Annotated in this window: 104 protein-coding genes, 2 tRNA genes and 1 riboswitch (2 of these 107 cut by a window edge); of the genes, 35 read left to right on the top strand and 71 right to left on the bottom strand. The window is 69.6% G+C overall.

The annotated features are described in order from the left end of the window. Nucleotides 1-674 carry the 5' portion of a mycothiol conjugate amidase Mca gene (mca, locus tag ELQ94_RS12875; RefSeq protein ID WP_127050755.1) on the bottom strand. Its footprint begins 253 nt before the window's first position, so only the first 674 of its 927 coding nucleotides appear in the window; the start codon lies at nt 672-674; its stop codon lies beyond the left edge, outside the window. Between the two features lie 181 nt (nt 675-855). Between mca and ELQ94_RS12870 the strand changes: the two genes are divergently transcribed. Together ELQ94_RS12870 and greA are read left to right on the top strand one after the other, a co-directional pair. Next, complete coding sequence (locus ELQ94_RS12870) at nt 856-1314, top strand: DUF4307 domain-containing protein (protein ID WP_127050754.1); 459 nt, start codon at nt 856-858, stop codon at nt 1312-1314. Nucleotides 1315-1402: 88 nt separating this feature from the next. Further along, entirely contained in the window at nt 1403-1894 is a 492-nt protein-coding gene (greA, locus tag ELQ94_RS12865) for a transcription elongation factor GreA (protein ID WP_127050753.1), read from the top strand. Between the two features lie 64 nt (nt 1895-1958). Here the strand turns inward: greA and ilvA are convergent, their stop codons facing one another. After that, complete coding sequence (gene ilvA / locus ELQ94_RS12860; protein WP_243697027.1) at nt 1959-3176, bottom strand: threonine ammonia-lyase; 1218 nt, start codon at nt 3174-3176, stop codon at nt 1959-1961. 112 nt (nt 3177-3288) lie between these two features. Further along, nucleotides 3289-4632: an AI-2E family transporter gene (locus ELQ94_RS12855; RefSeq protein WP_243697026.1), complete on the bottom strand. Its 1344-nt coding sequence runs from the start codon at nt 4630-4632 to the stop codon at nt 3289-3291. Between the two features lie 127 nt (nt 4633-4759). Between ELQ94_RS12855 and ELQ94_RS12850 the strand changes: the two genes are divergently transcribed. The 3 genes from ELQ94_RS12850 (at nt 4760) to ELQ94_RS12840 (ending at nt 8255) form a co-directional block, all read left to right on the top strand. Further along, complete coding sequence (locus ELQ94_RS12850; RefSeq protein WP_127050752.1) at nt 4760-6040, top strand: winged helix-turn-helix domain-containing protein; 1281 nt, start codon at nt 4760-4762, stop codon at nt 6038-6040. A gap of 127 nt (nt 6041-6167) precedes the next feature. Next, a complete protein-coding gene (locus ELQ94_RS12845; RefSeq protein ID WP_127050751.1) occupies nt 6168-7556 on the top strand; it encodes a proline-rich domain-containing protein in 1389 nt (462 codons plus the stop codon). A gap of 198 nt (nt 7557-7754) precedes the next feature. Beyond that, on the top strand, nt 7755-8255 hold the full coding sequence (locus ELQ94_RS12840; protein ID WP_127050750.1) for a GNAT family N-acetyltransferase: 501 nt from the start codon (nt 7755-7757) through the stop codon (nt 8253-8255). Nucleotides 8256-8304: 49 nt separating this feature from the next. Here ELQ94_RS12840 and ELQ94_RS12835 read toward each other — a convergent pair whose 3' ends face one another. The 3 genes from ELQ94_RS12835 to ELQ94_RS12825 form a co-directional block, all read right to left on the bottom strand. After that, the gene (locus ELQ94_RS12835; RefSeq protein WP_127050749.1) at nt 8305-8871 is read right to left on the bottom strand and encodes a LemA family protein; all 567 of its coding nucleotides are present in this window, start codon (nt 8869-8871) and stop codon (nt 8305-8307) included. Between the two features lie 120 nt (nt 8872-8991). Beyond that, complete coding sequence (locus ELQ94_RS12830; RefSeq protein WP_127050748.1) at nt 8992-10305, bottom strand: D-arabinono-1,4-lactone oxidase; 1314 nt, start codon at nt 10303-10305, stop codon at nt 8992-8994. After that, nucleotides 10302-11567: a type III PLP-dependent enzyme domain-containing protein gene (locus ELQ94_RS12825; RefSeq protein WP_127050747.1), complete on the bottom strand. Its 1266-nt coding sequence runs from the start codon at nt 11565-11567 to the stop codon at nt 10302-10304. Before ELQ94_RS12825 ends, ELQ94_RS12830 begins: the two co-directional genes overlap by 4 nt. 108 nt (nt 11568-11675) lie before the next feature. Between ELQ94_RS12825 and ELQ94_RS12820 the strand changes: the two genes are divergently transcribed. After that, nucleotides 11676-13913, top strand: coding sequence for a hypothetical protein (locus tag ELQ94_RS12820; RefSeq protein ID WP_127050746.1), 2238 nt, complete (start codon nt 11676-11678; stop codon nt 13911-13913). A 25-nt stretch (nt 13914-13938) separates the two neighbouring features. Here the strand turns inward: ELQ94_RS12820 and ELQ94_RS12815 are convergent, their stop codons facing one another. From ELQ94_RS12815 to hisS, 7 genes are all read right to left on the bottom strand, one after another. Continuing rightward, the gene (locus ELQ94_RS12815; RefSeq protein ID WP_127050745.1) at nt 13939-14259 is read right to left on the bottom strand and encodes a rhodanese-like domain-containing protein; all 321 of its coding nucleotides are present in this window, start codon (nt 14257-14259) and stop codon (nt 13939-13941) included. A gap of 119 nt (nt 14260-14378) precedes the next feature. Next, nucleotides 14379-14452: transfer RNA gene (locus ELQ94_RS12810), tRNA-Leu, on the bottom strand. Between the two features lie 68 nt (nt 14453-14520). After that, nucleotides 14521-16062, bottom strand: coding sequence for an NAD(P)/FAD-dependent oxidoreductase (locus tag ELQ94_RS12805; RefSeq protein WP_127050744.1), 1542 nt, complete (start codon nt 16060-16062; stop codon nt 14521-14523). A 151-nt stretch (nt 16063-16213) separates the two neighbouring features. Then, nucleotides 16214-16765, bottom strand: coding sequence for a DUF501 domain-containing protein (locus ELQ94_RS12800; RefSeq protein ID WP_127050743.1), 552 nt, complete (start codon nt 16763-16765; stop codon nt 16214-16216). A 47-nt stretch (nt 16766-16812) separates the two neighbouring features. Beyond that, nucleotides 16813-17310 (bottom strand): FtsB family cell division protein, encoded by a 498-nt coding sequence (locus ELQ94_RS12795; RefSeq protein ID WP_127050742.1) that lies wholly within the window; start codon nt 17308-17310, stop codon nt 16813-16815. Nucleotides 17311-17451: 141 nt separating this feature from the next. Beyond that, on the bottom strand, nt 17452-18732 hold the full coding sequence (gene eno, locus ELQ94_RS12790; protein WP_127050741.1) for a phosphopyruvate hydratase: 1281 nt from the start codon (nt 18730-18732) through the stop codon (nt 17452-17454). A gap of 341 nt (nt 18733-19073) precedes the next feature. Beyond that, nucleotides 19074-20411, bottom strand: coding sequence for a histidine--tRNA ligase (gene hisS, locus ELQ94_RS12785; RefSeq protein WP_127050740.1), 1338 nt, complete (start codon nt 20409-20411; stop codon nt 19074-19076). 97 nt (nt 20412-20508) lie between these two features. Between hisS and ELQ94_RS12780 the strand changes: the two genes are divergently transcribed. Both ELQ94_RS12780 and ELQ94_RS12775 read left to right on the top strand, forming a co-directional pair. Next, a complete protein-coding gene (locus ELQ94_RS12780) occupies nt 20509-21477 on the top strand; it encodes an ABC transporter ATP-binding protein (RefSeq protein WP_127050739.1) in 969 nt (322 codons plus the stop codon). Then, nucleotides 21474-22538 carry an ABC transporter permease gene (locus tag ELQ94_RS12775; protein ID WP_127050738.1) on the top strand — a complete coding sequence of 355 codons (1065 nt, stop codon included), beginning with the start codon at nt 21474-21476 and terminating at the stop codon, nt 22536-22538. Before ELQ94_RS12780 ends, ELQ94_RS12775 begins: the two co-directional genes overlap by 4 nt. 15 nt (nt 22539-22553) lie before the next feature. Here the strand turns inward: ELQ94_RS12775 and ELQ94_RS12770 are convergent, their stop codons facing one another. Then, on the bottom strand, nt 22554-23201 hold the full coding sequence (locus ELQ94_RS12770) for a nucleoside triphosphate pyrophosphohydrolase (RefSeq protein ID WP_127050737.1): 648 nt from the start codon (nt 23199-23201) through the stop codon (nt 22554-22556). Continuing rightward, complete coding sequence (locus ELQ94_RS12765; RefSeq protein ID WP_127050736.1) at nt 23198-24604, bottom strand: aldehyde dehydrogenase family protein; 1407 nt, start codon at nt 24602-24604, stop codon at nt 23198-23200. Before ELQ94_RS12765 ends, ELQ94_RS12770 begins: the two co-directional genes overlap by 4 nt. Nucleotides 24605-24751: 147 nt before the next feature. Between ELQ94_RS12765 and nhaA the strand changes: the two genes are divergently transcribed. Continuing rightward, entirely contained in the window at nt 24752-26104 is a 1353-nt protein-coding gene (gene nhaA, locus ELQ94_RS12760; protein ID WP_127050735.1) for a Na+/H+ antiporter NhaA, read from the top strand. Nucleotides 26105-26234: 130 nt separating this feature from the next. Here the strand turns inward: nhaA and mfd are convergent, their stop codons facing one another. The 3 genes from mfd to ELQ94_RS12745 all read right to left on the bottom strand — a co-directional run bounded on the left by mfd (nt 26235) and on the right by ELQ94_RS12745 (nt 31372). Then, nucleotides 26235-29870, bottom strand: a complete 3636-nt coding sequence (gene mfd / locus ELQ94_RS12755) for a transcription-repair coupling factor (protein ID WP_127050734.1) — start codon at nt 29868-29870, stop codon at nt 26235-26237. Nucleotides 29871-30131: 261 nt separating this feature from the next. Further along, nucleotides 30132-30716 carry an aminoacyl-tRNA hydrolase gene (gene pth / locus ELQ94_RS12750; RefSeq protein ID WP_127050733.1) on the bottom strand — a complete coding sequence of 195 codons (585 nt, stop codon included), beginning with the start codon at nt 30714-30716 and terminating at the stop codon, nt 30132-30134. Between the two features lie 23 nt (nt 30717-30739). Beyond that, nucleotides 30740-31372: a 50S ribosomal protein L25/general stress protein Ctc gene (locus ELQ94_RS12745; protein WP_127050732.1), complete on the bottom strand. Its 633-nt coding sequence runs from the start codon at nt 31370-31372 to the stop codon at nt 30740-30742. Between the two features lie 309 nt (nt 31373-31681). Here ELQ94_RS12745 and ELQ94_RS12740 point away from each other — a divergent pair, with 309 nt between their 5' ends. Further along, the gene (locus ELQ94_RS12740; protein ID WP_127050731.1) at nt 31682-32404 is read left to right on the top strand and encodes a FadR/GntR family transcriptional regulator; all 723 of its coding nucleotides are present in this window, start codon (nt 31682-31684) and stop codon (nt 32402-32404) included. 6 nt (nt 32405-32410) lie between these two features. Here ELQ94_RS12740 and ELQ94_RS12735 read toward each other — a convergent pair whose 3' ends face one another. The 4 genes from ELQ94_RS12735 to ELQ94_RS12720 all read right to left on the bottom strand — a co-directional run bounded on the left by ELQ94_RS12735 (nt 32411) and on the right by ELQ94_RS12720 (nt 36434). Then, entirely contained in the window at nt 32411-33451 is a 1041-nt protein-coding gene (locus ELQ94_RS12735; protein ID WP_127050730.1) for an L-idonate 5-dehydrogenase, read from the bottom strand. Nucleotides 33452-33544: 93 nt separating this feature from the next. Next, the gene (locus tag ELQ94_RS12730) at nt 33545-34315 is read right to left on the bottom strand and encodes an SDR family oxidoreductase (RefSeq protein WP_208007699.1); all 771 of its coding nucleotides are present in this window, start codon (nt 34313-34315) and stop codon (nt 33545-33547) included. Between the two features lie 16 nt (nt 34316-34331). Further along, nucleotides 34332-35771: a GntP family permease gene (locus ELQ94_RS12725; RefSeq protein WP_243697007.1), complete on the bottom strand. Its 1440-nt coding sequence runs from the start codon at nt 35769-35771 to the stop codon at nt 34332-34334. Between the two features lie 51 nt (nt 35772-35822). Beyond that, on the bottom strand, nt 35823-36434 hold the full coding sequence (locus ELQ94_RS12720) for a gluconokinase (RefSeq protein ID WP_127050728.1): 612 nt from the start codon (nt 36432-36434) through the stop codon (nt 35823-35825). A 255-nt stretch (nt 36435-36689) separates the two neighbouring features. On the opposite strand from ELQ94_RS12720, the gene gndA reads away from it, so the two are divergent. Continuing rightward, on the top strand, nt 36690-38147 hold the full coding sequence (gene gndA / locus ELQ94_RS12715; protein ID WP_127050727.1) for an NADP-dependent phosphogluconate dehydrogenase: 1458 nt from the start codon (nt 36690-36692) through the stop codon (nt 38145-38147). Nucleotides 38148-38179: 32 nt separating this feature from the next. Then, entirely contained in the window at nt 38180-39025 is an 846-nt protein-coding gene (locus ELQ94_RS12710; RefSeq protein WP_243697006.1) for a CPBP family intramembrane glutamic endopeptidase, read from the top strand. Between the two features lie 12 nt (nt 39026-39037). On the opposite strand, the gene ELQ94_RS12705 is transcribed toward ELQ94_RS12710, so the two are convergent. The 5 genes from ELQ94_RS12705 to ELQ94_RS12685 form a co-directional block, all read right to left on the bottom strand. Beyond that, nucleotides 39038-40324 (bottom strand): APC family permease, encoded by a 1287-nt coding sequence (locus tag ELQ94_RS12705; RefSeq protein ID WP_127050726.1) that lies wholly within the window; start codon nt 40322-40324, stop codon nt 39038-39040. 89 nt (nt 40325-40413) lie between these two features. Then, nucleotides 40414-41778, bottom strand: a complete 1365-nt coding sequence (locus tag ELQ94_RS12700; protein WP_127050725.1) for a hypothetical protein — start codon at nt 41776-41778, stop codon at nt 40414-40416. Between the two features lie 38 nt (nt 41779-41816). After that, entirely contained in the window at nt 41817-42794 is a 978-nt protein-coding gene (locus ELQ94_RS12695; protein WP_127050724.1) for a ribose-phosphate diphosphokinase, read from the bottom strand. A gap of 74 nt (nt 42795-42868) precedes the next feature. Next, nucleotides 42869-44383 carry a bifunctional UDP-N-acetylglucosamine diphosphorylase/glucosamine-1-phosphate N-acetyltransferase GlmU gene (glmU, locus tag ELQ94_RS12690; protein ID WP_127050723.1) on the bottom strand — a complete coding sequence of 505 codons (1515 nt, stop codon included), beginning with the start codon at nt 44381-44383 and terminating at the stop codon, nt 42869-42871. 1 nt (nt 44384) lies between these two features. Continuing rightward, nucleotides 44385-44456, bottom strand: a tRNA-Gln gene (locus ELQ94_RS12685). 101 nt (nt 44457-44557) lie between these two features. Here ELQ94_RS12685 and ELQ94_RS12680 point away from each other — a divergent pair. Continuing rightward, on the top strand, nt 44558-45073 hold the full coding sequence (locus tag ELQ94_RS12680; RefSeq protein ID WP_127050722.1) for a MarR family winged helix-turn-helix transcriptional regulator: 516 nt from the start codon (nt 44558-44560) through the stop codon (nt 45071-45073). 38 nt (nt 45074-45111) lie between these two features. Here ELQ94_RS12680 and ELQ94_RS12675 read toward each other — a convergent pair whose 3' ends face one another. The 9 genes from ELQ94_RS12675 to rsmI form a co-directional block, all read right to left on the bottom strand. Continuing rightward, nucleotides 45112-45771: a methionine ABC transporter permease gene (locus tag ELQ94_RS12675; RefSeq protein ID WP_127050721.1), complete on the bottom strand. Its 660-nt coding sequence runs from the start codon at nt 45769-45771 to the stop codon at nt 45112-45114. Further along, nucleotides 45771-46799, bottom strand: coding sequence for a methionine ABC transporter ATP-binding protein (locus tag ELQ94_RS12670; RefSeq protein ID WP_127050720.1), 1029 nt, complete (start codon nt 46797-46799; stop codon nt 45771-45773). Before ELQ94_RS12670 ends, ELQ94_RS12675 begins: the two co-directional genes overlap by 1 nt. A gap of 89 nt (nt 46800-46888) precedes the next feature. Beyond that, nucleotides 46889-47794 carry a MetQ/NlpA family ABC transporter substrate-binding protein gene (locus ELQ94_RS12665; RefSeq protein ID WP_127050719.1) on the bottom strand — a complete coding sequence of 302 codons (906 nt, stop codon included), beginning with the start codon at nt 47792-47794 and terminating at the stop codon, nt 46889-46891. A 181-nt stretch (nt 47795-47975) separates the two neighbouring features. Then, nucleotides 47976-49787, bottom strand: a complete 1812-nt coding sequence (locus ELQ94_RS12660; protein WP_127050718.1) for an ABC-F family ATP-binding cassette domain-containing protein — start codon at nt 49785-49787, stop codon at nt 47976-47978. 445 nt (nt 49788-50232) lie between these two features. Further along, nucleotides 50233-51168, bottom strand: a complete 936-nt coding sequence (locus ELQ94_RS12655) for a 4-(cytidine 5'-diphospho)-2-C-methyl-D-erythritol kinase (protein WP_127050717.1) — start codon at nt 51166-51168, stop codon at nt 50233-50235. Nucleotides 51169-51206: 38 nt separating this feature from the next. Next, complete coding sequence (gene rsmA / locus ELQ94_RS12650) at nt 51207-52076, bottom strand: 16S rRNA (adenine(1518)-N(6)/adenine(1519)-N(6))-dimethyltransferase RsmA (protein ID WP_127050716.1); 870 nt, start codon at nt 52074-52076, stop codon at nt 51207-51209. After that, nucleotides 52073-52972 carry a TatD family hydrolase gene (locus ELQ94_RS12645; RefSeq protein WP_127050715.1) on the bottom strand — a complete coding sequence of 300 codons (900 nt, stop codon included), beginning with the start codon at nt 52970-52972 and terminating at the stop codon, nt 52073-52075. The genes rsmA and ELQ94_RS12645 overlap by 4 nt, the downstream gene beginning before the upstream one ends. Nucleotides 52973-52982: 10 nt before the next feature. Further along, nucleotides 52983-54563, bottom strand: a complete 1581-nt coding sequence (gene metG, locus ELQ94_RS12640; RefSeq protein WP_127050714.1) for a methionine--tRNA ligase — start codon at nt 54561-54563, stop codon at nt 52983-52985. 54 nt (nt 54564-54617) lie between these two features. Continuing rightward, on the bottom strand, nt 54618-55442 hold the full coding sequence (gene rsmI, locus ELQ94_RS12635) for a 16S rRNA (cytidine(1402)-2'-O)-methyltransferase (protein ID WP_127050713.1): 825 nt from the start codon (nt 55440-55442) through the stop codon (nt 54618-54620). A 111-nt stretch (nt 55443-55553) separates the two neighbouring features. Here rsmI and ELQ94_RS12630 point away from each other — a divergent pair, with 111 nt between their 5' ends. Beyond that, nucleotides 55554-57203: a dolichyl-phosphate-mannose--protein mannosyltransferase gene (locus ELQ94_RS12630; RefSeq protein WP_243697005.1), complete on the top strand. Its 1650-nt coding sequence runs from the start codon at nt 55554-55556 to the stop codon at nt 57201-57203. Nucleotides 57204-57221: 18 nt separating this feature from the next. Here the strand turns inward: ELQ94_RS12630 and ELQ94_RS12625 are convergent, their stop codons facing one another. Continuing rightward, nucleotides 57222-58388, bottom strand: coding sequence for an ROK family transcriptional regulator (locus ELQ94_RS12625; protein WP_127050711.1), 1167 nt, complete (start codon nt 58386-58388; stop codon nt 57222-57224). A gap of 135 nt (nt 58389-58523) precedes the next feature. Between ELQ94_RS12625 and nagE the strand changes: the two genes are divergently transcribed. The 4 genes from nagE (at nt 58524) to ELQ94_RS12605 (ending at nt 63639) form a co-directional block, all read left to right on the top strand. Beyond that, nucleotides 58524-60440, top strand: a complete 1917-nt coding sequence (gene nagE / locus ELQ94_RS12620) for an N-acetylglucosamine-specific PTS transporter subunit IIBC (RefSeq protein ID WP_127050710.1) — start codon at nt 58524-58526, stop codon at nt 60438-60440. A 68-nt stretch (nt 60441-60508) separates the two neighbouring features. Continuing rightward, nucleotides 60509-61300, top strand: a complete 792-nt coding sequence (locus ELQ94_RS12615; RefSeq protein ID WP_127050709.1) for a glucosamine-6-phosphate deaminase — start codon at nt 60509-60511, stop codon at nt 61298-61300. Continuing rightward, nucleotides 61297-62025, top strand: a complete 729-nt coding sequence (locus ELQ94_RS12610; protein ID WP_243697004.1) for a copper homeostasis protein CutC — start codon at nt 61297-61299, stop codon at nt 62023-62025. Before ELQ94_RS12615 ends, ELQ94_RS12610 begins: the two co-directional genes overlap by 4 nt. Nucleotides 62026-62121: 96 nt before the next feature. Then, nucleotides 62122-63639: an MFS transporter gene (locus tag ELQ94_RS12605; protein WP_243697003.1), complete on the top strand. Its 1518-nt coding sequence runs from the start codon at nt 62122-62124 to the stop codon at nt 63637-63639. A 105-nt stretch (nt 63640-63744) separates the two neighbouring features. Here the strand turns inward: ELQ94_RS12605 and ELQ94_RS12600 are convergent, their stop codons facing one another. Further along, complete coding sequence (locus ELQ94_RS12600) at nt 63745-64068, bottom strand: DMT family transporter (protein WP_127050707.1); 324 nt, start codon at nt 64066-64068, stop codon at nt 63745-63747. A 12-nt stretch (nt 64069-64080) separates the two neighbouring features. Then, nucleotides 64081-64146, bottom strand: a riboswitch (guanidine-III (ykkC-III) riboswitch). A gap of 133 nt (nt 64147-64279) precedes the next feature. Between ELQ94_RS12600 and ELQ94_RS12595 the strand changes: the two genes are divergently transcribed. Both ELQ94_RS12595 and ELQ94_RS12590 read left to right on the top strand, forming a co-directional pair. Beyond that, nucleotides 64280-65569 (top strand): O-acetylhomoserine aminocarboxypropyltransferase/cysteine synthase family protein, encoded by a 1290-nt coding sequence (locus tag ELQ94_RS12595; RefSeq protein WP_127050706.1) that lies wholly within the window; start codon nt 64280-64282, stop codon nt 65567-65569. A gap of 2 nt (nt 65570-65571) precedes the next feature. Further along, nucleotides 65572-66138, top strand: coding sequence for a CoA-binding protein (locus ELQ94_RS12590; protein ID WP_208007680.1), 567 nt, complete (start codon nt 65572-65574; stop codon nt 66136-66138). A gap of 35 nt (nt 66139-66173) precedes the next feature. Here ELQ94_RS12590 and ELQ94_RS12585 read toward each other — a convergent pair whose 3' ends face one another. From ELQ94_RS12585 to ELQ94_RS12545, 9 genes are all read right to left on the bottom strand, one after another. Next, a complete protein-coding gene (locus tag ELQ94_RS12585) occupies nt 66174-67043 on the bottom strand; it encodes an endo alpha-1,4 polygalactosaminidase (RefSeq protein WP_127050705.1) in 870 nt (289 codons plus the stop codon). After that, nucleotides 67040-67741: a LysR family transcriptional regulator substrate-binding protein gene (locus ELQ94_RS12580; protein ID WP_127050704.1), complete on the bottom strand. Its 702-nt coding sequence runs from the start codon at nt 67739-67741 to the stop codon at nt 67040-67042. Before ELQ94_RS12580 ends, ELQ94_RS12585 begins: the two co-directional genes overlap by 4 nt. A gap of 19 nt (nt 67742-67760) precedes the next feature. Next, entirely contained in the window at nt 67761-69668 is a 1908-nt protein-coding gene (locus ELQ94_RS12575; RefSeq protein WP_127050703.1) for a thioredoxin domain-containing protein, read from the bottom strand. A gap of 2 nt (nt 69669-69670) precedes the next feature. After that, the gene (locus tag ELQ94_RS12570; protein ID WP_127050702.1) at nt 69671-70558 is read right to left on the bottom strand and encodes a DUF1684 domain-containing protein; all 888 of its coding nucleotides are present in this window, start codon (nt 70556-70558) and stop codon (nt 69671-69673) included. 48 nt (nt 70559-70606) lie between these two features. Further along, the gene (locus ELQ94_RS12565) at nt 70607-71434 is read right to left on the bottom strand and encodes an aldo/keto reductase (RefSeq protein ID WP_127050701.1); all 828 of its coding nucleotides are present in this window, start codon (nt 71432-71434) and stop codon (nt 70607-70609) included. Nucleotides 71435-71516: 82 nt separating this feature from the next. Further along, nucleotides 71517-72347 (bottom strand): ABC transporter permease, encoded by an 831-nt coding sequence (locus ELQ94_RS12560; protein ID WP_127050700.1) that lies wholly within the window; start codon nt 72345-72347, stop codon nt 71517-71519. Beyond that, nucleotides 72344-73306: an ABC transporter ATP-binding protein gene (locus ELQ94_RS12555; protein WP_127050699.1), complete on the bottom strand. Its 963-nt coding sequence runs from the start codon at nt 73304-73306 to the stop codon at nt 72344-72346. Before ELQ94_RS12555 ends, ELQ94_RS12560 begins: the two co-directional genes overlap by 4 nt. Beyond that, on the bottom strand, nt 73303-73599 hold the full coding sequence (locus ELQ94_RS12550) for a transcriptional regulator (RefSeq protein ID WP_127050698.1): 297 nt from the start codon (nt 73597-73599) through the stop codon (nt 73303-73305). The genes ELQ94_RS12555 and ELQ94_RS12550 overlap by 4 nt, the downstream gene beginning before the upstream one ends. Next, nucleotides 73592-74284: a hypothetical protein gene (locus ELQ94_RS12545; protein WP_127050697.1), complete on the bottom strand. Its 693-nt coding sequence runs from the start codon at nt 74282-74284 to the stop codon at nt 73592-73594. Before ELQ94_RS12545 ends, ELQ94_RS12550 begins: the two co-directional genes overlap by 8 nt. A 97-nt stretch (nt 74285-74381) precedes the next feature. Here ELQ94_RS12545 and hrpA point away from each other — a divergent pair, with 97 nt between their 5' ends. Further along, nucleotides 74382-78230 (top strand): ATP-dependent RNA helicase HrpA, encoded by a 3849-nt coding sequence (gene hrpA / locus ELQ94_RS12540; RefSeq protein ID WP_127050696.1) that lies wholly within the window; start codon nt 74382-74384, stop codon nt 78228-78230. Between the two features lie 209 nt (nt 78231-78439). On the opposite strand, the gene ELQ94_RS12535 is transcribed toward hrpA, so the two are convergent. After that, the gene (locus ELQ94_RS12535) at nt 78440-79279 is read right to left on the bottom strand and encodes a sulfurtransferase (RefSeq protein WP_127050695.1); all 840 of its coding nucleotides are present in this window, start codon (nt 79277-79279) and stop codon (nt 78440-78442) included. A 142-nt stretch (nt 79280-79421) separates the two neighbouring features. Here ELQ94_RS12535 and ELQ94_RS12530 point away from each other — a divergent pair, with 142 nt between their 5' ends. Beyond that, the gene (locus ELQ94_RS12530; protein WP_424977337.1) at nt 79422-80012 is read left to right on the top strand and encodes a flavin reductase family protein; all 591 of its coding nucleotides are present in this window, start codon (nt 79422-79424) and stop codon (nt 80010-80012) included. A gap of 138 nt (nt 80013-80150) precedes the next feature. Then, nucleotides 80151-80330, top strand: coding sequence for a hypothetical protein (locus tag ELQ94_RS12525; RefSeq protein ID WP_127050693.1), 180 nt, complete (start codon nt 80151-80153; stop codon nt 80328-80330). Nucleotides 80331-80632: 302 nt separating this feature from the next. On the opposite strand, the gene nrdF is transcribed toward ELQ94_RS12525, so the two are convergent. The 4 genes from nrdF to nrdH are packed head-to-tail and all read right to left on the bottom strand — an operon-like array spanning nt 80633 to nt 84492. Further along, entirely contained in the window at nt 80633-81607 is a 975-nt protein-coding gene (nrdF, locus tag ELQ94_RS12520; protein ID WP_106561743.1) for a class 1b ribonucleoside-diphosphate reductase subunit beta, read from the bottom strand. Nucleotides 81608-81661: 54 nt separating this feature from the next. Continuing rightward, nucleotides 81662-83794 (bottom strand): class 1b ribonucleoside-diphosphate reductase subunit alpha, encoded by a 2133-nt coding sequence (nrdE, locus tag ELQ94_RS12515; protein ID WP_127050692.1) that lies wholly within the window; start codon nt 83792-83794, stop codon nt 81662-81664. Next, nucleotides 83791-84246, bottom strand: a complete 456-nt coding sequence (gene nrdI / locus ELQ94_RS12510; protein ID WP_127050691.1) for a class Ib ribonucleoside-diphosphate reductase assembly flavoprotein NrdI — start codon at nt 84244-84246, stop codon at nt 83791-83793. The genes nrdE and nrdI overlap by 4 nt, the downstream gene beginning before the upstream one ends. A 12-nt stretch (nt 84247-84258) precedes the next feature. Then, complete coding sequence (nrdH, locus tag ELQ94_RS12505; RefSeq protein ID WP_127050690.1) at nt 84259-84492, bottom strand: glutaredoxin-like protein NrdH; 234 nt, start codon at nt 84490-84492, stop codon at nt 84259-84261. A 410-nt stretch (nt 84493-84902) separates the two neighbouring features. Between nrdH and ELQ94_RS12500 the strand changes: the two genes are divergently transcribed. Then, nucleotides 84903-86111 carry an MFS transporter gene (locus tag ELQ94_RS12500; RefSeq protein WP_127050689.1) on the top strand — a complete coding sequence of 403 codons (1209 nt, stop codon included), beginning with the start codon at nt 84903-84905 and terminating at the stop codon, nt 86109-86111. Between the two features lie 98 nt (nt 86112-86209). On the opposite strand, the gene ELQ94_RS12495 is transcribed toward ELQ94_RS12500, so the two are convergent. Then, nucleotides 86210-86821 (bottom strand): NADPH-dependent FMN reductase, encoded by a 612-nt coding sequence (locus ELQ94_RS12495; protein WP_127050688.1) that lies wholly within the window; start codon nt 86819-86821, stop codon nt 86210-86212. Between the two features lie 417 nt (nt 86822-87238). On the opposite strand from ELQ94_RS12495, the gene ELQ94_RS12490 reads away from it, so the two are divergent. Both ELQ94_RS12490 and ELQ94_RS12485 read left to right on the top strand, forming a co-directional pair. Further along, entirely contained in the window at nt 87239-88432 is a 1194-nt protein-coding gene (locus tag ELQ94_RS12490) for a DUF4349 domain-containing protein (RefSeq protein WP_127050687.1), read from the top strand. Then, on the top strand, nt 88433-89584 hold the full coding sequence (locus ELQ94_RS12485; RefSeq protein WP_127050686.1) for an acyl-CoA dehydrogenase family protein: 1152 nt from the start codon (nt 88433-88435) through the stop codon (nt 89582-89584). A gap of 3 nt (nt 89585-89587) precedes the next feature. On the opposite strand, the gene ELQ94_RS12480 is transcribed toward ELQ94_RS12485, so the two are convergent. The 3 genes from ELQ94_RS12480 to ELQ94_RS12475 form a co-directional block, all read right to left on the bottom strand. Further along, nucleotides 89588-89869 (bottom strand): metal-sensitive transcriptional regulator, encoded by a 282-nt coding sequence (locus tag ELQ94_RS12480; protein ID WP_127050685.1) that lies wholly within the window; start codon nt 89867-89869, stop codon nt 89588-89590. A 94-nt stretch (nt 89870-89963) separates the two neighbouring features. Then, nucleotides 89964-90122, bottom strand: a complete 159-nt coding sequence (locus ELQ94_RS17315) for a hypothetical protein (protein WP_166404780.1) — start codon at nt 90120-90122, stop codon at nt 89964-89966. Nucleotides 90123-90200: 78 nt separating this feature from the next. After that, nucleotides 90201-90641 carry a type 1 periplasmic-binding domain-containing protein gene (locus ELQ94_RS12475; RefSeq protein ID WP_127050684.1) on the bottom strand — a complete coding sequence of 147 codons (441 nt, stop codon included), beginning with the start codon at nt 90639-90641 and terminating at the stop codon, nt 90201-90203. Between the two features lie 237 nt (nt 90642-90878). Here ELQ94_RS12475 and ELQ94_RS12470 point away from each other — a divergent pair, with 237 nt between their 5' ends. Next, on the top strand, nt 90879-91268 hold the full coding sequence (locus ELQ94_RS12470; RefSeq protein ID WP_127050683.1) for a thioredoxin family protein: 390 nt from the start codon (nt 90879-90881) through the stop codon (nt 91266-91268). Nucleotides 91269-91342: 74 nt separating this feature from the next. Here the strand turns inward: ELQ94_RS12470 and ald are convergent, their stop codons facing one another. Continuing rightward, the gene (ald, locus tag ELQ94_RS12465) at nt 91343-92485 is read right to left on the bottom strand and encodes an alanine dehydrogenase (protein WP_127050682.1); all 1143 of its coding nucleotides are present in this window, start codon (nt 92483-92485) and stop codon (nt 91343-91345) included. Between the two features lie 142 nt (nt 92486-92627). Between ald and ELQ94_RS12460 the strand changes: the two genes are divergently transcribed. Then, complete coding sequence (locus ELQ94_RS12460) at nt 92628-93116, top strand: Lrp/AsnC family transcriptional regulator (protein ID WP_127050681.1); 489 nt, start codon at nt 92628-92630, stop codon at nt 93114-93116. A 33-nt stretch (nt 93117-93149) separates the two neighbouring features. On the opposite strand, the gene ELQ94_RS12455 is transcribed toward ELQ94_RS12460, so the two are convergent. From ELQ94_RS12455 to hisD, 8 genes are all read right to left on the bottom strand, one after another. Then, entirely contained in the window at nt 93150-93572 is a 423-nt protein-coding gene (locus tag ELQ94_RS12455; RefSeq protein ID WP_127050680.1) for a transferase, read from the bottom strand. A gap of 199 nt (nt 93573-93771) precedes the next feature. Next, nucleotides 93772-94167 (bottom strand): PB1 domain-containing protein, encoded by a 396-nt coding sequence (locus ELQ94_RS12450; RefSeq protein ID WP_166404778.1) that lies wholly within the window; start codon nt 94165-94167, stop codon nt 93772-93774. Between the two features lie 68 nt (nt 94168-94235). Next, on the bottom strand, nt 94236-95897 hold the full coding sequence (locus ELQ94_RS12445) for a glycoside hydrolase family 13 protein (protein ID WP_208007678.1): 1662 nt from the start codon (nt 95895-95897) through the stop codon (nt 94236-94238). Continuing rightward, entirely contained in the window at nt 95894-96736 is an 843-nt protein-coding gene (locus ELQ94_RS17455; protein ID WP_127050677.1) for a nitrilase-related carbon-nitrogen hydrolase, read from the bottom strand. The genes ELQ94_RS12445 and ELQ94_RS17455 overlap by 4 nt, the downstream gene beginning before the upstream one ends. Next, nucleotides 96733-97530, bottom strand: coding sequence for a carbohydrate ABC transporter permease (locus ELQ94_RS12435; RefSeq protein ID WP_127050676.1), 798 nt, complete (start codon nt 97528-97530; stop codon nt 96733-96735). Before ELQ94_RS12435 ends, ELQ94_RS17455 begins: the two co-directional genes overlap by 4 nt. Then, nucleotides 97527-98498: a carbohydrate ABC transporter permease gene (locus ELQ94_RS12430; RefSeq protein ID WP_127050675.1), complete on the bottom strand. Its 972-nt coding sequence runs from the start codon at nt 98496-98498 to the stop codon at nt 97527-97529. Before ELQ94_RS12430 ends, ELQ94_RS12435 begins: the two co-directional genes overlap by 4 nt. Further along, a complete protein-coding gene (locus ELQ94_RS12425; protein ID WP_127050674.1) occupies nt 98495-99844 on the bottom strand; it encodes an ABC transporter substrate-binding protein in 1350 nt (449 codons plus the stop codon). Before ELQ94_RS12425 ends, ELQ94_RS12430 begins: the two co-directional genes overlap by 4 nt. Before the next feature lie 47 nt (nt 99845-99891). Next, complete coding sequence (gene hisD / locus ELQ94_RS12420; RefSeq protein WP_127050673.1) at nt 99892-101211, bottom strand: histidinol dehydrogenase; 1320 nt, start codon at nt 101209-101211, stop codon at nt 99892-99894. A gap of 72 nt (nt 101212-101283) precedes the next feature. On the opposite strand from hisD, the gene ELQ94_RS12415 reads away from it, so the two are divergent. Next, a complete protein-coding gene (locus ELQ94_RS12415) occupies nt 101284-102177 on the top strand; it encodes a LysR family transcriptional regulator (RefSeq protein WP_127050672.1) in 894 nt (297 codons plus the stop codon). A gap of 188 nt (nt 102178-102365) precedes the next feature. Then, entirely contained in the window at nt 102366-103673 is a 1308-nt protein-coding gene (locus ELQ94_RS12410; RefSeq protein ID WP_127050671.1) for an ice-binding family protein, read from the top strand. A gap of 102 nt (nt 103674-103775) precedes the next feature. On the opposite strand, the gene ELQ94_RS12405 is transcribed toward ELQ94_RS12410, so the two are convergent. Next, entirely contained in the window at nt 103776-104387 is a 612-nt protein-coding gene (locus tag ELQ94_RS12405) for a histidine phosphatase family protein (RefSeq protein WP_208007676.1), read from the bottom strand. Nucleotides 104388-104552: 165 nt separating this feature from the next. Here ELQ94_RS12405 and ELQ94_RS12400 point away from each other — a divergent pair, with 165 nt between their 5' ends. After that, the gene (locus ELQ94_RS12400; RefSeq protein WP_127050669.1) at nt 104553-105404 is read left to right on the top strand and encodes a phosphatase PAP2 family protein; all 852 of its coding nucleotides are present in this window, start codon (nt 104553-104555) and stop codon (nt 105402-105404) included. 3 nt (nt 105405-105407) lie between these two features. On the opposite strand, the gene ELQ94_RS12395 is transcribed toward ELQ94_RS12400, so the two are convergent. Both ELQ94_RS12395 and mgrA read right to left on the bottom strand, forming a co-directional pair. Beyond that, nucleotides 105408-106238 carry a hypothetical protein gene (locus ELQ94_RS12395; RefSeq protein WP_127050668.1) on the bottom strand — a complete coding sequence of 277 codons (831 nt, stop codon included), beginning with the start codon at nt 106236-106238 and terminating at the stop codon, nt 105408-105410. Next, nucleotides 106238-107284, bottom strand: coding sequence for an L-glyceraldehyde 3-phosphate reductase (mgrA, locus tag ELQ94_RS12390; protein ID WP_127050667.1), 1047 nt, complete (start codon nt 107282-107284; stop codon nt 106238-106240). The genes ELQ94_RS12395 and mgrA overlap by 1 nt, the downstream gene beginning before the upstream one ends. Before the next feature lie 247 nt (nt 107285-107531). On the opposite strand from mgrA, the gene ELQ94_RS12385 reads away from it, so the two are divergent. Together ELQ94_RS12385 and ELQ94_RS12380 are read left to right on the top strand one after the other, a co-directional pair. Then, nucleotides 107532-108401, top strand: a complete 870-nt coding sequence (locus ELQ94_RS12385; RefSeq protein ID WP_127050666.1) for an aldo/keto reductase — start codon at nt 107532-107534, stop codon at nt 108399-108401. A 121-nt stretch (nt 108402-108522) separates the two neighbouring features. Beyond that, nucleotides 108523-109008 (top strand): glutathione peroxidase, encoded by a 486-nt coding sequence (locus ELQ94_RS12380; RefSeq protein WP_127050665.1) that lies wholly within the window; start codon nt 108523-108525, stop codon nt 109006-109008. A 51-nt stretch (nt 109009-109059) separates the two neighbouring features. Here the strand turns inward: ELQ94_RS12380 and ELQ94_RS12375 are convergent, their stop codons facing one another. Next, entirely contained in the window at nt 109060-109239 is a 180-nt protein-coding gene (locus ELQ94_RS12375; protein ID WP_127050664.1) for a hypothetical protein, read from the bottom strand. Nucleotides 109240-109361: 122 nt separating this feature from the next. Between ELQ94_RS12375 and ELQ94_RS12370 the strand changes: the two genes are divergently transcribed. After that, nucleotides 109362-110375 carry a PHP domain-containing protein gene (locus tag ELQ94_RS12370; protein ID WP_127050663.1) on the top strand — a complete coding sequence of 338 codons (1014 nt, stop codon included), beginning with the start codon at nt 109362-109364 and terminating at the stop codon, nt 110373-110375. A gap of 10 nt (nt 110376-110385) precedes the next feature. On the opposite strand, the gene ELQ94_RS12365 is transcribed toward ELQ94_RS12370, so the two are convergent. Then, entirely contained in the window at nt 110386-110958 is a 573-nt protein-coding gene (locus ELQ94_RS12365; RefSeq protein WP_127050662.1) for a GNAT family N-acetyltransferase, read from the bottom strand. Nucleotides 110959-111029: 71 nt separating this feature from the next. After that, nucleotides 111030-112505, bottom strand: a complete 1476-nt coding sequence (locus ELQ94_RS12360) for a helix-turn-helix domain-containing protein (RefSeq protein WP_166404776.1) — start codon at nt 112503-112505, stop codon at nt 111030-111032. 137 nt (nt 112506-112642) lie between these two features. Between ELQ94_RS12360 and ELQ94_RS12355 the strand changes: the two genes are divergently transcribed. Then, nucleotides 112643-112745, top strand: the 5' portion of a protein-coding gene (locus ELQ94_RS12355) for an ABC transporter substrate-binding protein (protein ID WP_127050660.1). The gene runs 863 nt beyond the window's last position; 103 of the gene's 966 nt are visible here — the first part of the coding sequence; its start codon is at nt 112643-112645; its stop codon lies beyond the right edge, outside the window.

The raw sequence follows: 112745 nt of genomic DNA, 5'->3' as shown, positions 1-112745 counted from the left end.
TCGGCCACGGGGATGTGAGCCGTGGCCCGATCGGGCCGGTCCTTGACCCAGCTCAGCATCTCGGCGAGCTCCTCGGCGAGCGGCGACTCGGGCTCCTCGGCGAGCAGCATGTCGACGTTGGCCTTCGTCCGCGGGTAGTTGAAGATCTGGTCGTAGTAGACCTTCGAGATCTGCCACGGCTCCCCCGCGTTGGGATACGCGTCGGCCGATGCCGCCTTCTCGAAGGCGAACATCGAGATCACGTGACAGCGGATGTGGTCCGGATGCGGGTAGCCGCCGTTCTCGTCGTACGTCGTCATGACGTGGGGACGGAACTCCCGGATCACACGCACGAGGGCCTCCCCGGAGATCTCGACGGGGATCGACGCGAAGGAGTTCGCCGGCAAGGAGCCGTCCTCGGACGGCATGCCCGAGTCGTAGTAGCCGAGCCAGCGATGCTGCACGTCGAGCACCGCGGCGGCGTCCGCCATCTCCTGCCGTCGCAGTCCCGGCAGGTCCCTCTCGGCCATCGACATGCGCTCCAGCTGGGGGTTGAGGATGTCGCCGCGCTCTCCGCCCGTGAGACTGACCACGAGGACCTCGATCCCCCGGGCACGGTAGGCGGCCGTCGTCGCCGCCCCCTTCGAACTCTCGTCGTCCGGGTGGGCGTGCACCGCGAGCAGTCGCAACGTCATGATCGGCTCCGCATCATCAGGTGTCGGTCCCTCCGCCGACCCCGCGAAGGCCCCTCCCGGGGTCGATTCGAGGGGTCTCGCAGCGGTCGTACAGGGAAGTCGGGTGGCCGGAACGGGTACCCTGTAAGTAAGAGTAATCGCTGCGGAGGACCGCTCGGCGACAGCAGACGAGGACGGCGGGATGACCGACACGCAGACGCCACGGACCGCCGCCGAGCAGACTCGGCCCGCCTCCGAGACGTCGCCGCGACCCGACCTCGAGTCGCGCTACGGACGCGGGACCCGGTCGAGGATGCTCGAGAAGCGCATCCTCTGGATCCTCGGCGGCATCATCGCGATCGTGTTCGCCGCATGGGTCGTCCTCGTCGCTTTCGACGGCACGAGCGCCACCCTCGAGACCCGCGACGTCGCGCACGAGATCATCGACGAGCACTCCGTCCGGGTCTCCTTCTCCCTCAATGTCGCACCCGGCACCGCCACGGCGTGCGCCGTGCAGGCCCTCAACGAGGACCACGCCATCGTGGGGTGGAAGGTCATCGAGGTGCCCCCGTCCACCGACCGCAACCGCGTCATCACCGAGACCGTACTGACCAGTCAGCAGAGCAACACCGGTTTGATTTACAGCTGCTGGCTGACTTAAGATGCTCTGAACACGCGATCCGCAGGCGGATCGTCCACCACGCCCTGGCCCCGCGGTCAGGGCGTCTGTTTTCGCATCGGAGCTTGTCATGGTTGATTCGACGAACGTATCCTTCCTCACTCAGGATGCCTACGACCGCCTCGTGGCGGAACTCGAACACCTGTCGACCGCGGGTCGTGAGGAGATCACGAAGCGGATCGAGCTGGCCAGGGAAGAGGGGGACCTGAAGGAGAACGGCGGCTACCACGCCGCCAAGGACGAGCAGGGCAAGCAGGAGGCCCGCATCCGCACCCTTCAGAACATCCTCAAGGAAGCCAAGGTCGGCGAGGCCCCCACCTCGAACGGCGTCGTCGTCCCGGGCACCGTCATCACGGCGGACGTCGCGGGCGGCGAAGAGGTGTTCCTGCTCGGCAGCCGCGAGATCGCGAGCGGCTCGGAGCTCGACGTCTACAGCGAGCAGAGCCCGCTCGGCGAGGCCATCCAGGGCCTCAAGGTGGGCGAGTCCACCTCCTACACGGCGCCCAACGGCAAGGAGATCACCGTGGCCATCAAGGCCGTGGAGACCTACAACGGGCAGTAGCACCTCGGTCAGGACGGACGAAGGGCGACGGACAGGTGTCCGTCGCCCTTCGTGTAGACGTTCGCTAGTCGATGATCTCGGGCTCGTAGCCGGCGCCGCGCAGCGTCTCGACGACGAGTTCGCGGTGCTCCGGGCCGCGCGTCTCCACACTGAACTCCAGCACCACGTCGTTGATCTTCATCCCGGGACCCTGCCGGGTGTGCAGGACCTCCACGACGTTGGCGTTCGCGCTCGCGACGAGCTCCGCGATCCGCGCCAACTGCCCCGGCCGGTCGGGAAGCGGGACGCGGATGGTGAGGTACCGGGCCGACGCGGCGAGCCCGTGGCTGACGACGCGCTGCATGAGCAGGGGGTCGATGTTGCCGCCCGACAGGATGGCGACCGTGGGTCCGTCACTCGAGACGCGCCCCTCGAGGATCGCGGCGACCGCGACGGCCCCGGCCGGCTCGACGACCAGCTTGGCGCGCTCGAGGAGAACGACGAGGGCCTTCGCCGTCTCGTCGTCCGACACCGTGACGACCTCGTCGACGAGTTCGTCGATGATCGCGAAGTTCCGTGCGCCCGGTCGGCTGACGGCGATGCCGTCGGCGATCGTCGGCTGGATGGCCACGTCGAGGGGGCGACCCGCCTCGAGCGACGGAGGGTAGGCAGCGGCGTTCGCCGCCTGCACACCGATCACCCGCACGGTTCGCCCGTCGAGCGCCGCCCGCTGCTTGATGGCCGCCGCGACACCCGAGATGAGCCCCCCGCCCCCGATCGGGACGATGACCGTCTCGACGTCCGGACGGTCGCGGTAGATCTCGAGGCCGAGGGTTCCCTGCCCGACGATGACATCATGGTGGTCGAACGGCGGGATGAGCACCGCGCCGGTCTCCTCGGCGAAGCGCGCGGCTGCCTCGAGGGGTTCGCTCACCGTGTGTCCACGCAGGATCACGCGGGCGCCGTAGTCCCGTGTGGCCTGCAGCTTGGGGAGCGGGACGCCGACCGGCATGAAGATCGTCGAGGTGATGCCCAGTTCACGCGCCGCGAAGGCGACGCCCTGAGCGTGGTTGCCCGCCGAGGCGGCGACCACTCCCCTGGCCTTCTCCTCGTCGGTCAGCTTCGACAGACGGTTGTACGCACCGCGGATCTTGTACGAACCCGTGCGCTGCAGGTTCTCGCACTTGAGGTACACCGGGGCGCCGAGGATGTCCCCGAGGAAACGGGAACTCTCGATCGGTGTGTCCTGGACGACGACGGACACGGTCTCGAGGGCCCGCTCGAACTCCGCGAGCGACGGGATGGCCGAGCCGGCAGTATCGGCCGCGGAACGCTCCGCGGCGTCGAATGTCCGGGCGGAGCGATCCGACACGGGGTGGCCGGGATCGACATCGGGCCGGGTGGATGACGAGAGGTCAGTCACGGGAGTCCTCCTGGAGGGGAAGCGATGAGGTGGAGGGGGTGGAACGGCGGGCGCGGCGACGCGCAGGCGGTTGACGGGGTACCGTCTGCCAGAGCACGTCGCCGTGATAGACCAAGGGGTCGTTCGACGTGCGCCAGGCCCCGCTCGCGATGTAGCCGATCATCACGTTGACGACCGCGGCCACCGGGACGGCGAAGAGCGCGCCGGGGATCCCCGCGAGCATCGATCCGGCGGCGACCACGAGAACGACCGCGAGAGGGTGGACCTTCACGGCCGCTCCCATCAGGAGCGGCTGGAGCACGTGCCCCTCGAGCTGCTGGACGCCCAGGACGACGAGCAGCATCGCGAGCGCGATACCCGGACCGTTGTACACGAGGGCGATGAAGACGGCGACGCTGCCGGTGACCACCGCTCCGACGATCGGAACGAAGGAGCCGAGGAAGACGAGGACCGCGATCGGGATGGCGAGCGGGAGCCCGAGGAGGAACGCGCCGAGTCCGATCCCCACCGCGTCGATCGTCGCCACGAGGATCTGCGTACGGGCGTAGTTCACGAGGGTGCTCCAGCCCGCCTGCCCGGCACCGTCGAAGGCGGGTCGAGCACGGGCGGGGAAGATGCGGACGACCCACGACCAGATGCCCTTCCCGTCGATGAGGATGAAGAGCAGGCTGAATAGTGCCAGGAGTACGCCCGTCACGACGTGTCCGAGCGTCGAGCCGACCGAGAGCGCGCCGCTCCACACCGCCTGGCCGTCGTTCTGCACCGTCGTCATCACGTCGGCGAAGAAGCCGTTGAGCTGCTCCTGTGTGATGTGGAGGGGCGAATCGAGGAGGAACGCCGTGAAGGTGCGGTAGGACTCGACCGTGCGATCGCGGACCGAGCCGAACTCGGACGAGATCTGCTGGACGGCGAGCCACAGCAGCCCCGACACGACCCCGACGGCGACGATCATCGCGACGGCGACGGCGATCCCGCGCGGCCACCGACGACGGACCAGGAAGGCGATGAACGGCACGAGGAGCGCCGACACGAGGACGGCGATGAGCACCGGGATGACGATGAGACGCAACTGCACCACGAGGAAGCCCAGGACGGCGAAGGCCGCGATGATGACGAGGAGGCGCCACGACCACGCGGCGGCGATGCGGACCCCGGGCGTCACGTCGTCCGACTCCCGACGCGCCACGGGGACGACGAGCAGCTCGTCGGTGTCGGTGTCGGTTTCGGTGAGGGTGTCGGCGCCGGCGGGCGCGGCCTGGGACGAATCGGCCGCGGAGCTCGCACGCGACGACGACCAGGGCCACCTCATGCCGTGGGTCCGTCGCCGCTTCTCCATCACCGGGCAAGTCTACGACCGGCACCATGGAGCGACGGGCATGATGACGGGCTCGCGTCAGTGCGCCGGACGGGTGTCCGGCCGGTGCCGATTCTCGATGTCCGGGGTCCATGGAAGACTGCGACCGATGACTGAGACGATCTCCCTCGACGCCGCCAGGCGAATCGCGCTCGCGGCGCAGGGCTTCCAGGCGGCACCGTCGGCGGACCCCGGCCGTCCCGCTCCCGGGGTCCGGTCGCTGGGCGCCCTCGTGCACCGGCTCGGCGTGCTTCAGATCGACTCGGTGAACGTTCTCGAGCGCAGTCATTACCTCCCCGTCTTCGCCCGACTGGGCGCGTACGCCACCGCGGACCTCGATCGCCTCACCCACCGCGCCGGTTCTGGCCTCATCGAGTACTGGGGGCACGAGGCCACCTTCATGCCGGTCTCGTCGTGGCCCCTCTGGCGCTGGAAGATGAGTGCGCGCCGGGCGAAGGCCGCAGCGGACCCGTCGCACTGGTCGCACGCCAACGGTCCGATGCTCGACTGGCTGCTCGACGATCTCGCCGCGAACGGCCCGCAACCGGCCAGTGCCGTCGAGCACGAGGCCTCTGTGCGGCGGGGACCGTGGTGGGGCTGGTCCGACGTCAAGACGGGCCTCGAGGTGCTGTTCGCCTGGGGCCTCGTGGTCTCCGCCGGGCGCACGCCGAGCTTCGAGCGCATCTACGCCCTCCCGGAGCAGGTCCTGCCGTCGACGGTCATCGATGCGGAGCCGTCGCGCCAGGAGGCCATCTCCTCGCTCGTGTCGCACGCGCTCCGCGCGACGGGCATCGGCACCGTCTCGGACATCGCCGACTACTATCGGCTCCCCGTCGCCGACTCGCGCCGCGTCATCGACGACCTCGTCGACGCCGGGGTGGCGTTGCCTGCGACGATCCGTTCGACCGGCTCGGCCGCAACCGACTCGGCCGCAACCGGCTCGTCGACGGCCGCCCGGCCCCGGCCGGTCTGGATCCATCGCGATGCCGCTCGGCCGCGCCGGATCCGACGCGACGCTCTGCTGTCCCCTTTCGACCCGGTCGTCTGGACCCGCCCCCGCGCGGAGCGGCTCTTCGACTTCCACTACCGGATCGAGATCTACACACCGGCCCCCAAGCGCGTCTTCGGCTACTACGTCCTCCCGGTCCTTCTCGACGGCGTGGTCGGCGCTCGGGTGGACCTCAAGAGCGACCGGGCGACCGGGCGGCTCCTCGTCCAGTCCGCTTGGCTGGAACCCGGGGCTCCCGCCGATGCGACCGATCGCCTCGCCTCGCTCCTGCGGGACCTCGCGGACTGGCAAGGGCACGGGGAGATCTCCGTCGGCTCGCGCGGCGGAGGCGTCGAGGCGCTCGCGGCCGTGCTCCGGGCCGGGCGACACGAGTCCCCGTAGGCGGGTCCCGTCCCTGAACAGGCATTCGGAGTCCACCCTCCTAATGGGGACTTCTCCCCCGTGTTGGCGCGGATCGCGACTGGTAGGTTTGCCGTGATCGCATTCGACCGAAGGGGAAGACACAGACATGGTCGCCGACAACAACCCGCCGCAGAGGCCCGAAGACGGAGCACAGAACTCCACCCCGCAGTGGGGGCCGCCCTCGACGGGACACCAGCCCCAGCAGAACGCCCCGCAGACCGGTGGCGCGTACCAGCCCCCGCAGAACGCCGGACAGAACGCCCCGCAGACCGGCGGCGCCTACCAGCCCCAGCAGAACGCCCCGCAGTCGAGCGGCGCCTACCAGCCCCCGCAGAACGCCGGACAGAACGCCCCGCACACCGGTGGCGCGTACCAGCCGCAGCAGAACGGCGGCGCCTACACGCCTCCGTCGAACGGCACGCCGCCTCCCGGCGGCTTCCCCGCCGGTTCGGCTGGATACGGCTCGACCCCTCCCGGCGGACCGGGCGGACCGAAGAAGCCCTCCAACCCGAACAAGAAGAAGATCGTCCTCTTCAGCGTCCTTGCCGGTGGACTCGTGCTGCTCCTCATCATCGGTGCCGTCGTCGTCAACATCGTGAACTCCTCGGTGTACGGACCCGACGCCACCGTGCGCTCCTACCTCTCCGCGATCGCCTCCGGTGACGCGTCAGAGGCGAACGACCTCGCCGCCCCGGGTGTCGCGGAGGAGCAGGCCGTCCTGCTCACCGACGACGTCCTCGGCGAGGCCACCGAGTTCATCACGGACGCGAAGATCACGGCGTCGCGCGTGCGCGGCGACCAGGCCACGGTCGACGTGTCCTACAGCCTCGGCGGAACCGTCTACGACGGATACATCGAGCTCTCCAAGGCGGGCAAGCAGGCCCTCTTCTTCGACACCTGGAAGATCGACTCGCCGCTCGTCGGCGACCTGCCCGTCTACATCCAGAACTCGAGCACGGAGACCAACGAGGCTGCGGTCAACGGTGTGACGGTCGCCTTCGGCGACGAGTACAGCCTGCCGGCCTACCCGGCGATGTACACGGTCGGCGCTCCCGGCAACGACTTCTTCACTGCGGAGGAGCAGAGCTACGCGGTCGCCACGGGAACCCGCGCGAACTTCGACGGCGTGACCCTCGAGGTCGCTCCGACGGAGGCGCTGACGGCCGCTGTGCAGGAATCGGTCAACGCATTCCTCGACGACTGCGCCGCGTCGACCGAACTCGACCCCGAGGGCTGCAGCCTGCGCCTCTCGTGGTACACCGACTTCACATCGGTGGACAAGGTCACCTACAAGATCGACGAGTACCCCACGGTCGAGGTGGACGAGAACGGCACCTACTTCACCGCGTCCGAGGGCTCGTACACGGCCGACGTCACGGGAACCACCTACGACGGATCGAAGGACACGCTGCCCTTCGGTCTCGACGGCGAGTGGGGCATCACGGGCAAGATCACGATCGACGGCGACACCGTCACGATCGAGGACACGTACTGATCCAGCAGTTCTGGGTTCAGTGGTTCTGACTCCCGGCGGCTGAGGCTGCCGCCGGGAGACGAACAGAGGGGATCGACCGAGAGGTCGGCCCCCTCTTTTCTGTGCGGAGCGTCCTGCGCGGAGAATCGTGCGGAGCGTCCTGCGCGGAGAATCGTGCGCCCCGCTGGCTTCGAGATCCGCGGCTGCCAGACTCGGACCATGATCGAGGGAGACGGCGGGATTGCAGAGACCCGAGTCACCTTGGAGCGCATAGAGCCGGATCAGGCTCTGCGTATCATCGCCCGCGACGAGGCGCCCGGTGATTCCTGGGAGGCCGAGTACCCCCTCGAGGATGAACTGGATCCCTTACGCTGTCTGGCCGCGTCGACGCATCCGCATCCCGTCTTCACGCTGTACATGATCCGGCGGGTGAGCGACGGGCGAGCGATCGGAGGATTCGGATTCTTCGGACCTCCCGACGAAGAAGGCCGGGTGGAATTCGGCTACGGGCTCGTACCGAGTGCTCGCGGCATCGGTTTGGCCACTGAGGCCGTCCTCCTCGGACTCGAACGTGCACGGGACGCGGGTGCACGGATCGCTGTCGCCGAGACAGAGCGCGAGAACCACGCCTCGCGGCGGGTACTGAGCAAGGCCGGCTTCACCGAGGTCGCTCGCGAGGGATCCCTCGTCCTCTACTCCCGCGACCTGCGCCGTGCATGACGAAGGGGCGACCTCTCGGTCGCCCCTTCGTCGCGCGGATCGTGACCGCTCAGAACTGGACCCGCGGCGGTTCGGCGATCGCGGCACCATCGGCGACCTCGAAGAACTCGCGCTCCGTGAAACCGAGCTGACGGGCGATGAGATTGTTCGGGAAGATCTTGATCTTCGTGTTGAGCTCACGCACACCGCCGTTGAAGAAGCGACGCGACGCCTGGATCTTGTCCTCGGTGTCGACGAGCTCGCTCTGGAGCTGCAGGTAGTTCTGGCTGGCCTGGAGCTGCGGATAGGCCTCGGCCACGGCGAAGACCGACCGGAGGGCCTGCTGCATGTGGTTCTCCGCCGCCGAAGCCTGCACCGGCCCCGTGGCGGAGAGCGTCTCGGCCCGCGCCTTCGTGACGTTCTCGAACACTCCACGTTCGTGGGCGGCGTACCCCTTCACCGCCTCGATGAGGTTCGGGATCAGATCAGCGCGTCGTTTGAGCTGCACCGTGATGTCGCTCCACGCCTCCTCCACCCTCACAACGAGGCTCACGAGCGAGTTGTACGTCACCCAGAAGTAGATGGCGATCACGGCGACGATCGCGACGACGATCAGGACAGGAATGAGCCATTCCATGCTCGGGCTCCCTCAGTGTTCTCGGTAGGCAGGGGCCGCACGACTTCGTGCGACGACTCCGTCGAGTCTACTGCGACACCCGGACGCGGCACCGTGTGATCGACGACCGGGTGGCTGGTGTCACGGACCCAGCACCCGATCGAGATAAGGATTCGCGAAAGCCCGCCTCGGGTCCAGCTCGTCCCTCAGAGCGAGAAAGTCGTCGAAGCGCGGATAGAGCGTGCGGAGCTCCTCGACACCGAGGTAGTGGATCTTGCCCCAATGGGGGCGGCCTCCGACGTTCCGAAAGATCTCCTCGGCCGCCCGGAAGTACGGCTCGTGCCTCTCCCGGTGGTACCGATGCACGGCGATGTAGGCGCTCTCACGACCGCTGGCCGTCGAGAGCCAGAGGTCGTCCGCGGCGGCGAAGCGGATCTCCAACGGAAAAGAGATCCGCCAGCGCCGCACGGCGATGAGGGCGGCGAGATCTTCGAGTACCGACGGGAGGGCGTCGACCGGGACGGCGTACTCCATCTCGGCGAAGCGGACCGTGCGCGACGTCGTGAAGACGCGGTGCGAATGGTCGGCGAAACGACGCGAACCGGTGAGCTTCGTGGCCGCTCTGTTGAGGGTCGGCACGACGACAGGGAGGACCGTCCCCGTCGCGCACACCGCGCGATACACACCGTTGGCTATGAGGTCGTCGTCGATCAGGCGCCGCACACGCGGCAGCGGAGCGCGAGCCCCGCCCGCGGGAAGTCTCGTGTTGGTCTTCGTCAGTGCGACGCGCGTATGCGGGAACCAGTAGAACTCGAAGTGATCGGCGGAACGCGCACGCTGCTCGGCCGCGGCGATCGTCGCATCGAGCGGTTCCGGCGCCTCGACGGCGCTCACGACGAACGCGTCGACGCACTCGATCGTGACGTCGACGAGCACTCCGAGCGCTCCGAGACCGAGGGACACAGCCGGGAGGAGCTCCGGCGACTCGTCGGCGGAAAAACGTCGCAGCGAGCCGTCCCCCGTGACGAGGGTGACGGCTCGCACGCGCGCGGCGAGTCCCGCGAAGCCGATGCCGGTGCCGTGCGTCCCCGTCGAGATCGCACCCGAGATGGTCTGCCGATCGATGTCGCCGAGGTTCTCGAGGGCGAGGCCGTGGGGCGCGAGGAGGCGCGACACGTCGGACAGCCTCGTCCCCGCGAGGATCGTCGCGAGACGCCGGTCCCTGTCGACGGAGACGAGGCCCGTGAGGTCGTCGAGCTCCAACAGCACCCCGGGCGCGACGGCGATCCCCGTGAAGCTGTGCCCGGAACCCGCGGCCTTGATGGGCAGACCGGAGCCGGCCGCTGCGCGCACGGCGCGCGCGACGGCGCCGGGGCTCGACGGGCGCTCGACCCGGATCGGGCGGGCGGACTCCGTGCGAGCCCAGTTGCGCCACAGCGCTCCGGTGGCCGTCATACGAAGGTCCGTCCTTCTCCGCGATAGGTGGGAGCGTCGTCCACGACCCGCAGGATCCCGCTCGCGTCGGCGTCGAGGACGGCGAAACCATCGAGTCGTTCGGAGAGTTCGCCGGACTTCGCGTGACGGAACCACACGCGGTCGCCGATGCGGAGGGGGCGCGCCGCCGCCCCGGCGAGAGGGGTCTGGACCTCACCGGCCGACTCCCGTGGGATGAATCGGAGCCCCGCCGGAGAGACGGGGGTCGGCAGACGATCGAGCCCGGGGGGACCCGACGCCACGAACCCGCCGCCGAGCACCGTGGCCACCGCCGGTTCCGGTCGACGCGCGACCGTGAGTCCGAAAGCGGCCGCCGGGGCCGGCGAGAAGCGGCTGTAGCCGTCGAAGAGCCGACCGGCGAAGATACCGCTCCCCGCCGCGAGTTCGGTGACGGAATCGTCCTGCGTGGTCTGCTCGAGGGAGCCTGTCCCTCCCCCGTTCACGAATTCGAGATCGGCGAGTCGGCGCACCCGCTCGACGGCGAGCCCCCGGCGCTCGACGAGTTCCGGCATCGAATGCCTCTGCATGTACGCGACGCTCGCGTTGTACGCCCGTCGACCGGCCGTGTCCGCGACACCCGCGATCTGCGCCTCGTAGGACATGATCCCGACGAGGACGAAACCGGGACGTTCGACGACGGCACGGGCGACACGCTCGATGTCGTCGACCGAGTGGAGTGGTGATCGATGGACCCCGACGGTGCCGAGAGGCCCCCGGGAGCGCCACGACGCGTCGAGCTCCACGCAGATCCGCACGGTCTCGCGTTCGGCCGGTGGCCGGACGGCGTCGATCAGGTCGAGGTGATCGATGCTGTCGATCATCAGTGTCACGCGGGCGGCGGCGAGCGGCGCCGTGACGAGGCGGGCGATGGCGCCCCTATCGGCGCTCGGATAGCCGACCACGACGTCGTCGATCGTGTCGGCGAGCCAGAGCGCCTCCGCGAGGGTGTACGCGAGGACCCCGGAGAACCCGTCGAGCTCGAGGAGCGCCTCGATCACGGACCGGACGCGCAGCGACTTCGACGCGATCCTGACCGGCTTGCCGGCCGCGCGTCGGAGGAGGTCGTGGGCGTTGAAACGCACGGCGTCGGCGTGGAGGACACCGACCGGAGCATCGAGATCCGCTGTCGCAGCATCGATCGAACCCCAGTAGGAGAGAGGATCGCGCCAGGGCGCTCGTTCGGTGCTCGCACGGGCTTCGATCGGCCCGAGTGAATACGCCATGCGTCCTCCGTCTCCGGCCCACCATACCGCCGGGCCCCGGTTAACGACACGTCACGAAACGGCGCGGGCGCTTGACCGAGGGCCACCGGCATCGTAGACAGGACAGACGTGGCTCAGCAGGGATCGGCGAAGCGCGAGGCCGTGCGCATCGAGGGAGCGTCGTCCGTGACGACGCCCTCCGTTCGTCGACCCGTGCGACGGAGTCCTCTCCGCTCTCTCGGTGTGGCCGCGCTGCTCATCGGTCTCGTCACGGCCGGCGCGATCGGGACCGGAGCGAGTGCGGCTCTCGCCACGACGGAGACCCCCTCCCCGCCGGCCGCCCCGACCGCTCCTCCCGAGGACGACCGGGCCGAGGCTCCGATCATCGGATCACCCTCGCCCGGGTCGGTGATCACCTCGGCGTCGACGACGATCTCGGGAACCAAGACCCCCGGGTCCGGCGTCCAGGTTCAGAACGGCGCAGGCGACGTGCTCTGCATCATCGACGCGTCCGACGCCGAGGGGTGGTCGTGCACGATCACGCTCGGGGCCGGCGCGGCCATCACGATCCAGGCGATCGCCACCGGCGCAGACGGCGCGGCCGGTGGCCGTACCTCGGTGCAGGTGACGAGCGTGCCGCCGCCGACGATCCTCTCCGGCGGGTCGACACCCGGCAACGGGCTCCTCCGCGGAACGGGCATCCCCGGCGCGACGGTCACGGCGACGACGTCGTCGGGCGAGAGCTGCTCGTCCGGCGCGGACTCGAGCGGTGCCTGGGCGTGCCTGCTCCCCGCTCGAGCAGCGGACGGTTCCTACAGCGCGACCGCCTCGCAGGTCGCGACCTACACCAGTACGCGATCGGATGCGTCTCCAGCCGTGCGGCTCGTCCTCGACCGGACGGTCCCGTCCCCGCCTCTCATCTCGAGCCCGCGCAGCGGTTCTTCCGTCCCCACGGAGGACGTCCGATTCGCGGGCAGCGGGGAGGATGGCGCCACTGTCACCGTCTTCGCCGGCTCGGCATCCGTGTGCCAGGCCATCGTGTCGAACAGCGAGTGGTCCTGCGTGGCCGCGCGGCTCACCGTCGGCGACGTGCGGATCGTCGCCATCCAGCGCGATGCGGCCGACAACACGAGCGGCGGTGGCGTCCCCGTGGAACTGACCGTCGGCGGCTCCACGCCGGCACCCAGTCCGACTCCGACGCCGTCCGGATCCGCGCCCGGCGACGAACCGTCGGAGACCGCGACACCGACGGCGCCGCAACCCGAGCCCTCCCCGGCTCCCCCGACGCCCGACGAGCCGACGTCGCCCGCCGTGCCGCCGCCCGGGGCCTCTCCGTGGGATCGCGACACGTGGGATGCCGCGACACCCTTCACGACGCCGCGCGCGCCCCTCTTCTCCTCGGGGACGGGGCCGGAGTGGGCCAGGACCCTCCTGCTCGCTGCCCTCGCCGTCGCCGGGATCGCGCTCGCGAGCCATGTGGCCCGCGGGGCCGGAGCGGTTTCCCGAGGCGCCACCGGTCCGGGCGCGACCAGCTCCTCGCCGCTCTCCTCGCCTGCTCGCTTCGTCCTGACCGGCCGCAATCGACGTGACGTCGTGACCGCTCCCCGTGTGGTGCCGGCACCGTCATCGATCCCCACGGTGGTCGCGGCCCTCGTCGCGGTGGCGGGCCTGCTCATCCTCTCGAGACCCGTCGACGGGTCGCCGGCCTACGCACGGCTCCTCTTCGCCTCCGTGACGGCCACGTTCGTCGTGGCTCTCGCCTCGGTCGCCGTCCCGGCCGTGGCCTCTCGCCTCTTCGGCTCCGGACGCGTTCACACGACGGTCGATCCCCGCGGGTTCCTCGTGATCGCAGCGACGGTCGCGGCGTCGCGCTTCCTCGGACTCGAGCCGCCGCTCCTCTTCGCCCTCGTCCTCACCGCGTCGACCTCGCTCGCGGTGAGCCGAGTCGCCGAGGGCCGCGTGGCGGGCATCCGCATCCTGTCGCTCGCCGTCCTCGGTGGTGCGTCCTGGGCCCTCGGAAGCGTCTTCCCTCTCCTCGGACTCGGTGGTTTCGCCGCCAGCCTCGTGACGGAGACGCTCAACGTCCTCACGGCCGCCGCCCTCGGGTCGGCCGCCATCATGCTGCTCCCCATCGGCGCGTCCTCCGGACGGAGCCTGTGGGCGGCGTCGCGGGTGGCGTGGGTCGCCATCGGCTTCGTCGTGGTCGCCGTCGAGCTCGTGCTGCTCGGATCAGGCACTCCCGCCATGACGTCGGCGGTCACGTCGATCGGATCGGCCGCCGCCGTCGCGTGCATCGTCCTGTGCCTGTCGGTGTGGATCTGGCGACGCTACATCGCTCCGGCTCTCGAGGAGGAGAGCGGGCTCTGATCCGTGCAGGCCCCGGCCCGACCTGTCAGGCGGTCGTCGCCCCCGCGGCCGCATCCTCGCCGTCGAGAGCGGCGAGCCCACCCTCGACATCGACGGCGTCGAACCCGAGGCCCACGAGGTAGGAGACGACTCGCGGGCTCTTGAGACCGGTCTCGCACACGATGTAGAGCGTCTCCACCGGCAGCTCGACGAGCCGGTCCGAGACCTCCGACATGGGAACGCGGAGCACGTTGGCGAAGGGAGCGCTCCCGGCCACGCCGTGTTCGCGGATGTCGACGACGAGGGCCGAGGGAAGGGAACGAAGACGGGTCGGCGCGATCCGCTTCATCGCGGCGGGGCCCGTCATGGAAGGAGCCAGCGTGTCATGGGTTCATTCTGGCAGGCGCGGGAGGACTGCGGCCGCCTATGGTCCCCCGTCGGCGTCCCCCGTTCGCGAGAACGGGACCGCACGCGGGTGCAGAACAGTGCCCCCGCTGGGGTTCGAACCCAGACTGCGGCGATTTTAAGTCGCCTGCCTCTGCCAATTGGGCTACGGGGGCCGGAGAAACCGACGACGGGTCGGGCCATCGGCCCGACCCGTCGTGTGCAGTCCGTCTGTCGGAGAACTCTACTTGTCCGACGACACCGGCTTGGGGTCGGTGCCCTCCGCCGCTCCGCCGTAGGACTCCTCGGGGGCGGCGCCCGCGCCGGGAGCCTCCGCCTCCTGTGCCGGAGCATTCTGCGCCGCTGCGGCCTTCTTCACGGGAGCCTTCTTCGCCGGCGTCTTCCGTGCCGGCTTCTTCTCCTCGGCGGGAGCGGCCACGGGGGCGTCCTCCGCCTTCGGTGCCGGCGGCTTCGGGCGCGAGGCGAACTCCTCGAACACGGCGCGCGGGGTCTCGCGCGCCTCGATGCCGACGATGTCGCGTCCGAGCCAGATGTTGTTCCACCAGCCGGTGACGACGCGGATCTTCCGCTCCCAGCTGGGCATCGCGAGGCCGTGGTAACCGCGGTGAGCGACCCAGGCGGGCAGGCCCTTGATCGCGATCTTGCCGGACTGGAACACACCGGTTCCGAGGCCGAGGCCCGCGACGGCGCCGAGGTTCTTGTGGTTGTAGTCCTTCGGCTCCTCGCCGCGGAGTGTAGCGACGAGGTTCTTGGCGAGGAGCTTGCCCTGGCGGACGGCGTGCTGGGCGTTCGGGACGCAGAAGCCGCCGACGCCGCCGCCGCTCAGGTCCTTGATGGCCGAGATGTCGCCGGCACCCCAGGCGTCCGCGACGATCGTGTCCTCGTCACCGACCCGGAGGTCGGTACGGACCGTGATGCGGCCGCGCTCCTCCACCGGGAGGTCGCTGTTGCGGACGATCTGCGGGTTCGCCATGACACCGGCGGTCCAGATGATCAGATCCGACTCGAAGCTCTCGCCCGTCGACAGCTCGACCCTGCCGTCGACCGCCGACTTCAGCTGCGTGTCGAGGTGCACGAGCGCTCCGCGCTCGGCCAGGTTCTTGAGCACCCAGTGGCTCGTGGGGAGCGAGACCTCGGGCATGATGCGCCCCATCGCCTCGATGAGGTGGAAGTGCACGTCGTCGAAGGAGATCTGCGGGTACGACTGCAGCAGCGCGGACGCGAACGACCGCAGTTCCGCGAAGACCTCGATGCCGGCGAACCCGCCGCCGACCACGACGACCGTGAGCAGACGATCGCGCTCCGGTCCGGCCGGGAGGGTCGAGGCCCGATCGAAGTTGCCGAGGATGCGGTCGCGGATGGCGACGGCCTCCTCGATCGTCTTCAGGCCGATGGCGTTCTCCGCGATGCCCGGGATCGGGAACGTGCGCGAGACGGCGCCACCCGTGACCACGACGATGTCGTAGTCGAACTCGTAGGGCTCGCCGAGTTCCGGCGTGATGGTCGCCTTCTTCTCGGCGTGGTTGATCGCCGTCACGCGGGCCGTGATGACGTCCGTCTTCTTCAGGTGGCGACGGTGCGCGACGACCGCGTGACGGCCCTCGATGGAACCGGCGGCGACCTCGGGGAGGAACGGCTGGTACGTCATGTACGGGAGGGGGTCGACGATCGTGACGTCGGCTTCACCCCGGCGGAGCTGCTTCTCCAGCTTCCAAGCGGTGTAAAAACCGGCGTAACCGCCGCCGACGATGAGGATCTTGGGCACGGTGAAAGCTCTCCTACACGTGTGTGAATTGACTCGATCAAGAGGTGGTGGACCTGCAGGCCGGCCGGATGGCTCCGACGGCACCGAGCGGCTCGAGTCTATCAGCCGCTTTCACAGCTGATTCACCCGCGCGTGTCCCCCGTCGGGCGTGTCACGGAGCGACGTCCGGGCTCGACGAACGGTCGTCCAGGATGCACTGGCACCGGTCGGGGCTCCACGTCGAGCGCTCGAGAGCGCGATCGCCGATCGGGTTGACGCCCGGTCCGACCGCGAGGGAGTGGGCGGCGAGGGCGTGCAGGCACTTCACACGCGTCGGCATGCCACCCGCAGAGAAGTCCGAGATCTCGGGCACGACGGCGACCGACTCGCGATCTGCCAGATACCGCTTGTGCGCCGCGCGGTAGTCGTCGCCGATCTCCGGCTCCTCGAGGAGGGCCGCGAGCTCCGGCATCACCTGCGTGGCCTCGAGCGCCGACATCGCCGCGGTCGCTGCGGGGTGGGTGAGATAGAAGAAGGTCGGGAACGGAGTGCCGTCGGGCAGGCGAGGGGCCGTGACGACGACGGTCGGCCGTCCGCACGCACAGCGCGCCGCGATCCCGAGCACGCCGCGAGCCGGCCGTCCGAGCTGCTCGCGGAGGACCCGCAGATCCTCATCGCTGGCGGCGGAGACGAAGGGCGGCAGAACGGGCGCGTCGGAACTCATTCGTCGATTATCCCGCAGGAGCGAGGACCGCCGGACGGGCCGCCCCTCTACTCCGACGAACCGGTGACTTCCTCGGCGTAGGCCGACGACAGCAGCGACGCGAGGAGCGACTGCGTCCAATCGGTGTCCGTCACCGTGAGCTCACTGCTCACCGGCTCGTCCACGTCGGCGAGCACGGCCGCGTCGAGATCGTTGATGACGAGGAAGCTCACCTCGCCGGGGTTCACGTAGAAGAAGCGCTCGCGTGCTTGCGTCATCACGAAGGTCGAGTCGTTCCACCGCTCGCGCTCGGCCGTCAGACGATCCACCGTCTCGCCGTCCTCGGTTACCTGCGCGCTCAGCTCGGCGATCTCCTGCCGCTGATCGACGAAGGCCGAGATGTTGGGGGCGAGGACGACGACACCGAGGATGAGCAGCCCCATCATGAGGAGGGAGAAGCCCGAGAAGCGGAGTCCGCGGAGCCAGGCGGAACCCGACGCGGCAGCGCTCGACGACGCGGCGGCCCGGACACGCTGGTCACGGGGGCGGCGGCGAGGCTGTGACATGCGGTCTCCCTCATTCTGGCTGGTCGGATCGTGCGGAGTGGTTCGGGCGGGGTGTGCCGAAACGACGGACTCCCCCGATCCCGGCGTGGAGGCCGAGGAATCGAGGGAGTCCGGTGATCGATCGAAAGTACTGACCGACGCCTAGGCGGTGAAGCGCGGGAACGCCGAGCGACCGGCGTAGACGGCTCCAGCACCGAGGAGCTCCTCGATCCTCAGAAGCTGATTGTACTTCGCGACCCGCTCGGAACGGGCAGGCGCACCGGTCTTGATCTGGCCGGCGTTCGTGGCGACCGCGAGGTCGGCGATCGTCGTGTCCTCGGTCTCACCCGAACGGTGGGACAGGATCGCGGTGTAGCCCGAACGCTGCGCGAGGGCCACGGCGTCGAGGGTCTCGGTGAGGGTACCGATCTGGTTGACCTTGACGAGCAGCGAGTTGGCGGCGCCGCGGGCGATGCCGTCCGCGAGGCGCGTCGGGTTCGTCACGAAGAGGTCGTCTCCGACGATCTGGACCTTCGAGCCGAGTGCGGGCGTGAGGTGGGCGTAGCCGGCCCAGTCGTCCTCGGCCAGCGGGTCCTCGATCGTGACGAGCGGGTACGCGTCGACGAGCTCGCCGTAGTACGCGGTCATCTCCTCGGCCGTCAGGGCCTTGCCCTCGAACTGGTACGCGCCGTCCGAGTAGAACTCGCTCGAGGCCACATCGAGACCCAGGGCGATGTCGGTTCCGGGCGTGAAGCCGACGGAGCTGATGGCCTCCATGATGAGGTCGAGCGCCGCGCGGTTGTTCGCGAGGTCGGGGGCGAAGCCGCCCTCGTCGCCGAGGCCCGTCGCGAAGCCCTTGGACTTCAGCAGGCTCTTGAGCGCGTGGTAGGTCTCGACGCCCCAGCGCAGGCCCTCGGAGAAGGACGGTGCACCGATCGGCAGGACCATGAACTCCTGGATGTCGACGCCGGTGTCCGCGTGAGCACCACCGTTGATGATGTTCATGAGCGGGACGGGCAGCACGTGGGCGTTCGGTCCGCCGAGGTACTGGTAGAGGGGGAGGTCGGCCGAGTCTGCCGCGGCCTTCGCGACCGCGAGGCTGACGCCCAGGATGGCGTTGGCGCCGACGCGCTTCTTGTTCTCCGTGCCGTCGACCTCGATGAGGGCCTGGTCCACGAGACGCTGGTCGATCGCGGGGAGCCCTTCGATGGCCGGGCCGAGCTCGTCCTCGACGGCTTCGACGGCCTTCTGCACGCCCTTGCCCAGGTAGCGAGAGGAGTCTCCGTCGCGCAGCTCGTATGCCTCGAACGCTCCGGTCGACGCGCCGGACGGAACGGCCGCGCGCCCGACGGTGCCGTCCTCGAGCAGGACCTCGACCTCCACGGTCGGGTTTCCGCGCGAGTCCAGGATCTCGCGAGCTGCTACAGCCTCAATGAGTGCCACGGTGTATCTCCTCGTCAGGTTGGGGTCGTGGGTGATCCGCACCCACGCGAGCAAGTCTAGCGAGGGGCCGATGGGCGGTCCCTCACGCGTTCAGGGACTGTTCACACGAGCGGACGGAACGCGAGGTCCGCGGAGGTCACGTCACCGGCGGCATCGCGGGGAACGCTCGCGAAACGACCGTTCACACGAGCGGACGGAACGCGAGGTCCGCGGAGGTCACGTCACCGGCGGCATCGCGGGGAACGCTCGCGAAGCGACTGTTCACACGAGCGGACGGAACGCGAGGTCCGCGGACGTCACGTCACCGTCGGCATCGCGGGGAACGCTCGCGAAACGACTGTTCACACGAGCGGACGGAACGCGAGGTCCGCGGACGTCACATCACCGGCGGCATCGCGGGGAACGCTCGCGAAACGACCGAAGCCGTCGGCCGCGACCCGTTCGAGCAGCGCCTTCACGTTCTTCGTGCGGCGCTCCAGTCGCACGCGCGCGGCACCGTTCCGGATGAGTTCGGCCTTGAGCCGCAGGAGCACGGCGGGGTCGGCGTCGCTCTCGTGCAGGAGCACGACGGACGCCGTGGCTGCATCCTCTCGGGTCTCGACGATGTCGACGATGCGCTCGAAGCCGATCGAGAACCCCGTCGCGGGCACGTCCTGGCCGAGGAATCGGCCGATCATCCCGTCGTACCGCCCTCCGCCACCGAGCGAGTACCCGAAGTCGGGGTGCTCGATCTCGAAGATCGGGCCCGTGTAGTAGCCCATCCCTCGCACGAGGAAGGGATCGAACACGACGAGGTCGCGGGCGAATTGCGGATCGCCGGGGGGCTGGACGTCGATGCGGGACTGCGCCGTCGCGGCCCGGCCGATCGTGACGAGCTCGCCGATCACGGTGTCGTCGGCACCGTCGGGGAGCGCGCGACGGATCTGCTTCTCGCCGAACGGGACGAACTCCTGGGTCTGTGGTCGCTGGAGGAACTCCTCGAGGGCATCGACACCCGCCGTCGTGACGCCGCGGTCGCGGAGTTCGGCAACGACGCCGACGGGACCGATCTTGTCGAGCTTGTCGATCGTGATGAGGACGCCGGCGTGCTCGTCGGCCGGGAATCCGAAGCCATCGAGCATGCCGACGAGGAGTCGCCGGTCGTTGATGCGGATGCGGAATCCATCGATCCCGAGCGCGCGCAGCGCGGTGGACGTGGCGGAGAGGAGCTCGATCTCCGCGAGCGGTCCCGGCTCCCCGATGATGTCGATGTCGCACTGGACGAACTGGCGGTAGCGCCCCTTCTGGGGTCGCTCGGCGCGCCACACGGGAGCGACCTGCAGCGAGCGGAAGACCGGGGGGAGCTCGGCGCGGTGGCTCGCGTAGAAGCGCGCCAGCGGAACCGTGAGGTCGAAGCGGAGTCCGAGGTCTGCGAGGGAGGACGCGCCGTCGCCGTCCGCCGCCGAGCGCAGCGCATCGGCGTCGAGGCCGCGCTTCAGCACGGAGTACGCGAGCTTCTCGTTGTCGCCGCCGAGGCCCGAGTGGAGTCGCTGGTGATCCTCGACGACGGGGGTCTCGATCTCGTCGAAGCCGTGGGCCCGGTAGACCCGCCGGATGGTGGCGAGCGCCGACTCCCGTCGCGCCTTCTCTGCCGGCAGGAAATCGCGCATTCCGCGCGGCGGGGAGATCGGTGAGGCCATGAGGCGATTCTGCCATGTGCGCCGGAGCGGACTCGTCCCTTCTCCCGCGCTACCATTCTCGAAAGCGCTCCACTCCTCGAGCGCCGAGGAGGAGTGCATGAGCCAGACGCCCCAGGTCGCGGCGCCGCCGGCGATCCCCGGAGCGGGCGGAATCGTCGTGAACGGGCTGCGTCGGTCGTTCGGCGACGTGCGCGCCGTCCGAGACATCACGTTCGAGGCCCGGCCCGGACGCGTCACCGCCCTCATCGGGCCGAACGGAGCGGGCAAGACGACGCTCCTCCTCATGCTCGCGACACTCCTCACCCCGGACGCCGGCACCATCAGCGTCGGCGGACACGACCCCGTCACCTCCCCCTCCGCCGTGCGCCGCGTGATGGGCTGGATGCCGGACGCTCTGGGATCATGGAACGCCCTCTCGGTTCGCCGCGCGATCGAGGTGACAGCCCTGCTCTACGGCATGACGACGGAGCGTGCGCGCGAACGTGCCGACGAGCTCCTCTCGCTCGTCTCCCTCGAGTCGCTCGCCCAGGCCCCGACGCGCGCCCTGTCGCGCGGTCAGAAGCAGCGCCTCTCCCTCGCCCGCGCCCTCGTGCACGATCCCTCCGTCCTGCTGCTCGACGAACCCGCGTCCGGTCTCGACCCGGCCGCTCGGGTCGCGCTCCGCGAACTCGTCCGCGGACTCGCCCGCGACGGACGCACGGTCCTCGTCTCGAGCCACGTTCTCGCCGAGCTCGAGGAACTCGCCGACGACGCCGTCTACGTGGAGGGTGGAGCGAGCGTGAGCGCCGAACGTCTCGCGCGAGCGGGTGCCGCAGCCCGTCCCTGGCGCATCCGCTCCATCGACCCGGCCCACCTGTCGTGGTCGATCGCGGACCTCGGCGTGCCCACGGCGGACGTGTCGACGATCGGCGACGCCGTCCTCCTCCCGTTCGCCTCGGACGACGAGGCGGCCTCCTTCCTCGCGGAGCTCGTCCGACGCGGGGTCCGCGTCACCGCCTTCGCTCCCGCCATCGGAGACTTCGAGCGCACCTTCCAGGGTCTCGGCGACGTGGACGGTGCGGCATGATCCCCTTCTCCCGCGGCGTGCGCCTCGTCGTCACCCTCGAGCTCGAGCAGCGGGTGCGCGGCATCGCCGTGTACGTCCTGCTCGGACTCTTCACCCTGCTCGTGGCGATCACGACGGTGCTGCTCTGGCGGGTCGACGAGGGCAGCGGTTCCGGCGGTTTCCTCTTCTCGACGATCGTCTACTTCGTGCTCCTGCTCGGCACTCTCCTGGCCCCGGCGCTCAGCGGCGCCGCGGTCAACGGCGACCGCGACGCGGGCACGCTCGCGACGACGCAGGTCACGCTCGTCTCGACGACGCAGATCGTGCTCGGCAAGTTCCTCGCCTCCTGGTTCACGTCGCTCGCGTTCCTCGTGGTCTCACTGCCGTTCCTGATCGTGTCGTTCGCGCTCGGAGGGGTCCCGGCCCGGACGGTCGTGGCGTCGCTGCTCGTCCTCCTGGCGGAGCTCGCCGTCGTCTCCGCCGTGGGCGTGGGACTCTCCGCGATCATCACCCGGCCGCTGTTCTCGGTCGCCGCGACCTACCTCGTCGTGGCGGCTCTGTCCGTCGGTACGCTCATCGCCTTCGGTCTCGGGGGTGCGGCGGTCCAGACCGAAGTGCGGTCGACGTCCGTGTACATCGATCCCGAGACGTACCCGGAGGACGGATCGACCGAGGCCCCCACCTGCCTCCCGCCCGAGGTGTACACCTACCAGGCACCGCGATTCGATCTCGTCTGGGGCGTGCTCGCCGCGAACCCGTACGTGGTTCTCGCCGATGCCGGATCCGGCGAGTTCGACGCGAGCGGATATCCGAACGACCTCTTCGGCCAGGTCGCCCTGCTCGTCCGTGGCGCTCAGGTGCCGCCCGAGACCGAGATCACCTACAACGAGTGCGAGGACTTCACCGGCGGGTACTCCGGGGAGGACACCGCGACAGCGGAGGAGACGTGGAACTCCACGACACCGTCGTGGTTCGTCGGGCTGGCGGCGCACGTGCTGATCGGCGCCGGACTCCTGTGGTGGGGCATCGCCCGAACGCGGACACCCGCCGGGCGGCTGCCGCGTGGTCAGCGCATCGCCTGAGCGACCGCGTCGGGGTCAGCGACCGGTCGGTTCGGTGCGCCGGACGGAGCGCTGCAGGTCCGCGGTGGCCCGTCGGAGCGCGCGCTCGGGATCGAGTCCCGCGCGCGACGCCGCGGCCGCGATCGAGAGGAGGAGCGCTCCGAGCTCGTCCTCGTCCGCCGGGGCCGACGTCACGACGTCGACCTCGACGGGACTTCCCGCTCGGTCGATGCGGCCGACCGTCTTCGCGGCGAGCGCGAGCGCCGGGAGTGACGAGGGCAGACCGTCCATGATGCTGTCGCGCTCGATCTTCTCCTCGGCCTTCGCGGCGCTCCAGACGCGCAGCACGTCCTCGACCGTCGGTGCCTCCACGCCGGCGAACACGTGGGGGTGGCGCCGGATCATCTTGTCTGCCGCCTCGGAGGCGACGTCCTCGATGCCGAAGCCCTCCCGGGGATCACGCGCGGCGATCGCGGAGTGGAACACCACCTGGAGGAGCACGTCCGCGAGTTCTTCACGGATGTGCTCCGGTACTCCCGATTCGACCGCGTCGACGAGTTCGTAGCTCTCTTCGATGAGGTACGTCAGGAGCGATTCGTGCGTCATCGTGGCACTCCACACGCAGCGATCGAGTACCTCCTCCATGGCTCCGACGAGCCGGGCGAGTTCGGGGTGAGCGCTCATGATCCGTCTCCCGAGCCGGTCCGCGCGATGAACCGTCGGATGATCCCCTCGCGGCGCGGCGTGAACGGCGGGTAGGCGAGGGCGATCGTGTCCGGGGACAGGGGTTTGCGCAGGACCGCTTTCTCGTGGGTGAAGGTGTCGAACGACCTCTTGCCGTGATAGGCCCCGGTGCCGCTCGCGCCCACTCCCCCGAACGGAAGGCCGGGGACGAGGAGATGGGCCGAGGGCACCCCCACTCCGACCGCCCCCGACGAGGTCTCGCGCAGGAAACGCCGCTCGACCTCGCGGGACGAGCTGAAGACGTAGAGCGCGAGGGGCTTCTCGCGGGAGCGCACGACTCGGATGGCCTCGTCGAGGTCCGCCACGTGCACGATCGGGAGGATCGGTCCGAAGATCTCCTCGGCCAGCAGGGGCGAGTCGAGACGGGCGCCATCGACGACCGTCGGCGCGACGTAGCGCGTCCCGCGGTCGACGGTTCCCCCGACGGCCGCGTGCTCGCCCTCGAGGAGGGACGCGAGGCGATCGACGTGCCGGTCCGCCACGATGCGGCCGTAGTCGGGGCTCGCCGCCGGGTCGAGGCCGTAGAACGCGGTGACGGCGACGGCGAGCGCGGCCGTGAGCCGCGACGCGACGGGCGGGGTCGCGAGCACGTAGTCGGGAGCGACGCACGTCTGTCCCGCGTTCATGAACTTGCCCCAGGCGAGACGGCGGGCAGCCGCCTCGACGTCGACCGTGTCGTCGATCCACACGGGCGACTTCCCCCCGAGTTCGAGGGTGACGGGCGTCAGGTTCTCGGCGGCCGCGCGGGCGACGATCCGGGCCACCGCTCCCCCGCCCGTGAAGAAGACATGGTCGAGGCGCTGCGACAGGAGCTCCGTCGTCGTCCCCGCATCGCCCTCCACGACGGTCACGCCACGCGGGTCGAGGTGGTGTCCGACGAGTCGGGCGAGTGCCGCGCTCGTCGCCGGCGCGACCTCGCTCGGTTTCAGCACCACGGCGTTGCCGGCGGCGAGGGCGCCGACGAGCGGCGCCAGGATCAACTGGACCGGGTAGTTCCACGGACCGATCACGAGGACGACCCCGAGCGGCTCCGGCACCACCCGCGCCGACGCCGGGGCGACGGCCACCGGGACGGGGACGCGGGTCGATCGCGCCCACCGCCGCATGTGTCGGAGGGCATGATCGACCTCCGCGCGCACGACCCCGATCTCCGACACCTGCGCCTCCGCCGAGGATTTACCCAGATCCAGAGCGAGCGCTCGTTCCAGTTCGGCTCCGCCGTCGAGGAGCAGTCGCCGGAGCGCGACGAGCTGCGCCCGACGCCAGGCGAGAGGCTTGGTGAGACCGGAGTCGAACCCTCTGCGGAGCGTCCGGACGACCTCCGCTGGATCTTCCGTCGACATGCGTTCCCCGTCCGTCCACCTGCTCCGTCCGGCCCAGGATACGCCGCATCGAGCGTTAGACTGGCGGGCGGAGAGCCGGGAAGTCTGGTCGGCCCGTCGCGGATCGCGGCGGTGATTGTCTATACGCGAACCCACCGAAGGACACCAGTGACTGACACGCCGCCTCTCGACCCGACTCCCCCCGTACGCCGTCGCGTCTTCGGACGCGGGACCTATGGCGAGAGCCTCCGGATCGACGAGATCCTCCGCAAGGAGAGCGTCGGCGGCACGCTGCTGCTCATCGCTGCCGTCGCCGCGCTCGTCTGGGCGAACTCGCCGGCCTTCGGGGCCTACTACGCCGTCCGCGACTTCACGTTCGGCTTCGAGCCGTGGCACCTGGAGCTGAGCGTGGGGCACTGGGCGTCGGACGGGCTCCTCGCCATCTTCTTCTTCATCGTCGGCCTCGAACTCAAGCGGGAGTTCATCGCCGGCGACCTGCGCGACCCGAAGACGGCCGTCGTGCCCGTGCTGGCCGCGGTCGGCGGAGTGATCGTCCCCGCGGGCATCTACGCTCTCATCAACGCGTCGAACCCGGAGACCCTGCGCGGCTGGGCGATCCCGACGGCCACCGACATCGCGTTCGCCGTCGCCGTGCTCGCCATCATCGGCTCGAAGCTCCCCGCGGCCCTGCGCATCTTCCTCCTGACCCTCGCGGTCGTCGACGACTTCATCGCTATCGCCATCATCGCGGTGGCCTTCACGAGCGACATCGATCTCGTCGCCCTCGGCCTCGCCGTCATCCCGATCGCGCTCTTCGGCTTCCTCGTGCAGCGCTACCGTCGCTTCTTCGGCGGGCGCGTCTGGACGGGCTGGGTCATCCTCGTGCCGATCGCGTTCGCGGCGTGGGCCCTCGTGCACGCCTCCGGTGTGCACGCGACGATCGCCGGCGTCGCCCTCGCCTTCACCGTCCCGGTCGTCCGGAGCGCGGCGTCGGGCGGTCCCGACGCGGGACCGGGCCTCGCGGAGGTGTTCGAGCACCGCATCCGCCCGCTCTCCTCCGGCGTCGCCGTGCCCATCTTCGCGTTCTTCGCCGCCGGCGTCACCGTGGTGGGTGACGAGCTCGGCGCCGCGCTGACCGACACCGTGACGATCGGCGTCGTCGTGGGCCTCGTCATGGGCAAGGTGATCGGGATCGCGGGCACCACGTGGCTCGTGACGACCCTCACGAGGGCGAGCCTCGACGCGGCGGTCAAGTGGATCGACCTCATCGGGATCTCACTGCTGGCGGGCATCGGCTTCACCGTGTCGCTCCTCGTCGCCGGCCTCACCTTCGGCGAGGGGAGCCCGCACGACGACCACGCGAAGGTCGGCATCCTGCTCGCCTCGCTCATCGCCGCAGGACTCGCCTCGGCCGTGCTCGCCCCCCGCAACCGTCACTACGCCCGCATCGCCGCCGAGGAGGCGGAGGACGCGGACGCCGACGGCGTCCCGGACGTCTACCAGCGCGACCGCGACGCCTGATCGGAAGCGCCCGGGCGACCGGCCCAGTGATCCGAGCCGGGTGATCCGGGCCGGGTGATCCGGGCCGGGCGATCCGAGCCCGGCGATCCGAGCCGGGTGATCCGGGCCCGATCGTCCGGGCCCGGCCTCGTCAGGCGGTGCGCTCGGCGGAGGCCTGAGGCGCCTTCTCGTCCTTCGGCAGCGGGACCATGGCGTCGAGGAACTGCCGCACCCACGCGATGAGGTCGTGATCGGCGAGAGGTTCGCCGTCCACGCGCGGCATGGGCACGACGAGCGCGTTCGTCTGCTTCATGAACTTGCCCTGCGGGTACATCCGGCGCAAGCGCGCCTGGAGCGAATCCGGGAGCTCGACGGGGGCCGCCCGCAGGTTGCTGCCCATCGCGACGAGTTCGCTGAGCCCGGATCGCTGGGCACGCCGGCGGAGTCGCGCCACCTCGACGAGCGTCGCCACCGCTGCGGGGGGCTCGCCGTAGCGATCGGTGAGCTCGTCGACGACGAGATCGATCTGATCGTCCGCCGACGTCGGGGCGCTCGCGACGGAGAGCTTCTGGTACGCCTCGAGGCGCAACCGCTCGCTGTCCACGTAATCCTCGGGGATGTGCGCGTCGACGGGGAGTTCGAGGCGCAACTCCGTCTGTCCCTCCGCGACGTCGCCGCGGAAGGTCGACACGGCCTCGCCGATCATCCGGAGGTAGAGGTCGAAGCCCACACCGGCGATGTGGCCGGCCTGCTCTCCGCCGAGGAGGTTGCCGGCGCCACGGATCTCGAGGTCCTTCAGCGCGACCTGCATGCCGCTGCCGAGCTCGTTGTTCGCGGCGATCGTCGACAGGCGGTCGTTGGCCGTCTCCGACAGGGGCTTCGCCTCGTCGTAGAGCAGGTAGGCGTACGCGCGCTCGCGACCGCGACCCACACGACCACGCAGCTGGTGGAGCTGACTCAGGCCGTACTTGTCTGCGCGGTCGATGATGATCGTGTTGGCGTTCTGGATGTCGAGCCCTGTCTCGATGATCGTCGTGCAGACGAGGACATCGAAACGTCGCTCCCAGAAGTCGACGACGACCTGCTCGAGCACCGCCTCCGACAGCTGCCCGTGCGCCACGGCGATGCGCGCCTCGGGAACGAGCTCGGCGATCTGCGCGGCGACCCGGTTGATGCTCGAGACGCGGTTGTGCACGAAGAAGATCTGTCCCTCGCGGAGCAGCTCGCGCCGGATGGCCGCGGCGATCTGCTTGTCGCTGCGCGGACCGACGAAGCTCAGCACGGGGTGCCGCTCCTCGGGCGGGGTCGCGAGCGTCGACATCTCGCGGATGCCGGTGACCGCCATCTCGAGCGTACGCGGGATGGGCGTCGCGCTCATCGCGAGCAGATCGACGTTGGTCTTGAGCTTCTTGAGCGCGTCCTTGTGCTCGACGCCGAACCGCTGCTCCTCGTCGATGATGACGAGACCGAGATCCTTGAAGCTGACCTTGTCGGTGAGGATGCGGTGCGTGCCGATGAGGACGTCCACCGTCCCCCGCTCGAGACCGGCGATCGTCTCCCGCGCCTCCTTGTCCGTCTGGAAGCGGCTGAGGGCGCGCATGTGGATGGGGAAGCCGGCGAAGCGCTCCTGGAAGGTCTCGAAGTGCTGCTTCACGAGCAGGGTCGTCGGCACGAGGATCGCGACCTGCTTACCATCCTGCACCGCCTTGAACGCGGCGCGCACGGCGACCTCGGTCTTGCCGAACCCGACGTCGCCCGACAGCAGGCGGTCCATGGGGATCGGGCTCTCCATGTCGCGCTTGACCTCGTCGATCGTCGTGAGCTGGTCGGGCGTCTCCGCGAACGGGAACGCCTCCTCGAGCTCGCGCTGCCACGGGGTGTCGGGACCGAAGGCGTGGCCGCGTGAGGCCATGCGCGCCGAGTAGAGCTTCACGAGCTCGACGGCGATGTCCCGCACCGCCTTTCGCGCCTTGCCTTTCGCCTGCGACCAGTCGCTGCCGCCCATCTTGGACAGCGCGGGGGCCTCTCCCCCGACGTACCGCGTGAGCAGGTCGAGCTGGTCGGTCGGCACGAGCAGACGATCACCCGGGTAGCCGCGCTTCGAGGGCGCGTACTCGAGCACGAGGTATTCACGCATGGTCTTCGTGGGATTGCGCCCTCCGGAGGACACCTCCCGCTGGGTCAGCTCGAGGAACTTGCCGATGCCGTGGGTCTGGTGCACGACGTGGTCGCCCGCCGTGAGCTGGAGAGGGTCGACGACGTTCTTCCGGCGCGACGCGAGCTTCTTGACGGAGCGCGAGTCGTAGCCGGCCGTGCGGCCGTAGAAGTCGGACTCGCCGATGAGGGCGAGCTTGTCCTCCCGCACCTCGAAGCCGTGATCGGCGCACGCCTGAAGCAGATAGGCGACGCCCGGCTCGATCTCCTCCGGGAGGACGTCGACGATGCGCGCGGCGAGACCGCGTTCGGAGAGGACGTCGCGCGCCCGCTCCACGAGGCCGGCGCCCTGGGAGACGACGACGACCCGCCAGGCGGCGGCGAGCAGCTCGGCGACGTGGTCGACGGCGCCGTCGACGTTGCCGGAGAAGCTCGGGACCGGCTCGGCGTCGACACGCACGGTGAGCATCTCGTCGGCGTCGATGGCGACGGGCGCGCCGTCGGCGTCGACGGGAAGATCGGACGGGCCCATCTGGAAGGAGCTGACGGTCCACCACGGCTCGCGGGCGCCGCGCTTCTCACGCGAGTCCTTGAGGGTGTTGATGCTGAGGAATTCGCCGCTCTCGAGGTCGATCGGAGCCTCGGCCCCCGCCGTCGCCGCACTCCAGGCGGCCGCGAGGAACTCCCTGTTCGTCTCGGAGAGGCTGATCGAGCGGGATGCGACGCTCTCGGGCGACACGACCGCGATGGCGGAACCGACGGGGATGTAGTGGGTGACGGGCACGAGTCGGTCGACGAGAGCCGGCGCGAGGGATTCCATGCCCTCGACCGGGATGCCGTTCGCGACCTTCTCGAGGATCGCGGAGAGGCTCGGGAACTCGTGCACCATCTCGGCCGCGCGCTGACGCACGCCCTCGCCGAGCAGGAGCTCACGGCTCGGAGGCAGCTCCACGCTCGGGACGGGCTCCGGCAGGGAGCGCTGATCCGCGACGCTGAAGGCACGGACTGTCTCGACCTCGTCGCCGAAGAACTCGACCCGGACGGGGTGCGAAGCGACGGGAGGGAACACGTCGAGGATGCCGCCGCGCACGGCGAACTCGCCGCGGCGCGAGACCATGTCGACGCGCACGTAGGCGAGCTCGACGAGGCGCTGCGTGATGACGCGCAGGTCCTCGCCGCGCGCGCCCGCCGTGAGGACGACCGGATCGACGTCCGCGAGGTTGTCGGCGATCGGTTGCAGGGCCGCTCGGACCGAGGCGGTGACGACGAGTGGCGCGGCACCGTCCCACGTGCGCATGCGGCGGAGCGCGTGGATCCGTTTCCCGACGATCTCGGCGCTCGGGCTGAGCCGCTCGTGGGGCAGGGTCTCCCACGCGGGGAACTCGATGATCTCGGCCGTGGGGAGCAGGCTCGCGAGCGAGGCGCGGAGGGATTCCGCTTCCCGACCCGTCGGCGTGATGGCGAGGAGCGCGCCGGACTCGCCGCGCGCACGGCGAGCCTCCACGAGACCGGCGAGGAGCGGCGCGCGGAGCCCGTCGGTCGCCGAGAAGTCCGCGTCGCGGCCCGCGTAGCCGAGGGCCTTCTGGAAGCTGGAGGCGCGCGAAAGCGCAGAAATAAGGCCCTGGAGAGTCACCACAGAAGTCTACGCGCGACCACCGACACCATGGCCAGGTTGCACAGAGCCCTGGGGACGTCTCTCCGCCCACCCGTCGTCGCTCTCACCGGGTGGACGCAAATCGTCGCGTCAACCACCGCCAGACGACCATTCGCGACCACCCGAAGAGACCCTCGGAGCCGGATGGGCGCAAGTGTCCCCCCTGCTGCCCCCAGACGACCATTCGCGACCACCCGAAGAAACAGGGCGTGATCGAGGAGGAAGAGGAGAAGTGTGCGGTCAGGGAGCGGGAGCGTGCACCCTCTGCTGCGCGGCGACGAGGCCGTCCTCGACGATCGACTCCACGGCGTCGGCGGCGTCCGAGACGAGCGACGGAAGCGACTGCTTCTCGACGGAGGAGAAGTCCTTGAGCACGAAGTCGGCGGCGTCCTGCCGGCCGGGGGGACGCCCGACGCCGACGCGGACGCGGATGAAGGGAGCGGCGTCCGTCGCCTTGATGATGTCGCGGATGCCGTTGTGCCCGCCGTGCCCGCCGCCGCTCTTCAGACGCACGGTGTCGAAGGGGATGTCGAGCTCGTCGTGCACGACGATGAGCCGATCGGTCGGGATCGACAGGTAGTCGAGGAGCGGAGAGACCGCTCGACCCGACTCGTTCATGTACGTGGTGGGGGCGGCGAGGACGAGCTTCGCTCCCCCTGGCCGGACGCGTCCCTCGGCCACGAGGTTGGGGGTCTTGTGACGCGAGAACCGCGCACCCATCCGGGCGGCGAGTTCCGAGAGCACCATCTGCCCCACGTTGTGACGGTTGGCCGCGTAGCCGGGCCCGGGGTTCCCGAGCCCGGCTACGAGCCAGACGTCCGCCATGATGCGGTGGTGGAGGAGGTCGACTACTTGGAGTCGGCGTCCTCGTCGGAGTCGACGCCGGCCTCGGCGCCCGCCTCGGCAGCGGCTTCGTCGGCGGCGAGGTCGTCGTCCGTCGGAGCCGGCGGGGTCGTGATGCCCACGATGAGCGTCTCGGGGTCGCTCAGGAGCGACGCACCGGCCGGGAGCGTGAGCTCGGCCGCGGAGATCTGCGAGCCGTCCTCGAGGCCCTCGATGGACACGGTGACGCGCTCGGGGATGTGCGTGGCCTCGACCTCGAGCGAGATCGACGAGGCGTCGAGGTTCGCGATCGTTCCGGGGTAGGAGTCGCCCTCGAGGACGACGGGCACGTCGACCGTGACCTTCTCGCCCTTGCGGACGACGATGAGGTCGATGTGCTCGATGATCGAGAGCACGGGGTCGCGCTGCACGTCCTTCACGAGGACGAGCTGCTCCTCGCCTGCGATGTCGAGCGTGATGATCTGGTTGGCCTTACGCACGATGAGGAGCATCTGGTGGCCGGGCAGCGTGACGTGCTGCGGCTCCGTGCCGTGCCCGTAGATGACGGCCGGGATCTTGCCGGCGGCGCGGATCTTGCGGGCCGCGCCCTTGCCGAAGGACTCGCGGATCTCGGTGGTGACCTTGTTGTCGTCTGACATGTTGTTCTCCTTGCGGACCATTCACGGCCCAGATCTGCCATCCGGTCGCGGCGAGGCCGGCCCGGACGGGACTGTTGTATCAACTCGAACGCATAGCGCGTGAGGAAAAGCCGTGAAGCCTGCTCACCGCGTCGATAACGGTCTCCGCTGCCGCACGACGCTCGAAGAGACGAAAGCGCGGTGGCGGATTCCCTCGCCGAAGTTCAGTGGGAGAGTCTACCCCACGCGGGCACCCGCACCTTCCGCGGAGGGCCGCGCACGCCGACGTCGCGATCCGGACGGGCCGGGACCGCGCGATAGTGTCTGAGCATGATGTCCAGCCTCCACGACCGTGTGCTCCACGACCTGGGGCTCCGGATCGTCTCGGGCGACATCGTCTCCGGCTCCACGATGCGGGCGGAGGCGCTCTCGGAGCGCTACGACGTGTCCCGCTCGGTCGTGCGCGAGGTCCTGCGCGTGCTCGAATCCCTCGGTCTCGTCCGGTCGGTCCGGCGCGTCGGCATCCGCGTACTCCCCCCGGGGTCGTGGAACCTCATCGACCCCCTCGTCATCCGCTGGCGCCTGGCCGGGTCGGGTCGCGGGACGCAATTCCGATCGCTCACCGAACTCCGCGGGGCGCTCGAGCCCACAGCGGCAGAACTGGCGGCGCGGCACGCCCCCCTCGACCTCGCGTCCGAGCTGCTGTCGCTCGCCGCGCGGATGCGGAGCGTCGGACGCGAGGGCCGCCTCGAGGAGTTCCTCGTGCTCGACACGGAGTTCCACACCCTCGTGCTCCGAGCGAGCGGGAACGAGATGTTCGCGGGACTGTCCGGCGTGATCGCGGAGGTGCTGAGCGGCCGGACCGAGCAGGGGCTCATGCCAGAGCGCCCGCACGACGAGGCCCTCCAGCTCCACGTCGACGTCGCCGATGCGATCCAGGGTGGGCGGCCCGAGGCCGCGCGGGCCGCGATGCAGAAGATCATGGAGCGCACGATGCGCGAGGTCGAGTCGATCTGGGACGGCCAGGAGCGCACCTTCGACGCCCGGAGCTGACCGGTATCAGAAGGCGATGATCACCTTTCCGCTCGCCGCGGAGTCCTTGGCCATCGCGAAGGCCTCGAGGGAGTCGCCGACGGCGTACTCGTGGGTCACGACCGCCGACGCATCGAGCGAGCCGTCCGCGAGCGCCTCGAGGACCTCGTCGATCTCGCCGGCGAAACGGAACGATCCGACGAGGTCGAGTTCCCGGGTGATGGCGAGGGAGATGAGCGCGGGCTGCTCGCCGCTCGGCAGGAGACCGACCATCACGACGCGTCCCCCACGGGCCGCCGCACGCACCGCCGACATGAGCCCGCGCGGGCTCCCCGACGACTCGAACACCACGTCGGCGTCGATTCGTGCGATCGCGTCGGCGTCGGTCGCCACAACGGTCGACGTCGCGCCGAGGCGCGTCGCCCGTTCGAGCGGCCCCTCGACCATGTCGACGGCGACGATCTCGGCCGCCCCGGCCCGCTTCGCCACGGCGATGATGAGGGCTCCGATGGGGCCGGCGCCGATGACCGCGACGCGCCGACCGGCAACCGATCCCGCCCGGGAGACGGCGTGCCACGCGACGGCGGCGGGCTCCGCCACGACGGCGTCCCGCAGCGACAGTCCCTCCGGGAGCGCTCTGAGCATGCGGGACGGCAGCACCGCCCGCTCGGAGAACGCGCCGTGGGTGTGGGGAATCCGCGCCGCGCTCCCGAGGTAGGTGCCGCCCGGCGAGAGGTTCGGGCGATCCTCCGGGTAGCGTTCGCCGGTCGCGACGACGGTCGCGGGGTGCACCGCGACGGCGGTCCCTTCGGCGGGCCCGGATCCGTCGGCCGCCGCCTGGACGACCGTGCCGACGACCTCGTGCCCGAGGATCATCGGCTCGCGGAGGATCGACTCCCCCGCGGCGCCGTGGGTCCAGTAGTGGAGGTCCGATCCGCAGACGCCCCCGAAGGCGATGCGCACGACGGCCTCGTCCGCGCCGGGGGTCACGAGGGGTATGCGTTCGACGCGGACGTCGTCGCGTCCGTGCGCCACGACGGCGAGGGTGGTGTTCTGAGAATTGGTCATCGATGCATCCTCTTCCGGTTCGAGTTCGGGTTCGGGTTCGGGTTCGGGTTCGGCGTCACGTCGCGTGACGGAGTGATCGGGGGCGCGAGGCGCTCAGACGACGACGGTCATGCCGCCGTCGACGAACACGACCTGTCCATTGACGAAATCGGACCCCGCCGAGGAGAGCCAGACGACGGGACCGGCGAGGTCGGCGGGGGTCCCCCAGCGCGCGGCCGGGGTACGGCCGACGATCCAGGAGTTGAACTGCTCGTCGTCGACGAGTTTCTGGGTCATCTCCGTGTGGATGTACCCCGGCGCGACGGCATTGACCTGGATACCGTGGCTCGCCCACTCCGCCGTCATCGCCCGCGTGAGGTTGCGGAGCCCGCCCTTCGCCGCCGTGTACGGGCCGATGGTGGGCCGAGCGAGGTCGGTCTGCACGGAGCAGATGTTGACGACCTTCCCGCGCCCGCGGGGGATCATCCGCCTCGCCACCTCCCGGCCGACGAGGAACGCGCTCGTGAGGTTCACGGTGAGCACGCGCTCCCAGTCGGCGAGGGCGACATCCACGAGTGGCACCCGATGCTGGATACCCGCGTTGTTGACGAGCACGCCGATGGCGCCGATCTCGAGCTCGATGCCGTCGATCGCCGCCGCGACCTGGGTCTCGTCCGTCACGTCGAAGGCGACGGCGTGGATGCGCTCCGCGCCGAAGCGGTCGGCGAATTCCACCCGCGTCGCCTCGAGGCGGGCTTCGTCGAGGCCGTTGAGGACGATCGTCGCACCCGCGTCCGCGAGGGCGAGCGCGAGTTCCCGGCCGATGCCGCGGCTGGACCCGGTGACGAGGGCGACGGTCCCGCCGAGGCCGAAGAGGGAGTCGATGCTCATGGTGCCTTTCCTAGATGGCGCCCGCGACGAGGAAGATCGCCGACGAGATGATGAAACCGCAGATACCGACGAGCGCCTGGCCGACGGTCCAGGTCTTCAGGGTCGTCTTCGTGTCCATTCCGAAGAACTTGCTGACGAGCCAGAAGCCGGAGTCGTTCACGTGGCCGGCGAAGACCGAACCGGCGGCGAGGCTCAAGACGATCGCGGCGACCTCGATGGGATTGAACGAGGTGGAGTCGAGCACGATCGGTTGCACGAGGGCGGCGGACGTCGTGAGGGCGACGGTCGCGGAGCCCTGGGCGATGCGCACGATCGCGGCGATGAGGAATCCGGCCACGATGACCGGCAGGCCGATCGCGTCGAGGGAGTCGGCGAGGGCGGTTCCGATGCCGCTGGAACGCAGCACACCACCGAACATGCCACCCGCGCCGGTGATGAGGATGATCGAACACACCGGGCCGAGCGCCCCGTCGACGACGGTCTCCACGAGGGTGCGCTCCTTGCGGGCGCCCCAGCCGAGCAGCGCCATGCCGAGCACGACGGTGATGAGGAGGGCGACCGGGGTCTCTCCGAGCAGGCGCAGCGCCTGGACCCAGACCTCGTCGAGGGACACCCAGCCGGCGGTCGCGGCGAAGTTCAGTCCGGTGTTGAGGAAGATGAGCACGAGCGGCAGGACGAGCAGGAACACGATCGTGCGGAGCTTGGGCGCCGAGGCGAACTCGTTGTCCGCGGCGTCGGCATTGCCGAGGATCTCCGGCACCGCGATGTCGTAGCGGCGACCGACGAAACGGCCGAAGTGGTAGCCGACGACGTACCAGGTCGGGAGGGCGACGACGAGGCCGAGGAGGAGCACGAGGCCGGGGTTGGCACCGAGCAGACCGGAGGCGGCGACCGGTCCGGGGTGCGGCGGAACGAAGATGTGCATGACCGAGAACGCCGTCGCCGCGGGGAAGGCGTAGAGGAGCAACGAGCCGCCGAGGCGGCGCGCCACCGTGAAGATGATCGGCAGCATGACGACGAGACCGGCGTCGAAGAAGATGGGGAAGCCCATCATGAGCGACGCGAAGGACAGGGCGAGCGGTGCGCGCTTCTCGCCGAACCGGCGGATGAGCGCGTCGGTGAGCACTTGCGCTCCCCCGCTCAGCTCGAGCATCCGGCCGAGCATCGCGCCGAGTCCCACGAGGAGCGCGACGCTCGCGAGTGTGCCGCCGAAGCCCTGCGTCAGCACCGTCACGATCATCCCGACCGGGATGCCCGACGCGATGGCCGTGAGCAGGCTCACGATGATGAGGGCCAGGAAGGCGTGGATCCGGAACTGCATGATGAGCACGAGCAGCAACGCGATCGCCGCGCCGGCGATCACGAGCAGCGCGGCCGGTGGCAGCGTCCAGAGGAGGTCGAACTCGGCGCCGTTCGGCGTGGTCGCCGTTCGGAACATGATCTGAGACATCGGTGTCCTTCGGTGGTGTGGTGGGGTTTCGCGGTGAGGCGGGGCGGTGTTCTAGGAGCGGGGACGGTCGGGGGATGTGACGTTCTCGACGGCGGGCGTCTCGACGGCTGGCACCTCGACGGCGGGGTTCTCGACAGCGGGGAGCTGCGCGATGATCTGGTCGGCGAGCGTGTCGGGGGCCGAGGTCACGTCGACGACGATGCCGTGTTCGTCGGGCTCGATCGGCTCGAGGGTCGCGAGCTGAGATCCGAGGAGCGTCGTCGGCATGTACTCGTGATCGCGCGCCCCCATGCGGTCGGCGATGAGCTCGCTCGAGCCCCGGAGGTGCACGAAGATCGCGTCGGGAGCGTGACGGCGGATGAGGTCACGGTAGCTCTTCCTCAGAGCGGAGCACGCGACGATCGTGGGGTGGCCCTCGACGAGACCAGCGTCGATGAGTTCGCCGATCCGATGGAGCCACGGGAGTCGGTCATCGTCGTCGAGCGGCTCTCCCGCCCGCATCTTCTCGCGGTTGGCGTCGGGGTGGAGATCGTCACCGTCGATGAATGGGATGTCGAGCCGCTCCCCGAGGAGCGCACCCATCGTGGACTTGCCACTGCCGGAAACGCCCATGACGACGATCGGGGGCAGTGCGATGAGCGGTGGCATTGCGTGGGACGACATCGTTCCTCCTGCGGTTTCCATCGGACGCTTCATTACATCCGACAAATGATTCCCCAGGGGGCATTACGTCAGATTTATCTGAGACGGTAGCACGGTGATCGGAAGCGGTCCACCAACCGTGTCACGCCCCGTGCCGTCGAGAACAGCCCGGGGAATACCCGTCGATTGTCGGTATCGTTGTCCGTGGCCCTCCCACGGCGGATCCTCGTCGCGGAGACCCCCAGAGCACCGAAGATCTCGACAGGAGCACCGTCCATGGCGGAGAACGCAGCAGCAACAGCCAACATCGGAGTAGTCGGACTGGCGGTGATGGGCTCGAACCTCGCCCGGAACCTCGCGAGTCGCGAGGGGAACACCGTCGCGGTGTACAACCGCTCGTACGAGAAGACGGAGACCCTCCTCTCCGAGCACCCCGAGGCCGGTTTCGTCGGCTCGAGCACCGTCGAGGAGTTCGCCGCGAGCCTCCAGACGCCGCGCACCGCGATCATCATGGTCAAGGCCGGCGCCGGCACCGACGCCGTCATCGATCAGCTCACCGCGGTCTTCGAGCCCGGCGACATCATCGTCGACGGCGGCAACGCACTGTTCACCGACACGATCCGCCGCGAGAAGGCCGTACGCGAGACCGGCATCCACTTCGTGGGTGCGGGCATCTCGGGCGGCGAGGAGGGCGCGCTCAACGGTCCGAGCATCATGCCGGGCGGCTCGAAGGAGTCCTACGAGACCCTCGGCCCGATCCTCTCCTCGATCGCAGCGGTCGCCGAGGGCGAGCCGTGCGTCACCCACGTCGGTACCGATGGCGCCGGCCACTTCGTGAAGATGATCCACAACGGCATCGAGTACGCCGACATGCAGCTCATCGCCGAGGCGTACGACCTCATCCGTCGCGGCACCGGCAAGTCCCCCGCCGAGATCGCCGACGTCTTCGCCGAGTGGAACACCGGAGAGCTCGAGAGCTACCTCATCGAGATCACCGCGGAGGTCCTCCGCCAGGTCGACGCCGAGACGGGCAAGCCTCTCGTCGACGTGATCGTCGACCAGGCCGGCGCCAAGGGCACCGGTGCGTGGACCGTACAGACGGCCCTCGACCTCGGCATCCCCGTCTCCGGCATCGCCGAGGCCGTCTTCGCGCGCTCGCTGTCGTCGAAGCCCGCTCAGCGTGCCGCCGCGACCGACCTCCCGGGCCCGAGCGACGCGTGGACCGTCGACGACCCCGAGACCTTCATCGAGGACGTGCGCCGCGCGCTCTACGCGTCGAAGATCATCGCGTACTCGCAGGGCTTCGACGAGATCGTCGCGGGAGCCGAGCAGTACGGCTGGGACATCCAGAAGGGCGAGATCGCGAAGATCTGGCGGGGAGGATGCATCATCCGTGCGCAGTTCCTCAACCGCATCACCGAGGCGTACGCGGAGAACGACGGCCTCGTCGCGCTCGTGACGGCTCCGTACTTCCGCGACGCGGTCGCCGGAGCGCAGGACAGCTGGCGGCGTGTCGTCGCGACGGCCGCCCACGCGGGCATCCCCGCGCCGGCGTTCTCCTCGTCGCTGTCGTACTACGACGGCCTGCGCGCCGACCGCCTGCCGGCGGCGCTCGTCCAGGGGCAGCGCGACTTCTTCGGCGCCCACACCTACAAGCGCATCGACAAGGACGGCACCTTCCACACCCTGTGGTCGGGCGACCGGTCCGAGATCAGCGCCGTCGACACGCACTGATACTCAAGACAGGACACGGGGACGGCGAGTACATGACCGACACGATCGTCTCCGGAGCCGGCCGCACGGACGCCGGGAGGACGAGCACGCGCGATGCGCTCGTGCGACTCCTTCCCGGCGTCCTGCTGTCCCTGTCCGGCTTCCTCATGTTCGGTCTCCACTGGCGGCCCGGGGCGTACCTCGTCCTCGTCGCCGCCGTGGGGATCGGCTTCGTCGTCGATCGGTCGCTCGGTCGCGACCTGTCGCTCATCGGCTTCGGAGTGGTCGTCGTGAGCCTCGTCGAGGTGAGCACGAACATCGAGTGGGGCCACATGCTCGTGATGGGGACCGCCCTCGTCGTCGCCGTGCTCGGCCCCTACCTCGGGTCGCGGTACGTCTACCGCGACCACGCGGTCCGCTTCCCCGTGCTCACCGGGAAGCGCTGGGGGAAGCGGGAGTACGGCTACCTCGTGGGCATCGTGGCCCTCGGCTACTTCATCCTCCCCGTCTACATGGTCTCGACCGGGGTCTACGAGAACTGGCCGGCCGCGACGGACCCCGACGCGATCTTCCGGCTCTTCCTCGGCACCAACGCCCTCGGCATCTGGGACGAGCTGTTTTTCATCTGCACGTGCTTCGCACTGCTCCGCCGCCACTACGGCATGTGGACGGCGAACATCCTGCAGGCCGTGATCTTCACGTCGTTCCTCTGGGAGCTCGGCTTCCATGCGTGGGGGCCGCTGCTCATCTTCCCGTTCGCGCTCATCCAGGGGCTGACGTTCACGCTCACGAAGTCGCTGAGCTTCGTGGTCGCGGTGCACCTGCTCTTCGACTTCGTGCTGTTCCTCGTGCTCGTGCACGCGCACACGCGCGAGTGGTTCCCGATCTTCCTCTACTAGCCCAGGGCAGCGTCAGGCGGCCCGTCTCCGACGGACGACGAGGGTGCGGCCGAGCAGTCCGAGGAGGACGACGGCGAGGCCCGCCGCTGCGGGAACGGGCGGGAGGGCGAGCACGAGGACGATGCAGCCCACGAGGCCGACGAGAGCGGTCGCCCGGAGTGATCGGACCGAGTCGGTGCGCCCGGCGAGTCGCCAGGCCGACAGGTTGGCGACCGCGTAGTAGATCAGGACACCGACGGACGACATCGCGACCGCCGCTGTGACGTCCACGGTGAGGACGAGGACCACGGCGACCGCTCCGACGACGAGTTCGGCCCGCGCGGGCACACGGGTCCGCGCGGAGACGCTGTCGAGGACCCCGGGGAGATCGCGTTCGCGCGCCATCGCGAGGGTCGTACGGCCAAGGCCTGCGAGGAGGCCGAGCAACGCCCCGAGCGCGGCGAGGGCGGCACCGATGCGGACCACGGGCACCGCAGCGTCCCACCCGGCCGCGCGAACGACGTCGACGAGGGGTTCCGAACTCTCCGCGAGGCGATCGGCGCCGAGTATCAGGACGCAGACGAAGGCGATCGCGGCGTAGACCGCGAGGGCCACGATGAAGGAGATCGTCACCGCGCGCGGAATCGTCCGTCGCGGATCCCGCACCTCCTCCCCGAGCGTCGCGATCCGGGCGTAGCCGGCGAAGGCGAAGAACAGGAGCCCAGCGGCCTGCAGGATCCCGTACGGGGCACCGAGGACGGGACCGACCCCGCCCACCGCTCCCCCATCGTCCAGGCCTCCGGCGCCGAGGCCCGCTCCCGCCACGGCACCGGCCGAGATGACGAGAGCGAGCACACCGAGGACGACGACCACGATCACGCGCGTGAGCGCCGCGGTCTTCGAGATGCCGAGGACGTTGATCATGACGAGCGCGAGGATCGCGGCCGCGGCGATCGGGCGCTCCCACCCGACAGGGGCGGCGTAGGCGGCGACGACGAGCGCCATCGCCGCACAGCTCGCGGTCTTGCCGATCACGAAGCACCATCCGGCGACGAAGCCCCACCAGGGACCGAGCTCCGCCCGGCCGTAGGCGTAGGCGCCTCCCGACGTCGGATGCTCCGCGGCGAGCTGGGCCGTGGAGCGGGCGTTGCACCACGCGATGACCGCGATGAGGACGAGGGCGGCAAAGAGTCCGGATCCGGCAGCCCCCGCGGCCGGCGCGAAGACGACGAAGACCCCGGCACCGATCATCGACCCCAGGCCGATGAGCACGGCGTCGCCGAGCCCGAGACGTCGGTCGAGGGAGGCGGTCGTCGTCACCGGGTGATCCTCCCGGATTCGGGTGAACGGAAGGTGACGACCTCGGTCACGCGACTCATCCGCGCCGGCGCTCATTCCTCGCGCGGCGCTCATCCCTCACCGTCGTCGTCGGTCCGGCGACGCTTCGCCGTCGTCGCGACGACCGCTGTCGGGTCGTCTCCCGGATGCCACGTCGTGCGCAGCCGTTCGCGGAAGGCTCGAGCCGCGAGTGTCCCTGTGGCAATAAAGACGACCCCGACGAGGAGAACGACGACGACTCCGACCATCACGCCGTTCAGATGGCCGATCACTGCCCCGAGCGGGTGCAGCGGGCCGCGGGCGACGACGATCGCGGCGCCCACGGGTTCGAGCACCATCGTCGCCACTCCGACGAGGGCGGCGCCCGTCGTCACGAGCGGCGACAGGACGATGAGTTGATTCTCGATGACGCGTCGATCGGGGCCGTCGGCTGGCCGCCCGACGAGCGCTCGTCGGAGTGCAGCGCGTTCGAGGGCGACCTCCGCCGTTCCGACCGTCGCGCTCAGGACGAGGAGGAGCAGACCGATCGTCACGACGATGGCTCCGCTCCCGCTCAGGACGTCGATGACATCCTCCCCCACGTCGTCGTAGGAACGCGGAGATGCCCGCCGACCGGGTTGCCGGATGTACACCCCGATGAAGTGGACGACGGCACCCGCTCCGACGAGAGCGGACCCACCGGTGATCAGCGGGCGGAAGGACCGCGAGACCACCGCGTGGAGTCGTCCGTACGCGGGGGCGCCGCCGAGCGGGGGTCGCCGCGTCGTCTCCGCACGACGTGCCGCAGCGATCCACTTCTCCGACCACACGCGTCGCGGCTCGGCGATCAGCTCCGGCCAACCGTGGCGGCGGCTCTCCTTCAGCACGCCGTTCACCGCGACGAGCCCGCCGATCGTGAAGACCGCGACGCCGAGCACGATCATGCTCGCGAACGTGTCGTCGGTCTCGGCCCAGAGGAGCACGTCCACGCCCGCGACCGCGATCGCCACACCGATCACGACCCGGCTCAGGATGAGCACGGGTGTCACGGGCTCCTGCTTCAGCCCCCGGTTGCGAACCGTGAGCGGAGGCACGTCGAGGGGCTCTTCGACCGCGAGACGGGCCAGCTGCCGCCCGAGCAGGAATCGATCGAGTGAGAGGGCGATCGGGTAGAGCGCGCCCGCTGCGGCCGCGACGAGCGACGTGCCTCCGAGGTTGAGGCGCGAGACGGGATCGAGTCCCCACTCACGCCAGACGTCGGGGAACGCCTCCTCGAGCGTGAGCCACAGACCGAGGGTCACGAGGAACCCGATGCCGCTCCCCGCGAGGATCGCGGTGACGGTGACGAACAGGGTCGACGCGGCGAGCCGGCCGGAACCGATCGGAGGCTCGACGAACCGATGATCGGTCGGCGGCTCGCTCGATCGCTCGCGCCTCCGACGCGCCGCCGATGCCATGTCAGCCGTGGGAGGCCGTCACCCGACGCCGTCGGGCGTCAGGCCGCGCCGTCGAACATCGAGGTGACCGAACCGTCGTCGAAGACCTCGTGGATCGCGCGCGCGATGAGCGGAGCGATCGGGAGCACCTCGAGCTTCGGGAAGCGCTTGTCGTCGGTGAGCGGCAGCGTGTCGGTCACGACGACGGAGTCGATCGCATCCGACTGCAGCAGCTGGGGTGCTGGGTCGCTGAAGACGGCGTGGGTCGCCGCGACGACAACACCGATCGCACCGGCGGCCTTGAGCGCCTCGGCGGCCTTCACGATCGTGCGTCCCGTGTCGATGAGGTCGTCGACCAGGAGGCACACGCGCCCCTCGACCTCTCCCACGATCTCGTGCACCGAGACCTGGTTCGGCACGAGCGGGTCGCGGCGCTTGTGGATGATGGCGAGCGGCGCGCCGAGCTTGTCGCTCCAGATGTCGGCGACGCGCACACGCCCCATGTCGGGCGAGACGACCGTGAGGGTCGCGGGATCGAGCTTCTCGCGGAAGTGCTCGAGCAGCACGGGCATCGCGAAGAGGTGGTCGACGGGGCCGTCGAAGAAGCCCTGGATCTGAGCGGCATGCAGGTCGACGCTCATGATGCGGTCGGCGCCGGCAGCCTTGAAGAGATCGGCCACGAGGCGGGCGGAGATCGGCTCGCGGCCGCGGCCCTTCTTGTCCTGCCGTGCGTACGGGTAGTACGGCGCGACGACGGTGATGCGCTTCGCCGACGCACGCTTGAGGGCGTCGACCATGATGAGCTGCTCCATGAGCCACTCGTTGATCGGCGCGCAGTGCGACTGGATCACGAAGGCGTCGCTCCCGCGCACGCTCTCGTCGTACCGGGCGTAGATCTCGCCGTTGGCGAAGGTCCGTGCGTCCGTGTGGACGAGTTCCGATTCGAGCTCCTCGGCGATCTGCTCGGCGAGGGCGGGGTGCGCCCTCCCGGAAACGAGCACGAGGCGCTTCTCTCCGCTGATCTTGATGGCGGACACTGGCCCTGCTTCCTGCCGTCTCCGGCTGTTGCGCTCTGCTACTCGTCGTGTCGCATCTGAAGAATCCAGGTGCGTCAGTCCGTGGGATCGATCGGTTCCGACGCCTCCGCCGCCGTGGCTGCCGCGCTGCCCGGACGGTTCGCGACCGTCCATCCTTCGAGGTTCCGCTGCGGGGCGACGCTGATGGCGAGGGACCCCGACGGCACATCCTTGCGGACGACCGTTCCGGCTCCCGTGTACGCTCCGTCACCGATTCTAACGGGAGCCACGAAGACGTTGTGCGAGCCGGTCCTGACCTCGTCGCCGACGACCGTCGAGTGCTTGTTCACGCCGTCGTAGTTCGCGAAGATCGTGCCGGCGCCGATGTTCGCACCCTCGCCGATCGTGGCGTCGCCGACGTACGAGAGGTGCGGGACCTTGCTGCGCGCGCCGATCTCGGCGTTCTTCGTCTCCACGAAGGTGCCGATCTTGCCGGCCGCGCCGAGCAGGGTCCCTGGCCGGAGGTAGGCGAACGGTCCGACGGTGGCGCCGGCTCCGACGACGGCGAGCGTGCCGTCCGTGCGGCGCACCTCGGCGTCCTCCCCGATCTCGCAATCGACGAGCGTCGTGTCCGGTCCGATCGTCGCCCCCGTCTCGACGACGGTGGCGCCGAGCAGCTGCGTGCCTGGCTTGATCGTGACGTCCTGGGCGAGGGTCACGCCCATGTCGATCCACGTCGTCGACGGGTCCTGCACCGTCACGCCCGCGAGCTGCCACTTCCGGATGATGAGGGCGTTGAGTCGTGCAGCCTGGCGGGCGAGCTGCGCGCGGTCGTTGACCCCCTCGACGGCCCACGGCTGCGAGACGGGCACGGCGTGCACCTCGTGCCCGGCGCCGCGGAGGAGCCCGACGAGGTCGGTCACGTACTTCTCGCCCTGGGCGTTCTCGGTCGTGAGCGAGGCGAGCTGCTCGCGGAGACCCGCGACGGAGAAGACGTAGACGCCCGCGTTGATCTCGGTGATCGCGAGCTCCGACTCCCCAGCGTCCTTCTGCTCGACGATCGCCGAGACGCTTCCGTCGGCGGCGCGCACGACCCGTCCGTAGCCCGTCGCATCGTCGAGCACGGCCGACAGGATGGTCGCGGCGGCCGTACCGGCGCGGTGGCGCGCGAGGAGCTGACCGAGCGTCTCGGAGTCGAGGAGCGGCACATCGCCGTTCACCACGAGGACGTCCCCGGCGAAGTCGTCGGGGAGCGCCGAGACGGCCTGCTCGACCGCACGGCCGGTCCCCGGTGTGTCGTCCTGGTCCACGACGACGCTCTCCGGGAGCTCCTCCTGCACGACCGCGGCGATGCGGTCGCGTTCGTGACGCACGACGGTGACGACGTGCTCGGCGGAGAGCGCACGGGCCGTCGCGAGGACGTGCCCGAGGATCGGCACGCCCGCCAGGGGGTGCAGCAGCTTGGGCATGGACGACTTCATCCGCGTGCCCTGCCCGGCGGCCAGGACGACGACGGCGAGAGCCCGAACGTGGGCGGCGCCCTCCGTCGCAGAGTCCGCGGCCGTGCCGTTCGCTGTCGTGGTGTGCTGGTCGTGCGTGTGATCAGTCATGCTCCGCCTCCAGGATTCGAACCTGGTCCTAACAGCTCCAAAGGCTGTCGTGCTGCCGTTACACCAAGGCGGACCGCGCGGGGCATCGGCCGTCACGCTCGCCTCCCAGTCTGCCAGATGCGCGGCCGACCGCCGGTGGGCGGCTCGGGCGTGGGCGGCCACGATAATGGGGACATGGCGGCGGAGCAGAGCGACGAGGTGGACCGGATCGTCGAGGCCTGGGAGCGGGAGCGCCCCGACCTCAACTTCTCACCCCTGCAAGTCCTCTCGCGCGTCTCCCGCCTCACCCGGCACCTCGATCGCGAGCGGCGGCAGGCTTTCGCCCGGTCGAAGCTCGAGTCGTGGGAGTTCGACGTGCTCGCCGCCCTGCGTCGCGCCGGCAGCCCCTACATGCTGAGCCCGAAGCAGCTCCTGCAGCAGACACTCGTCTCGAGCGGCACGATGACCAACCGCATCGACCGCCTCGTATCCGCCGGCCTCGTCGAGCGCCGGATGGATCCGAGCGACGGCCGCGGCATCCTCGTCGAGATGACCCCGAGGGGACTCACACGCGTCGATGCCGCGATCACACGGCTCGTCGATGCCGAGGCCGAGCTGCTGGCGAGCCTCACCCCGTCCGAGCGCACCCGGCTCGCGAGCCTCCTCCGGACGCTCAGCGTCGGTTTCGACGGCGAGAAGGCCGGCGAGTAGGCCCGTCGGGCGCTCGACGGCTCGGCGGCGCAGGGCCTTCAGCGGCGCAGGACCTTTCGGGCCAGCCAGTTGCCGAGGAACTGCACGAGTTGGACGAGAACGATGACGATCGCGAGAGCCGTCCACGTCACGACGGGTTCGAACTGACGGAAGCCGTACTGGATCGCGAACGCTCCGAGGCCACCACCGTTGATGCTGCCGGCCACGGCCGACATGTCGACGATCGCGACGAAGACGAACGTATACCCGAGGATGAGCGGGCCGAGGGCCTCCGGCAGCACGATCGTCAGGATGGTGCGGATGGGTCCGGCCCCCGCCGCTCGGGCCGCCTCGATGACGCCGGGAGACACCGTCAACAGGTTCTGTTCCACGATCCGGCTGATGCCGAAGGTCGAGGCGAGCGAGAGCGTGAAGATCGCCGCCTCCGTGCCGATGCCGGTCCCGACCACGGTTCGGGCGAGGGGCTGGAATGCCGTGAGAAAGATGATGAAGGGGATCGGTCGGAAGATGTTGACGATCACGTTGAGCACGCCGAACACGGCGCGGTTGGCGAAGAGGTTGCCCGCCCGCGTCACGTAGAGGGCGAGCCCGACGAGGAGCCCGCCGATGCCGCCGAAGAACAGGCTCGCGAACACGAGCCACAGGGTCTCGAGGGTGGCTTCCAGGAACTGGGGACCGAGGTCCACGAGCACGTCCATCACACCACCTCCACGATCTCGATGCGCTCGCGCAATCGCGCGATCACCGCGTCGATCCGCTCGTCCGGACCGGTGAGCTCGAGGGTCAGGTTGCCGAAGGCGCGACCCTGTATCTCGTTGACGCCGCCGTAGACGAGTTCGAAGCCGATGCCCTCGCGACCGAACTCGAGGAAGACGTCCGACTGGCTCGCTCCCCCGTCGCGGAAGGACACGGTGACGAAGCGACCGGAGTGCCGCTCCCGGAGGGCCGCGAGTTCGGAGGCCGACGGCACGCCTTTCACGACGGTCGAGACGAAGCGCTGGGACGCGGGAAGTTCGGGCTTCGAGAACACGTCGAAGACCTCTCCCGTCTCGATCACGCGCCCGTTCTCCATGACGGCGACTTTCGTCGCGAGGGATTGGACCACGTCCATCTCGTGCGTGATGACGATGATCGTGACGCCGAGGTCGCGGTTCACGGTTCGGAGGAGCTCGAGCACCTCCTGCGTCGTCTCCGGGTCGAGCGCGCTCGTGGCCTCGTCGGCGAGCAGGATGCGCGGAGATGTCGCGAGCGCACGGGCGATGCCGACGCGCTGCTTCTGTCCGCCGGAGAGCTGGTCGGGGTAGTTCGAGGCCTTGTCCGCGAGCCCGACGAAGTCGAGCAGCTCGGCGACGCGCGCCCGGATCTCGGCCTTCGGCCGCCCGGCGACCTGAAGCGGGTAGGCGACGTTGCCGCGCACCGTGCGGGAGGAGAAGAGGTTGAATTGCTGGAAGATCATGCCGATACCGAGGCGGAGCTTCCGCAGGTCCCGCTCCGGGAGCGTCGTGATGTCCGTTCCATCCACGACGATGCTGCCGGAGGTCGCGGGTTCGAGCGCATTGATGAGCCGCACGAGGGTGCTCTTCCCGGCGCCCGAGTAGCCGATGATGCCGAAGACGTCGCCCTCCTCGATGTCGAGGTCGACCCCGTCGATGGCACGGACGGGCTGACCACCGCGCGTCGAGGCGGGGTACACCTTGGTCACGTCTCGGATCTGGACGAGCGGCACGGCTGCTCCTTCTACGTGTAGCGGGTGGAACGAGAGCGTGCGGCGACCGGTTCGCGGTCGCCGCACGGCGCTGGTGGTTCGATCGGCGATCAGCCCACGTCGGCGATGTCCGACTGGACCGCTTCGAGCGACGACACGAGGTCCTCGACGGGGGTCTTCAGCAGGACGGCCGTGCCGCCGGAGTTCTCGATGAGACCGTCGGTGACCGTGGTCGTGTCCTGGAAGATCTCGACGAGCTGCGCGTAGACCTCGTTGTCGGCGTCAGCCGAGCGGGTCGCGAAGACGTTGGCGTAGGGCAGCGCGTTCGCGTCCTCCGGGTCGTCCTGCGCGATGACGTCGTCGGGCGAGAGGCCCGCCTTCGTCGCGAAGTCGTTGTTGATGATCGCTCCGGCCACGTCGGGGAGCGATGTCGCCGTGAGGTCCGCCGACAGCGGGTTGACGGTCACGCGGGAGTCCTCGGCGATGATGTCGTCGGGCGTGGAGAAGATGGTCCCACCATCCTCGAGCTCGATGAGCCCGGCGGACTGGAGCACGAGGAGCGCACGCGCCTGGTTGCTCTCGTCGTTCGGGATGGCGATCTCCGCGCCGTCGGGGATGTCCTCGACGGAGTCGTACTCGGTGGAGTAGAGCGGGAGCGGGTAGATCGCCGTGGACCCGATCGGCTGCAGATCCTGACCGGCCTCCTCGTTGTACTGCGCGAGGTAGACGATGTGCTGGAACTGGTTGATGTCGATCTCGCCCTCGCTGAGGGCGGGGTTCGGCTGCGTGTACTCCGCGAAGTCGACGAGTTCGACGGAGATCCCCTCGTCGGCCGCCGCGTCGACGTACGTCTCCCAGTAGGGGTCGCTCGCGCCGACGACGCCGATGGTGACGGGGTTCGCGTCTGTGCCCTTGTCGTCGGCAGCGGGGGCGTCCGACGCTCCGCCGCAGCCGGCGAGCAGTCCGACGACCGCGATTCCCGCAATGGAGGCGGCGAGCTTTTTACGTGTGGGCATGGTTCCTCCTGGTGCGTGGTGCTGTGACACGGTGATGCTGTGGTGCAGCGGTGCTGTGATGTCTGTGGGCGGCACGCCTGTGCGAAGCCGCCTCATCCAGGGTAGGCAGGCACGGCGGACGTCTCGGTCCGCGACGTAACACGGCGGAACATGGGGGACGTCACGGCCGCGAGCCGAGGACTCAGCCCAGCTGCTCCTGCAGTTCGAGCCAGCGGAGTTCGAGGGTGTCGACCTCGTCGGCGATCTCCTCGAGGCGGCTCTGGGCGGCGCCGAGCTTCGCGTAGTCGCTCTGGTCGGCCTCCGCGAGCTGGAGGTGGAGGGACTCCTTCTCCTTCTCGAGCTTGACGATGCGGCGCTCGGCTGCGGACAGCTCCTTCTCGGCGGTGCGTCGCTCGGAGCCGCTGAGTCCCGACGCGGTGGGCGCCGCGGCGGAGGTCGCGTTCGACGCCTGGAACGACGACTCGTGGAGCGACCCCGAGCGGGCGTCGTCCTCGAGCGCGCGCAGCCTCACGTACTCGTCGACGCCGTTGGGGAGGTGGCGGAGCTTCCCACCCATGACCGCGTACTGCTGATCGGTGACCCGCTCGACGAGGTAGCGGTCGTGCGAGACGACGATGAGGGTGCCCGGCCACTCGTCGAGGAGGTCCTCGATCGCGGCGAGCATGTCCGTGTCCATGTCGTTCGTGGGCTCGTCGAGGATGAGCACGTTCGGTTCCGACAGGAGCACGAGGAGCAGCTGCAGGCGACGGCGCTGGCCGCCCGAGAGCTCCCCGATCGCCGTGGAGAGCTGCGCGCTCGAGAACCCGAGCCGCTCGAGGAGCTGACCGGGAGAGAGGTCCTTGTCGCCCACCGTGTAGGCGGTACGCAGCCGCCCGACGACGTCGCGCACGCGCTCGTGCTCGAGGCCCTCGAGCTCCTCGAGACGCTGGGACAGGGTCGCGACGTTGACGGTCTTGCCGCGCTTCACCTTCCCGGTGGTCGGCTGCAGCGACCCGGCGACGAGGGACAGGAGCGTGCTCTTGCCCGCTCCGTTCGCGCCGAGGATCCCGGTGCGCTCGCCGGGGGCGAGGCGCCAGGTGATGCCGTCGAGGATCTGCCGCCCGTCGAAGGCGACGCCGATGTCCTCGAGGTCGACGACGTCCTTGCCGAGTCGCGCCGTGGCGAGCCGGGACAGGGCGATGGTGTTGCGGGGCGGGGGCTCGTCCGCGATGAGCTCGGTGGCCGCGTCGATGCGGAACTTCGGCTTCGACGTACGAGCAGGGGCTCCGCGCCGCAGCCACGCGAGCTCCTTGCGCATGAGGTTCTGGCGTCGCGCCTCGGACGCCGAGGCCATCCGATCGCGCTCGACCCGCTGGAGGATGTAGGCGGCGTATCCGCCCTCGAAGACCTCGACGACGCCGTCGTGGACCTCCCAGGTGGTCGTGGACACCGCGTCGAGGAACCACCGGTCGTGTGTGACGACGACGAGTCCGCCGGAGGACGAGCCCCACCGTGCGGACAGATGCTTCGCGAGCCACGCGATGCCCTCGACGTCGAGGTGGTTCGTGGGCTCGTCGAGCATGACGACGTCCCAATCACCCACGAGGAGGGCGGCGAGCGCGACGCGACGCTGCTGGCCTCCGGAGAGGGTCGAGAGCTGAGCGTCCCACGCGATGTCGGAGACGAGACCCGCGATGACGTCGCGGATGCGGGAATCGCTCGCCCACTCGTGGTCGGCGCGGTCGCCGACGATCGCGGCGGAGACGGTGAGCGACGGGTCGAGGACGTCGCCCTGGTCGAGCATGCCGATGCTCACACCGCGGCGCGAGGTCACGCGTCCGTCGTCGGGTTCTAGCCGACCGGCGAGGAGCGAGAGCAGGGTCGACTTGCCGTCGCCGTTACGACCGACGACGCCGATCCTGTCGCCTTCGGAGACCCCGACGGTGACGCCGTCGAAGACGACGCGGGTCGGGTACTCGAGGCGGAGCCGTTCAGCCCCGAGAAGATGTGCCACCCGTCGAGACTACCCGGGATGCACACGTTCGATCCGCGCGTCGGCACTCGGCGGGCCCGACCGACCGCGAGATCGCCGAGTCGCTGCACGTCTCGGTGACGACGTCCTCCCGCCGCGATCGGCGTGGACTGATGGGCCCGCGTGCGACCGATGCGGCACGTAGGCCCTGTCGAGAATCGACGGTTCTGAATGGCGGAGGCTGGACCCTGACCATCGCGATCCCCCTAGCGTGGGAAGGACCCCTGAGATCACTCGACCGCGCGGGGCTCCCCAGGAGTCCACCCGACCGCGATCCTCCGCAGTGATCCGGGTCTTGCGTGACCGGTGGTCGAGACGAGAGTCTCGGCCTCCGGGATCGTCCGTCGGCGAGAGCGACAACCGGTCGCTCCGCTCGTCAGGTCGATTCACTCGTCAGGTCGATTCGCCGGTCAGGTCGATTCGCCGGTCAGTCGGAGACGACGCGCGCGCCGGCGACGGGGCCCGTCACCCGCGCCGCGCGCAGTCCAGACGCGCTGAGCGCGATGTGCAGATCGATCGCAGACTCGGCGTCCGCGGCGAGGAGCGCGACGGTCGGGCCGGACCCGGACACGATGCCCGCGAGCGCCCCGCTCGTCTCTCCGAGTTCGAGCACGTCGGCGAGATCCGGGCGCAGCCGCAGAGCGGGCGCCTGCAGGTCGTTCGAGAGGCAATCCGCGAGCATCTCCGGATCCCCGGCCCGTAGGGCTTGGAGCACGTGGGCCTCCACGGTCGGCGTCTCGGTCAGGGGCCGGATGTCCGCGGCGTAGCGCTCGCGGTGCGCGTCGAGCGCGGTGTAGACGTCCGGCGTGGACATGCCGACGTCGGAGAACGCGAGGACCCAGTGGAACGTGCCGCGGGCGAGGGCCGGAGACAACCGGTCGCCCCTGTCTGTGCCGATCGCGGTGCCGCCCATGAGCGCGAACGGCACGTCGGCCCCGAGCCGGGCGGCGAGTCTGAGCAGCTGTTCGCGTGACAGGCCGGTGCCCCAGAGGGCGTCGCACGCGACGAGCGTCGCCGCGGCGTCAGCCGACCCGCCGCCCATGCCGCCGGCGATCGGGACGTTCTTGTCGATCTCGAGGCGCACGCCCCCGCGGTACCCCGTGCGCCGAGCGAGGGCTCGTGCCGCGCGCACCGCGAGATTCGAGGCGTCGGTCGGCAGCTCCGAGACGTCGACGGATCCCGTGAACGAGACGGAGAAACCGTCGTCGTGGGAGGCGACGACGTCTTCGTAGAGCGAGACGGCCTGATAGGCGGTCGCGAGATCGTGGTAGCCGTCTTCGCGCACTTCGCCCACACGGAGGAAGACGTTGATCTTGCCCGGGGCACGAACGTGCACCGAGCCGTTCACGTCCGGGTCTCCCATGCTTCCAACCTAGACCAGGCCCGGAGGTCGGAATCGCGTCAGGTCGCGTCGCCGGTGCCACGCACGGCGAGGAGCGCACGGCCCATGGCGATGAAGCTCTCCACGCCGAGCTCCTCGCCGCGGGCCGTCGTCGCGACCCCCGCCTGCTCGAGCGCGGCGCTCGCACGAGCAGAATCGCCGAACAGCGTCGAGAGCGACTGACGGAGCATCTTTCTCCGCTGCCCGAACGCCGCGTCCACGACATCGAAGGTCGCCCGCCGGAGGCGCTCGTCGCCCGGTTCCTCCGCGGCGCGATCGAAGGCGACGAGCACGGAGTCCACGTTGGGGACGGGCCAGAACACCTGGCGCCCCACATTCCCGGCGGTGCGCCACACGCCGTACCACGCGGCCTTGACGCTCGGAGACCCGTAGACCTTCGATCCCGGGGGCGCCGCGAGTCGGTGCCCGACCTCCGCCTGAACCATGACGACGCCGGACCGCAGGAGGGGGAAGTGCTCGAGGAAGTGGAGCAGCACCGGCACCGACACGTTGTACGGGAGGTTCGCGACGAGGCGGACGGGCTCCCCCGGCAGCTCGAGGATGCGCATCGCGTCCTCGTGCACCACGGTGAGGGCCGCGTCGGGGGCGAGGAGAGCGACGGTCTCCGGCAGCTGGGCGGCCAACCGGCCGTCGATCTCCACCGCGATGACGTGAGCGCCCGCAGCGAGCAGCCCCAGGGTCAGCGACCCGAGCCCCGGCCCGATCTCGACGACCGTCTCGTCCTCGCGAACGCCGGCCGTCGCCACGATCTTCCGCACCGTGTTGGCGTCGATGACGAAGTTCTGACCGAGCTTCTTCGTGGGCTGCAGGTCGAGAGCCTCGGCGAGATCCCGGATCTCCGCGGGTCCCAGCAGGCGGACCTCGCTCATTCCGACACCGCCGCATCGAGGTCCCACGAGCCGTAGACGCGCTCCGTGTTGGCCGCGATCGACGCGGCGAGCTCGTCCTCGTGCACGTCGAGCGTCTCCGCCATCGACCGCAGCGTGTGCGGGATGAGGTATGGGGCGTTCGGCCGACCGCGGAACGGAGTCGGGGTGAGGTACGGGGCGTCCGTCTCGACGAGCACGAGCTCGCGGGGGGCGATCGCGAGGGCCTCGCGCAGGCGCCCGGCGTTCGAGAAGCTCACGGTGCCGGCGAACGAGAGGTACCAGCCGTTCTCGGCGCAGAGTCGCGCGAGGGCTTCGTCGCCCGAGAAGCAGTGGAAGACGGTCTTCTCCGGGGCGCCGACGCGCAGGAGCGTCTCGACGACCGCCTCGTGGGCGTCCCGGTCGTGGATCTGCAGCGCGGTCCCCGTGCGCTTCGCGATGTCGATGTGGGCCTCGAACGACGCGAACTGGGAGTCCCGCCCCGCCTCTCCCGTACGGAAGAAGTCGAGGCCCGTCTCGCCGACGGCGCGCACGCGGGGGCGGGAGGCGAGTTCGGCGATCGTCTCGAGCGCGGCCTCCAGCTCGCCGGCGGCGGCGAGCTCCGGGGCGTCGTTCGGGTGGATCGCGACCGCGGCGAGCACGCGGGGCTCGATGGCCGCGAGTTCGGCGCTCCAGATCGACGTCGCGACGTCGGTTCCCACCTGCACGACGCCGCGGACCCCCGCGGCCCGGGCGCGCTCGAGCTGCGTCGCGACGTCGAGGGGGTCGTCACCGTCGGCGACCTCGAGGTGGGTGTGGTTGTCGTAGACGGCGACCGCGAGGGGCTGCGGCTCCTCCGGCCAGCGCCGGTCGCGACGCCCCTGCTCGGAGCGCGATCTCAGGTGCGAATCGTCCGCCATCGTCGGGGGCTCAGGAGGTCGCGAGGTCGATGCGGGGGAAGAGCGGCTCGAGTGGCGACACGGTCGCCCCCGACGGGAGCTGACCCCAGCGGCCGGCGTCGCGGAGGGGCTGCTCGCGGAGATCGCCGAGCGCTTCCTGCGCCCCGATCGCGTTCCACAGGATCGGGGTGCTCTTCGTGAGCACCGGGGACAGCAGAACCGCGAGCGCCCGCAGCCCCTCGGTCGCCGTGTAGAGCACCGTCCTGAGCCGGTCGCGCTGAGCCTCGTCCTTCGCGAGCACCCACGGCGCCTGCTCGGTGATGTAGCCGTTGAGCGCGTCGACGATCGTCCAGACGGCGCCGATCGCCTCGTGCACCGCGAGGCGATCGATCGCCGCGTCGGCCGTCGTCGTCGCATCGGCGACGATCCTCTGGATGGCCTCTTCGGCCTCCGTGGACTCACCGGCGGCGGGGAGCACGCCGTCCTCGTAGCGACCGACCATCGCGATCACCCGCGAGGCGAGGTTGCCGAAGCCGTTGGCGAGCTCGGCGTGGTAGCGCGCGTGCAGGTCCTCCCAGCTGAAGGAGCCGTCCTGACCGAAGGCGATCGCCCGCAGGAAGTAGTACCGGAACGCGTCGGAGCCGAAGGTGTCGGTGATCTCGCGCGGCGCGATGCCCGTGAGCTTCGACTTCGACATCTTCTCGCCGCCGACGAGCAGCCAGCCGTGCGCGAAGACCTGCTTCGGCACCTCGAGGCCCGCGGCCATGAGCATGGCCGGCCAGATCACCGAGTGGAAGCGCAGGATGTCCTTGCCGACCACGTGGGTCGCGGGCCAGCGGCGGGCGAACTCCTCCGGGTCGTCCGAGAGGCCGACGGCCGTGGCGTAGTTGAGGAGCGCGTCGAACCAGACGTAGACGACGTGGGTCTCGTCCCACGGCACCTTGACGCCCCAGTCGAAGCTCGACCGCGAGATCGAGAGGTCGTTGAGGCCCTGCTTCACGAACTGGACGATCTCGTTACGCGCCGAATCGGGCTGCACGAAGTCGGGACGGTCGTCGTAGAGCGCGAGCAGGCGATCGGCGAACGCGCTCATGCGGAAGAAGTAGTTGCGCTCGCGCAGCAGTTCGACGGGCTTCGAGTGGATGGCGCAGACGAGCTGGCCCGCGTACTCGCCGGTGCCGTCGAGCAGCTCGCTCGACTGCTTGTACTCCTCACAGCCGACGCAGTAGTACCCCTCGTACTCACCCGCGTAGATGTGGCCGTCGTCGTAGAGCTTCTGCAGGAACGCCTGCACGTTGCGCTCGTGGTGCTCGTCCGTCGTGCGGATGAAGTCGTCGTTGGCGATGTCGAGTGTCTCGAGCAGCGGCTTCCACGCTTCGGCGACGAGGCGGTCGGCCCACTGCTTCGGCGTGACGCCGTTCGCGACGGCCGTGCGCAGGATCTTCTCGCCGTGCTCGTCCGTGCCCGTGAGCGACCAGGTGTCGTCGCCGGCCTGGCGGTGCCAGCGGCTCATCACGTCGGTCGCCGCCTCCGTGTACGCGTGCCCGATGTGCGGGGCATCGTTGACGTAGAAGATCGGCGTCGTGATGTAGAAGGAACGGCCTGAAGACATGGAGTCAATCCTAGGACGCGGCGACGGCGGCGAGCGCCGCGTGTCTTTGGCCGGTCAGGGCGTGCGACGGGCGTCGAGGACCGCCTGATAGAGCTCACGCCGGCCGAGTCCCGTGGCCTCGGCGACCTCGGCGGAGGCCTCCTTGAGGCGTGCACCCGCCGCGACGAGGGCGAGGACCTGCTCCGTGCCCGTCTCCATCGTGACGGTGCTCGGCGCGGCGCCCTCGATCACGAGGCAGATCTCACCGCGCACTCCCTCGGCCGCCCAATCGGCGAGCTCCCCGAGCCCGCCGCGACGCACCTCCTCGAACTTCTTCGTGAGCTCCCGGCACACCGCGGCTCGGCGGCCCGGCCCGAAGGCCTCCGCCGCGGCGGCGAGGCTCTCGGCGAGCCGTTGGGGGGATTCGAAGAAGACCATCGTGCGTCGCTCGGTCGAGAGGGCCGCGAACGCGCTCCGTCGCTCCCCCGGGCGACGCGGGAGGAATCCCTCGAAGCTGAAGCGGTCGGTCGGCAGCCCGGACACGGCGAGCGCCGAGATGACCGCGCTCGGGCCGGGGATGACGCTCACCGCGACGCCCGCCGCGATGGCGGCCTCGACGAGGTGGTAGCCGGGATCCGAGACCGTCGGCATGCCCGCGTCGCTCAGCACGAGCACGTCGGCCTCGCGAGCGAGCTCGACGAGGTCGCCGGCGCGCTCGCGCTCGTTGTGGTCGTGGAGGGCGATGAGCCGCGGTCGCTCCTCCACCCCGAGGGCGGCGAGCAGGCGCATGGTCGTGCGCGTGTCCTCCGCCGCGACGACCGGCATGGTGCGCAGCGCCTCGACGAGACGGGGAGAGGCGTCTCCGAGGTTTCCGATGGGGGTGGCGCCGAGGACGATCATCCCCCCAGTGTGTCAGGAGGCTGTGGCGGTCTCAGCACGTCGCCTGTCAGCAGGCGCCGGCTGTCAGCGCGCTCACGGGCCCGATCGCGCCGTTCGCCTACCATGGTCACCGTGACGGTGACCGGCTCGGACGGCGAGCGCTCGAGCGCGACCTTCGACGAGGTCGTCGCGGCAGCACCGTCGGCGACGGTTCGGCGCCGTGACGCGCGGGTCTCCCGCGTCAGGACGGAGCCCACGCGGATCGATGCATGGTGGGCCCGTGTGCTCGGCACACCCGGCCGACGCGCGCTCTGGTACTGGGGCGGCCCGGCCATCGTGACCCTCCTCGCCGCCGTGCTGCGATTGTGGAACCTCGGTCACCCCCACGCGCTCGTCTTCGACGAGACCTACTACGTCAAAGACGCCTGGACCCTGTGGAACACCGGGGCCGAGCGGTCCTGGCCGGACGGAGCGGACGACGCGTTCGCGGCGGGGGACGTGAACGGCTGGCTGGACGATCCGAGTTACGTCGTGCACCCACCGCTCGGCAAGTGGATCATCGGTCTCGGGATGGCCCTCGTGGGGCAGGGGACGGACGCCGTCGGGTGGCGTATCGGCACCGCCGTCGTGGGCATCCTCTCGGTCCTCCTCCTCACCCTCATCGCGCGTCGTCTCTTCTCCTCCACCGCCCTCGCCGTGGTGGCCGGAGGCCTGTTCGCCATCGACGGCCACGCGATCGTGATGTCCCGCGTCGCCCTGCTGGACACGATGGTGATGTTCTTCGCGCTCCTCGGGTTCGGCGCCGTCATCCTCGACCGCGAATGGGTCAGGAGGCGCCTCGACGCGTGGCTCGTGCGCCGGGGGCCGGGGCCCCTGCCGCCCTGGGGCCCGGTGTTCTGGACCCGACCATGGGTCATCGCGGCCGGCGTCGCCTTCGGGCTCGCCACGAGCGTGAAGTGGTCGGGCCTGTACTTCCTCGCCGTCTTCGGCGTCTACCTCGTGGTCGTCGACGCCCTCGCCCGGAGACGGGCCGGCATCCCGTTCTTCTGGAGCGCCGCGATCCTCAAGCAGGGGCCGGCGACGTTCCTGCTCCTCGTCCCGGTGGCCCTCGTCGTCTACGCCGCGAGCTGGTCGGGGTGGCTGCTCGGCGACGACGGCTACGACCGGACGTGGGCCGACCAGGCGGGCAACGCGTGGACGGGGCCTTTCGCCTGGATCCCCACCGCGCTGCAGAGCCTCTGGCATTACCACTCGTCGATGTACACGTTCCACGTGGGGCTCAGCCAGCCGCACCCGTACCAGGCCTCGCCGACGACCTGGCTGCTCATGCTGCGGCCCACGTCGATGTGGTACTCCGCGACCCCCGGCGGGGCCGAAGCCATCACAGCGATCGCCAACCCGCTCATCTGGTGGGCCGCCGTCGCCGTCCTGCTGTTCCTCGTCTACCGCATGATCACACGCCCGGACCGGCGGATCGGCCTCGTGCTCACGGGGATCCTGGCGGGCTACGGGCCGTGGCTGCTGTACCCGGAGCGCACGGTGTTCCAGTTCTACACGATCGCGTTCGAGCCGTATCTCCTCCTCGCGCTCGTCTTCGCGATCGGGTGGATCGTGGGGCCGCGCGACGGGGACACGGTGCGCCGCGGGACCGGGCTCGTCATCGTCGCGGTGTTCCTCGGTGTCGCCGCCCTGCTGAGCGCGTTCTGGTTCCCGATGTGGACCGCGACGTGGGTGCCGGACGTCTTCATCCGGCTCCACTACTGGTTGCCCAGCTGGATCTGACGCACCCGGACTGATCCGTCAGCGGATGCCGAGTTCGGCGGTGAGGACGATCGCGCCGGCGCCGCGGAGCACAGCGTCGTCCCCGTAGGTCGCCCGTCGCACGTCGATCGTGCGGCGCTGCGTCGGGAGGGTGCGCTCCTGCAGGGTCGACACGAGCGTCTCTCGGAAGTCAGGACCGAGGAGGTCCTCCGGACCCGCGACCACGATCTCCTCGAGGTTCAGAGCGCCGATGATCGGAGCGAGCGCGATGCCGAGGCGCTCCCCCGCGTCGCGGACGACGCCGGCGTCGCCGTCGGCGAGCCGACGCCGCACGGCCGGGATCGAGACCCAGGCTTCGAGGCAACCCCGACGCCCGCACGCGCACGTCGGGGCGTCGCCCGGGTCGGTTCCGACCGTCACGTGCCCGATCTCGCCGGCCGCCATGTGGCTTCCGATCACGAGCTCGCCCCGCACGAGGATCCCGGCGCCGACACCGCGGCCGATCTTCACGAGCAGGAGGTCGCCTCTCGAGCCTGCGAGGAGGTGCTCCCCCACGGCCGCGGCATTCGCGTCGTTCGCGATGTGCACCGGGACGGGGACCGCCCGGGCGAGCGCGCTCTGCATGTTGAACCCCGTCCAGCCCACGTTCGGAGCCGTCTCGACGACTCCGGACGGCGAGACGATTCCCGGCGTGGCGACCCCGAGGCCGAGGACACGACCGGGCGCAGCCGCCTGCAGCCGCTGTGCGAGTTCCACGATTGCCGCCTCGGCGCTCGCGCTGTCCCCCTCGGGCCAGGGCACGGAGTGACGAACTGCCTCCTCCCCGAGGAGGGAGATGACGGCCCCCACGTAGCTCTGCGGTCGCGAGAGGTCGATCGCGATCACGTGCAGCGCGCTCCGATCGACGTCGACGAGCATGCCGGGTTTCCCGCGACCGCTCCGCGACTGCATCCCCTGCTCGATCACGAGCCCCGAGTCGACGAGTTCCCCGACGAGATCGGACATCGTCACCCGCGTCAGTCCGGATCGACGGGCGAGTTCGGCGCGGCTCAGCGGGCCGTCGTGGAAGAGCAACCCGAGGACGAGGGACCGATTGCGCGACCGGGCGTCAGCCGGGTGGCTCTTCCGCGGGGCGTCCGGGGCGACCGTCTGTGATCCGTTCGCCTCCACGATCGGCGACGAGGCGGGTGGAGGCGAGGGGGTCATGAACCCACACTAGTTCGCCGCGTCGATTTAGTGTACCGTCCTAACAAGAAAACCGCCCGGCCCGTCCGGAGCCTGCGACGCCCGCACCGCCAGCACCCTCTCTCCCCTCCATCCCCTACTCTTTGCGAGGTCTCGATGAAGTTCTTCCAGAAGCTCGGCCGGTCGATCATGCTCCCGGTCGCCGTCCTGCCCGTCGCCGCGATCCTGTCCGGAATCGGATTCTGGATCAGGAGCGCCACCGGCGATGATGGCAACATCGCTGCGATCTTCCTCGCGGCCGCAGGAGGAGCGCTCCTCGACAACATGGCGCTCCTCTTCGCCATCGGTATCTCGATCGGTATGGCCAAGAAGAGCGACGGAACCTCGGCACTCGCGGGCCTCGTATCGTGGCTCGTGGTGACGACCCTCCTCGACCCCTCCAAAGTCGCCGGTATTCAGGGAATCGCCGAAGCCGAGGTGGACCCGGCGTTCGGGTTCATCAAGAACGTCTTCGTGGGTATCCTCTGCGGGCTCATCGGCGCCTACTGCTACGACCGGTTCAAAGACACCAAGCTCCCCGACGCGCTCTCGTTCTTCTCCGGCAAGCGCTCCGTCGCGATCGTGACCGCGGGCGTCTCGCTCGTGCTCGCCCTCGTGCTCTACGTGGTCTGGCCGATCGTCTTCGGCGGCCTCGTCGGCTTCGGCGAGTGGATCGTGACCCTCGGCCCGCTCGGTGCGGGCATCTACGGCTTCATGAATCGTCTCCTCATCCCGCTCGGTCTCCACCACGCGCTCAACAGCGTGTTCTGGTTCGACGTGGCCGGGATCAACGACCTCAACAACTTCCTCTCGGGCACCGGCACCTACGGGGTCACGGGACAGTACATGACCGGCTTCTTCCCCGTCATGATGTTCGGCCTGCCTGGCGCAGCGCTCGCGATGTATGTGACGGCGAAGACAACGCGCAAGAAGGTCGCGGCCGGTCTCCTCCTCTCCGGCGCCGTGTCCTCGTTCTTCGTCGGCGTGACCGAACCGCTCGAGTTCGCTTTCATGTTCCTCGCCCCCGTGCTCTACGTGATCCACGCGCTGTTCATGGGAATCTCCCTCGCGATCAGCGCGCTCCTCCCGGTGCGGATGGGCTTCGGGTTCTCCGGCGGCTTCATCGACCTCGTCCTCCAGTGGATGAACCCGATGGCCCAGAATCCCTGGATCATCCTCGTCATGGGCGTGTTCTGGTTCGTCGTCTACTTCCTGGTGTTCCGCTTCGTCATCCTGCGCTTCCGCCTGAAGACGCCGGGCCGCGAGGACGACGAACCGGGCGACGAGGACGCACCCGCCGGATCGACCGACGAGCGATACCGGGCCACCGCTGCTCGCTTCCTCGACGCGCTCGGCGGGCGGGAGAACATCGTCGAGCTCGAGAACTGCGCGACGCGCCTGCGCATGGAGGTCGCCGACGTCTCGAAGGTCGACGACGCCGCTCTCAAGCGGGCGGGAGCCGCCGGGACGATGAAGCCGGGCGGGACGAGCGTGCAGGTCGTCTACGGCCTCAACGTGCAGTTCGTGAAGGACGCGATGGAGGATCTGATGGCGGGGCGCACGAGCGCGCCGTCCGAGAACACGCGACTCGCGGAGCCCGAGGGGACCACGACGACGACCGTGACAGCCACGACCATCCGTCTGCGCCAGCCTGTCGAGGGACGGGTCGTGCCCCTGTCCGAGGTACCCGATCCCACCTTCGCCGAGGCGATCATGGGCCCGGGACTCGCGATCGAGCCCTCCGGTGACACGGTCGTCGCTCCAGCGGACGGGACCATCGGTCACGTCTTCGACACCGGCCACGCCGTCGCCGTGGTCCTCTCCGACGGCACCGAGCTGCTCGTCCACGTCGGCATCGACACCGTGGAGATGAAGGGGGACGGCTTCACGACGCTCGTCGAGACCGGCCAGCGAGTCACGGCGGGAACGCCGCTGCTGCGCTTCGATCTCGCGAAGATCCGCGCCGCCGGCCACCCGACGATCACCCCGGTCGTCATCCTCAACAACGAGGCGGCGTCCCTCTCGTTCGACTGACGATCCGCGCGGGTCGCTCCGGCGACCCGCGCGATCCGCAAGCCCTCACCCAGCAAGGAGACCCACTCGTGGCCGAAGTCATCATCGTTCCCGACGCCCCGACCGGCGGCGGCATCGTCGCCGACGAGATCGCCGCCCTCATCCGGCGCCGACCCGACGCCGTGCTCGGGCTCGCCACCGGGTCCACCCCGCTCCCGGTCTACGAGGCCCTGCGCGACCGGCTCGCGGGGGTCGACGTGTCGCGGGTGCGTGGCTTCGCTCTCGACGAGTACGTCGGTCTCGACACGGCGCACCCCGAGTCGTACCGGTCCGTCATCACGCGCGAGGTCGTGGAACCGCTCGGGCTCGACCCCCGCCACATCCGGACCCCCGATGGCTCGCTCGACGGGATCGCCCGCGCCGGGGAGGACTACGAGGAGGCGATCGTCGCCGCCGGCGGCATCGACGTGCAGATCCTCGGGATCGGCACGGACGGGCACATCGGCTTCAACGAGCCGGGCTCCTCGTTCGCCTCGCGGACGCGCGTGAAGACCCTGACACGGCAGACCCGCGAGGACAACGCGCGCTTCTTCGAGACGATCGACGATGTGCCCATGCACTGCATCACGCAGGGACTCGGCACCATCCTGCGCGCCCGCACCCTCGTGCTCCTCGCCTTCGGGGAGGGCAAGGCCGAGGCGGTCGCCGGGGCGGTCGAGGGGCCCGTCACCGCGTCGTTGCCGGGCTCTGCGATCCAGCTGCACGAGCACGTGACGGTGATCGTGGACGAAGCGGCAGCGTCGCGCCTCGCTCACGCCGAGTACTACCGCTACGCCTGGGAGAACAAGCCGGCCTGGCAGGGGATCTGGGACGCGTCGTGACCGCGTTCGAACTCGCGATCCAGGACGCGGCCGGGATCGCGGTGGCGACCCGCGTCCGTCCGGAGCGCGTCGAGCTCGCATCGGCGTTGGCGACGGGCGGGCTGTCCCCGTCGATCGGTCTCCTGCGAGCGGCCGTTGCGGCCGGGCTGGCCGTGCACGTCCTGCTGCGACCGCGTCTCGGCGACTTCGAATACGACACCGCGGATCGAGCTGTGCTCCTCGCGGACGCCCGCGAAGCGATCCGGGCCGGAGCGGCCGGGATCGTCGTCGGAGGGACGCGGGACGGCTCCGTCGACATCGACCTCGTGCGCGCGGCGCTCGACGTCGCCGGTTGTATCGACGAGGGCGTCGAGGTGACCTTCCACCGCGCCTTCGACACAGTGACGGACCGATCGGCGGCGCTCGACACGCTCACCGATCTGGGCGTCACGCGGATCCTGACGTCGGGCGGCGCCGAGAGCGCCGCGGACGCGCTCGACGAACTCCGCGCCCTGGTGCGGCGCGCGTCCGGATCGGTGCAGATCATGGCCGGCGCGGGCGTCGATCCGACGACGGCGGCCGTGATCGCCGCGACCGGCGTCGACGCCGTCCACGCCTCCGCGAAACGAGTCGTCGACGGCTCGAGCACGCTCTCGCTCGGGTCCGACCCCCGCCACGGTTCAGCCGCCTACGAGACGACAGACGAAGCAACGGCCGCTGCCATCCGCGACGCCGTGCGGAACTGACGCGGCGAGCACGCACGTCCCCGCCGCCCGTGGTCCGATCGGCTCCACCCCGCAAGCCCCGCTCTGGTGCGATCCTCGGTCGTAGTCTTGACCTCGATGACTGACCAGACGAGCGACGACCAGACGAGCAGCAACCAGACGAGCAGCAACCGACCGACGACCGGTCCCGAACCCCACGAGATGGACAGCCGCACGCGCTGGAGGGCCTTCGCCGTGTGCGTCGCGGTCGCATCGCTCACGATCCTCGACCTCTCGAAGGTCAACGTGGGCCTTCCGTCGATCGAGGAGGCCCTCGGCGCCGGTCCGACCGACCTGCAGCTCATCGTCGCGGGATATGCGCTCGCCTTCGGGCTCATCCTCGTGCCGGCCGGTCGCTACGGGGACCTCCACTCACGCCGTCACATGTTCCTCATCGGCCTCACCGTGTTCGCCGCGGCGAGCCTCGTGTGCGCGATCGCCCCGAGCATCATGGTGCTCATCGTCGCGCGCATCCTCCAGGGCATCGCCGCCGGTCTCCTGATGCCGCAAGTGCTCGGGCTCATCCAGCAGCTCTTCGTCGGACCGGAGCGCGGTCGCGCCTTCGGCCTGTTCGGCGCGATCATCGGTCTCTCGACAGCGTTCGGACCCACCCTCGGCGGGCTCCTCATCGCGATCGGCGGCCCGGAGAGCGGCTGGACGCTGCTGTTCTGGATGAACGTCCCGCTCGCGATCATCCTGCTGCCGATCGCCTGGAGGCTGCTGCCGAAGACACAGCCGCACCCGTCGGGTGCCAACTCGCTCGACCCCATCGGCATCCTGCTGCTCGCCGTCGCGGTGCTCGGGCTCATGCTGCCCTTCGTGCTCACCACGGGATCGCCGAGTGACGACCCCAACCGCTGGTGGCTCCTCGTCGTCTTCGTCGTCTTCGCGGCCCTGTTCGCGCTCTGGGAGGGCCGCTATGCCCGACGCGGCGAGACCCCGGTCGTGGACTTCGCGCTCTTCCGCATCTCCGGCTACCGGAACGCCATCCTCATCGGCACGTGCTACTTCGCCGCGATGCCGGCGACATTCCTCACCCTCACCCTCTTCGTGCAGCAGGGCCTCGGACTCGAGCCGGTCTTCGCCGGCATGATCACGATCCCCTTCGCCCTCGCCTCGGCCGTGAGCTCCTGGTGGAGCGGCCGTCACGTCGAGAGGTACGGTCGCGCCCTCGTCGTCGTTGGGCTCGTGCTGGTTGTGGTCGGCTTCTCGCTCAACTCGCTCCTCGCCTCCATCCTCGCGGCCGACGTCGCTCCGTATGCGATGAGCGCCGCGATGCTGATCGCCGGTATCGGAGGCGGCGCGGTGATCTCCCCGAACCAGACGCTCATGCTCGCGGACGTGCCCGTCTCGTCCGGCGGCGTCGCCGGCTCCATCGGCCAGCTCGGTCAGCGCATCGGTACGGCCGTCGGCCTCGCGGCGGCCACAGCCACGTTCTACGCGACGGTCTACTCGGAGACGGGAACGGTATCGGACCTCGTGGTCTACCACGACGCCTACCGCAACGCGACGTTCGTCACGATCTCGTTCGTCGTCGCGGCACTCGTCTTCGCGCTCCTCGACGCCCGTTCCCGCCGTCTCCAGGGCGTCACGTAACCCACCCCAGCCTTCTCCCCCTTTTTCTCCGCGGAAGTGCGGACTTCCGCCCCCTCAATCGGCGATCGGGGGGCGAAAGTCCGCACTTCGGCGGGGTTGCCGGGCCTAGTGGGCGTCGGAGACGAGCTTGAGGCCCACGACGCACGCGACGATTCCGAGGATGAGCACGATCTTGATGAGGCTCGCGGGCTCGTCGCCCGTGACCATCGCGTAGGTGACCGTGAGGGCCGCGCCGATGCCGACCCAGACGGCGTAGGCCGTCCCGACGGGGAGTTCCCGGAGGGCCCACGCGAGGCCGGCCATGCTGAGCACGAGGCCGACGACGAAGACGATCGACGGGACGAGCTTCGTGAAGCCCTCCGATTTGCCGAGCGCTGTGGCCCACACGGCTTCGAGCATTCCGGACACGATGAGGACGATCCACGACATGACGACTCTCCTGAAGCGTCAGTCTTGTCGCTGCCCGGGTACTGCGCCCTCGTCCGGAACCGCTGTCGGCGGCTGACACCGAGTGTGCCAGAGGAGCCTGATCAGGGTCTGTGCAGGTGCCGACGAGCGGTCGGCCGGACTTCTCCGCACGAGTATGACCTCGCGTGACGGCGACGGCCGGGCGGCCGGTGCGGTCGACTAGCGTTGTCCCATGGCAGATCGCGAATACGGCTTCCGCACCAGGGCTATCCACGCCGGCAACATCCCGGACGCCGTCACCGGCTCGCGGGCCATCCCGATCTACCAGTCCACGGCCTTCGTCTTCGACGACACCGCCGACGCCGCCGCACGATTCGCCCTGCAGAAGTACGGCAACATCTACTCACGGCTCGCGAACCCCACCGTGGCGAGCTTCGAGGAGCGCATCGCGAGCCTCGAGGGCGGCCTCGGCGCCGTCGCGACGGCCACGGGCCTCGCGGCGCAGTACATCACCTTCGCGAGCCTTGTCGGGGCCGGGGACCACATCGTCGCCTCCGCGAACCTCTACGGCGGATCGATCACGCAGCTCGACGTCACGCTCCGCCGCTTCGGCGTCGAGACGACCTTCGTCCGCAGCTCCGACCCCGCCGACTACGCCGCCGCCATCACCGACCGCACGAAGATCCTCTTCGCCGAGACCGTCGCGAACCCGTCGGGCGAGATCGCCGACATCGCCGGCCTCGCCGACGTCGCTCACGCCCACGGTATCCCCCTCATCATCGACTCCACGATCGCGACACCGTTCCTCAACCGTCCGATCGAATGGGGCGCGGACATCGTCACCCACTCGGCGACGAAGTTCCTCGGCGGTCACGGCACGACTCTCGGCGGCGTCGTCGTGGAGTCTGGTCGGTTCGAGTGGGACTCCCCCAAGTTCCCCCTCTTCACCCAGCCCGTGCCGTCGTACGGCGGCCTGCAGTGGTCCGGCAACTTCGGCGAGTACGCGTTCCTCACCCGACTCCGCGCCGAGCAATTGCGCGACATCGGGCCGTCCCTCTCCGCGCAGTCGGCCTTCCAGCTCGCGCAGGGTGTCGAGACCCTGCCGTTCCGCATGAAGGCGCACGTCGACAACGCCCGCCTCGTGGCCGAGTGGCTCGACCAGGACCCGCGCATCGAGGCGGTCTTCTGGGCGGGGCTCCCCGGACACCCGCACCACGAGCGCGCGGCGAAGTACATGCCGCTCGGTCCGGGGTCCGTGTTCAGCTTCGTCGTGAAGGGCGGACGCGCGGTGGGCCAGAAGCTCATCGAGTCGGTGAACCTCGCGAGCCACCTCGCCAACATCGGCGACGCGAAGACGCTCATCATCCACCCCGCCTCGACGACGCACGCGCAGCTGAGCGAGCAGCAGCTCGTCGACGCCGGCGTGCTCCCCGGTGTCGTACGCCTGAGCGTCGGCATCGAGGACCCCGAGGACATCATCGACGATCTCGATCAGGCGCTCGCCGCCGCCGTGGAGGTGTGATTATGACCGATCTCGTGGAGACGCGACTGCAGAACGGCCTCACGTGCGCCCTGCCCGCGAGCTCACCGCTCGCGAAGCTCCTGCACAGCCAGCGCACGTGGACGGGACCGGACGCGAAGCAGCGCCTGCAGATCCTCCGGAACGCCCGCTCGATCGCGATCGTCGGAGCGTCGCCCAATCCGGCCCGCTCGAGCTTCTTCGTGGGCACCTACCTGCAGCAGTCCTCGGACTACCGCGTGTACTTCGTGAACCCCAACGCGGACGAGATCCTGGGGCAGAAGGCGTACCCCGACCTCGCGTCCCTCCCGGAGGTGCCCGACATCGTCGACGTGTTCCGGAAGCCATCGGACATCCCGTCGGTCGTCGACGAAGTCCTCGCGATCGGCGCGAAGACGATCTGGGTGCAGCTCGGCATCTGGAACGAGGAGGCGGCGTACGACGCGGAGGCCCGAGGGCTCACCGTCGTCATGGACCGCTGCATCAAGGTCGAGCACGCCCGCTTCCACGGCGGCCTCCACCTGCTCGGGTTCGACACGGGCCAGATCTCGGCGCGCAAGCAGATCCGCTAGCGTCCCGGCAGGCGATCGATCCCAGCGGGAGAGAGTCAGCAGGTCTCGAAGACGTAGCCGGGTTCGCCGCTCGGCAGGAGGTCCCGGTCGCGGAGGACGACGGAGGGCGGTGTCGTGGGATCGGCGCACACGTCGGCGAAGGAGCCACGGAGGTCGTCCGTGTATTCGATGTCGATGACGGATGAGCCGTACACGTCGGTGTACGCGGCGCACTCCTCGAACCGGTGGCACTCCTCGGACACGGCGAAATCGAAGCCGACCGTTCGCTTCAGGTCCCCCGACAACTCGGCGGCGTTCTTCTGCCCGATCGCCATCCCGTCGGCGTGAGCGCGTTCGGCGAAGAGGGCCGCGAGCGCGATGTTGTCCTCCGCCGCGAGCTGGTCCCCCGAGCGCGAGAAGCTGTCGAGGTTGTCGATCTCGACCGCCTGGAATCCGGCGTCGGAGCAACCGTCGATGATCGAACCGATCACCCCCATGATCGCGAGCCGATTCGCCGGCGTCGACGTGTCGAGCACGTACTCGTCGGGCCAATTGGGGTCGGCGAACGGTTCGCCGTCGACGTGGAGGACGAGCTCCGGACGTTCGGCGAGCCACTCCTCCGACTCGCCCGGCTGCGTCTGGAATCCGTTGACGTAGCAGATGGACCACACCCCGGCTGCGGGCTCCTCGGTGCTGTCGCGCGCCACGATCCCGACTCCGTCGGCCGGCGGATACGCTCCGCCGAGCTGGTAGTCGACCCCGGCACCCGCCGGGAAGGGAGCGTGCGACACGCCCGTGGTCGCCTCCGGAGGCAGCCGGAGATGGTCGACGGGATCCTCGGGCGAGCCGCACGCCGCGAGGCTCGTCACGAGGAGGGCCGCCGTCGCGAGTGCCGCAATTCGTGCGCGGTGTCGTTCGGCCCTCATCGGCGCTTCGGTCGCTTTCCACGCGGCGTTCGCGGGCGCAGCGGGGCACGCGCGGCAGGCTTGCGCGGTTCCATTCGCCGCTTCTTCTCCGGCTCGGGCTCGGGCTCGGGCTGGCGACCGCGCGAACTGTTGGCACGACGGCCGCGGACGACTCCGACGAAGTCCTGCAGATCGTCCGCGAGCTGCGGCGACGCGTCCTCGGTCGAGCGCTTCCAGACGAGGGCGACGCGCGTCGTCGGGGCGTCCCGGAGGATCCGCCACTCGAGTCCCTTGCCCCCGGCGGCACGGGCGACGGACTGCGGGAGCACGATGACCCCGACCCCCGCACGGACGACCTCCGTCGTCTCGAGCAGCGCGGCATCCGTCGGATGGACGACCTCCCCGTCGAGGTCGGCGAGACCGAGGTCGTCGGCGGCCGTGAGGTCGGAGTCCGCCGACATCAGCACGACGGCGAGCTCCTCGTACAGCGGGATGACGTGGAAGTCGTCCGGATCCACGTCGAGTGGCAGGCGGACGAGGGCCATGTCGGCCTGTCCGGAGACGAGCGGGTCGAGCTGGCGGTCCTGCTCGGTGGGGAGGAGGTGCAGGAGGGCGGCGGGATGGCGCTCGTCCCAGATGCGCTGCCACTTCCCGGGGAGCACGCCACGGACGAACGAGAGGGTCAGCGAACCGTCATCGCTCGCGTGTCCTGTCGTCATGTGGGCCTCCCCCACGAGCCTATAAGGCGTCAGGACCCTCCGATGCACCACCGTCGGTCGCGAGGGCCTCGGCGAGGCCTGCGCGGTCCGTGACCGGGAGCCGGCACACGAAGTCGCGGCAGACGTAGGCCGTGGCCGCACCGCCGACGGCGTCACGCGCCGCGAAGAGCTCGAAACCGGCATCCGCGAGAGCGCGCGCGGTCGCCCCCGTGACCGACGCTGTGAGGGTCGGCCGCGGATCGGTGCGGATCGAGTCCGTCAGCGGGTCGGCTGCGCGAGACAACCCGTCAGGTCGCACGATGACGAGTTGCAGGAGCTCGTCCGCGAGCCGGGTCGCGACGCGCAGCGAGGTGCCGAAGGAGACCGGCGAGGCCTCAGCGAGCGACGCGACGGAGGCCACCACCCGTTCGGCCGCGACCCGATAGCGGCGCTCCCCCGTGAGCACGTGGAGGACGAACGCCGCCTCGGCGCACGCGCTCCGCCCCGACGGGTAGGCACCTTCCGACGGGTCGCCCGCGAGAGCGAGGCCGCGGGCGACGAGCACGGGATCGCCTCCGCCGGGTTCCTGGAAGACCCCGTCGTCGTCGAGCACGGCGTCGAGCACGCCGCGACCGGCGATCACGAGGTCGGCTCGATCCGCTGCGAGTCCCACGGCGACGAGCGCCGACGAGAACAGGCCGTGGTCCTCGAGAGTCGCGACGGCGGTCGACGGCCGACCGTCGAGCGAGGCGCGCACGAGCGAGCCGTCGGGCCGGACATGAGAGACGAGCAGGGCGTCCGCGACCTCCACCGCCCCGGAGAGCCAAGCGTCGACGCCGAACGCCTCACCCGCGCGGGCGAGCGCGCCGATCGCGAGGCCGTTCCACCCCGTCAGCACCTTGCGGTCGAGCGACGGCGGTGCTTCGTTTCGACGCTCCTCGACCGAGAGAGCGAAGTAGCCGCCCTCGGACCGTTCGCCGCGTACCGTGCTCTCGGAGTCCTGGGCGCTCGCGAAGCCGCTGGAGCCTCCCGAGGAGGACGGGAGCCGGAGCGTCTCGAGCAGGAATCGCGCGACACCGGATGCGGCATCGGCGGCCCAACCTCTGCTGCGGTCGTGGGCCCAGGCCGTCGTGTAGGCGTCGAGAAGCAGGGCGTTGTCGTAGAGCATGCGCTCGTAGTGCGGCACCGACCAATCGGCCTCCGTCGCGTACCGGAAGAAACCCCCCTCGACCGGATCGCGCAGGTCGGACGCCGCCATGCGCTCGAGCGAGCGGGCGGCCAACGCGTCGGCGCCCGCGTCGAGGAGGAACTGGAGCGCCGGCGCGACGGGGAACTTCGGAGCGCCGCCGAAGCCACCGTTCACCGGGTCCTCGACCGCCTCCATCGCGACGACGGATCGCTGGATCGCCGCCGCATCGGGCACGCCGTCGGCGCCGGACGTGGTCGGGAGGGAGGAACGCACCGCGTTCGCGATGGCGGCGCCGGTGGCCTCCGCCTGCTCACGCCTGTTCGTCCACGCGTCCACGACCGCACCGATGACCCTGCGGAACGAGGGGTGGCCCTGCACATCGACGGGCGGGAAGTACGTGCCGGCGAAGAACACCTCGCCGCCGGGGGTCGTGAAGACGGACAGCGGCCACCCGAGGTTGGGGGTGAACGCGCTCGCGGCGGCGAGGAAAGCGGCGTCGACCCCCGGGTGCTCCTCGCGGTCGACCTTGATGCTCACCACGGCATCGCCGAGGAGAGCGGCGATCTCGGGGTCGGAGAAGCTCTCTCTGGCCATGACGTGGCACCAGTGGCACGTGGCGTAGCCGATGGAGACGAACACGGGTACGTCCCGCCGGCGGGCCTCGGCGAAGGCCTCCTCGCCCCACGGCCACCAGTCCACGGGATTGTCGGCGTGGGCGAGCAGATACGGACTCACGGCGTCTGCCAGGCGGGAGGCCATGCTCAGGAGACCGGATCCGACGGGGCCGTGGAGTCGGACGGCGCCGTCGCGGGGACGAGCACGGTCTCACCGGCGCGAACGGGCGTCGTGAAACGGTTGTTCCCGGGCGGCAGCGGGCACACGTACTCGTCGCTGAAGGCGCAGGGAGGCAGGTAGGCCCGGTTGAAGTCGACCGTCACGATGCCGTCGGGACCCGGGGCGGGCATCCCGAGGAACCGGAAGCGATAGCTCTCCCGTCCGCTCGTCCCGTCGGCGATGACGGCCCGCAACCCGGACGGTCCGCCCGTGACGGTGAGCTCGAGGGCCTCGTCGCCCACGGTGAGTGCGACCGCGCCGGCGAGGCGCTCTTCGGCGACGTACCCGTCGATCGCCGTGACGGCGAACGTGGCCGACGGATCCGCCGGAGTGAATCGTCCGTCGATGACCCAGCGAGGATCCGGCGGGAAGTGACCGATGTCGGTGGTCGAACGCCGAACGGGTGACTCGGGATCGAGGACGCGGAGCGCGAGAGCACCGTCACGGTCGAAGAACCGCAAGCGGCCCTCGCCCACGGCGAGCTCCCCTCCCGGAGACAGGCTCACGGCACCGCCGACGACGGCCCCGACCGCCTCGCCGTCCCGGAGGACGGGAAGACCGTCGAGGTCGTCGCCGTGGCCGACGATCACGTCGATGTCGGACCACCACTCACCGGGCACGCCGGGGAGCCGCTGGGGCTCCCCGGTGAGCCAGTGAGTGGCCGTGAGCGCGGCGATCCCCAGCGGCGAGAGCGTTGCCCGCAGCCGCGCCCGGTGCCAGGCGTTCCACGTGCGCTCGAACCGCTCGACCTCGCCCTCGCCGGCGGAGTCCTCGTCCCACGCCGTGGGTGCCGCGCCGTTGTCCGACGTGCTCATCGCCCGCTCCGTTCGATCATGCGTATTCGGTGGTGCGTGCTCGGTGGATCAGTTGACCTCGTCGGGGTGGGCGCTCACGCGGCCGCCGCGCTCGAGGCCCGAGATGGCGTCGATCTCGTCCGCCGTGAGCTCGAACCCGAAGAGGTCGAGGTTCTCGCGGATGCGCTCGGCCGAGTTCGACTTGGGGAAGACGATGTTGCCGATCTGCAGGTGCCACTTGAGGACGGCCTGCGCGGGGCTGACCCCGTGTGCGGCTGCGGCCGCGGCGACGGGCTCCTCGTCGAAGAGGGGATACTTGCCCTGTCCGAGCGGGCCCCAGGCCTCGATGTGGATGCCGTTCTCACGGCTGAACTCGGTGACGTCGCGCTGCTGGTACGCCGGGTGGAGCTCGATCTGGTTCACCGCTGGGACGGTCCCGCCCTCGGCGATGATGCGCTCGAGGTGCGGCACGAGGAAGTTCGAGACGCCGATCGAGCGCGACTTGCCGTCGGCCGCGATCTGCTCGAGGGCATGCCACGACTCCACGTAGCGGTCCTTCTGCGGCGTGGGCCAGTGGATGAGGTAGAGGTCGACGTGGTCGAGCCCGAGCTTGTCGAGGCTGCGGTCGATCGCGGCGTACGCGGAATCGGTGCCCTGGTCGTCGTTCCAGAGCTTCGTCGTGATGTAGAGCTCGTCGCGCGGGATGCCCGAGGCGGCGATGGCACGGCCGACGCCCTCCTCGTTGCCGTAGATCGCGGCGGTGTCGATGTGGCGGTAGCCGGCCTCGAGCGCGTCGGTGACGATGCGCTCGGTCTCGGCCGGGTCGACCTTGAAGACGCCGAAGCCGAGCTGCGGGATCGAGTAGCCGGAATTGAGCTGGATGGTGGGAACAGTCATGATCTCAACGCTACCGACCGCGTCCGACAGTGGGCACCGGGTTGCGTTCTCGTTCGCCGTCCGCGGAACCGGTGTCCTCGCCTCAGCGGAATCGGCGCCCCTGGTCGCGGCGCATCAGCACGAGGACGAGCGCGAGCAGCAGACCTGTGGACACGAGCGCCCCGACCGGCGCCCACCATTCGAGCGAACCTCCCTGAACGGCCCAGATCACGAGTTCCCGCGCCTGACGGGTCGGCAGGAAGCGCGAGAGGGCGTCGAGCCACGCGGGGAACATCATCGGCGGGAGGAAGAGTCCTCCCCCGAAGGCGAGCGCGAACATGATCACCTGGACGACCGCGATCGCGGCCTTCGAAGGGAACGTCAGACCGATCGCCATTCCGATGAACATCGACGGCAGTCCCGAGAGGCCGAGCATCACGAACCCGAGGACGATCTGCACTGCCGAGGCCTCCGCCGCCGTGGCGAGGGCTCCGATCACGACGAGCGGCACGATCGCCACGAGACCGAGCGTGCCCGTCGCCAGCACGAGCCCCGCGACGCGCACGATCCCGGGCGCCGGGAGGGTACGGAGATAGGGGTCCCACGGCTTCTCCCGGTTCTCGGCGATGCTGATGCCGTAGCCGAAGAGCCCGTTCGACATGATCGCGAAGACGGACAGCGAGATGACGGCCTGCGTCGCGAAGAGCGGGTCGTCCGCGACCGCCCGCTGCGGCACGACGAAGAACAACAGCGCGAGCGCCGGGAAGACGAGCGAGCCGATCACGGCGATCGGCACGCGCACCGTCTCCAGCAGGTTGAAGCGCGCGTGCACGAGGGAGAGCCGCGCGGCGCGACGGATCGCGGCGAGCCGCGAGGGCTGCGGCGAGCCGGTCTCCGCCCCGGCTCGTCGGGGCGTGCGTGTCGTGGTCGTCATGCGCTCATCCGTTCATGGGAGGTGATTGCGGGGGATGCGTCGGCGTCCGACGTGAGGGTGAGGAATGCCTCCTCGAGAGTCGCCCTCCGGACGGCGAGTCCTTCGAAGGGTGCGCCGGAGACGACGAGGGAGCGCACGAAGGCGTCCGAGTCGCGCACCCAGACGGTGACCCCGGATGCCGCTGCTGCGGGATCGACGTCGTCCACGCGCACGACGCCGTCGAGGGATCGCACACGCTCCGGATCGACGCGATCGAGCGTCACGCGGCGGAGGCCCACGCGCCCGAGCACACCAGCCAGATCGTCGTCCGCGAGGACGCGGCCGTTCCCCATCACGACCACGCGCTCCGCGAGCGCCTCGATCTCCTCGAGGTAGTGGCTCGTCACGACGATGGTCGCGCCACGTTCGTGCTGACGACGCAGCGCACTCCACAGCGTGTGCCGCGCGTCCACGTCGAGTCCGGTCGTGGGTTCGTCGAGGAGCACGAGGCGCGGGTTGCCGATGAAGGCGAGGGCGACGGCCAGCCGGCGCTTCTGTCCGCCGGACAGCGCTCCGGTCTGCTTCCTCATGAGGGGCTCGAGCCCGAACTCCGCCGCGATCGTCCCGCGGTCGGCTGCATCGTCGAAGTGGGCGGCGACGAAGTCGAGCACCTCCGAGACGCGGAGGGTGTCGGGCAACCCCGTCTCCTGCGGGGTGCACCCGAGGCGCTGTCGCGCCCGCGGGTCGTCGGGGGCGAGCCCGAAGATCTCGACCCTGCCGCTCGTCGCCCGCCGACGCCCCTCGAGAAGGGACAGGAGCGTGGTCTTGCCCGCGCCGTTGGGGCCGAGGAGACCGACGATCGAACCCGGCGCGATGTCGAGCGACACGTCGTCGAGAGCGACGACGTCGCCGAAGCGACGGCTGACGCCCGTGAGTCGGGCGAGCGGGCGGGTGTCCGTCGTGGTGTCCTGTGTGGTCATGATCCTTCTCCCAACAGCGCTCGGAGCGCCGTCATGTAGTCCTCGAACGCCCGGCGCCCCGCGGCGCTGAGCTCGACGTAGGTGGCGGGTGTGCGGTCGTTGTGGGTCTTCGTGACGATCACGTAGTCCGCGTCCTCGAGCTTCCGAAGGTGGGTCGAGAGATTGCCGGCCGTCATGTCGAGCAACTGCTGGAGCCGGGGGAAGCTGACCTGCGCATCGGCACCGAGGGCTGCGAGGGTCGACATGATGCGCAGCCGTGCCTGCGCGTGGATGACCGGATCGAGCTCAGCCACGCGACGGCGCTCCGACCATCCGGCGATCGCGGCGGGAACGCGCGACGAGGAGGACGACCCCGTAGACGAGGAAGGCCCCTCCCCCGGCGAGCGACATCACGAGGTAGTTGCCCGGCGAGCCGAAGTAGGGCGCGACGATGCCGATGAACAGGATCCAGCCTCCGACGACGATCATCGAGCGGTCGGAGAAGAGAGCGGCACCGAAGAGGTACAGGATGCCGACGACGATGCAGTAACCCGCCGGGAAGTAGAGCGCGGCCACCTCGGCCGACATGCCGGCGCGGAACAGTGCGCCCGCGAGCATCGGGACGGCCAGGCAGCCGAGAGCCCAGGTGATCCCATAGATCCTCGCCTGCACCTGCTGCGGCCCCTTCACTCCCGCGCCCGTCCGTGTGCCGACGACGCCCGAGATGACGATCCCCGCGATCATGAGAACCACGAAGACCGCCGCTGCGGGCCCCGCCGGCACCGCGATCGGGCTGGCAGACGACGCCGACCAGAGGGCCAGGAATCCGATGGTCCAGGCAACGCCCCAGGTGACCACGATGATGGTCGTCGGCGTCTGGTAGAAGTCCTCCACGCGGTGTTCCTGGGCCCGCGTGAGGGCGAGCATCTCCGCGGGGGTCATCGGGGCGTCGTCGTCGTGGGCGTCTGACGCAGCGGGTGTGTCGTGTGGATCGGTCATATGTACTTTGTACCGCAAACTACTCTGCGAGGTCAATAGGTTTGCTCTTCCCGATCCGAGGACGGGAGACCTCTCGCTGGCCGTACGATGGAGGGCTATGCTTCCCGCGATCGTGTATCCCCCCGAGCTGCCCGTCAGCGCCATGCGCGACGACATCGCGGCGGCGATCCGGGACAACCAGGTCGTGATCGTGGCGGGCGAGACGGGCTCGGGCAAGACGACGCAGCTGCCCAAGATCTGCCTCGAGCTCGGCCGGGAGAACATCGGCCACACGCAGCCCCGCCGCATCGCGGCGCGCACGATCGCCGAGCGCATCTCCGACGAGCTCGGCACGGAGCTCGGCGGCATCGTCGGCTACCAGGTGCGCTTCACCGACACCGTCTCGTCCGACACGAAGATCAAGCTCATGACGGACGGCATCCTGCTCGCGGAGATGCAGCGCGATCGACTCCTCCGCCGGTACGACACGATCATCATCGACGAGGCGCACGAACGCAGCCTCACGATCGATTTCCTCCTCGGCTACCTCAAGCAGCTCCTCCCCCAGCGCCCCGACCTTAAGATCGTCATCACGTCGGCGACGATCGACCCGCAGAGCTTCTCGAAGCACTTCGGCGACGCCCCCATCGTGGAGGTCTCGGGCCGCACCTATCCCGTCGAGGTGCGGTACCGGCCGCTCGTCGCGGAGGCGGGCACGGGGGACGACGAGGACGAGGACGACGCCCCGACGGACGACCGCAATTACATCGAGGGCATCTCCGACGCCCTCGACGAGCTGGCCCGTGAGAGCTCGGGCGACGTGCTCGTCTTCCTGTCGGGCGAGGCGGAGATCCGCGACGCAGCCGACGCCCTCCGATCGAAGTACGCGGGCGAACGGGGCGGCGTCACCGAGATCCTCCCCCTCTACGGACGCCTCAGCTCCGAGGAGCAGCACCGGGTCTTCCGGCCGTCGACCGTCGCCGGAGTGCGGCGACGGGTCGTGCTCGCGACGAACGTCGCCGAGACGAGCCTCACCGTGCCCGGCATCCGGTACGTCATCGACGCCGGTACCGCGCGCATCTCCCGCTACAGCACGCGGTCCAAGGTGCAGCGGCTGCCGATCGAGGCGATCTCGCAGGCCTCGGCCCGCCAGCGCTCCGGTCGCGCGGGACGCACGAGCGCGGGCATCGCGATCCGGCTCTACTCCGAGGAGGACTTCGAGCGCCGCCCGGAGTACACCGAGCCGGAGATCCTCCGCACAGGGCTCGCCGCGGTCATCCTGCAGATGGTGTCGCTCGGACTCGGCGACATCCAGGACTTCCCGTTCCTCCAGCCACCGGATACCCGCGGGGTGCGCGACGGACTCGACCTCCTCGCCGAGCTCGGCGCCCTGAACGATCCGCGATCGTCGTCGCCGACGCTCACGCGCACCGGTAAGGACCTCGCCCGCCTGCCGATCGACCCGCGCTTCGCCCGCATGATCGTGGAGTCCCGCCGCTGGAACACCACGCGCGAGGTTCTCGCGATCGTCGCGGCGCTCACGATTCAGGACCCGCGCGAGCGTCCCCTCGAGCAGCGCGGCCGCGCCGACGAGCTGCACGCCCGCTTCGCCGACCCCACGAGCGACTTCCTCACCCTGCTCAACCTCTGGAACCACCTCGAGGAGAAGCAGCGCGAGCTCTCGTCGAGCGCCTTCCGCCGCTTGTGCCGGTCGGAGTTCCTCAACTACATGCGGGTGCGCGAGTGGCAGGACGTGTATCGGCAGCTCAAGCGCCTCGCGAAACCGCTGCGCCTCACCGTCGGCGAGCCCGCCGTGAACCCCGACGGAATCCACCGTTCCCTGCTTTCCGGGCTCCTCTCGCACATCGGTGTGAAGGACCAGGCCGCCGCCGCGGCGACGAAGCCGTCGGGCGCGGGCCGCGACCGCAAGACCCCGGGCCCGCCCAAGAAGGGCGACTACGTGGGTGCGCGCGGCATGCGCTTCGTCATCTTCCCGGGTTCCGCCCTGTCGAAGAAGCAGCCGAACGCCGTGATGAGCGCCGAGCTCGTCGAAACCTCCCGGCTCTTCGCGCGCAACAACGCGTCGATCGACCCCGCGTGGGCCGAGCAGATCGCCGGAGACCTCTGCAAGCGCAGCTACTCCGAGCCGCATTGGGAGAAGAAGCAGGGCGCTGTCGTGGCCTACGAGAAGGTCACGCTGTACGGGGTGCCGATCGTGCCGAAACGGCGTGTCCAGTACAAGAAGATCGACCCCGAGCTGAGCCGCGAGCTGTTCATCCGCCACGCCCTCGTCGAGGGCGAATGGGAGTCGCCGCAGTCGTTCGACCGGGCCAACAAGGCCCTGCGCCGCGAGCTCGAGCAGCTCGAGGAGCGCACCAGGCGACGCGACATCCTCGTCGACGACGAAGCCGTCTTCGACTTCTACGACGCCCGCATCCCCGCCGACGTGGCGTCGACGCGGGACTTCGAGGGCTGGTGGCGCCAGACGCGTGAGAAGACCCCGAAGCTCCTCACGATGACGCGCGCCGATCTCCTCCCGGAGGAAGAGGCCGAGGCGGAGATCGACGAGTCCGTCTTCCCGCCCACGTGGCGCCAGGGCGACCAGAAGCTCCGGCTGCGGTACCGGTTCGATCCGGGCTCGGAAGACGACGGCGTCACGGTGCAGGTGCCGCTCGCGCTTCTACCCCGCCTGTCCCCCGCCGGCTTCGACTGGCAGGTGCCCGGGTTCCGCAAGGACCTCGTGACCGCCATGATCAAGTCGCTCCCGAAGGCCATCCGGCGGAACGTCGTGCCCGCGGCGGACTGGGCGGACAAGCTCCTCGCCGATCTTCCCGCGGAGCCCGACGCCGCCCCGACCACGAACGCCGACACGCTCGCCGCCCGGCTCGCCATGTCGATCAAGCGCCTGTCGTACATGGCGATCGAACCGTCCGACTTCGACGTGGCGCGCGTGCCCGACCACCTGAAGATGAACTTCCGCATCGTGGACGAGCGCGGCCGCGAGGTCGCGACCGGCCGCGACCTCTCGCGTCTCCAGGAGCGGCTCGCCACCCGCTCGCGGCAGTCCGTCGCGACGGTCGCGGAATCCAGCCCCCACGCGATCGAACGACGCGGACTCACGACGTGGGACATCGACGAGCTCCCCCGCTTCATCGACGTGAAGCAGGGCGGCGGGGTCGTCCGGGGGTACCCGACCCTGATCGACGAGGGTGACTCCGTCGCGATCCGCATCGTCGCGACACCCGAGGAGCAGGCGAAGACCCTGCCGGCCGGTGTGCGCCGACTCCTGCGTCTCGCGGTCCCCTCCCCCGCGTCCTACGTCCAGCAGCACCTCACGCAGAACGAGAAGCTCGCCCTCGCGACGAGCCGCTACCCGTCGACGAATGCGCTCTTCGACGACTGCCTGATGGCGTGCATCGACGACGTCCTGTACCGCGTGAGCCCGGACGGTACGGTCTTCCTCCGCGGCCAATACGAGGCCGTCCGGGACAGGGTGTCCGGCGCGGTCATGAACACGATGTTCGACACCGTCTCCCTCGTGGCCCGGATCCTGCTCGCGGTGCGCGCCGCCGACAAGGCGCTCAAGGACGCGACGGGTATGGCCGTGATCGCCCAGGTCGCCGACGCGCGCGCCCAGCTCGACGCGCTCACGGGATCCGGCTTCGTCGGGAACACCGGACTCGCGCGCCTCGCTCACCTGCCCCGCTACATCGGCGGCGTACGGGCGCGGGCCGAGAAGCTCGCCGACAATCCGCATCGGGACCGCGCCTGGATGACCGAGTACCAGACGGCGCTCGAGCGCTACACGGCGGCGGGCGGCACGATCCCCATCGACCCGCACGGCCCCGAGAAGCTCGTGCACGCGCGGTGGATGCTCGAGGAGTACCGCGTGAGTCTGTTCGCGACCCAGCTCGGTACCTCCGAATCCGTGTCCCTGCAGCGCATAACCAAGGTCCTCGCCGGCTGACTGGGTCGCTGCGGTTCCCCGCTCGCCCCCTCTCCACCCGGGGTCTTGCGCACGCAACTGCGTTCTGCGGGGGAAATTTCACGCGCGCCGGGCAGTTGCGTACGCAAAAGCCCACGAGCCGAACTGCTCCCGCGTGCGTCGAGGAGGGGTGGCTCGGTCGGCGAAAGGTGGCGCGCTCGGCGACGTAGGGCCCGGCTCAGAGTGTCTGGTCAGGGGGTCGGGCCGGTGGCGACCGGGCGATCGGGGTGGTTCGACCAGGCGCTCCACGACCCGGGGAACAACCGGGCGTCGATGCCGGCGATCGCGAGAGCCGCGACCGTGTGGGCGGCCGTGACGCCGGAGCCGCAGTAGACGCCCACTTCGGTCTCGGAGGTGGCGCCGAGCGCGGCGAAGCGCTCGCGAAGGGCGTCGACGGAGAGGAAGCGCCCGTCCGGGCCGAGGTTCTCCGAGGTCGGGGCACTCATCGCACCGGGGATGTGACCGGCGCGCGGGTCGATGGGCTCGACCTCCCCCGCGTAGCGCTCCCCCGCTCGCGCATCGAGGAGAGCACCGACAGCCGGGAGCGCCGCGGCCTCGTCGATGTCGAGGGTGCCGCCCGGCGCCGGCGCGCTCAGCGTGACCGTTCCCGCACGCGGCGACGACGGCCCGCTCTGAAGCGGCAGCCCGGCGTCGCGCCAGGCACCCAGGGATCCGTCGAGGATGCGCACGTCCTCCACCCCGTGGTGCCGGAGCAGCCACCATGCCCGCGCGGCCGACATCCCGCCGAGGTCGTCGTACACGACGACGGTGTCCCCGTCATCGATCCCCCAGGATCGCGCGGCGTCCTGGAAGGCCTCGGGGTCCGGAAGCGGGTGACGACCGTCGGTCGGTTCGCCGCGTCCGGCGAGCTCACGGCCGAGGTCGACGAACACCGCTCCCGGGAGGTGTCCGGCCTCGAACTCGGGGCGGCCGTTCGGGCGGTCGAGCCGCCACCGCACGTCGAGAACACGCACGGGTGAACCCGATCCGATGAGCGCGTGGAGGTCCTGAGCCGAGATGAGCACCGTCATCCGATCAGCCTATTCGGGCGCCGGCGCGCGTCACAGACGGTAACCCGGCTTGCCCGCCGGAGGAGAAGAGACGATGTTGGAATGCGACGGCGCCCCCGCGCGTTGTCACCCGCAGAGAGAGACACGAGGAACCACGGTGAGCATCACGGACCCCGCAGCATTCCCGAACTCCGGCGCCGCATCGGCCGACCACCCGTCGGCCCGTCACACCTTCGAGGGCGTCGGCCCCGACGAGTTCAAGGCGATCTTCCGCCACCACGCCGCGGGTGTGTCCCTCATCACGGCGGACGCAGGCGCCGGACCGGCCGCCCTCACCGCGACGTCCGTCTTCTCCGTGAGCGCCGAGCCGCCCATCTTCGTCTTCTCGATCTCGTCGTCGTCCTCGGCCGCCCCGGTCATCACCACGGCCGAGACGCTCGTGGTGCACATCCTCGACGCCGACCGCCTCGACCTCGCGAAGCTCGGAGCCACGAGCGGTATCGATCGTTTTGCAGACACGACCGCGTGGTCGCGGCTTGCCACCGGCGAACCCGTCTTCACCGGCGTCAGCACGTGGATCCGCGGGCGCGTGATCAACCGCATGGAAGCGGGCAACTCCACGATCATCGCGGTGCATGCCCTCGAGACCAGCCAGTCGTCGACGTCCCCCGATGCGCGTGAGCACGGCGCCCCACTCGTCTACCACAACCGCACATGGCACTCGCTCGGGGAGCACTCGGCGCTCGACTCCTGAGCGGTTCGCGTCCCGGTACGCGCTGCCCCGGTTGCGGCCGTCCAGAAATTCTCGGCCGACCCGCGTCATGATCCGTCCGATCGTGCATCTTCTCCAGTGAGAGCGTCCGAGGGGGACGCGGAGGAGGACGAAACGACCATGGATCGCGTACTGAATCGGGCCTGGAACATCGTACGGGGCACGGGCACCACCCGGGCCGTCGGAACGGTGTACGTGCCCGACCGGATGGCGTCCGCGGCGGAACGTCGGTACTTCGACTCACTCGTCGGCCGGGAGGACGTGCGTCACGACCCGAACGTGGTGCTCGTCGCCGGCTGACGCGCGCGGGCGGTCGCCGTCGGCGTCGTGTTCCTCCGGGGGGAGGGATCACGCTCGCCCGGCGACCGCCCCGTGCGCACCACCGACTCACACCCATCCGATTCGCGATGGCGTTCCGAACGTCTCGTCATGGGATGGGGGTGCCCGTCGGTGCCGCCATCCCGTCCATGCGCCGCGCTCCCGCTGCGCCGGCCGCATGGAAACGCCGCACGGCGCGGGCTCTTGGTCTCATCTTCCGGGGGGAAGGTGGACGCCGGCCCGCGCCGTGCGGCGCATCATGCGTGGGTACGCGGAGGTCGTGACTAGAAGTCCCAGTCCTCGTCTTCCGTGTTGACGGCCTTGCCGATCACGTAGGAGGAGCCCGACCCCGAGAAGAAGTCGTGGTTCTCGTCCGCGTTGGGCGAGAGCGCCGACAGGATCGCCGGGTTCACGTCGGTCACGGTCTTCGGGAACATCGGCTCGTAGCCGAGGTTCATGAGGGCCTTGTTCGCGTTGTAGTGCAGGAACTTCTTGACGTCCTCGGTGAGGCCGACGCCGTCGTACAGGTCCTGCGTGTACTGGATCTCGTTGTCGTAGAGCTCGTACAGGAGGCTGAACGTGTAGTCCTTGATGTCCTGACGCTCCGACTCCGTGAGCTTCTCGAGCCCTTTCTGGAACTTGTAGCCGATGTAGTAACCGTGCACGGCCTCGTCACGGATGATGAGGCGGATCATGTCGGCCGTGTTGGTGAGCTTGGCGCGGCTCGACCAGTACATCGGCAGGTAGAAGCCGGAGTAGAAGAGGAACGACTCGAGCAGCGTCGAGGCGGCCTTGCGCTTCAGGGGCTCGTCGCCGCGGTAGTACTCCATGACGATCGAGGCCTTCTTCTGAAGGTTCGGGTTCTCAGTCGACCAGCGGAACGCGTCGTCGATCTCGCGCGTCGACGCGAGCGTCGAGAAGATCGACGAGTAGCTCTTCGCGTGCACCGACTCCATGAACGCGATGTTCGTGTAGACGGCCTCCTCGTGCGGCGTGATCGCGTCGGGGATGAGCGACACGGCACCGACGGTGCCCTGCAGCGTGTCGAGGAGCGTGAGCCCCGTGAACACGCGCATCGTCAACTGCTGCTCGTCGGGCGTGAGCGTGTTCCACGACTGGACGTCGTTCGACAGCGGCACCTTCTCGGGCAGCCAGAAGTTGTTCACGAGGCGGTTCCACACCTCGACGTCCTTCTCGTCCTCGATGCGGTTCCAGTTGATGGCCTGGACCGAATCGATGAGCTTGAGCTTGTCAACCACGGGAGGGTCTTCTTTCCGGGAGTTCGGTGGTGATGGGGGTGGACGATGCAGGGGCTACAGCATGCAGCTGACGCAGCCCTCGACCTCGGTACCTTCGAGGGCGAGCTGGCGCAGACGGATGTAGTAGATGGTCTTGATGCCCTTGCGCCATGCGTAGATCTGCGCCTTGTTGATGTCGCGCGTGGTGGCGGTGTCCTTGAAGAACAGCGTGAGGGACAGGCCCTGGTCCACGTGCTGCGTCGCCGCGGCGTACGTGTCGATGATCTTCTCCGGGCCGATCTCGTACGCGTCGGTGTAGTAGTCCAGGTTGTCGTTCGTCATGAACGGCGCCGGGTAGTACACGCGACCGAGCTTGCCCTCCTTGCGGATCTCGATCTTCGACGCGATCGGGTGGATCGACGACGTCGAGTTGTTGATGTACGAGATGGAGCCCGTGGGCGGCACGGCCTGCAGGTTCTGGTTGTAGATGCCGTGGGCCTGGATGGACGCCTTGAGCGCGACCCAGTCCTGCTGCGTGGGGACGACGACGTTCGACTGCGCGAAGAGCTCGCGCACACGCTCGGTCTCGGGGACCCATTCGCGGTCGATGTACTTGTCGAAGAACGCACCGGACGCGTAGGTCGAGTCCTCGAAGCCGTCGAACGTCGTGCCCCGCTCGATGGCGATCTCGTTCGACGCGCGGAGCGCGTGGAACAGCACCGAGTAGAAGTAGATGTTCGTGAAGTCGATGCCCTCTTCGCTTCCGTAGTGGATGCGCTCGCGGGCGAGGTAGCCGTGCAGGTTCATCTGGCCGAGGCCGATGGCGTGCGACTTGTCGTTGCCGTCCTCGATCGAGCGCACCGACGTGATGTGGCTCTGGTCGGAGACCGACGTGAGCCCGCGGATCGCGGTGTTGATGGTGCGACCGAAGTCGGGCGAGTCCATCGTCAGCGCGATGTTGAGCGAGCCGAGGTTGCAGGAGATGTCCTTGCCGATCTCGTTGTACGAGAGGTCCTCGTTGTACGTCGTCGGGGTGTTGACCTGCAGGATCTCCGAGCAGAGGTTCGACATGTTGATGCGGCCCTTGATGGGGTTCGCACCGTTCACGGTGTCCTCGAACACGATGTAGGGGTAGCCGGACTCGAACTGGATCTCCGCGAGCGTCTGGAAGAAGTCGCGCGCCTTGATCTTGGTCTTCTTGATGCGGGCGTCGTCCACCATCTCCTGGTACTTCTCGGTGACCGAGATGTCACCGAAGGGCACTCCGTAGACGCGCTCGACGTCGTACGGGGAGAAGAGGTACATGTCCTCGCCCTTCTTGGCGAGGTCGAACGTGATGTCGGGGATGACGACACCGAGCGAGAGGGTCTTGATGCGGATCTTCTCGTCGGCGTTCTCGCGCTTCGTGTCGAGGAAGCGGAGGATGTCCGGGTGGTGGGCCGAGAGGTACACCGCGCCGGCACCCTGACGCGCACCGAGCTGGTTCGCGTAGCTGAAGGAGTCCTCGAGCAGCTTCATCACGGGGATGATGCCGGAGGACTGGTTCTCGATCTGCTTGATCGGGGCGCCGGACTCGCGGATGTTCGAGAGCGAGAGGGCCACGCCGCCACCGCGCTTCGAGAGCTGCAGGGCGGAGTTGATGCCGCGGGCGATCGACTCCATGTTGTCCTCGATGCGGAGGAGGAAGCAGCTGACGAGCTCGCCGCGCTGCGCCTTGCCCGAGTTGAGGAACGTCGGGGTGGCCGGCTGGAAGCGGCCGGCGATGATCTCCTCGACGAGGTTCGTCGCGAGTTTCTGGTCGCCGTCGGCGAGACCGAGCGCGGTCATGACCACGCGGTCCTCGAAGCGCTCGAGGTAGCGCTTCCCGTCGAACGTCTTGAGCGTGTAGGACGTGTAGTACTTGAACGCGCCGAGGAACGTCTGGAAGCGGAACTTCTTCGAGTAGGCGAGGTCGTTGAGGCCCTCGATGAAGTCGAACGGGTACTTGTCGAGCACGTCCTGCTCGTAGTACTGCTTCTCGACCAGGTAGTCGAGGCGTTCCTTCAGCGAGTGGAAGAAGACGGTGTTCTGGTTGACGTGCTGGAGGAAGTACTCCCTGGCCGCCTCACGGTCCTTGTCGAACTGGATCTCACCGTTCGGCCCGTAGAGGTTGAGCATCGCGTTGAGGGAGTGGTAGTCCATCCCCTGGACCGCCGGGATCTCCGTCATTGTCTGTTCCAAAACTGTTCCAATCCGTCGTGGACGTTCTCGACGTCCTCGGGTGTGCCGAAGACTTCGAATCGATAGAGGCTCGGCACGTTGCACTTGGCCGAGATGATGTCTCCGGCGCGGCCGTAGGCCTCGCCGAAGTTGGTGTTCCCCGCCGCGATGACTCCGCGGATCAGGGAACGGTTGTGTGGGTCGTTGAGGAAGCGGATGACCTGCTTGGGGACGGCGCCGCCCTCGGTCCCGCCACCGTAGGTGGGGAGGATGAGGACGTACGGCTCGTCGACCGTCAGGGCCGGATCCTTCGCGAAGAGGGGGATCCGTTTCGCCGGCAGAGCCAGCTTGTCCATGAATCGTTTCGTGTTGCCCGACACGCTCGAGAAGTACACGAGCCGTGTCGTCGTGGTGCCTCCCGTGAGATCACGCGGCACCGCTTCGCGGATGGCGCTGCTCATGCGGGCCGACGCTTACGCGAGACGCTGAGCGAGCTCTTCGATCTTGTCGGGGCGGAAGCCCGACCAGTGGTCCTCGTCGGCGATGACGACGGGGGCCTGCAGGTAGCCGAGCGACTTGACGGCTTCGAGCGCCTTCTCGTCGGCGGAGAGGTCGAGGACCTCGTATTCGATGCCCTTGCTGTCGAGCGCGCGGTACGTGGCCGTGCACTGGACGCAGGAGGGCTTCGTGTAAACGGTGATCGCCATGATGGGGACCTTTCTCCTCGAGAACTGTTCGTGTGGGAAGTTGACTGCCGGTGGGGGTCTCGAGGCGGGATCTCGATGAGAGATCCGCGCGGTCCGAGCCACATCATGTGGTGTTTCCTACCAGGCTTCCGATACTACATCTAGTGAGTGGAAACCGCCCGCACCCCAAGGGGTAGTAGTTACACGGATGTAGTTTTCCACGGGGTTATCCACCGAAATCACGAGTTATCCACTCCTTTGTCCACCGATCGGGTGCCGACCCCCGAACGGGAGAAAGTGCCGATTCCGGAGCAAAAACGAAGCAGGGGAACGACGATCTCTCCACAGAAGAAAACGTATTTGGGACCACCGACATTCCACATGCCACGCATATCTCGACGGCGTGTCGCGGAGCCATACACTGTTGTCCTGTGTCCAGCTATCGCAGCCTCCTCTCGGCCCCCGGTGTCGGCCGGATCATCGCTGCGCAGCTCGTCGCGCGCTTCCCGTTCGGGATGCTGTCGCTCGCCTTCCTCCTGCACATCGAGCAGGTGACCGGCTCCTACGGCGCGGCCGGTCTCGTGCTCGCCGCGACGAGCATCGGCCAGGGCATCGCCGGTCCTCTCACGAGCCGGTGGATGGGCTCGTGGGGGATGCGCAAGGTGCTCGTCACCACACTGTGCGTCTCGGTCGTCGTCGTGACGACGATCGCCCTCGCAACGCTCCCCGTCCCCCTCTACATGGTGCTCGGCTTCCTCGCCGGGATCAGCACTCCCCCGATCCAGCCGGCCGTCCGCACGATCTACCCGAAGATGGTGACGTCGTCGCAACTGACGCCGCTGTTCTCCCTCGACGCGTCCGCGCAGGAGATCATCTGGGTGCTCGGTCCCGTCATCACGACGTTCGTCTCCACGCAGGTCGGCACCGTGTGGGGCATCCTGCTCGCCGTGCTCATCATGGTGGGTGGCGGCATCTGGTTCATCGCCTCCCCCGAGGTCGGTCGCGTCCGCATCCCGCGCAGCAGGCGATCGATCGGCAAGGTCCTCGCCAAGCCGCCGGTCCTGCTCGCCACCGTCGTCGGATTCCTCCTCATCGGCGCGTGCTCGGCCATCGAGGTCGGCGTCGTCGCGACGTTCGGTCACGACGGACTCGAGGCCGGGATCGTGCTCGCGGTGTTCTCCGCCGGCAGCCTCGCGGGCGGACTCGCCCTCGGGCACGTCCCGATCGGCCCGTGGGCGCTCGCACGACGGATGTTCATCGTCTTCGCCGGAGTCGCCCTCGCCTCGTTGTTCCTCAACGAGTGGTGGCTGGCCGTCACCCTCTTCATCGCGGGCGTCGGCATCGCGCCGGCCCTCGCCGTGCTCTTCGCGATCGTCTCGTCGAGCGTCAAGTTCAGCGACACCGCCGAGGCCTACGGGTGGGTCGGCACGGGTCAGCTCATCGGCGCCGCGCTCGGGTCCGCTGTGGCGGGGTTCCTCATCGACGAGAACGGTCCGGGCGGAGCGTTCACGGCCGCGATCGCGCTCGCGTTCGTCGGATTCGTCGTCCCCGCCCTCGGCAAACGCTGGCACCCGGACCTCCGCGGTCGCGATGCGAGCCCGTTGGCCGACACGGAGCCGGTTCCCATCCAGCCCTCCTGATCAGGAGAGCCGGGGGCGGGCGGAGCGGTCGCCGCGCTTCGTAACGCCGGAAGGGGCCGCCTCTCGGCGACCCCTTCCTCTGCACGTGCGGTATCGGCTCAGCGCACGAGGACGGCGTCGCGGCGCACGAGTGCGAGCGAGGCGTCGAGGTCCTTCAGCTCGATGAGCAGCGAGTCGAGAGCGGCCGACTGGCGGTCGCTCGGTGTGAAGAATCCGTCGTCGATCTGACGGCGCGTGAACGGGATGTCGACCGAGGCCGCCGCCGGGATGAGGCCGAGGCCCTGGAGGACGGGGAGGAGTCCAGCCACGCCGCGGGTACCGCCGGCGACCCCTCCGTAGCTGACGAAGCCCACCGGCTTGCGGGACCACTCGTGGTACAGGTAGTCGATCGCGTTCTTGAGGGCGGGCGAATACGAGTGGTTGTACTCGGGCGCCACGAAGACGAACGCGTCGGCATCCGCGACGCGCCGGCTCCATGCCTGCGTGTGGCGGTAGCGGTACTGGCCGAGCTTCGGGTCGTTCGGCTCGTTCATGAAGGGCAGGTCGAGCTCGCCGAGGTCGACGAAGTCGATCTCGAAGCCGCCGACCTCCGACACGCGATCGTGCACCCAGAGGGACACGGGCAGCCCGGCGCGGCCGGGGCGGACGCTGCCGACGATGATCATGAGTTTGAGGGGGTCGCTGTGGGTGCGATCGTTGGAAATGGGCATGCACAAGCCTCCTGAGGGCATCTGTCGTTCGGGTTCAACAGTGCGGAGGGTGCGGCTCCACGACTGGGGCAGGACACGCTCATCCGGGGGGAACGACGGTCCTACGGGGATGCTCCGCTGGTCCGGGGGAACCACTGAAGCGGATACCGTCCTCGGGTTTCGGGGCCCTCTGATCGGTACGGCGACGATACTCCCGAACGGGGGCCACACGGTAGAGGGCTCGCACGATCAGCGAAATCACCGGTGCCGAATCGAAGGATCGCCAATCATGCGGTCGGGCGACCGCTCCGCTGAATCATCGGACGATATGTCCCTCGGAACGCCTCGTCCACCGCCGATCGTTCGGTCGAGGGCGGCTGATTCGATCGTGAGCAATCCGTGAGGTCGGGTGGTTCCCGCCGCTCGTAGAGTGACACCATGATCCGATCACGCCGCGCCTCGACGATCATCGTCTCCGCCGCCATCGTCGCGTTCGCCCTCACGTCGTGCTCGTCGAACGAGGGCGGGGTCGCACAGGACGCCGGTGGCGCCGGGCAGCCGATACCGGGCGAGCCGCTTCCCGCCCAACCCGTCCCCGGCGATGTCGAGGAGGAGGGGCCGAGCGGTTCGGAACCGGGCGACTCCGCGGCCGACGACGCCGACAGGGCGGTGATCGTGACGGCGACCGTCTCGCTCAGCGACCCCGACCCGATCGCCGTCGCCGACGAGGTCCAGGAGATCACCGAGGCGGCGGGCGGCCGGATCGATCGGCGGAACGACTCCCCCGGTTCGGGAGCGCAGTCCCCGTCGGCCGATCTGGTCCTCCGGGTGCCGAGCGAGTCCCTCGATGCGGTGGTCTCGGACGTGTCCGACCTCGCGGGCGTCGTCTGGTCGAGTGTCGATCGCCAGGACGTGACGGGCTCCGTCACCGACATCACCGCACGCATCGGCGCTCTCGATGCGTCGATCGACCGACTGCTCGCGCTCCTCGACGCCGCCGGTTCGACGACCGACCTCATCACGATCGAGTCCGAGCTCACGACGAGGCAGGCGGAACGCGACAGCCTCGCCGCCCAGGTCGAGTCGCTGTCCGATCAGGTGGAGTTCTCCACCGTCACCGTGAGCATCGGTGTGCCCGACGAGGTGGACCCGACCGGTCCCGGCGACTTCTGGGGAGGGCTCGTCCTCGGCTTCACCTCGCTCGGCGCCTTCCTCTCGGGCCTCATGGTCGTGATCGGCGTCGTCGTACCCTGGCTCCTCCTCCTCGCCCTCGTCGCGGCCGCCATCTGGTGGGCCGCCCGGCGACGGTCGGGGGCTCCTGGACCGACCGCCGGGCGTGGGCCGGCGGCTGCACCGGTGTCTGCTCCTGCTCCGGTGCCCGCTCCAGTGCCTGCACCCGCACCCGCACCTGCGCCTGCGTCTGCGTCGGGCCCTGCACCCGCCGCCCCACCGATCTCTCCCCGGCCCCCACTGCCGGCCGCGCCTACGCCCGGCACCTCTGCCGCTGAGACTGCGCCCGACTCCCCTCCCGCCACGGCCGCTCCGAAGAAGAAGGCGACGCCCCGATCGAGCGGCGCGAAGGCGACGAGCCCGCGAACCACGAAGACGACCCGAACGACGAAGGACACGTAAATGACCGATCTCCTGAGCGACGAGCTGCTCGCCCGCATCCACGAACGCGCCCCCGGCTACGACCGCGACAACGCCTTCTTCACCGAGGATCTCGACGAGCTCGCGGAGTCCGGATACCTCCGGGCGTTCCTCCCGATCGAACAGGGCGGTCGGGACGCGACACTGCTCGACGTCGCGCGTGCCCAGGCGCGACTCGCCGCCGCGGCTCCGGCCACCGCGCTCGCGATCAACATGCACCTCGTGTGGACGGGTGTGGCGAGGCTCCTCCGCCGGAGCGGGGACGACGCCCTCGCCGAGGTCGAGAAGCGAGCGGCGGCCGGGGAAGTCCTCGCCTTCGGCATCAGCGAGGCGGGGAACGACCTCGTGCTCTTCGGATCCGACACGACGGCGACGCCCGACGGCGACGGCGGCTACACCTTCTCCGGCACGAAGATCTTCACCTCACTCGCCCCCGCCTGGACCTCGCTCGGCGTGACCGGTCTCGACACGGTGTCGCCGGACGGACCGCGGATCGTCTACGCCCTCGTGTCACGGGACGGCGCCACGACGCGCGACGACTGGGACACCCTCGGGATGCGCGCGAGTCAGAGCCGCACGACGATCCTCGACGAGGCGCACGCCCCGGCCGGGGCTGTCCTCCGTCGGCTCGAGGCCGGGCCGAACGCCGACCCGCTCGTCTTCGCCATCTTCGCCCTCTTCGAGACCCTCATCTCCTCCGTCTACACGGGGATCAGCGGCCGCGCTCTCGAGCTCGCGGTCGAGGCGGCATCGGGACGGCGCTCGAAGCGCACGGGCGCCCCGCTGTCCGACGATCCCGACATCCGGTGGCGGATCGCCGAGGCCGCGATGGCTCACGACGCCCTCTGGCCGCAGCTCGAGAGCATCGCGCGGGACGTCGAGGACGGGGTCGACCACGGTGCGCAGTGGTTCCGGGCCCTCGTAGGCCTCAAGACCCGCACGACCGAGACGGCGCGTACCGTCGTCGACCAGGCCATCCGCGTCTCCGGCGGCTCGAGCTTCTTCTCGCGCAACGAGCTCAGCAGGCTGTACCGCGACGTCCTGGCCGGAATGTTCCACCCGTCCGACCCGGAGTCCGCTCACGCGACCGTCGCGACGGTCTTGCTCGGGGCACCGGGGGCCTCGTCGTCCTGAGGCTCAGGACCCGCGGTTGTTCGAGAGCTCGAAGACCTTGAGGAGCTCCTCCACGGCCGCTTCACGCTCGTCGCCGCCCTGCTCGAACATGTCCGTCACATGCGTACGCAGATGATTCTCGACGAGCAGCTTGTTGAGGGAGCCGAGCGACTTCTGGATCGCGAGTGACTGCGTGATGATGTCCATGCAGTAGTCCTCGTTCTCGACCATCTTCTCGAGGCCCCGCATCTGCCCCTCGAGGATGCGGATGCGGTGGAGGGCGCGCTTCTTGATGTCTGCGATCACGCGCTCAGAATACCTCCCCGGGGTCTGCCGAGGTCGCGCGGCTACTCGACGCGGGCGATCCGGACCATTCGGTCGACCGTGCCCGCGGAGCTCGTCAGTTCTTGCGCAGCAGGTGGACCGGGATGAAGATCGACAGGCTGATCACGAGGATGCCCGCCGTGAAGATGAGGCCCTGGAAGCTCGTCACGACGAACGCGAGCGCGAACAGGTACATTCCGGCGAGGAACAACAGGAGGGCGAGCGCGAACATCATGGGACCATCCTAGCCCGACACCGGAGCACCCGGTGGATCCCGCGCGGCGTCCACGAACGGATCTCCGCCGCCCGGAGATCAGACGATCCGCGCTCCCGATGCGTCCCAGAAGGTGAGCTCGGGGCGCCGGTGAGCCAGCTGCACGAGAGCCACGGACCCCTCGGGGGTCGTGGGAGGCCAGGTCCACCAGGCGATCTCGGGAACCGCGGACAGGCCGGCCTCGAAGAGCTCCGTCTCGACACCCGACCCGCGGTGACGCCCCGGCACCTCGACGCTCACGATGCGTCCGTGCCCCTGGATGATGAGGAACTGGAGCAGCGAGCCCGTCTGGTCGTCGCGCACGATGTACTCGCGACTCCCCGGGAGATCGGCGGGGATCTCGGTGATGTCGAACCGGGCCGACCCGTCCTTCGAGAAGCTGCGCCAGAGACTGCGACCGAACAGCGCCACGAGGATCACGAGCATGAGGGCGATGAACAGGAACCACACGGTCTGGCCGCCGGGAAGCAGGTCTGACACCGTGGGATCGCCTCCTTCTCGGGCTCGGGAACCGGTGCGTTCGTCCCTCCGCACCGGATTCAAGCCTACGTCGGCATCCGGCGCATAGCCTGTGAAGTCCCGACGTGAGGCCTCGGGAATCCCCGGGGGATCCGCGTGGTTGTCACGATGAGAGGCCACGGCGCTCCCCCTGGGGGCGCTGGCCGGACAGACGCGAACCCAGACGAACCGGCGCAGCCGGAGGACGAGGAGAGAACCATGCCCACCATCGACCTCACAGAGGCGACCTTCGGAACGACCGTCGAGGAGAACGGGATCGTCCTCGTCGACTTCTGGGCCGCGTGGTGCGGTCCGTGCCGCCAGTTCGCCCCGACGTTCACCGCCTCCTCCGAGAAGCACCCCGACGTGGTGTTCGGCAAGGTCGACACCGAGGCCGAGCAGCGTCTCGCCGGTGCTGCGGGCATCAGCTCGATCCCCACCCTCATGGGCTTCCGCGACGGCATCCTGGTCTTCTCGCAGGCCGGCGCGCTTCCTCCGGCCGCGCTCGAGCAGCTCGTGACCGCCATCGAGGACCTCGACATGGACGACGTGCGGCGCCGCCTCGCCGAGTCCGAGCAGGCGAGCGCCGAGGCCCCCGTCGCCGACTGACCCGTCCCCGCCGGCGAGCGGGGAAGAAGGGCGCGGGCGCAGACGCGGGGCGCCGGCGACAGCGCCGAGAACCGTCAGGCGGCGACCGGGGCTGGCGACCCGCCGGCGAGCACCGACTCGGCCGGGGTGTAGTCCAGGCCGAGCGCGGTCGCGACCCCCGCGTTCGTCACCCGGCCGTCGTGCGCGTTGAGGCCGCGGCGCAACGCCGCGTCGTCCTCGAGCGCGCGGCGCCAACCCCTGTCGGCCAGGGCGAGGGCGTAGGGCAGCGTCGCGTTCGTGAGCGCGCGGGTCGAGGTCTCGGGCACCGCTCCTGGCATGTTCGCGACGCAATAGTAGATGGAGTCGTGCACGCGGAAGATCGGTGCGTCGTGCGTCGTCGGGACCGACCCCTCGAAGCACCCGCCCTGGTCGATCGCGATGTCGACGAGCACGGAGCCGGGCTTCATCGTGGCGACCATCTCGTCGGTCACGAGCTTGGGGGCCTGAGCGCCCGGGATGAGGACGGACCCGACCACGAGGTCCGCATCGCGCACGAGGCGGGCGATCTCGTAGTGCGAGGAGACGGCGGTGCGCACGGCTCCCTGGAAGCGGCGTTCGAGATCCCGCAGACGCGGGATCGACAGGTCGACGATCGTGACGTCCGCTCCCATGCCGAGTGCGTTCGCCGCGGCGTGCTCCCCCGCGACTCCTCCGCCGATCACGACGACGGACGCTTTCGGCGTGCCGGGCACACCGCCGAGAAGGGTGCCGCGGCCTCCTGCGAAGCTCATGAGGTGATAGGCGCCCACGAGGGCCGACAGCCGGCCGGCCACCTCGCTCATCGGTGACAGCAGGGGAAGGCTCCGGTCGGCCAGCTGGACCGTCTCGTATGCGATCGCGGTGGTCCGTGAGGCCAGGATGGCCTCGGTGCACGGTCGGGAGGCAGCGAGGTGGAGGTAGGTGAAGAGGACCTGATCGGCGCGCATCGACGCGTACTCGGCCTCGATCGGTTCCTTGACCTTGAGGAGCAGGTCCGCCTCGCCCCAGACGGCGTCCGCGCCCTCGACGATCGTCGCGCCCGCGGCGGAGAACTCGTCGTCGGACACGGATGAACCGACGCCGGCCCCGGCCTGCACGAGGACATCGTGGCCGCGGCGCACGAATTCGTGTACTCCTGCCGGCGTCACGGCGACACGGTTCTCGTTGTTCTTGATCTCCGTCGGCACTCCGACCCGCATGGGTGTCTCCTCGTCTCGGCGCTGTTCGCGCTGTTTCCGCAATTGTGGCGAAGGATTCGACCTCACCGCGTAAACTCAGAACATCCCGTGGCGTATTGCCCGATCACCCGAATCAGATGCGGGACGCGTGAGAGGTGGAGCCATGGCGACGAACATTGTTCGCGATCGGGAGCCCGGCGGTCTCGACGAGGTGGACGCCCTCATCGTGAGGCAGCTCCAGAAGGACGCGCGCACACCCAACAACCAGCTCGCCGAACGTGCGGGCATCGCGCCCTCGACGTGCCTCGCTCGCGTCCGCTCCCTGGTCGACCGAGGCGTCATCACCGGTTTCGAGGCGCGGGTCGATCCGGCGGCGCTCGGACTCGGGCTGCAGGCGCTCATCAGCGTGAGCGTGCGCTCGGGGGCGCGTCACCGCATGGCGGAGTTCAGCGCCGAGATGCGCGGGATGCCCGACGTGCTGCAGTTGTTCTTCCTCGGGGGCTCGGAGGACTTCATCCTGCACATCGCCGCCCGGGACAGCGCGCACGTGCGCGACTTCGTGCTCGAGCACCTCTCGGCGCACCCGTTCGTGGCATCGACGCGCACGAGCATGGTCTTCGAACACGTCAGCAGGGCCGTCACGATACCGTGACGGCCCTGCTGTGGTGATGCTGCGACGGTGTCGTCAGGCGGCGGAACGGGCCCGCGGGAGCATCCGCGGGATGCGCCCGGCCGGCACCTCGGAGCCGTCGGCGATCTTGGAGTCGTTGGCGAGCCGGGCGAAGTCGCCGACCGTCGCCCCCGCGCCGATGCGCGAGAAGCTCCCGATCTCGGCTCCGCGACCGATGACCGCGCCCTCGCCGACGTGGACGCCGGCACCGATCATCGCGTGGTCGAGGACGACGGCGTCGCGGTCGATCCAGCTGCCACCGCTCACGATCACGCTCCGTCCCACGCGTGCGCCGGACTCGACGTACGCCGTGGGTTCGACGTGGGTGGACGGGTCGACGCGCGCAGACGTCGCGACGTTCCCCCGGCCGTTCTCGTGACGGCGGTAACGAGTCACGACTCCGTGCTCGTCTTCGAATTCGATGATGGTTCTGCCCATGGCGCACTCCTCTCCGGGTTCAGCGATGGCGCTTCGGGCGGCGCTGCCCCGCGACGTGCCGGACGGCCCCTCGCAGGAGCCGATCCTGGACGGCCGTCGCTCGATCGGCCGTCACTTGAGACAACTCTGCCCCTGCGCGAGGTATTCCCGCGACGGGTTGCGCGATGCCGCAGACCCGCTACGTGATGAGGGCGTTCGGTCAGCCCTCGACGACCACGGCGGCGAGCTGCACGACGGCACCCAGGATCCCCACGGCCATGAGGATCACGCCGAGGAGGACGAGCACGCGCGAGGCGTGCGTCCGCTTGTCGAGGTGCGTGTGGAGAGGGCGCCCGCGGCGGTAGTGCACGACGACCTCGTGGACGTCACCCGCCGCGAGCCGCTCATCGGAGTCGAGGAAGCGGCGGTACACCTCGCCGTCCTCGGCCGTCCATGTGAGCTGCAGGTCGCCGTCGATCTCGGCGACCGTGGCCGTGGCCGTGAGCCAGCTGCCCTCGAACAACCGCACGACGAGGGCCAGGACGAGGACGAGGACACCCGTGAGAAGGCCGAGCCACGTGAACAGCTCGGAGATCTCTCCGACACGATCGAGCATCCCATTCACATGATCACGCTACCGTGCCGGGTCCGGGTGCCCGAGCACGGCCGCTGTACCGCCGGCCCTCACTCCGATGCGGGCGACACGATCCAGACCGTCGTGTCCGCGGGGATCGAGCCGCCGTCGAGTTCGCCGCTCGCGACGATGAGCTCCCCCGCCGGCAGCGGCACGGGCGCTCCGGAGACGTTCGCGACGACGAGCACCTCACCGCGACGGAAGACGAGCACACCGTCCGCGGCATCGTCCCAGTGGAGCGACCCACTCCCCAGCCCCCACGCCCGCCGAGCCTCGAGGAGGCCGCGGTAGAGGGCGAGGGTCGACGCGGGGTCGACCTCCTGGACCGAGACCGCGTACCGGCCGTAATCGTCCGGCTGCGGGAGCCAGGTCGTCGCCGCCGAACCGAATCCGAACGACGGTCCGTCGGGCAGCCACGGCAATGGGACGCGACATCCGTCCCGTCCGCGGATCGTACGACCCGATCGCTCCCACACCGGATCCTGTCGAACGTCGTCCGGGAGGGCCGTCGCCTCGGGGAGGCCGAGTTCCTCGCCCTGGTACAGGTAGGCGGAGCCGGGGAGCGCGAGCATGAGCGCCGTCGCGGCTCGCGCCCGGCGCAGACCGAGCGCCCGATCCGGCTGGGGGTCGCCTGCCCCGACGCCGGACTCCAGCTCCACCGGGCCGTCGTACCCGTACCGACTCGCGTGCCGCATCACGTCGTGATTCGACAGCACCCACGTAGTGGGCGCGCCGACCGCGTCGTTCGCCGCGAGGGACTCGTCGATCGTCGCGCGGATGTCTCCGGCGTCCCAGAGCTGCTCCAGGTAGCTGAAGTTGAACGCCTGGTGCATCTCGTCGGGTCGGACGATCCGAGCGGCCCGCTCGGGCGAGAGCCACGCCTCCGCGCAGAGGATGCGGTCGCCGTCGTATTCGTCCAGCACCGAGCGCCAGGCCCGGAACACCTCGTGGATGCCCTCCTGATCCCACATCGGCGGCATGACCCCGTCGACCGGCTCGACGACACCCTTCGTGCGGTGCGGCCAGTCCGGCAGTCCCGGCGCCTTGATGATCGCGTCGCACACGTCCACCCGGAACCCGTCCGCTCCCCGATCGAGCCAGAACCGGAGCGTCGTCTCGAAGTCGGCGCGCACGGTCGGCTCGTCCCAGTTCCAATCCGGCTGCGTGGTGTCGAAGAGGTGCAGGTACCACTGGCCGGGAGCGCCGTCGGCCTCCTCGACTCGCGTCCACGCGGGTCCCTCGAACATCGACGTCCAGTCGTTGGGCGGTAGCTCACCCGTCGCTCCGCGCCCGTCGCGGAAGTGGAACTTCGCGCGCTCTGGCGAACCGGGGGCCGCCATGAGCGCCGCGCGGAAGTCGGCGTGGTCGGACGAACAGTGGTTGGGAACGAGATCGACGATCACGCGGAGACCGATCGCGTGGGCGCGCGCGACGAGCGCGTCGAAGTCGCCCAGGGTGCCGAACTGCGGGTCGACGGCCCGATAGTCTGCGACGTCGTAGCCCCCGTCGCGCTGCGGCGACGGATAGAACGGCGAGAGCCACACGGCGTCGGCACCGAGCCGTGCAACGTGGTCGAGCCGGTCGGCGATTCCACGGAGGTCGCCCGTGCCGTCTCCATCGGCGTCGGCGAACGAACGCGGATATACCTGGTAGATGACGGCCGAGCGCCACCAGTCCGTCGGCGTCGAGGGGTCGGTCGATGGCGCGGTCATACGGTCTTCTCCGTGGAATAGATGCCCGGTCGACGATCTCCGAGCAGGTCGTTGTGCGGGGAGATGGATTTGTCGCGCGCGAGGGGCAGGAAGACGTCCGCGACGGCCCTGCCCTCCCCGACGACGCGGTCGAGGGGCCAGCCGAACTGGTCGAGGATGACGGTGCCCTCCGTCCATGCCTGGCCGCGCTCGAGTCCCGTGCGATCGCAGCAGGCGATGAAGACGCCGTTGGAGCGGGCGGCGGCCTGGGCGTGGATGATCTCCGGGGGTTTCTCCCCCTCCGGCACCTCCGTCCGGGGCCAGTTCGTCGGCACGACGATGAGGTCGGCGCCGGCCAGGGCGAGCGAGCGCGGCATCTCCGGGAACTCGAGGTCGTAGCAGACGATGACGCCGAGGCGGCCGTGCGGGGTCTCGACGACCGGCGGGGCCGACGATCCCGGCGTGAAGACGAGGTTCTCGCGATCCCAGAGGTGGACCTTGCGGTACACCGCGAGCACCCCGTCGGCCGAGACGACGGCGGCGCTGTTGTAGAGCGCTCCGTCCGTCCCGAGCTCGCAGAAGCCGAGCACGACGACGGTGCGCGTCCCCTCGAGCCTCACCGCGATCGCGGCGAACACCTCGTCGTCGGGAGTGATGGCGACGGACCGTGCCTCCGCGGGCGAATCGAACACGTACCCGGACGTGACGAGCTCGGGGAGCACGAGCACGTCGGCCCCGTCGGCGACGGCGCGATCCAGGACATCGAGGACGAGTCGGGAGTTGTGGGCGAGATCCACGATCGCCGGGGCGACCTGCTCGCACACGATCCGCGTGGTCGTGGGGATCGACGCTGCCGTCACTTCACCGCTCCTTCCGTGAGCCCGGCGATGAGCCGCCGTTGCAGGATGACATAAGCCAGGACGATCGGCGCCGCGACGATGACCGCGGCGGCCGCCACGACGCTCTGATCGATCGAGCGCCCGGCCCCGGCGAAGAACGACAGGGCGAGCGGCGCGGTCTGAGCGACCGGACTCTGCGGCACGAGCACGAGAGCGAGGAGGAACTCGTTCCACGTGAACAGGAAGAGGATCGTCGACAACGTGGCGATCGCGGGTCCCGCGATGGGAAGGAGCACGAGGCGGAAGGTCTCGAACCGGCCGGCCCCGTCGATGCGCGCGGCCTCGAGCAGCTCGACCGGCACAGCGGCGAAGAAGGCGCGCATCCAGAAGACCCCGAGCGGAACCGACAAGCCGATCTGCGGCAGGATGAGCGCCCACCAGGTGTCGAGGATGCCCCAGTCCGTCATCATCTGGTAGAGCGGCAGGACGGTGACCTCGTACGGCAGGACGAGCCCGAGGAGCAGGACCGGCAGCATGATGCGGCCCCCCGGCACACGCATGGTGGCGAGGGCGTAGCCGGCGAGGCTCACGACGGCGACCGTGACGAGCACGACCGTGATCGAGATGAAGGCGCTCGAGAGGAGGGCCGGACCGAACGAGCCCCGCTCCCAGGCCACCGCGAAGCTCCCGAGTCCGAACCCGTCGGCGCCCTGCAGCGCTGAGGCGACGATCGACACGAGCGGGTACACGGCGATGAGCGCGGCGAGCACGAGGATCGCGTGGGTCAGGGTCGTCTCGACCGTCGATACCTTCATCGGACTCCTCCCGACCGGCGCGCCGCTCGGGGCACATCGGATCGCTCACGCAACGCGAACTGCACGATCCCGACGATGACGAGGATCAGGAGCGTGAGCACGACGGCCATGGCCGAGGCCTGGCCGAGGGCCCTGTTCTGGAACGCGTCCTGGTAGATGTACACACTCGGCACGGCCGTCGACGTTCCCGGTCCGCCCCTCGTGGTGTTCCAGATGATGTCGAAGTTCCTCAGCGCGAAGGTGATGCAGAGGATGAGCGCGATCGAGATCTGCGGGCGCAGCGCCGGCAGGGTGATCGCGCGGAACTCGCGGATGGCGCCGGCGCCGTCGAGGCGAGCGGCCTCGTAGAGCGAACGGTCGATCCCCACGATGCCACCGAGGAAGAGCACCATGCAGAGTCCGTACTGCACCCAGGTGCCGATCCCTCCGACGGCGGGCAGCGCCGTGTCGAAGTCACCGAGCCAGCTGGTGGCGAACGAGCCGAGGCCGACGGCCTGCATGACCGAGTTCAGGGGTCCGTCGGACGCGAGGATCCCGCGCCACGCGACCGCCACGACGACGCTCGAGAGGACCTGGGGGATGAAGAGCACCGCTCGGAAGAACGTCAGTCCGTAGATGCGGATGCGCGAGAGCAGTCCAGCCAGGCCGAGGCCGATGACGACGGGGAGGACCGCGTAGAAGAACAGGAGGACGAGCGAATGCAGGAGCGCCTCGCGCAGCGCGGGATCCGTGAAGACCGCGACGTAGTTGGCGGCTCCCACCGGCGTCGCGACCGTCAGCCCGTCGTACTCGTAGAACGAGGTCTGCACCGAGATGCAGATCGGGTAGATGACGAAGACGCCGAAGAAGAGGAGGGCCGGGGCGACGTAGAGGAGCGACGACCAGCTGTAGGCGGTGAACGACGACCGCCGCCGCCGACCCCGAGGGGTGGCGACGACGGTCGCTCGCGTCGCGGAGGACACGGTCATTCGCTGCCGTGTCCGTCGGCCCAGGCCGCCTGCACGGTCTCGACGAAGTCGTCGGCGCTCGATCGTCCGGCCATGACCTCCTGCAGCCCGCCGCCCATGACGGTGAGCATGTCGGTGGTCGTCCAGTCGTAGTAACCCACCTGCGTACCGGCGTCGATCGTCGCCGTGAGCGCGTCGAGGGTCTGCTGCTGCAGCTCGTCCCCGGCCGTGACGCCGTCGGTGATGACGGGGAGGCGACCCGTGTCGAGGATCCACTGACCCGTCTCGGGCGAGTGCAGCATCTCGAGGAAGGCGATGGACGCGATGGCGTTCTCGCTCGAGCTGCTGATGTGCCACGGCGACGCCGTCGCTCCCACGCCACCAGAGGCGAGGGCACCGAACCCGAACTCGGCGGCGTTCAGGGACGCGCCGTTCCACGACCCGCCGACGAAGAAGACTCCGTCGCCGTCCGCGAAGCGTGCGATGGCGTCCTCGTTGCCGAGGCCGTCGTAGCCGTCACCGAAGTAGCCGGCGTCGGCCCATTCGGCCATGGTCTCGGCGGCCTCGACGTTGCCGTCCGTGACGAAGGACTGGTCGGGGTCCCCGCCGATCCAGGCGCGGATGTCCGCCGGGTCCTGCGTCGTCGCGGCGATGTCGGAGAAGATGTGCGTGCCGGCGTACTGGTCGGCGTTGCCGAGCATGATCGGCGTCTCGCCGGACGCGGCGGCGACGGGCAGCGCCGCCTCGAGGTCGTCGATCGACGCGGGGGCGTCGAGGCCGAGGGCCTCGAGCTTCGACGTGTTGTAGTAGATCCCCTGCACCTCGCTGATCGGGGACATGCCGTAGAGGGTGCCGTCGCCGAAGGTCGTGGCGTCGTCATTCCACTTCGAGGGGGCCAGCGTGCTCGCGCCCGTTCCCTCGTTCCAGCCGTACACGTCCGCCACGTCGTCGAGCGGACGGACGAGTCCGGCCTTCACGAGCGCGCCGTCGACGGCGTAGCCGATGTTGCCCTGGAACAGGTCGGGGGCGTTCGCACTGTTCGCGGCGTTGACGACGGTCGCGATGAGGTCGTCGAAGCTCTTGTACGTGATGTCGACGGTGACGTTGGGGTACGCCTCCTCATAGGCCGGGACGAGGAGGTCCATGAGCGGCTCCTCCGCCTGGTCCGCCCACATCGTGAGGGTGATGTCGCCGAGGTCGGCGACCTGGTCGGCCGTCACCTGCTCGGCGATGTCCTCCTGCTCGGCGGCGTCGGAACCGCCGCCCGCGCCCGGGGCTGCGCAACCGGCGAGAGCGACGACGGTCACTCCGACGAGTCCCGCGAGGGCGAGGCGACGGACGGGGGTGGATCGTGTGGGGATTCTCATGAGGTCTTCCGCAGGGTCGGTGGTGCGATCACTGGTCGATGGTGCGGTCACTGGGCGTAGGTGTCGAGTCGCATGGTGGCCGTCGCCTGGTGGGCGGTCATCCCCTCGCTCGCGGAGATGACATCGACGGCGTGCGCGAGGGCCGGTGTGCTCTCGCGGGCGATGCGCTGGTAGGTGAGGGGCTTGAGGTAGCGGGAGACGGAGAGGCCGGCGCTGTGCTTCGCGCCCCCGGCGGTGGGCAGGGTGTGGTTCGTCCCGGCCATGCCCTTGTCGGAGTACGCGACGGTACTCCAGTGGCCGATGAAGAGCGACCCGTAGTTCGTGAGCGTGTCGTGATACCACGCGTCATCCGCCGTCTGCACCTCGAGGTGCTCCGGCGCGAATTCGTCCATGACGCTCACGGCGTCCTCACGGTTCGCGACGAGCACGACGGAGCCGAAGTCGCGCCAGGCGGGTCCGCAGATCTCGCGGGTGGACAGGCCGACGAGCTGTCGGTCGACCGCCTCGATGACGGCGCGGCCGAGCGCCTCGGACGTCGTCACGAGGGCGGCCGGGGAGTTCGGGCCGTGCTCGGCCTGCCCCAGGAGATCCGCGGCCACGATCTCGGCGTCCGCGCTCTCGTCCGCGATCACGGCGACCTCGGAGGGGCCGGCGAGCAGGTCGATCGCGACACGACCGAAGAGCTGGCGCTTGGCTTCGGCGACGTAGGCGTTGCCCGCGCCGACGAGCATGTCGACGGGAGCCTCGCCCAGCAGGCCGAAGGCCATCGCGGCGAGCGCCTGGACGCCTCCGAGGGTGAAGAGCCGGTCGACACCCGAGAGGTGCGCGGCGTACGCGACGGCGTCGTTCGGTCGACCGTCGGGTCCCGGCGGGGTGCATCCGATGACCGTGGGCACACCGGCGACCTTCGCGACACCCACCGTCATGAAGGCGCTCGCCGTGAGGGGGAAGCGACCGGCTGGCAGGTAGGCCCCGACCCGCGAGACCGGGATGTAGCGCTGCCCGGTGATGAGGCCGGGCGCGAGCTCGGCCTCGAAGTCGACGAGGTGCTCGCGCTGGAGCGCCGCGAACTGCTTGGTCCGCTCGGATCCGAGCTCGATCGCCTCCCGGAGTGCGGGGTCGAGGCGGTCCCCGCTCGTCGCGAGTCGCTCGCTCGTCATCTCGAAGGACGACTCCTCGAAGCGGTCGAGGTCACGGGCGTAGCGGCGGACGGCATCGAGTCCACCCGACTCGATGTCCGACAGCATCGCCGAGACGCGCTCGCGGACCGCGGGATCGGTCTGCGCGGGCGGAGCGTCGATGGCCGGCGACTTCAAGAAGTTCACGCGGCCCGCATTATCGGAGAGGAAGCGGGGGCTCAATTTCATGGTCTCCAGCCTGCCGATCGACCTGACCTCGGACAATGCCGAGTTAGGTGGGACCTCCCATAGGCTCGACCTATGACGCTGAATCAATTCCGCGCGTTCGTCGCCGTCGCCACTCTCGGGACGTTCACCGCGGCCGCGGCCTTCCTCCACATGACGCAGCCCTCCGTGTCCGAACTCGTGAAGCGCATCGAGCAGGCATACGGAGTCGATCTCTTCACCCGCGGTCCCCGCAAACTGACGCTCACGAGCGCGGGGAACGAGCTCCTCCCCTTCGCGCGACAGGTGGTCGCGGCCGCCGACGGCGCCGATGCCGCGCTCCGGTCCTCCACCTCGCTCCTCGGCGGCGTCGCGACCTTCGGTCTGCTCCGCAACGCCAATTTCTACTTCCTCTCGCAACTGCTCGAGACGTTCCACGAGCGGTACCCGAAGGTCCGGCTGCGGATCATCGGACAGAACTCGGTCGAGGTCGCCGACGCCGTCGCCTCCGGTGATCTCGAGGCGGGACTCGTCGTCCTCCCCGTCGAGAACGACGGCCTGCACGTGACTCCGCTCATGCGCGACGAAGTGGTCTTCGCGACCGCCGACCCGGCGAAGGCCGCGAGCCCCATGACGATCGAACGACTGGCCGAGAGCGACCTCATCCTCTACGACGCCCACTACGGGTGGCGCGATCCGACCCGACGCCAGCTCGCGGGACGCGCCCAGCTCGCCGGCGTGGATCTCACGCCGGTCATGGAGGTCGAGCACGTCGAGTCGGCCCTCAGCATCGTCGCCCGCGGGGGCGGCGACACGATCGTCTCGCGTGCCGTCGCCCGCAGCCGCGTCTTCCCCGACGGTCTCCACACCGTGGGGTTCGAGGAGCCCCTGTGGGACGTCATCGCGATCGTCCAGCGCCGCGACACGGTCCTGTCCCCCGCGACCCGCGAGATCGCGCGGCTCGCCCGACGGATGATGCTCGAGCACTGAACACCCCCGAAAGACTGTCCGACACACGTCGGGGACGTTTACGCAAGGGGTGAGCGCAAAATCCCCCTCCACACCCCCCGTTCGGCCGAACCCTAGGGGGGTGACGCCGTCGCTGGTAAAAACAGCACAGGAGCGGTTCTCTGCGATCTCACCTCGGTATCCATCGGCACCTCTCCGATTGGACGGCCATGCCGACGACCACCCCCTCCTCCCGACAACTCAGGTTCGCAGCCGCCTTGGGCGCTGCGACGCTCGCATTGGCCCTCGTGCCAGGGGCGGCGGCGAACGCAGCGACGACGATCGACGGGCCCATCGGGCTCGGAACGGCAGCAACCTACGGCGTACTCGCCTCGAGCACCATCACGAACACCGGACCCACGACCGTCGGCGGTGACGTGGGCCTCAGCCCCGGCAGCGCCGTCGTCGGATTCACCGGACCGCCGACCGGCGGCAGCTACACCGGAGCCCTCAACGTCGCGAACGAAGCCGCCGCCACGGCGCGGGCAGACCTCACGACCGCCTACAACGTGGCCGCCGGCCTGTCGCCCAACCGCATCGGCCTCGGCAACCTCGGTGGCCAGTCCCTCGTTCCCGGCGTCTACTCCGGCACGAACCTCTCACTGACGGGAACGCTGACCCTCGAGGGCAATGCCGACTCCGTGTGGGTCTTCCAAGCTGACGAGACGCTCATCACCTCGACCGCGAGCGACATCGTCTTCAACGGCGACGCGACGTCGTGCAACGTCTTCTGGCAGGTCGGCAGCTCCGCGACGCTCGGAACCGACTCCGACTTCGTCGGGACGATCCTCGCCGACCAGTCGATCTCCGTCACCACCGGTGCGGACATCGACGGCCGTCTCCTCGCCCGTGTGGGCGCCGTGACCTTGCAGAGCAACGACATCGTCATCCCGAACGAGTGCGGAGAGGACGGCGAGGTCGGCGAGACCCCGAGCCCGACCGTCGGCGACGACACTCCCCCGGACGGAACCGTCGGTACGCCGTACGAGTTCGAGGTCCCGGCAGACGGCGAACCCACCCCCTCGGTGGAGCTCGGCGAGGGAAGCACCCTCCCGCCCGGACTCGAGCTCGATGACGACGGCACGATCTCCGGAACGCCGACGACACCGGGCGAGTACACCTTCGAGGTGATCGTCTCGAACGGCAACGAGCCCGACGTCACGGTCGAGTACGACATCACGATCGTTCCCGAGGACATCACCCCGACCCCCGGACCGAGCACGCCCCCCACGACCCCGACCCCCAGCGCTCCCGGAACCCCCGGTGACGGCGGCGGCGACGGAGGAGACGGCGACGGCTCGGGCGGAGGCGGTTCCGGCGACGGCGACAGCTCCGACGGTCCCGGCGACGGTCTCGCCTACTCGGGTACCGAGGCGGTCAGCGGCGGCGCCCTCCTGTGGGCGGTCGCGCTGACGGCCCTCGGCTCGCTCGCGCTGGCCTTCCGCATCCGGCTGCGACGGGCTGACGCGCGCAGCTGACCCTGCACGGGAGATTCTGCACGACGCGCGGCGCGGTCCTCGATTCCTCGAGGACCGCGCCGTCTGCTGTTCTGCGGAGCTCATCCGAGCCCACACCTTCGATCAGTGCGCGATCGGAGCGTTCCACTTCCGGATCGCCGGCCGCCCGTGCTCGAAACCGAGCTCACTGAGCGTCGACGTCGAGAGCGCGAAGATCGTGCCGGACTCCGGTGGCAGCGACACCCAGGCGATCGCGATGGCGCGCAGCATATGACCGTGTGCGAAGAGGATGACGTCGCCCTGCGGTAGCGCCTCACGGGCACGGGCGAGGACGACATCGGCCCGTCGGCGTACGTCGGCGGCGCTCTCGCCCGGGGTGTCCCCGGCTGGGACCCCGTCGTTCCAGAGGTCCCACTGGCGACCGAGCTCCGCACTGATGTCCGCCGTCGTCCTGCCCTCGTACGCGCCGTAGTCCCACTCGGTGAGATCCGGCTCGATGGTCACGTCGGTGAAGCCCGCGAGCTCGGCCGTGTGCTGCGCACGGCGGAGCGGGCTCGAGAGCACGAGGCCGAAGTCGGCGGGGTCGAGCACGGCGCGGAGCTGCCGCGCCTGCTCCTCCCCCCGTTCCGTGAGGGGGAGGTCCGTCGTGCCGGTGTGCTGGCCCGAAAGGCTCCATTCCGTCTCGCCGTGGCGGACGAGGACGATGCGGCCGGTGGGTTCCGTCGAGTCATTCACCCCTCCATCCTCCGGCACCGGGAGCGGCTCCGTGCACCCCGTGCACGGATGCGCAGTCGATCCGCCTAGCCGTTCGGCCTCGCTCGCACCATCCCCCGGCCCCGAGCGGCATCCCGGCGGGGCAACGGTTATCGTCGTCCCTCAGGCGTACGACGAGGAGTCACGATGGCGGAGAAGAAGATCCTGGCCCCACCGGGCCCCGACGAGGTCGGGCCCCGGGGCGAGCTCGAGCAGGACCGCCGCGTCGGGAAGCAGGATCTCACCGACTGGCGGACTCCGCTCGGTGAGTTCTTCGCGGCCGTCTTCTACCGGATCAGTCGACTGCTCGGCCCCAACAAGGCTCTCGTCCTCCTCCTGCTCGTCGGCGCCGTCATCGCGGCGACGCTCACCTACGTCGTCTCCGAGGTCTACGAGGCCGTCACCGAGGCCGACGGCGTCGCACTCCTCGACCAGCCCCTCCTCGACGCCTCGCTCGGCCTCCGTTCCCCAGGCCTCGACGCCGCCGTCACGGGATACACGGACGTCGGCGGGGTCATCGGCATGCCCGTCATCGCCGTCACCGTCATGCTCTTCCTCGCGATCCGACGCCGCTCGTGGACCCCGGTGATCCTCATCGTGTCGGCTGGAGCCGGTTCGCTGCTCATGACCGTCGCGGGCAAGGAGCTGATCGGGCGGGCCCGTCCCGAGCGCGCGGACGCCGTCCCCCCGTATGAGACCTCGCCGTCGTTCCCGTCCGGGCACACCCTCAACGCCACCGTGATCGCCGGGATCGTCGCCTACCTGCTCATCCTCAGACAGTCCGCCGTCGTCACGCGGGTCCTGACCATCGCGATCGCGGCGATCTTCGTCGTCACGATCGGGATCAGCCGGGTGTTCCTCGGTCACCACTGGTTCACGGACGTCCTGGCCGCCTGGATCCTCGGGGCCGCCTGGCTCGCGGTCGTTATCACGGGGCACCGCCTCTACCTCACGACGAGGAAACGGGACGCCCAGCACGGCGAGGTACCGGCGAGCTAGGTCCTAGGTCGTCCTCCGGAGCGGGCGACGACCGCGCGCCCGGCGGTACGCGGGCTCGCGAAGCGCTCGGGTCCACTCATACGTCCGAGCTCCGGACGGCGGTGCGAGCACCGGGTCGAAGCGGAGGTCGGCGCGATCGACCGCCTCGCCGGCGGGTGCGGACAGGGAAAGGGTGGCGAAGGGGCGCCACGGTCCGCTGGGGGTAGCCCAGAGGAGCTCGAGAACCCAGGGCCGCCTGCCCAGCTCGCGCGCCTGACCGGTGGGCGTGGCGGAGGCGGGAGCGCCGGAGATCGTCCGCGCCCCGACGAGCACGGCCCCCGTTGCGGACCGGTACGGCATGACCGTGCCGAAGACGGCGCCCCAGGGAGACAGGCGGACCATCGGCACGAATCGGGCGCGTCGGCCGGATCCGAGGAGACTCGCGAGCAGGACGTCGCCTGATCGCGTCGCGACGCCGGCTCCTCCTTCCGTCGCGGCTCGTTCCGAGCGCTGTCGGAAGGCCAGACCCCAGATGTCGGGAACGGGGACCGGGACGCCGATCCCGCGCGACAGTCGGGCCTCGACGGGGCCGGACGGGGTGCCGTCGATCCAGTCGATTCCGCTCCGCTCGAACCCGGGAGCGTCAAGCGGTTCGATCCGACCGTCGAGGACGAGCCCGGCAGGATGGATCGGCCGCGGCGCGCGCGCGAGACGGATGAGGGCGACGATCCCGCCGAGGACGACGCCGCCTCCGACGGCGGCGAGGCGGCCGGCGACGCCGAGCGGCGCCCGAGCCGCTCCGCCGATTCCTCCTGCGCCGATCCCCCCGCGCCCGCTGCCTCCCCGTCTGGCCATCAGGAGCCGAGCGTCCCCTCGCGAGCACCCTTCCACAGGTCGACGCCGCCGTCCGTGGCGTAGCGATCGATCTCGGTGAGCTCCTCGGAGGTGAAGTCGAGGCGATCGAGCGCGCCGACGTTCTGCTCGAGCTGCTCGACCGACGACGCCCCGATGACGAGCGACGTGACGCGCTCGTCGCGGAGGGCCCACGCGAGGGCCAGCTGGGAGAGCGACTGCCCGCGACGTTCGGCGATCGCGTTCAGCGCGCGCACGTTGTCGAGCACCTCATCCGTGAGCCACGACGTGTCGAACGACGTCCCCTTGGACGCACGGGATCCTTCGGGAACGCCGTCGAGGTACTTCGGCGTCAGGAGCCCCTGCGCGAGCGCCGTGAAGCCGATGACCCCGGCACCCACCTCGGCGGCCGCGTCGAGCAGACCCTCGGTCTCGATCCACCGGTTGAGCATCGAGTACGAGGGCTGGTGGATGAGCAGCGGCGTGCCGAGTTCGCGCAGCAGGCCGGCCATCGTCCGAGTGTCCTCGGCGCCGTAGGACGAGATGCCCACGTAGAGCGCCTTGCCCTGCCGTACGGCGGTATCGAGCGCCCGGGCGGTCTCCTCGAGCGGCGTCGAGGGGTCGAAGCGGTGCGAGTAGAAGATGTCGACGTAGTCGAGGCCCAGTCGGTCGAGCGACTGGTCGAGCGACGCGAGCATGTACTTCCGTCCGCCGCCGCCCTGCCCGTACGGGCCCGGCCACATGTCCCAACCCGCCTTCGAGGAGATCACGAGCTCGTCCCGGTAGGCCGTGAAGTCCTCGCTGAGGATGCGACCGATGTTGCGCTCCGACGCGCCATAGGGCGGCCCGTAGTTGTTCGCGAGGTCGAAGTGGGTGATGCCGAGGTCGAAAGCGCGGTGCACGATCGCACGCTGCGTCTCGATCGGGCGATCGTCACCGAAGTTGTGCCAGAAGCCGAGCGAGAGCAGCGGCAGGTCGAGGCCGGATCGGCCCGTGCGTCGGTACTGCATGGAGCCGTCGTAGCGGGTGGAGTCGGCGACGTAGGTCATCGAGAAGGTCCTTCCGGATCGGTCGGGCGACGCTCGGTCCGTGGAGCTCGGCACCGACGCGTCGCGCCCTCCTACTCTGGCACGCTCCGACACCACTCGGCGGGTATCGCCCGGCGCTTGCCTCCCGGCCGATTCTCTGTGATGGGCCGGGGCTCTCTGTAAAGGCCCGAGCTCTCCCTGTAAAGGCCCGGGCACACGGATTCGCGACGGCTATCGTCGGGCGCACCACCTCTTCGAAGGAGACCATATGAGAACCCGCACCATCGGAAGCCACTCCGTCAGCGCCATCGGCCTCGGCGGCATGCCCATGTCGATCGAAGGACGCCCCGACCGCGAGCGCTCCATCGCCACGATTCACGCCGCGATCGACGCCGGCGTCACCTTCATCGACACCGCCGACTCCTACCACCGCGACGCGGGCGAGGTGGGCCACAACGAGGAGCTCATCGCCGAGGCCCTCGCGAGCTACGGCCGCGACACCTCGCACATCCTCGTCGCCACGAAGGGCGGGGCCCTCCGTCCCGGCGACGGATCCTGGACGCTCGACGGACGGCCCGAGCACCTCGTCGAGGCGGCCAAGGCCTCGCTCGCCCGCCTCGGCGGCGACGCGATCGGTCTCTACCAGTTCCACCGTCCGGACCCCGAGGTGCCCTATGCCGACTCGATCGGAGCCCTCGCGCTGCTGCTCGAGGACGGTGTCATCGAGCAGGCCGGCATCTCGAACGCGACCGTCGAGCAGATCGACGAGGCGCACTCGATCCTCGGAGGCAAGCTCGTCTCGGTGCAGAACCAGTTCTCGCCCCGGTTCCTCTCGAGCCGCACCGAGCTCGAGCACAGCGCCGCGCTGGGTCTCGCGTTCCTGCCGTGGAGCCCCCTCGGAGGCATTTCGAACGCCGCGGAGCTCGCCGAGCAGCATGCCGCGTTCGCCGAGGTCGCCGAGCGTCACGACGTGAGCCCGTACCAGATCACCCTCGCGTGGGAGCTGTCGATCTCCTCGACCGTCATCCCGATCCCCGGTGCGTCGCGTCCCGCGTCGATCACCGACAGCGCGGCGGCGGCGGACCTCGACCTCTCGGCGGACGACATCGCGACGATCGAAGCGTCACTCGTCTCCTGAGCCGCGTCCCGGCTCGGAATACCGAGCGTCACTCGCGTCCGCTGCACGTTCCGACGTGCAGCGGGCGCGCAGTGTGCGGCGATAGCGTGACGGGTATCCGGCACGCCAGGAAAGGCACACCATGACCGAGGACCTGTCCTCCATTCCGATCACGACGATCGACGGCGCCACTACGACGCTCGCCGAGTTCGCGCCCGTCAAGCTCATCGTGAACGTGGCCTCCCGCTGCGGGCTCGCTCCGCAGTACGAGACGCTCGAGAAGCTGCAGAAGACCTACGGTGATCGCGGCTTCACGGTGCTCGGTTTCCCGAGCAACCAGTTCCTCCAGGAGCTGAGCGACACGGACAAGATCAAGGAGTACTGCTCCATGACGTGGGGTGTCACGTTCCCGATGTTCGATAAGGTCAAGGTGAACGGCCGCTCGGCCCACCCGCTCTACGACGCGCTGAAGAAGACCCCCGACGCCAGCGGCAAGGCCGGACGCGTGTCGTGGAACTTCGAGAAGTTCCTCGTGACGGCCGACGGCACGGTGCACCGCTTCCGTCCGTCGACAGAGCCCGACGACCCGGAGATCGTGCGCCTCATCGAGGCGTCGCTGCCTGCGTAATCCCGCTGGCGCGACCGAGCCAGCTGATGCGGGCTCGCTCAGTGGGCGCGGTTACGCGGCGAGCGTGTGCTCGCGCTCGACGACGACCTCGAGGCTCTCGTCGATCGCGACCCAGTCGCACTCGTCGCTCGCGCAGCGCACGACGTCGACCGGAGCGTCGATCCCCGGCCACATCGCACGTCCCGCGTCCATCGTGTCGTCGCCGCACTCGGGGCAGTTCCTGATGTCCATGTCTCCACGGTAGAACCGACCACCGACATCGCCGGGATGCACAGCGGTGCGCCGACGACCGGGGACACCCCGGGCGTGCACAACCCCGCGCGGGATGGCTCTCCGCACACCAGAATGGCCACATGCTCGCCGTCGACGCCCTCAACGAGATCGGTTTCTGGCTCGAGCGCTCGGGCGCTCCGTCCTTCAAGGTGGGGGCGTTCCGGAAGGCGGCGAAGATCATCGCCCCGCTGTCGGAGGACGAACTCGCCTCACGCGTGCGCGGCGGGCGCCTGACGAGCATGAAGGGAATCGGCGGGCGCACGTCCGAGGTCATCACTCAGGCCGTCGCGGGCGATGTACCCGACTACCTCGCGGATCTCCGGGAGAAGAACACGGAGACGCTCGCCACCGGTGGCGCCGACCTCCTCACGCAGCTCCGCGGCGACCTCCACGCGCACAGCGAGTGGTCCGACGGCGGCTCCACGATCGAGCAGTTGCTCCACGGCGCGACACTCCTCGGGCGCGAGTACATCGCTCTCACGGACCACTCCCCCAACCTCACGATCGCGAACGGCCTCAGCGTCGAGCGGCTCACGGAGCAGCTCGACGTGGTCGACGCTCTGAACGCGGAGGGCGGACCGGTCCGGCTCCTCTCCGGGATCGAGGTCGACATCCTCGAGTCGGGCGAGCTCGATCAGACCCCCGAGATGCTCGACCGGCTCGATGTCGTCGTCGCGAGCGTGCACTCCAAGCTGCGCTCGGACCGCGCCACGATGACCGAGCGCATGCTCGGAGCCATCCGGACCCCGCGCACGAACGTCCTCGGGCACTGCACGGGCCGTCTCGTCCAGGGCTCCCGGGGAACCAGGCCGCCATCGGACTTCGACGCCGAGACCGTGTTCGCAGCGTGCGCCGAGAACGACGTGGCGGTGGAGATCAACTCGCGGCCGGAGCGCCAGGATCCGCCGGACGAGCTCATCACTCTCGCCCTCGACGCCGGGTGCCTCTTCAGCATCGACACGGACGCGCATGCGCCCGGCCAGCTCGACTACCTCGCCTACGGCGCCGACCGAGCGACACGCAATGGCGTGCCCGCCGACCGCATCATCACGACCTGGCCGGTCGAACGCCTGCTGGAGTGGACGCGGGGCTGACCCACCCCGCTCACACCAGCGCGAGGCGCATGAGCACGCGGGGGAAGCCGTTCAGCACGCTCGTGGTGTCGGCGGCCTTCTCGAAGCCCTCGGCCTCGAAGAGCGCACGCGTGCCGACGTAAGCCATCGTCAGGTCGACCTTCTTCCCGTCGTTGTCGACCGGATACCCCTCGATCGCCGGGGCCCCGTGGGACCGCGCGAGATCGACGGCCCCAGCGAGGAGGGCGTGCGAGATGCCCCGGCCACGGTGACCGGGTCGCACCCGGATGCACCACACGCTCCACACGTCGAGGTCGTCGATGTGGGGGATCTTGCGGTTGCGCTGGAACGACGTGTCCACTCGCGGGTGCACACCGGCCCAACCGACCACCTCGTCGCCGTCGTAAGCGAGGATGCCGGGCGGGATGTCCTCGGCGATGAGCTCTTCGACCAGTCGGCCGCGCTCCGGCCCCACGAGGGCCCTGTTCCGTGTCGACGGAATCCGATAGCTGAGGCACCAGCAGACGTTCGCGTCGGGCCGCTTCGGACCCACCATCGTCCTGACGTCCTCGAACACGGTCGCGGGTCGCACCTCGATGGCCATGCCGTCACCCTCCCATCGTCCCCCGACGTCGGCAAGACCCCGGTCCGCACACGCGGAACGGACGGCGCGCATCAGCGCAGGAGGTCGGAGAGGCGTCCGGCGAGCGCGCGAGTGGCGTCCTCGATCTCGGAGCGGCGGTGGCGCACCGAGTCCGTTCCTCCGGTGAGGCACGCCGCCCCGGCCACGGCGCCGCTCGCGTCGCGGATCGGCGCGGACACGGAGATGAGTCCGGCGTCGTGGTCCGAATCGATCGTGATGACGCCGGCACGGGTGACCTCGCGGATGCGCTCGACGAGCAGCTCGAACTCGTGCGCAGGGTGTCGCTTCTGCAGCAGACCGGCGAGGTCGTCGGGCTGGAACTCCATCACGAGCGTCGGGCCGCCGTCCGAACCGATCACCGGGTGCGGCCGGCCGAGCCACGGCATCATGACGATGCCGCCGTCCGGAGATCCGAGCTCCTCGACGACCGTGAAACTCCGGATCCCCTTCAGGATGGTGATGAAGCCGAAGACCCCGGCGTCCGCCGCGGCCTCGGCCACGAGCTCCGCACCCGTCGAGGTGAGGACGGGCACCGTCGCCGACCGATGCCAGCCGTGGATGCCCCACCCGAGTTCGACGATCCCCGCATCGGATCGCGTCTCCACGACACCCGCCCGGATGCCTGCGTCGAGGAGACGCTGCACGCGATCGAGCCGGAGCCCGGTCGAGCGTGCGATCCCGGCGGGTGTGTCTGCTCCCTCCGCGAGGCGGCCGAGGATGCGGACCGTGGCGTCGAGAGCCGGCTCGCTCCGAGACCGATCGCGCGACGGAACGTCGACCGGTCCACGATCGTCGGGTGCGCGTCGCGCGCGCCCGATCATCGACTCGATGCGACGACGGGCGGCGACCACGGCTCGACGAGCACGCGGCACACCACCCGTCGCTCGGTGGGTCGGCAGGCGGACGGCCACCACGGCGACGCACTCGCCGTCCGGTCCGATGATCGGCGTCGCCACCTCGACGACGCTCGCCGATCGCGACTCGAACACCCTCGGGGCTCCGTCCCCGAGATCGGTCCGTTCCGTCGCCGCATCGGCGATCGCCGTGCCATTCGCGATCCGTTCCCCGACGTCGGCCGAGGCGTGCAGGGTCCACTCGGATCCGACGGAGGCCGAGATGTGCACGGAATCGCCGGCCCGCGCGGCGACGCAGGCCGTCTCACCGGTGTACTGCGCCGCCAGGGTGAGCGCGTAGCGGACCGAGCGCGCGACGGGCGCCGCCGCGCGACCCGAGAGCCGGACGGCCTCCCGGCCGAGACCGTGGGAACCATACCTCCCGCCTCCCGCGATCAGGCCGGTCCGCTCGAGCTCGGCGCACACGCGGGAGATGCGACTGGGGCTCTCGCCGAGTACGCGCGCCACGTCACCGGAACCGAGCGGCGACGTGGGGTCGGGCCGCTCCGCGACGGTGCGGAGAACGCGGAGGGCCACCTCGACCTGAGCCGTCATCGTGATGCGGGTGCCGCGGAGGACCGCAGAATCGACAATTCCACGCCGTCTTGATTGCACATGATGAGCACTGTAACAGGGGGGCATCACGCGATCCATAGAGTGACCGCACCCCGCCGGCGAACCGAGTCCGGACGGGCAGAGACAGCGCTCCACCTCCCCCATCGCCCGGCCATCTCGCTCGAGGAGTCCCGCTCATGACCGTCGCCACACCGTATGCCCGACCCCGCCGATCCGCACGTCCCCGCCTCACCCTCCTCGCGGTTTCGGTGGGTGCGATCGCGGCGTTCACCGGGTGTT

The sequence above is a fragment of the Labedella endophytica genome, from assembly GCF_003990045.1.
In the GTDB taxonomy this organism is placed as follows: domain Bacteria; phylum Actinomycetota; class Actinomycetes; order Actinomycetales; family Microbacteriaceae; genus Labedella; species Labedella endophytica.
Note: the sequence above shows the minus strand (reverse complement) of the source record. Positions and strands in the feature narration are given on the sequence as shown.

Excerpts from the sequence above, each read along its gene's own strand:
- ELQ94_RS12870 (WP_127050754.1), top strand. The coding sequence starts at position 856 with ATGACCGACACGCAGACGCCACGGACCGCCGCCGAGCAGACTCGGCCC.
- greA (WP_127050753.1), top strand. The coding sequence starts at position 1,403 with ATGGTTGATTCGACGAACGTATCCTTCCTCACTCAGGATGCCTACGAC.
- ELQ94_RS12855 (WP_243697026.1), bottom strand. The coding sequence starts at position 4,632 with ATGGAGAAGCGGCGACGGACCCACGGCATGAGGTGGCCCTGGTCGTCG.
- ELQ94_RS12850 (WP_127050752.1), top strand. The coding sequence starts at position 4,760 with ATGACTGAGACGATCTCCCTCGACGCCGCCAGGCGAATCGCGCTCGCG.
- ELQ94_RS12845 (WP_127050751.1), top strand. The coding sequence starts at position 6,168 with ATGGTCGCCGACAACAACCCGCCGCAGAGGCCCGAAGACGGAGCACAG.
- ELQ94_RS12840 (WP_127050750.1), top strand. The coding sequence starts at position 7,755 with ATGATCGAGGGAGACGGCGGGATTGCAGAGACCCGAGTCACCTTGGAG.
- ELQ94_RS12835 (WP_127050749.1), bottom strand. The coding sequence starts at position 8,871 with ATGGAATGGCTCATTCCTGTCCTGATCGTCGTCGCGATCGTCGCCGTG.
- ELQ94_RS12830 (WP_127050748.1), bottom strand. The coding sequence starts at position 10,305 with ATGACGGCCACCGGAGCGCTGTGGCGCAACTGGGCTCGCACGGAGTCC.
- ELQ94_RS12825 (WP_127050747.1), bottom strand. The coding sequence starts at position 11,567 with ATGGCGTATTCACTCGGGCCGATCGAAGCCCGTGCGAGCACCGAACGA.
- ELQ94_RS12815 (WP_127050745.1), bottom strand. The coding sequence starts at position 14,259 with ATGACGGGCCCCGCCGCGATGAAGCGGATCGCGCCGACCCGTCTTCGT.
- ELQ94_RS12800 (WP_127050743.1), bottom strand. The coding sequence starts at position 16,765 with ATGAGTTCCGACGCGCCCGTTCTGCCGCCCTTCGTCTCCGCCGCCAGC.
- ELQ94_RS12795 (WP_127050742.1), bottom strand. The coding sequence starts at position 17,310 with ATGTCACAGCCTCGCCGCCGCCCCCGTGACCAGCGTGTCCGGGCCGCC.
- hisS (WP_127050740.1), bottom strand. The coding sequence starts at position 20,411 with ATGGCCTCACCGATCTCCCCGCCGCGCGGAATGCGCGATTTCCTGCCG.
- ELQ94_RS12780 (WP_127050739.1), top strand. The coding sequence starts at position 20,509 with ATGAGCCAGACGCCCCAGGTCGCGGCGCCGCCGGCGATCCCCGGAGCG.
- ELQ94_RS12775 (WP_127050738.1), top strand. The coding sequence starts at position 21,474 with ATGATCCCCTTCTCCCGCGGCGTGCGCCTCGTCGTCACCCTCGAGCTC.
- ELQ94_RS12770 (WP_127050737.1), bottom strand. The coding sequence starts at position 23,201 with ATGAGCGCTCACCCCGAACTCGCCCGGCTCGTCGGAGCCATGGAGGAG.
- ELQ94_RS12765 (WP_127050736.1), bottom strand. The coding sequence starts at position 24,604 with ATGTCGACGGAAGATCCAGCGGAGGTCGTCCGGACGCTCCGCAGAGGG.
- pth (WP_127050733.1), bottom strand. The coding sequence starts at position 30,716 with ATGGCGGACGTCTGGCTCGTAGCCGGGCTCGGGAACCCCGGGCCCGGC.
- ELQ94_RS12745 (WP_127050732.1), bottom strand. The coding sequence starts at position 31,372 with ATGTCAGACGACAACAAGGTCACCACCGAGATCCGCGAGTCCTTCGGC.
- ELQ94_RS12740 (WP_127050731.1), top strand. The coding sequence starts at position 31,682 with ATGATGTCCAGCCTCCACGACCGTGTGCTCCACGACCTGGGGCTCCGG.
- ELQ94_RS12735 (WP_127050730.1), bottom strand. The coding sequence starts at position 33,451 with ATGACCAATTCTCAGAACACCACCCTCGCCGTCGTGGCGCACGGACGC.
- ELQ94_RS12725 (WP_243697007.1), bottom strand. The coding sequence starts at position 35,771 with ATGTCTCAGATCATGTTCCGAACGGCGACCACGCCGAACGGCGCCGAG.
- ELQ94_RS12720 (WP_127050728.1), bottom strand. The coding sequence starts at position 36,434 with ATGTCGTCCCACGCAATGCCACCGCTCATCGCACTGCCCCCGATCGTC.
- gndA (WP_127050727.1), top strand. The coding sequence starts at position 36,690 with ATGGCGGAGAACGCAGCAGCAACAGCCAACATCGGAGTAGTCGGACTG.
- ELQ94_RS12710 (WP_243697006.1), top strand. The coding sequence starts at position 38,180 with ATGACCGACACGATCGTCTCCGGAGCCGGCCGCACGGACGCCGGGAGG.
- ELQ94_RS12700 (WP_127050725.1), bottom strand. The coding sequence starts at position 41,778 with ATGGCATCGGCGGCGCGTCGGAGGCGCGAGCGATCGAGCGAGCCGCCG.
- glmU (WP_127050723.1), bottom strand. The coding sequence starts at position 44,383 with ATGACTGATCACACGCACGACCAGCACACCACGACAGCGAACGGCACG.
- ELQ94_RS12680 (WP_127050722.1), top strand. The coding sequence starts at position 44,558 with ATGGCGGCGGAGCAGAGCGACGAGGTGGACCGGATCGTCGAGGCCTGG.
- ELQ94_RS12675 (WP_127050721.1), bottom strand. The coding sequence starts at position 45,771 with ATGGACGTGCTCGTGGACCTCGGTCCCCAGTTCCTGGAAGCCACCCTC.
- ELQ94_RS12665 (WP_127050719.1), bottom strand. The coding sequence starts at position 47,794 with ATGCCCACACGTAAAAAGCTCGCCGCCTCCATTGCGGGAATCGCGGTC.
- ELQ94_RS12655 (WP_127050717.1), bottom strand. The coding sequence starts at position 51,168 with ATGGGAGACCCGGACGTGAACGGCTCGGTGCACGTTCGTGCCCCGGGC.
- rsmA (WP_127050716.1), bottom strand. The coding sequence starts at position 52,076 with ATGAGCGAGGTCCGCCTGCTGGGACCCGCGGAGATCCGGGATCTCGCC.
- ELQ94_RS12645 (WP_127050715.1), bottom strand. The coding sequence starts at position 52,972 with ATGGCGGACGATTCGCACCTGAGATCGCGCTCCGAGCAGGGGCGTCGC.
- metG (WP_127050714.1), bottom strand. The coding sequence starts at position 54,563 with ATGTCTTCAGGCCGTTCCTTCTACATCACGACGCCGATCTTCTACGTC.
- rsmI (WP_127050713.1), bottom strand. The coding sequence starts at position 55,442 with ATGATCGTCCTCGGCGCCACCCCCATCGGAAACCTCGGAGACGCCTCT.
- ELQ94_RS12625 (WP_127050711.1), bottom strand. The coding sequence starts at position 58,388 with ATGACCCCCTCGCCTCCACCCGCCTCGTCGCCGATCGTGGAGGCGAAC.
- nagE (WP_127050710.1), top strand. The coding sequence starts at position 58,524 with ATGAAGTTCTTCCAGAAGCTCGGCCGGTCGATCATGCTCCCGGTCGCC.
- ELQ94_RS12605 (WP_243697003.1), top strand. The coding sequence starts at position 62,122 with ATGACTGACCAGACGAGCGACGACCAGACGAGCAGCAACCAGACGAGC.
- ELQ94_RS12600 (WP_127050707.1), bottom strand. The coding sequence starts at position 64,068 with ATGTCGTGGATCGTCCTCATCGTGTCCGGAATGCTCGAAGCCGTGTGG.
- ELQ94_RS12595 (WP_127050706.1), top strand. The coding sequence starts at position 64,280 with ATGGCAGATCGCGAATACGGCTTCCGCACCAGGGCTATCCACGCCGGC.
- ELQ94_RS12590 (WP_208007680.1), top strand. The coding sequence starts at position 65,572 with ATGACCGATCTCGTGGAGACGCGACTGCAGAACGGCCTCACGTGCGCC.
- ELQ94_RS12585 (WP_127050705.1), bottom strand. The coding sequence starts at position 67,043 with ATGAGGGCCGAACGACACCGCGCACGAATTGCGGCACTCGCGACGGCG.
- ELQ94_RS12580 (WP_127050704.1), bottom strand. The coding sequence starts at position 67,741 with ATGACGACAGGACACGCGAGCGATGACGGTTCGCTGACCCTCTCGTTC.
- ELQ94_RS12575 (WP_127050703.1), bottom strand. The coding sequence starts at position 69,668 with ATGGCCTCCCGCCTGGCAGACGCCGTGAGTCCGTATCTGCTCGCCCAC.
- ELQ94_RS12570 (WP_127050702.1), bottom strand. The coding sequence starts at position 70,558 with ATGAGCACGTCGGACAACGGCGCGGCACCCACGGCGTGGGACGAGGAC.
- ELQ94_RS12565 (WP_127050701.1), bottom strand. The coding sequence starts at position 71,434 with ATGACTGTTCCCACCATCCAGCTCAATTCCGGCTACTCGATCCCGCAG.
- ELQ94_RS12560 (WP_127050700.1), bottom strand. The coding sequence starts at position 72,347 with ATGACGACCACGACACGCACGCCCCGACGAGCCGGGGCGGAGACCGGC.
- ELQ94_RS12555 (WP_127050699.1), bottom strand. The coding sequence starts at position 73,306 with ATGACCACACAGGACACCACGACGGACACCCGCCCGCTCGCCCGACTC.
- ELQ94_RS12545 (WP_127050697.1), bottom strand. The coding sequence starts at position 74,284 with ATGACCGATCCACACGACACACCCGCTGCGTCAGACGCCCACGACGAC.
- hrpA (WP_127050696.1), top strand. The coding sequence starts at position 74,382 with ATGCTTCCCGCGATCGTGTATCCCCCCGAGCTGCCCGTCAGCGCCATG.
- ELQ94_RS12535 (WP_127050695.1), bottom strand. The coding sequence starts at position 79,279 with ATGACGGTGCTCATCTCGGCTCAGGACCTCCACGCGCTCATCGGATCG.
- ELQ94_RS12525 (WP_127050693.1), top strand. The coding sequence starts at position 80,151 with ATGGATCGCGTACTGAATCGGGCCTGGAACATCGTACGGGGCACGGGC.
- nrdE (WP_127050692.1), bottom strand. The coding sequence starts at position 83,794 with ATGACGGAGATCCCGGCGGTCCAGGGGATGGACTACCACTCCCTCAAC.
- nrdI (WP_127050691.1), bottom strand. The coding sequence starts at position 84,246 with ATGAGCAGCGCCATCCGCGAAGCGGTGCCGCGTGATCTCACGGGAGGC.
- nrdH (WP_127050690.1), bottom strand. The coding sequence starts at position 84,492 with ATGGCGATCACCGTTTACACGAAGCCCTCCTGCGTCCAGTGCACGGCC.
- ELQ94_RS12495 (WP_127050688.1), bottom strand. The coding sequence starts at position 86,821 with ATGCCCATTTCCAACGATCGCACCCACAGCGACCCCCTCAAACTCATG.
- ELQ94_RS12490 (WP_127050687.1), top strand. The coding sequence starts at position 87,239 with ATGATCCGATCACGCCGCGCCTCGACGATCATCGTCTCCGCCGCCATC.
- ELQ94_RS12485 (WP_127050686.1), top strand. The coding sequence starts at position 88,433 with ATGACCGATCTCCTGAGCGACGAGCTGCTCGCCCGCATCCACGAACGC.
- ELQ94_RS17315 (WP_166404780.1), bottom strand. The coding sequence starts at position 90,122 with ATGATGTTCGCGCTCGCCCTCCTGTTGTTCCTCGCCGGAATGTACCTG.
- ELQ94_RS12470 (WP_127050683.1), top strand. The coding sequence starts at position 90,879 with ATGCCCACCATCGACCTCACAGAGGCGACCTTCGGAACGACCGTCGAG.
- ald (WP_127050682.1), bottom strand. The coding sequence starts at position 92,485 with ATGCGGGTCGGAGTGCCGACGGAGATCAAGAACAACGAGAACCGTGTC.
- ELQ94_RS12460 (WP_127050681.1), top strand. The coding sequence starts at position 92,628 with ATGGCGACGAACATTGTTCGCGATCGGGAGCCCGGCGGTCTCGACGAG.
- ELQ94_RS12455 (WP_127050680.1), bottom strand. The coding sequence starts at position 93,572 with ATGGGCAGAACCATCATCGAATTCGAAGACGAGCACGGAGTCGTGACT.
- ELQ94_RS12450 (WP_166404778.1), bottom strand. The coding sequence starts at position 94,167 with ATGCTCGATCGTGTCGGAGAGATCTCCGAGCTGTTCACGTGGCTCGGC.
- ELQ94_RS12445 (WP_208007678.1), bottom strand. The coding sequence starts at position 95,897 with ATGACCGCGCCATCGACCGACCCCTCGACGCCGACGGACTGGTGGCGC.
- ELQ94_RS12435 (WP_127050676.1), bottom strand. The coding sequence starts at position 97,530 with ATGAAGGTATCGACGGTCGAGACGACCCTGACCCACGCGATCCTCGTG.
- ELQ94_RS12430 (WP_127050675.1), bottom strand. The coding sequence starts at position 98,498 with ATGACCGTGTCCTCCGCGACGCGAGCGACCGTCGTCGCCACCCCTCGG.
- ELQ94_RS12425 (WP_127050674.1), bottom strand. The coding sequence starts at position 99,844 with ATGAGAATCCCCACACGATCCACCCCCGTCCGTCGCCTCGCCCTCGCG.
- hisD (WP_127050673.1), bottom strand. The coding sequence starts at position 101,211 with ATGAAATTGAGCCCCCGCTTCCTCTCCGATAATGCGGGCCGCGTGAAC.
- ELQ94_RS12415 (WP_127050672.1), top strand. The coding sequence starts at position 101,284 with ATGACGCTGAATCAATTCCGCGCGTTCGTCGCCGTCGCCACTCTCGGG.
- ELQ94_RS12410 (WP_127050671.1), top strand. The coding sequence starts at position 102,366 with ATGCCGACGACCACCCCCTCCTCCCGACAACTCAGGTTCGCAGCCGCC.
- ELQ94_RS12400 (WP_127050669.1), top strand. The coding sequence starts at position 104,553 with ATGGCGGAGAAGAAGATCCTGGCCCCACCGGGCCCCGACGAGGTCGGG.
- ELQ94_RS12395 (WP_127050668.1), bottom strand. The coding sequence starts at position 106,238 with ATGGCCAGACGGGGAGGCAGCGGGCGCGGGGGGATCGGCGCAGGAGGA.
- mgrA (WP_127050667.1), bottom strand. The coding sequence starts at position 107,284 with ATGACCTACGTCGCCGACTCCACCCGCTACGACGGCTCCATGCAGTAC.
- ELQ94_RS12385 (WP_127050666.1), top strand. The coding sequence starts at position 107,532 with ATGAGAACCCGCACCATCGGAAGCCACTCCGTCAGCGCCATCGGCCTC.
- ELQ94_RS12380 (WP_127050665.1), top strand. The coding sequence starts at position 108,523 with ATGACCGAGGACCTGTCCTCCATTCCGATCACGACGATCGACGGCGCC.
- ELQ94_RS12375 (WP_127050664.1), bottom strand. The coding sequence starts at position 109,239 with ATGGACATCAGGAACTGCCCCGAGTGCGGCGACGACACGATGGACGCG.
- ELQ94_RS12370 (WP_127050663.1), top strand. The coding sequence starts at position 109,362 with ATGCTCGCCGTCGACGCCCTCAACGAGATCGGTTTCTGGCTCGAGCGC.
- ELQ94_RS12365 (WP_127050662.1), bottom strand. The coding sequence starts at position 110,958 with ATGGCCATCGAGGTGCGACCCGCGACCGTGTTCGAGGACGTCAGGACG.